This is a genomic window from Acinetobacter chinensis, assembly GCF_002165375.2.
In the GTDB taxonomy this organism is placed as follows: Bacteria; Pseudomonadota; Gammaproteobacteria; order Pseudomonadales; family Moraxellaceae; genus Acinetobacter; species Acinetobacter chinensis.
The window spans coordinates 2,362,180-2,475,770 of record NZ_CP032134.1 but is presented as its reverse complement, the minus strand read 5'-3'; the positions used below and the strand labels follow the sequence as shown (position 1 = coordinate 2,475,770).

At 41.6% G+C, this 113,591-nt stretch carries 125 protein-coding genes, 1 tRNA gene and 3 pseudogenes (1 of these 129 running past the window's edge); 80 read left to right on the top strand and 49 right to left on the bottom strand.

Features of this window, described 5'->3' with window-relative positions; genetic code table 11:
- Positions 1 to 40 precede the first annotated feature (40 nt).
- Positions 41 to 535 carry a copper resistance protein NlpE gene (locus CDG60_RS12780; RefSeq protein ID WP_087511846.1) on the bottom strand — a complete coding sequence of 165 codons (495 nt, stop codon included), beginning with the start codon at positions 533 to 535 and terminating at the stop codon, positions 41 to 43.
- Between the two features lie 473 nt (positions 536 to 1,008).
- Here CDG60_RS12780 and CDG60_RS12775 point away from each other — a divergent pair, with 473 nt between their 5' ends.
- Positions 1,009 to 1,605 carry a 1-acyl-sn-glycerol-3-phosphate acyltransferase gene (locus tag CDG60_RS12775; RefSeq protein WP_087511845.1) on the top strand — a complete coding sequence of 199 codons (597 nt, stop codon included), beginning with the start codon at positions 1,009 to 1,011 and terminating at the stop codon, positions 1,603 to 1,605.
- Between the two features lie 98 nt (positions 1,606 to 1,703).
- On the opposite strand, the gene CDG60_RS12770 is transcribed toward CDG60_RS12775, so the two are convergent.
- Both CDG60_RS12770 and CDG60_RS12765 read right to left on the bottom strand, forming a co-directional pair.
- Positions 1,704 to 2,033 (bottom strand): hypothetical protein, encoded by a 330-nt coding sequence (locus CDG60_RS12770; protein ID WP_087511844.1) that lies wholly within the window; start codon positions 2,031 to 2,033, stop codon positions 1,704 to 1,706.
- A gap of 128 nt (positions 2,034 to 2,161) precedes the next feature.
- Positions 2,162 to 2,923: a 3-oxoacyl-ACP reductase gene (locus CDG60_RS12765; RefSeq protein ID WP_087511843.1), complete on the bottom strand. Its 762-nt coding sequence runs from the start codon at positions 2,921 to 2,923 to the stop codon at positions 2,162 to 2,164.
- 235 nt (positions 2,924 to 3,158) lie between these two features.
- Between CDG60_RS12765 and CDG60_RS12760 the strand changes: the two genes are divergently transcribed.
- Entirely contained in the window at positions 3,159 to 3,575 is a 417-nt protein-coding gene (locus tag CDG60_RS12760) for a hypothetical protein (protein ID WP_160117047.1), read from the top strand.
- 9 nt (positions 3,576 to 3,584) lie between these two features.
- On the opposite strand, the gene CDG60_RS12755 is transcribed toward CDG60_RS12760, so the two are convergent.
- The 3 genes from CDG60_RS12755 to mrdA form a co-directional block, all read right to left on the bottom strand.
- Positions 3,585 to 4,319, bottom strand: coding sequence for a sulfite exporter TauE/SafE family protein (locus CDG60_RS12755; RefSeq protein WP_087511841.1), 735 nt, complete (start codon positions 4,317 to 4,319; stop codon positions 3,585 to 3,587).
- A 165-nt stretch (positions 4,320 to 4,484) separates the two neighbouring features.
- Entirely contained in the window at positions 4,485 to 5,030 is a 546-nt protein-coding gene (gene rsmD / locus CDG60_RS12750) for a 16S rRNA (guanine(966)-N(2))-methyltransferase RsmD (RefSeq protein WP_087511840.1), read from the bottom strand.
- 3 nt (positions 5,031 to 5,033) lie between these two features.
- Complete coding sequence (gene mrdA, locus CDG60_RS12745; protein WP_087511839.1) at positions 5,034 to 7,013, bottom strand: penicillin-binding protein 2; 1,980 nt, start codon at positions 7,011 to 7,013, stop codon at positions 5,034 to 5,036.
- Between the two features lie 247 nt (positions 7,014 to 7,260).
- Here mrdA and CDG60_RS12740 point away from each other — a divergent pair, with 247 nt between their 5' ends.
- The 4 genes from CDG60_RS12740 to CDG60_RS12725 all read left to right on the top strand — a co-directional run bounded on the left by CDG60_RS12740 (position 7,261) and on the right by CDG60_RS12725 (position 10,226).
- A complete protein-coding gene (locus CDG60_RS12740) occupies positions 7,261 to 7,779 on the top strand; it encodes a hypothetical protein (RefSeq protein WP_087511838.1) in 519 nt (172 codons plus the stop codon).
- 65 nt (positions 7,780 to 7,844) lie between these two features.
- Positions 7,845 to 9,161, top strand: a complete 1,317-nt coding sequence (locus CDG60_RS12735) for a DUF445 domain-containing protein (RefSeq protein ID WP_087511837.1) — start codon at positions 7,845 to 7,847, stop codon at positions 9,159 to 9,161.
- Between the two features lie 84 nt (positions 9,162 to 9,245).
- Positions 9,246 to 9,899, top strand: a complete 654-nt coding sequence (gene adk / locus CDG60_RS12730) for an adenylate kinase (RefSeq protein WP_087511836.1) — start codon at positions 9,246 to 9,248, stop codon at positions 9,897 to 9,899.
- A 96-nt stretch (positions 9,900 to 9,995) separates the two neighbouring features.
- Complete coding sequence (locus tag CDG60_RS12725) at positions 9,996 to 10,226, top strand: hypothetical protein (RefSeq protein WP_147387790.1); 231 nt, start codon at positions 9,996 to 9,998, stop codon at positions 10,224 to 10,226.
- 12 nt (positions 10,227 to 10,238) lie between these two features.
- Here the strand turns inward: CDG60_RS12725 and nth are convergent, their stop codons facing one another.
- The gene (gene nth / locus CDG60_RS12720; protein WP_087511834.1) at positions 10,239 to 10,925 is read right to left on the bottom strand and encodes an endonuclease III; all 687 of its coding nucleotides are present in this window, start codon (positions 10,923 to 10,925) and stop codon (positions 10,239 to 10,241) included.
- On the bottom strand, positions 10,922 to 11,722 hold the full coding sequence (locus CDG60_RS12715; protein ID WP_087511977.1) for an RnfABCDGE type electron transport complex subunit B: 801 nt from the start codon (positions 11,720 to 11,722) through the stop codon (positions 10,922 to 10,924). The genes nth and CDG60_RS12715 overlap by 4 nt, the downstream gene beginning before the upstream one ends.
- Before the next feature lie 70 nt (positions 11,723 to 11,792).
- Here CDG60_RS12715 and CDG60_RS18450 point away from each other — a divergent pair, with 70 nt between their 5' ends.
- The 3 genes from CDG60_RS18450 to CDG60_RS12700 all read left to right on the top strand — a co-directional run bounded on the left by CDG60_RS18450 (position 11,793) and on the right by CDG60_RS12700 (position 14,494).
- Positions 11,793 to 11,981, top strand: a complete 189-nt coding sequence (locus CDG60_RS18450) for a hypothetical protein (protein WP_087511833.1) — start codon at positions 11,793 to 11,795, stop codon at positions 11,979 to 11,981.
- A gap of 89 nt (positions 11,982 to 12,070) precedes the next feature.
- A complete protein-coding gene (gene gdhA / locus CDG60_RS12705) occupies positions 12,071 to 13,414 on the top strand; it encodes an NADP-specific glutamate dehydrogenase (protein WP_087511832.1) in 1,344 nt (447 codons plus the stop codon).
- Between the two features lie 177 nt (positions 13,415 to 13,591).
- Positions 13,592 to 14,494 (top strand): alpha/beta hydrolase, encoded by a 903-nt coding sequence (locus CDG60_RS12700; protein WP_087511831.1) that lies wholly within the window; start codon positions 13,592 to 13,594, stop codon positions 14,492 to 14,494.
- A gap of 18 nt (positions 14,495 to 14,512) precedes the next feature.
- On the opposite strand, the gene CDG60_RS12695 is transcribed toward CDG60_RS12700, so the two are convergent.
- From CDG60_RS12695 to rlmH, 4 genes are all read right to left on the bottom strand, one after another.
- Complete coding sequence (locus CDG60_RS12695) at positions 14,513 to 15,001, bottom strand: META domain-containing protein (protein WP_160117045.1); 489 nt, start codon at positions 14,999 to 15,001, stop codon at positions 14,513 to 14,515.
- A gap of 83 nt (positions 15,002 to 15,084) precedes the next feature.
- Complete coding sequence (locus CDG60_RS12690) at positions 15,085 to 15,861, bottom strand: META and DUF4377 domain-containing protein (protein WP_087511829.1); 777 nt, start codon at positions 15,859 to 15,861, stop codon at positions 15,085 to 15,087.
- Positions 15,862 to 16,019: 158 nt separating this feature from the next.
- On the bottom strand, positions 16,020 to 16,796 hold the full coding sequence (locus tag CDG60_RS12685; RefSeq protein ID WP_087511828.1) for a DODA-type extradiol aromatic ring-opening family dioxygenase: 777 nt from the start codon (positions 16,794 to 16,796) through the stop codon (positions 16,020 to 16,022).
- Between the two features lie 120 nt (positions 16,797 to 16,916).
- Entirely contained in the window at positions 16,917 to 17,399 is a 483-nt protein-coding gene (gene rlmH, locus CDG60_RS12680; protein WP_087511827.1) for a 23S rRNA (pseudouridine(1915)-N(3))-methyltransferase RlmH, read from the bottom strand.
- A gap of 156 nt (positions 17,400 to 17,555) precedes the next feature.
- Between rlmH and CDG60_RS12675 the strand changes: the two genes are divergently transcribed.
- Complete coding sequence (locus tag CDG60_RS12675; protein ID WP_087511976.1) at positions 17,556 to 18,506, top strand: M20/M25/M40 family metallo-hydrolase; 951 nt, start codon at positions 17,556 to 17,558, stop codon at positions 18,504 to 18,506.
- Positions 18,507 to 18,709: 203 nt separating this feature from the next.
- Here the strand turns inward: CDG60_RS12675 and CDG60_RS12670 are convergent, their stop codons facing one another.
- The 3 genes from CDG60_RS12670 to CDG60_RS12660 form a co-directional block, all read right to left on the bottom strand.
- Positions 18,710 to 19,087: a VOC family protein gene (locus CDG60_RS12670; RefSeq protein WP_087511826.1), complete on the bottom strand. Its 378-nt coding sequence runs from the start codon at positions 19,085 to 19,087 to the stop codon at positions 18,710 to 18,712.
- A 172-nt stretch (positions 19,088 to 19,259) separates the two neighbouring features.
- Positions 19,260 to 21,689, bottom strand: coding sequence for an endopeptidase La (gene lon / locus CDG60_RS12665; protein ID WP_087511825.1), 2,430 nt, complete (start codon positions 21,687 to 21,689; stop codon positions 19,260 to 19,262).
- A 148-nt stretch (positions 21,690 to 21,837) separates the two neighbouring features.
- Positions 21,838 to 22,437 carry a 5-formyltetrahydrofolate cyclo-ligase gene (locus CDG60_RS12660; protein ID WP_087511824.1) on the bottom strand — a complete coding sequence of 200 codons (600 nt, stop codon included), beginning with the start codon at positions 22,435 to 22,437 and terminating at the stop codon, positions 21,838 to 21,840.
- A gap of 437 nt (positions 22,438 to 22,874) precedes the next feature.
- On the opposite strand from CDG60_RS12660, the gene CDG60_RS12655 reads away from it, so the two are divergent.
- A complete protein-coding gene (locus CDG60_RS12655; protein WP_087511975.1) occupies positions 22,875 to 24,092 on the top strand; it encodes a putative solute-binding protein in 1,218 nt (405 codons plus the stop codon).
- Between the two features lie 103 nt (positions 24,093 to 24,195).
- Here CDG60_RS12655 and CDG60_RS12650 read toward each other — a convergent pair whose 3' ends face one another.
- The 6 genes from CDG60_RS12650 to tssH are packed head-to-tail and all read right to left on the bottom strand — an operon-like array spanning position 24,196 to position 31,723.
- Positions 24,196 to 25,155, bottom strand: coding sequence for a M15 family metallopeptidase (locus tag CDG60_RS12650; protein WP_087511823.1), 960 nt, complete (start codon positions 25,153 to 25,155; stop codon positions 24,196 to 24,198).
- Complete coding sequence (locus CDG60_RS12645) at positions 25,152 to 25,703, bottom strand: hypothetical protein (RefSeq protein WP_087511822.1); 552 nt, start codon at positions 25,701 to 25,703, stop codon at positions 25,152 to 25,154. The genes CDG60_RS12650 and CDG60_RS12645 overlap by 4 nt, the downstream gene beginning before the upstream one ends.
- 12 nt (positions 25,704 to 25,715) lie before the next feature.
- Positions 25,716 to 26,519, bottom strand: coding sequence for a type IVB secretion system protein IcmH/DotU (icmH, locus tag CDG60_RS12640; protein WP_087511974.1), 804 nt, complete (start codon positions 26,517 to 26,519; stop codon positions 25,716 to 25,718).
- A 19-nt stretch (positions 26,520 to 26,538) separates the two neighbouring features.
- Entirely contained in the window at positions 26,539 to 27,906 is a 1,368-nt protein-coding gene (gene tssK / locus CDG60_RS12635; RefSeq protein WP_087511821.1) for a type VI secretion system baseplate subunit TssK, read from the bottom strand.
- Positions 27,907 to 27,923: 17 nt separating this feature from the next.
- On the bottom strand, positions 27,924 to 29,027 hold the full coding sequence (tssA, locus tag CDG60_RS12630; protein ID WP_319922609.1) for a type VI secretion system protein TssA: 1,104 nt from the start codon (positions 29,025 to 29,027) through the stop codon (positions 27,924 to 27,926).
- 20 nt (positions 29,028 to 29,047) lie between these two features.
- Positions 29,048 to 31,723, bottom strand: coding sequence for a type VI secretion system ATPase TssH (gene tssH / locus CDG60_RS12625; protein ID WP_087511820.1), 2,676 nt, complete (start codon positions 31,721 to 31,723; stop codon positions 29,048 to 29,050).
- 379 nt (positions 31,724 to 32,102) lie between these two features.
- Between tssH and CDG60_RS12620 the strand changes: the two genes are divergently transcribed.
- The 13 genes from CDG60_RS12620 to epmA all read left to right on the top strand — a co-directional run bounded on the left by CDG60_RS12620 (position 32,103) and on the right by epmA (position 47,838).
- On the top strand, positions 32,103 to 32,789 hold the full coding sequence (locus tag CDG60_RS12620) for a hypothetical protein (RefSeq protein WP_087511819.1): 687 nt from the start codon (positions 32,103 to 32,105) through the stop codon (positions 32,787 to 32,789).
- Positions 32,790 to 32,805: 16 nt separating this feature from the next.
- The gene (tssB, locus tag CDG60_RS12615) at positions 32,806 to 33,315 is read left to right on the top strand and encodes a type VI secretion system contractile sheath small subunit (protein ID WP_087511818.1); all 510 of its coding nucleotides are present in this window, start codon (positions 32,806 to 32,808) and stop codon (positions 33,313 to 33,315) included.
- Complete coding sequence (gene tssC / locus CDG60_RS12610; RefSeq protein ID WP_087511817.1) at positions 33,308 to 34,789, top strand: type VI secretion system contractile sheath large subunit; 1,482 nt, start codon at positions 33,308 to 33,310, stop codon at positions 34,787 to 34,789. The genes tssB and tssC overlap by 8 nt, the downstream gene beginning before the upstream one ends.
- A gap of 58 nt (positions 34,790 to 34,847) precedes the next feature.
- On the top strand, positions 34,848 to 35,351 hold the full coding sequence (gene tssD / locus CDG60_RS12605) for an Hcp family type VI secretion system effector (RefSeq protein WP_087511816.1): 504 nt from the start codon (positions 34,848 to 34,850) through the stop codon (positions 35,349 to 35,351).
- Between the two features lie 75 nt (positions 35,352 to 35,426).
- Positions 35,427 to 35,900, top strand: coding sequence for a type VI secretion system baseplate subunit TssE (gene tssE, locus CDG60_RS12600; RefSeq protein ID WP_087511972.1), 474 nt, complete (start codon positions 35,427 to 35,429; stop codon positions 35,898 to 35,900).
- A 10-nt stretch (positions 35,901 to 35,910) separates the two neighbouring features.
- Positions 35,911 to 37,716 carry a type VI secretion system baseplate subunit TssF gene (gene tssF / locus CDG60_RS12595; RefSeq protein WP_087511815.1) on the top strand — a complete coding sequence of 602 codons (1,806 nt, stop codon included), beginning with the start codon at positions 35,911 to 35,913 and terminating at the stop codon, positions 37,714 to 37,716.
- Positions 37,680 to 38,678, top strand: coding sequence for a type VI secretion system baseplate subunit TssG (gene tssG / locus CDG60_RS12590; protein ID WP_087511814.1), 999 nt, complete (start codon positions 37,680 to 37,682; stop codon positions 38,676 to 38,678). Before tssF ends, tssG begins: the two co-directional genes overlap by 37 nt.
- The gene (locus CDG60_RS12585; protein ID WP_087511813.1) at positions 38,675 to 40,054 is read left to right on the top strand and encodes a hypothetical protein; all 1,380 of its coding nucleotides are present in this window, start codon (positions 38,675 to 38,677) and stop codon (positions 40,052 to 40,054) included. Before tssG ends, CDG60_RS12585 begins: the two co-directional genes overlap by 4 nt.
- 29 nt (positions 40,055 to 40,083) lie before the next feature.
- Entirely contained in the window at positions 40,084 to 43,896 is a 3,813-nt protein-coding gene (tssM, locus tag CDG60_RS12580; protein ID WP_087511812.1) for a type VI secretion system membrane subunit TssM, read from the top strand.
- A 32-nt stretch (positions 43,897 to 43,928) separates the two neighbouring features.
- Entirely contained in the window at positions 43,929 to 44,894 is a 966-nt protein-coding gene (tagF, locus tag CDG60_RS12575) for a type VI secretion system-associated protein TagF (protein ID WP_087511971.1), read from the top strand.
- Positions 44,891 to 45,658 (top strand): OmpA family protein, encoded by a 768-nt coding sequence (locus CDG60_RS12570; protein WP_087511811.1) that lies wholly within the window; start codon positions 44,891 to 44,893, stop codon positions 45,656 to 45,658. Before tagF ends, CDG60_RS12570 begins: the two co-directional genes overlap by 4 nt.
- 135 nt (positions 45,659 to 45,793) lie before the next feature.
- Positions 45,794 to 46,861, top strand: coding sequence for a 4-phosphoerythronate dehydrogenase (locus CDG60_RS12565; RefSeq protein WP_087511810.1), 1,068 nt, complete (start codon positions 45,794 to 45,796; stop codon positions 46,859 to 46,861).
- Entirely contained in the window at positions 46,858 to 47,838 is a 981-nt protein-coding gene (gene epmA, locus CDG60_RS12560) for an EF-P lysine aminoacylase EpmA (RefSeq protein ID WP_087511809.1), read from the top strand. Before CDG60_RS12565 ends, epmA begins: the two co-directional genes overlap by 4 nt.
- Positions 47,839 to 48,220: 382 nt before the next feature.
- On the opposite strand, the gene CDG60_RS12550 is transcribed toward epmA, so the two are convergent.
- Both CDG60_RS12550 and lipA read right to left on the bottom strand, forming a co-directional pair.
- A complete protein-coding gene (locus CDG60_RS12550) occupies positions 48,221 to 48,460 on the bottom strand; it encodes a hypothetical protein (RefSeq protein ID WP_227542880.1) in 240 nt (79 codons plus the stop codon).
- Positions 48,461 to 48,910: 450 nt separating this feature from the next.
- Entirely contained in the window at positions 48,911 to 49,924 is a 1,014-nt protein-coding gene (gene lipA, locus CDG60_RS12545; RefSeq protein WP_087511808.1) for a lipoyl synthase, read from the bottom strand.
- 197 nt (positions 49,925 to 50,121) lie between these two features.
- On the opposite strand from lipA, the gene sthA reads away from it, so the two are divergent.
- The 3 genes from sthA (at position 50,122) to CDG60_RS12530 (ending at position 53,767) form a co-directional block, all read left to right on the top strand.
- Positions 50,122 to 51,537, top strand: coding sequence for a Si-specific NAD(P)(+) transhydrogenase (gene sthA / locus CDG60_RS12540; protein ID WP_087511807.1), 1,416 nt, complete (start codon positions 50,122 to 50,124; stop codon positions 51,535 to 51,537).
- A gap of 102 nt (positions 51,538 to 51,639) precedes the next feature.
- Positions 51,640 to 52,602, top strand: coding sequence for a bifunctional helix-turn-helix transcriptional regulator/GNAT family N-acetyltransferase (locus tag CDG60_RS12535; protein WP_087511806.1), 963 nt, complete (start codon positions 51,640 to 51,642; stop codon positions 52,600 to 52,602).
- A gap of 67 nt (positions 52,603 to 52,669) precedes the next feature.
- Positions 52,670 to 53,767 (top strand): AAA family ATPase, encoded by a 1,098-nt coding sequence (locus tag CDG60_RS12530; protein ID WP_087511805.1) that lies wholly within the window; start codon positions 52,670 to 52,672, stop codon positions 53,765 to 53,767.
- 39 nt (positions 53,768 to 53,806) lie between these two features.
- Here CDG60_RS12530 and CDG60_RS12525 read toward each other — a convergent pair whose 3' ends face one another.
- Together CDG60_RS12525 and CDG60_RS12520 are read right to left on the bottom strand one after the other, a co-directional pair.
- Positions 53,807 to 54,226 carry a GNAT family N-acetyltransferase gene (locus tag CDG60_RS12525; RefSeq protein ID WP_087511804.1) on the bottom strand — a complete coding sequence of 140 codons (420 nt, stop codon included), beginning with the start codon at positions 54,224 to 54,226 and terminating at the stop codon, positions 53,807 to 53,809.
- 184 nt (positions 54,227 to 54,410) lie between these two features.
- Positions 54,411 to 55,274: a pirin family protein gene (locus tag CDG60_RS12520; protein WP_087511803.1), complete on the bottom strand. Its 864-nt coding sequence runs from the start codon at positions 55,272 to 55,274 to the stop codon at positions 54,411 to 54,413.
- Positions 55,275 to 55,380: 106 nt separating this feature from the next.
- Here CDG60_RS12520 and CDG60_RS12515 point away from each other — a divergent pair, with 106 nt between their 5' ends.
- The gene (locus tag CDG60_RS12515) at positions 55,381 to 56,322 is read left to right on the top strand and encodes a LysR substrate-binding domain-containing protein (protein ID WP_087511802.1); all 942 of its coding nucleotides are present in this window, start codon (positions 55,381 to 55,383) and stop codon (positions 56,320 to 56,322) included.
- Between the two features lie 303 nt (positions 56,323 to 56,625).
- Here CDG60_RS12515 and CDG60_RS12510 read toward each other — a convergent pair whose 3' ends face one another.
- The 5 genes from CDG60_RS12510 to map all read right to left on the bottom strand — a co-directional run bounded on the left by CDG60_RS12510 (position 56,626) and on the right by map (position 62,808).
- Entirely contained in the window at positions 56,626 to 57,852 is a 1,227-nt protein-coding gene (locus tag CDG60_RS12510) for an MFS transporter (protein WP_087511801.1), read from the bottom strand.
- Positions 57,853 to 58,031: 179 nt separating this feature from the next.
- Complete coding sequence (locus CDG60_RS12505; protein WP_087511800.1) at positions 58,032 to 59,144, bottom strand: OmpW/AlkL family protein; 1,113 nt, start codon at positions 59,142 to 59,144, stop codon at positions 58,032 to 58,034.
- Between the two features lie 194 nt (positions 59,145 to 59,338).
- Positions 59,339 to 60,475, bottom strand: a complete 1,137-nt coding sequence (locus CDG60_RS12500; protein ID WP_087511970.1) for an OmpW/AlkL family protein — start codon at positions 60,473 to 60,475, stop codon at positions 59,339 to 59,341.
- A gap of 229 nt (positions 60,476 to 60,704) precedes the next feature.
- Entirely contained in the window at positions 60,705 to 61,784 is a 1,080-nt protein-coding gene (locus CDG60_RS12495) for an OmpW/AlkL family protein (RefSeq protein WP_087511799.1), read from the bottom strand.
- Positions 61,785 to 61,980: 196 nt separating this feature from the next.
- Positions 61,981 to 62,808: a type I methionyl aminopeptidase gene (map, locus tag CDG60_RS12490; protein ID WP_087511798.1), complete on the bottom strand. Its 828-nt coding sequence runs from the start codon at positions 62,806 to 62,808 to the stop codon at positions 61,981 to 61,983.
- A 210-nt stretch (positions 62,809 to 63,018) separates the two neighbouring features.
- On the opposite strand from map, the gene rpsB reads away from it, so the two are divergent.
- The 6 genes from rpsB (at position 63,019) to CDG60_RS12460 (ending at position 67,685) form a co-directional block, all read left to right on the top strand.
- Entirely contained in the window at positions 63,019 to 63,771 is a 753-nt protein-coding gene (gene rpsB / locus CDG60_RS12485; RefSeq protein WP_087511797.1) for a 30S ribosomal protein S2, read from the top strand.
- Between the two features lie 142 nt (positions 63,772 to 63,913).
- Positions 63,914 to 64,792, top strand: coding sequence for a translation elongation factor Ts (gene tsf / locus CDG60_RS12480; protein ID WP_087511796.1), 879 nt, complete (start codon positions 63,914 to 63,916; stop codon positions 64,790 to 64,792).
- 133 nt (positions 64,793 to 64,925) lie between these two features.
- Positions 64,926 to 65,501, top strand: coding sequence for a DUF3465 domain-containing protein (locus tag CDG60_RS12475; RefSeq protein ID WP_087511795.1), 576 nt, complete (start codon positions 64,926 to 64,928; stop codon positions 65,499 to 65,501).
- Positions 65,502 to 65,621: 120 nt separating this feature from the next.
- A complete protein-coding gene (locus tag CDG60_RS12470; protein WP_087511794.1) occupies positions 65,622 to 66,467 on the top strand; it encodes an AraC family transcriptional regulator in 846 nt (281 codons plus the stop codon).
- Between the two features lie 118 nt (positions 66,468 to 66,585).
- Positions 66,586 to 67,374: an AzlC family ABC transporter permease gene (locus CDG60_RS12465; protein WP_087511793.1), complete on the top strand. Its 789-nt coding sequence runs from the start codon at positions 66,586 to 66,588 to the stop codon at positions 67,372 to 67,374.
- Positions 67,371 to 67,685 (top strand): branched-chain amino acid transport AzlD family protein, encoded by a 315-nt coding sequence (locus CDG60_RS12460; protein WP_087511792.1) that lies wholly within the window; start codon positions 67,371 to 67,373, stop codon positions 67,683 to 67,685. Before CDG60_RS12465 ends, CDG60_RS12460 begins: the two co-directional genes overlap by 4 nt.
- Positions 67,686 to 67,757: 72 nt before the next feature.
- Here CDG60_RS12460 and CDG60_RS12455 read toward each other — a convergent pair whose 3' ends face one another.
- The 9 genes from CDG60_RS12455 to CDG60_RS12415 all read right to left on the bottom strand — a co-directional run bounded on the left by CDG60_RS12455 (position 67,758) and on the right by CDG60_RS12415 (position 76,826).
- Positions 67,758 to 68,204, bottom strand: coding sequence for an Mpo1 family 2-hydroxy fatty acid dioxygenase (locus CDG60_RS12455; protein ID WP_087511791.1), 447 nt, complete (start codon positions 68,202 to 68,204; stop codon positions 67,758 to 67,760).
- A gap of 107 nt (positions 68,205 to 68,311) precedes the next feature.
- Positions 68,312 to 69,094 (bottom strand): DUF4850 domain-containing protein, encoded by a 783-nt coding sequence (locus tag CDG60_RS12450; protein WP_087511790.1) that lies wholly within the window; start codon positions 69,092 to 69,094, stop codon positions 68,312 to 68,314.
- Positions 69,095 to 69,130: 36 nt separating this feature from the next.
- Entirely contained in the window at positions 69,131 to 70,867 is a 1,737-nt protein-coding gene (bsh, locus tag CDG60_RS12445; protein ID WP_087511969.1) for a metal-dependent bile salt hydrolase, read from the bottom strand.
- A gap of 364 nt (positions 70,868 to 71,231) precedes the next feature.
- Positions 71,232 to 71,843 (bottom strand): septal ring lytic transglycosylase RlpA family protein, encoded by a 612-nt coding sequence (locus tag CDG60_RS12440; protein ID WP_087511789.1) that lies wholly within the window; start codon positions 71,841 to 71,843, stop codon positions 71,232 to 71,234.
- Positions 71,844 to 72,133: 290 nt separating this feature from the next.
- Positions 72,134 to 73,135: a lytic murein transglycosylase B gene (gene mltB / locus CDG60_RS12435; protein ID WP_087511788.1), complete on the bottom strand. Its 1,002-nt coding sequence runs from the start codon at positions 73,133 to 73,135 to the stop codon at positions 72,134 to 72,136.
- A gap of 483 nt (positions 73,136 to 73,618) precedes the next feature.
- Positions 73,619 to 74,272 carry a hypothetical protein gene (locus CDG60_RS12430; protein WP_087511787.1) on the bottom strand — a complete coding sequence of 218 codons (654 nt, stop codon included), beginning with the start codon at positions 74,270 to 74,272 and terminating at the stop codon, positions 73,619 to 73,621.
- A 27-nt stretch (positions 74,273 to 74,299) separates the two neighbouring features.
- Positions 74,300 to 75,121: an NADPH-dependent 7-cyano-7-deazaguanine reductase QueF gene (queF, locus tag CDG60_RS12425; protein ID WP_087511786.1), complete on the bottom strand. Its 822-nt coding sequence runs from the start codon at positions 75,119 to 75,121 to the stop codon at positions 74,300 to 74,302.
- Positions 75,121 to 75,894 (bottom strand): ABC transporter permease, encoded by a 774-nt coding sequence (locus CDG60_RS12420; protein ID WP_087511785.1) that lies wholly within the window; start codon positions 75,892 to 75,894, stop codon positions 75,121 to 75,123. Before CDG60_RS12420 ends, queF begins: the two co-directional genes overlap by 1 nt.
- Positions 75,891 to 76,826 (bottom strand): ABC transporter ATP-binding protein, encoded by a 936-nt coding sequence (locus CDG60_RS12415; protein WP_087511784.1) that lies wholly within the window; start codon positions 76,824 to 76,826, stop codon positions 75,891 to 75,893. The genes CDG60_RS12420 and CDG60_RS12415 overlap by 4 nt, the downstream gene beginning before the upstream one ends.
- A 178-nt stretch (positions 76,827 to 77,004) precedes the next feature.
- On the opposite strand from CDG60_RS12415, the gene CDG60_RS12410 reads away from it, so the two are divergent.
- Together CDG60_RS12410 and CDG60_RS12405 are read left to right on the top strand one after the other, a co-directional pair.
- Positions 77,005 to 77,080, top strand: a tRNA-Arg gene (locus tag CDG60_RS12410).
- A 165-nt stretch (positions 77,081 to 77,245) separates the two neighbouring features.
- Positions 77,246 to 78,484 (top strand): tyrosine-type recombinase/integrase, encoded by a 1,239-nt coding sequence (locus tag CDG60_RS12405; RefSeq protein WP_087511783.1) that lies wholly within the window; start codon positions 77,246 to 77,248, stop codon positions 78,482 to 78,484.
- On the opposite strand, the gene CDG60_RS12400 is transcribed toward CDG60_RS12405, so the two are convergent.
- The 10 genes and pseudogenes from CDG60_RS12400 to CDG60_RS12360 all read right to left on the bottom strand — a co-directional run bounded on the left by CDG60_RS12400 (position 78,474) and on the right by CDG60_RS12360 (position 82,134).
- The gene (locus tag CDG60_RS12400; RefSeq protein WP_087511782.1) at positions 78,474 to 78,650 is read right to left on the bottom strand and encodes a helix-turn-helix domain-containing protein; all 177 of its coding nucleotides are present in this window, start codon (positions 78,648 to 78,650) and stop codon (positions 78,474 to 78,476) included. The genes CDG60_RS12405 and CDG60_RS12400 overlap by 11 nt on opposite strands.
- A pseudogene (locus tag CDG60_RS18560) lies at positions 78,650 to 78,883 on the bottom strand (hypothetical protein); the annotation flags it as partial. The gene CDG60_RS12400 and the pseudogene CDG60_RS18560, both read right to left, overlap by 1 nt.
- Before the next feature lie 93 nt (positions 78,884 to 78,976).
- Positions 78,977 to 79,393 (bottom strand): annotated as a pseudogene (locus tag CDG60_RS18555) (3'-5' exoribonuclease domain-containing protein); the annotation flags it as partial.
- Between the two features lie 35 nt (positions 79,394 to 79,428).
- Positions 79,429 to 79,791: a hypothetical protein gene (locus tag CDG60_RS12390; RefSeq protein WP_087511780.1), complete on the bottom strand. Its 363-nt coding sequence runs from the start codon at positions 79,789 to 79,791 to the stop codon at positions 79,429 to 79,431.
- Positions 79,792 to 79,793: 2 nt separating this feature from the next.
- Entirely contained in the window at positions 79,794 to 80,228 is a 435-nt protein-coding gene (locus CDG60_RS12385) for a hypothetical protein (protein ID WP_087511779.1), read from the bottom strand.
- Positions 80,225 to 80,416 (bottom strand): hypothetical protein, encoded by a 192-nt coding sequence (locus CDG60_RS12380; RefSeq protein ID WP_087511778.1) that lies wholly within the window; start codon positions 80,414 to 80,416, stop codon positions 80,225 to 80,227. Before CDG60_RS12380 ends, CDG60_RS12385 begins: the two co-directional genes overlap by 4 nt.
- A complete protein-coding gene (locus tag CDG60_RS12375) occupies positions 80,416 to 80,706 on the bottom strand; it encodes a hypothetical protein (RefSeq protein WP_087511777.1) in 291 nt (96 codons plus the stop codon). The genes CDG60_RS12380 and CDG60_RS12375 overlap by 1 nt, the downstream gene beginning before the upstream one ends.
- Positions 80,703 to 80,906, bottom strand: coding sequence for a hypothetical protein (locus CDG60_RS12370; RefSeq protein ID WP_087511776.1), 204 nt, complete (start codon positions 80,904 to 80,906; stop codon positions 80,703 to 80,705). The genes CDG60_RS12375 and CDG60_RS12370 overlap by 4 nt, the downstream gene beginning before the upstream one ends.
- 136 nt (positions 80,907 to 81,042) lie before the next feature.
- The gene (locus tag CDG60_RS12365) at positions 81,043 to 81,369 is read right to left on the bottom strand and encodes a hypothetical protein (RefSeq protein WP_087511775.1); all 327 of its coding nucleotides are present in this window, start codon (positions 81,367 to 81,369) and stop codon (positions 81,043 to 81,045) included.
- A gap of 90 nt (positions 81,370 to 81,459) precedes the next feature.
- Positions 81,460 to 82,134: a LexA family protein gene (locus CDG60_RS12360; RefSeq protein ID WP_087511774.1), complete on the bottom strand. Its 675-nt coding sequence runs from the start codon at positions 82,132 to 82,134 to the stop codon at positions 81,460 to 81,462.
- A gap of 96 nt (positions 82,135 to 82,230) precedes the next feature.
- On the opposite strand from CDG60_RS12360, the gene CDG60_RS12355 reads away from it, so the two are divergent.
- From CDG60_RS12355 to CDG60_RS12150, 44 genes and pseudogenes are all read left to right on the top strand, one after another.
- On the top strand, positions 82,231 to 82,437 hold the full coding sequence (locus CDG60_RS12355) for a Cro/CI family transcriptional regulator (protein WP_087511773.1): 207 nt from the start codon (positions 82,231 to 82,233) through the stop codon (positions 82,435 to 82,437).
- 18 nt (positions 82,438 to 82,455) lie between these two features.
- A complete protein-coding gene (locus CDG60_RS12350; RefSeq protein WP_087511772.1) occupies positions 82,456 to 82,959 on the top strand; it encodes a phage regulatory CII family protein in 504 nt (167 codons plus the stop codon).
- Entirely contained in the window at positions 82,953 to 83,861 is a 909-nt protein-coding gene (locus CDG60_RS12345; protein WP_227542878.1) for a primase-helicase zinc-binding domain-containing protein, read from the top strand. Before CDG60_RS12350 ends, CDG60_RS12345 begins: the two co-directional genes overlap by 7 nt.
- Positions 83,861 to 85,696 (top strand): DUF5906 domain-containing protein, encoded by a 1,836-nt coding sequence (locus CDG60_RS12340; protein WP_227542877.1) that lies wholly within the window; start codon positions 83,861 to 83,863, stop codon positions 85,694 to 85,696. The genes CDG60_RS12345 and CDG60_RS12340 overlap by 1 nt, the downstream gene beginning before the upstream one ends.
- A gap of 370 nt (positions 85,697 to 86,066) precedes the next feature.
- Positions 86,067 to 86,540 (top strand): hypothetical protein, encoded by a 474-nt coding sequence (locus tag CDG60_RS12335; protein WP_087511769.1) that lies wholly within the window; start codon positions 86,067 to 86,069, stop codon positions 86,538 to 86,540.
- A gap of 185 nt (positions 86,541 to 86,725) precedes the next feature.
- A complete protein-coding gene (locus tag CDG60_RS12330) occupies positions 86,726 to 87,079 on the top strand; it encodes a hypothetical protein (RefSeq protein WP_087511768.1) in 354 nt (117 codons plus the stop codon).
- On the top strand, positions 87,079 to 87,393 hold the full coding sequence (locus CDG60_RS12325) for an HNH endonuclease (protein WP_087511767.1): 315 nt from the start codon (positions 87,079 to 87,081) through the stop codon (positions 87,391 to 87,393). Before CDG60_RS12330 ends, CDG60_RS12325 begins: the two co-directional genes overlap by 1 nt.
- On the top strand, positions 87,390 to 87,626 hold the full coding sequence (locus CDG60_RS12320) for a hypothetical protein (RefSeq protein WP_087511766.1): 237 nt from the start codon (positions 87,390 to 87,392) through the stop codon (positions 87,624 to 87,626). Before CDG60_RS12325 ends, CDG60_RS12320 begins: the two co-directional genes overlap by 4 nt.
- Before the next feature lie 488 nt (positions 87,627 to 88,114).
- Positions 88,115 to 88,573 (top strand): terminase small subunit, encoded by a 459-nt coding sequence (locus CDG60_RS12315; RefSeq protein ID WP_087511765.1) that lies wholly within the window; start codon positions 88,115 to 88,117, stop codon positions 88,571 to 88,573.
- Position 88,574: 1 nt separating this feature from the next.
- Positions 88,575 to 90,257: a terminase large subunit gene (locus CDG60_RS12310; protein ID WP_087511764.1), complete on the top strand. Its 1,683-nt coding sequence runs from the start codon at positions 88,575 to 88,577 to the stop codon at positions 90,255 to 90,257.
- Positions 90,254 to 90,436, top strand: a complete 183-nt coding sequence (locus CDG60_RS12305; protein WP_087511763.1) for a hypothetical protein — start codon at positions 90,254 to 90,256, stop codon at positions 90,434 to 90,436. The genes CDG60_RS12310 and CDG60_RS12305 overlap by 4 nt, the downstream gene beginning before the upstream one ends.
- 12 nt (positions 90,437 to 90,448) lie before the next feature.
- Positions 90,449 to 91,084 carry an HK97 family phage prohead protease gene (locus CDG60_RS12300; RefSeq protein ID WP_087511762.1) on the top strand — a complete coding sequence of 212 codons (636 nt, stop codon included), beginning with the start codon at positions 90,449 to 90,451 and terminating at the stop codon, positions 91,082 to 91,084.
- The gene (locus CDG60_RS12295) at positions 91,081 to 92,409 is read left to right on the top strand and encodes a phage major capsid protein (RefSeq protein ID WP_087511761.1); all 1,329 of its coding nucleotides are present in this window, start codon (positions 91,081 to 91,083) and stop codon (positions 92,407 to 92,409) included. Before CDG60_RS12300 ends, CDG60_RS12295 begins: the two co-directional genes overlap by 4 nt.
- 54 nt (positions 92,410 to 92,463) lie before the next feature.
- Positions 92,464 to 92,772 (top strand): hypothetical protein, encoded by a 309-nt coding sequence (locus CDG60_RS12290; RefSeq protein ID WP_087511760.1) that lies wholly within the window; start codon positions 92,464 to 92,466, stop codon positions 92,770 to 92,772.
- 8 nt (positions 92,773 to 92,780) lie between these two features.
- The gene (locus CDG60_RS12285) at positions 92,781 to 94,055 is read left to right on the top strand and encodes a phage portal protein (protein ID WP_087511759.1); all 1,275 of its coding nucleotides are present in this window, start codon (positions 92,781 to 92,783) and stop codon (positions 94,053 to 94,055) included.
- Positions 94,030 to 94,323: a head-tail connector protein gene (locus CDG60_RS12280; protein WP_227542876.1), complete on the top strand. Its 294-nt coding sequence runs from the start codon at positions 94,030 to 94,032 to the stop codon at positions 94,321 to 94,323. Before CDG60_RS12285 ends, CDG60_RS12280 begins: the two co-directional genes overlap by 26 nt.
- Positions 94,324 to 94,330: 7 nt before the next feature.
- Positions 94,331 to 94,585: a hypothetical protein gene (locus CDG60_RS12275; RefSeq protein WP_087511757.1), complete on the top strand. Its 255-nt coding sequence runs from the start codon at positions 94,331 to 94,333 to the stop codon at positions 94,583 to 94,585.
- A 4-nt stretch (positions 94,586 to 94,589) separates the two neighbouring features.
- Positions 94,590 to 94,733, top strand: a complete 144-nt coding sequence (locus CDG60_RS18310) for a hypothetical protein (RefSeq protein ID WP_171405455.1) — start codon at positions 94,590 to 94,592, stop codon at positions 94,731 to 94,733.
- 97 nt (positions 94,734 to 94,830) lie between these two features.
- Positions 94,831 to 94,980, top strand: a complete 150-nt coding sequence (locus tag CDG60_RS18215) for a hypothetical protein (protein WP_160117043.1) — start codon at positions 94,831 to 94,833, stop codon at positions 94,978 to 94,980.
- Positions 94,981 to 94,982: 2 nt separating this feature from the next.
- On the top strand, positions 94,983 to 95,315 hold the full coding sequence (locus tag CDG60_RS12270; RefSeq protein WP_087511756.1) for a phage head closure protein: 333 nt from the start codon (positions 94,983 to 94,985) through the stop codon (positions 95,313 to 95,315).
- Between the two features lie 11 nt (positions 95,316 to 95,326).
- Complete coding sequence (locus CDG60_RS12265; RefSeq protein ID WP_087511755.1) at positions 95,327 to 95,854, top strand: HK97-gp10 family putative phage morphogenesis protein; 528 nt, start codon at positions 95,327 to 95,329, stop codon at positions 95,852 to 95,854.
- Entirely contained in the window at positions 95,851 to 96,213 is a 363-nt protein-coding gene (gp17, locus tag CDG60_RS12260; RefSeq protein ID WP_087511754.1) for a DUF3168 domain-containing protein, read from the top strand. Before CDG60_RS12265 ends, gp17 begins: the two co-directional genes overlap by 4 nt.
- 318 nt (positions 96,214 to 96,531) lie before the next feature.
- Positions 96,532 to 96,723 carry a hypothetical protein gene (locus CDG60_RS12255; protein WP_087511753.1) on the top strand — a complete coding sequence of 64 codons (192 nt, stop codon included), beginning with the start codon at positions 96,532 to 96,534 and terminating at the stop codon, positions 96,721 to 96,723.
- A complete protein-coding gene (locus CDG60_RS12250; protein WP_087511752.1) occupies positions 96,713 to 97,090 on the top strand; it encodes a hypothetical protein in 378 nt (125 codons plus the stop codon). The genes CDG60_RS12255 and CDG60_RS12250 overlap by 11 nt, the downstream gene beginning before the upstream one ends.
- Before the next feature lie 380 nt (positions 97,091 to 97,470).
- Positions 97,471 to 97,833, top strand: a pseudogene (locus CDG60_RS18550) (ORF6N domain-containing protein); the annotation flags it as partial.
- Positions 97,834 to 98,213: 380 nt separating this feature from the next.
- Positions 98,214 to 98,693, top strand: a complete 480-nt coding sequence (locus tag CDG60_RS12240; protein ID WP_087511750.1) for a phage tail tube protein — start codon at positions 98,214 to 98,216, stop codon at positions 98,691 to 98,693.
- Between the two features lies 1 nt (position 98,694).
- Positions 98,695 to 99,132, top strand: a complete 438-nt coding sequence (locus CDG60_RS12235) for a hypothetical protein (RefSeq protein WP_087511749.1) — start codon at positions 98,695 to 98,697, stop codon at positions 99,130 to 99,132.
- Positions 99,129 to 99,359, top strand: a complete 231-nt coding sequence (locus CDG60_RS12230; RefSeq protein ID WP_087511748.1) for a hypothetical protein — start codon at positions 99,129 to 99,131, stop codon at positions 99,357 to 99,359. Before CDG60_RS12235 ends, CDG60_RS12230 begins: the two co-directional genes overlap by 4 nt.
- A 61-nt stretch (positions 99,360 to 99,420) precedes the next feature.
- Positions 99,421 to 100,080 carry a hypothetical protein gene (locus tag CDG60_RS12225; RefSeq protein ID WP_227542875.1) on the top strand — a complete coding sequence of 220 codons (660 nt, stop codon included), beginning with the start codon at positions 99,421 to 99,423 and terminating at the stop codon, positions 100,078 to 100,080.
- Between the two features lie 63 nt (positions 100,081 to 100,143).
- Positions 100,144 to 102,696 (top strand): phage tail tape measure protein, encoded by a 2,553-nt coding sequence (locus tag CDG60_RS12220; RefSeq protein ID WP_087511747.1) that lies wholly within the window; start codon positions 100,144 to 100,146, stop codon positions 102,694 to 102,696.
- Positions 102,693 to 103,451, top strand: a complete 759-nt coding sequence (locus CDG60_RS12215) for a hypothetical protein (protein ID WP_087511746.1) — start codon at positions 102,693 to 102,695, stop codon at positions 103,449 to 103,451. The genes CDG60_RS12220 and CDG60_RS12215 overlap by 4 nt, the downstream gene beginning before the upstream one ends.
- Positions 103,451 to 104,389: a hypothetical protein gene (locus CDG60_RS12210; RefSeq protein ID WP_087511745.1), complete on the top strand. Its 939-nt coding sequence runs from the start codon at positions 103,451 to 103,453 to the stop codon at positions 104,387 to 104,389. Before CDG60_RS12215 ends, CDG60_RS12210 begins: the two co-directional genes overlap by 1 nt.
- 2 nt (positions 104,390 to 104,391) lie before the next feature.
- A complete protein-coding gene (locus CDG60_RS12205) occupies positions 104,392 to 105,402 on the top strand; it encodes a hypothetical protein (RefSeq protein ID WP_087511744.1) in 1,011 nt (336 codons plus the stop codon).
- Positions 105,395 to 105,889, top strand: a complete 495-nt coding sequence (locus tag CDG60_RS12200; protein ID WP_087511743.1) for a hypothetical protein — start codon at positions 105,395 to 105,397, stop codon at positions 105,887 to 105,889. The genes CDG60_RS12205 and CDG60_RS12200 overlap by 8 nt, the downstream gene beginning before the upstream one ends.
- Positions 105,889 to 106,254: a hypothetical protein gene (locus CDG60_RS12195; RefSeq protein WP_087511742.1), complete on the top strand. Its 366-nt coding sequence runs from the start codon at positions 105,889 to 105,891 to the stop codon at positions 106,252 to 106,254. The genes CDG60_RS12200 and CDG60_RS12195 overlap by 1 nt, the downstream gene beginning before the upstream one ends.
- Positions 106,232 to 109,018 (top strand): host specificity factor TipJ family phage tail protein, encoded by a 2,787-nt coding sequence (locus tag CDG60_RS12190; protein ID WP_087511741.1) that lies wholly within the window; start codon positions 106,232 to 106,234, stop codon positions 109,016 to 109,018. Before CDG60_RS12195 ends, CDG60_RS12190 begins: the two co-directional genes overlap by 23 nt.
- 46 nt (positions 109,019 to 109,064) lie before the next feature.
- On the top strand, positions 109,065 to 109,295 hold the full coding sequence (locus tag CDG60_RS12185) for a phage holin family protein (protein ID WP_087511740.1): 231 nt from the start codon (positions 109,065 to 109,067) through the stop codon (positions 109,293 to 109,295).
- Complete coding sequence (locus tag CDG60_RS12180; protein ID WP_087511739.1) at positions 109,285 to 109,836, top strand: glycoside hydrolase family protein; 552 nt, start codon at positions 109,285 to 109,287, stop codon at positions 109,834 to 109,836. Before CDG60_RS12185 ends, CDG60_RS12180 begins: the two co-directional genes overlap by 11 nt.
- The gene (locus CDG60_RS12175) at positions 109,837 to 110,214 is read left to right on the top strand and encodes a hypothetical protein (RefSeq protein WP_087511738.1); all 378 of its coding nucleotides are present in this window, start codon (positions 109,837 to 109,839) and stop codon (positions 110,212 to 110,214) included.
- A gap of 295 nt (positions 110,215 to 110,509) precedes the next feature.
- On the top strand, positions 110,510 to 110,791 hold the full coding sequence (locus tag CDG60_RS12165; protein WP_227542874.1) for a hypothetical protein: 282 nt from the start codon (positions 110,510 to 110,512) through the stop codon (positions 110,789 to 110,791).
- Positions 110,792 to 110,816: 25 nt separating this feature from the next.
- Positions 110,817 to 111,293 carry a PIN domain-containing protein gene (locus CDG60_RS12160; protein WP_087511735.1) on the top strand — a complete coding sequence of 159 codons (477 nt, stop codon included), beginning with the start codon at positions 110,817 to 110,819 and terminating at the stop codon, positions 111,291 to 111,293.
- A 165-nt stretch (positions 111,294 to 111,458) separates the two neighbouring features.
- Positions 111,459 to 111,881 carry an AcrIF11 family anti-CRISPR ADP-ribosyltransferase gene (locus CDG60_RS12155; protein WP_087511734.1) on the top strand — a complete coding sequence of 141 codons (423 nt, stop codon included), beginning with the start codon at positions 111,459 to 111,461 and terminating at the stop codon, positions 111,879 to 111,881.
- A gap of 3 nt (positions 111,882 to 111,884) precedes the next feature.
- Positions 111,885 to 112,046 carry a hypothetical protein gene (locus tag CDG60_RS18210; RefSeq protein ID WP_160117041.1) on the top strand — a complete coding sequence of 54 codons (162 nt, stop codon included), beginning with the start codon at positions 111,885 to 111,887 and terminating at the stop codon, positions 112,044 to 112,046.
- A 1,045-nt stretch (positions 112,047 to 113,091) separates the two neighbouring features.
- Positions 113,092 to 113,591, top strand: a protein-coding gene (locus CDG60_RS12150) for an IS3-like element ISAba14 family transposase (RefSeq protein ID WP_223155595.1) whose coding sequence is annotated in 2 segments (ribosomal slippage) — positions 113,092 to 113,344 and positions 113,344 to 113,591 — 1,134 coding nt in all (it continues 633 nt past the right edge of the window). Because the reading frame shifts where the segments join, the coding sequence is not laid out codon by codon here.

Sequence of the window (113,591 nt, the reverse complement as noted above, 5' to 3'; positions counted from 1 at the left end):
ATACAGTATTTTGTTCGCTTAAAGCTGAAAAAACTGAATGTCAGTGCAACTCTTTCTGCAGCTTGTAGTTCAGTTTTGTTTCCAGTGCTTCTCCTGTCTCTTTATCACGGGCTTCAACAAAGTTTTCACCGACAAAGAACTTTCTGTTTTCTGCTGCTTTATCCAGGGTAATGATGGATGGATTGTCCTGATCAAAACTGAAAGTACCTTTGACCTTAAATTCATTGCCTGTACCTTTACCCTGGTATTCTTCAGTCAGTTCATAGGTTTTATCTGATTTAAGTTCAAGTTCAGTTTCAATGCCTGAGCAGTCAGCACATGGGAAAACGCCTTTGTATTCACCTGCCCAGTCCAGTGATGTTTCAGCGCTGTCAGCAACAGGAAGCTGGCTTGACGATGCTGGATTTTCAGTGGCAGGAGTGGAAGACTCTACAGTCGAGGGAGCTGCTGATTCTTCAGTTTTAGGTTTATTACAGCCTGTAAGACTGAATGTTGTAACCAGACCAAGTGCGAGAGCAATGCATGTTTTTTTCATTGGATTATCCTGGAAAAGCGTTGTTTTATTCATCAGAAATTAAAACATAACATAGTGCCTGGTGCTTGTCAGAGTATTGTTAAAACTTGTGGGACAGAGCGGCGTGTAATTTAGAGCATGGCTCTGATTGAAGTCTGTATTACTGGCAAAATAGACCATAAAAGACATCAGTAAATTTTAGGAAATTGAATATCTGGAAAGGAAATAAGATCAGATGGTCTGGAAATTTCTGACGGCGAGCATTTAAGGCTGATCTGATAATTTTTATTGAAAATAAGAAGTGTGTGAAATTTTTAGCATGTAAATAATTACAATATGAAAATTAAGTGTTTTTCAGTCTGTATGATGTTTAAAAAGCTGAAATAATTTCTTATACATTTATATATTAATTGTATATTTTATCTGCACTTATGACTGTTTAATCTGTGCGTCATTGGTACAATTCGCACAAATTTTATATTGCGAAATATACCATGTTCGAAAAAATGGCAGAACAAAGTCTGGGGCTGATGGGCTGGAAAATAGATAATCATTGGGATCTGACTCTGGATCAGTGTGTCATGATTGCAGCACCACATACCAGTAACTGGGATGCACTGTATGCCAGGCTTGCTCTGAAGGCATTAGGTGTCAATGTGCGGATCACGATTAAAGACAGTTATATGAAGCTGCCATTTGGTCCATTTGTACGAGCTATGGGTGGTATTGGCATTGACCGGCGTCCTAAAAAAGAAGGTGAGCCTCGTCCAAGTATGGTGGATCTGATGAGTGATCTGTTTAAGACACATCAGAAACTGGTCATGCTGGTAACCCCTGAAGGTACACGTTCAAAACAGGAACAATGGAAAACCGGTTTTTATCATGTCGCAATAAATGCTGGGGTGCCGATTGCTCTTGCATACATGGACTATGCGAAAAAGACGACAGGTATTGGAAAAATTGTCTATCCTACAGGGAATTACGAGCAGGATATGGCTGAAATTATGGACTTTTATGCAGGAATCAATCCTAAATATCCAGAGTTGTTCAGTGTGGACCGTCGTTATCATTCTGATGAAAAGGATGCATAAGACTGACGGATAATGATTTTTGCGTCACAATGAAATACTGAAGCAGAATATATCGATATTCTGCTTTTTTATTTCCAGATCTACAGGCTGTATCTGTTTTATTGATCGGCTGTGACTGTAATTCCGCCAAGACTCTGACAGGCAGAGCGGTAAACAGCGTACTGCTGCTGTACGATTTCACTCAAAGGCATATCAAACAGCTTTTCGCCATTTTTATAACTTTCCACATAAACTTCAACTTTCTGACGGGTCACTGCAAGTAAGTGCTCATGGTAGCTGGTGATCGAAGTATGAGACATATCTGAACTTTCGATATTGTTACACTGGAACTGCGTCAGCAGTTTTTCAGCATGTTTCAGGTCTTTGGATGCACTGAGGGAGCAGGCAGTCAGAAATAGATATAGACAGATGACGGTGAGAGATTTCATGTGGAGGGGCAGGGCAGAAATAGGCAGATGTACCCAGTATTGTATAAAAAACTGGGTACCTATAACTGAAGATACAGGATCTGACCGCTTAAAAAATATCTGGTTGAGAAACCGTTGATCGGGTCTGATCAGCCCTTGACCAGCCCGCCATCAACAATCAGATTCTGACCTGTTACAGCACGTGAAAAAGGTGATAAAAACATCAGGACTGCATCCGCAAATTCTTCAGGCGTTGTCACCCTGCGTAAAGGTGTGGATGCTGCAATTAAATCAAAGACAGCATCAGGCGTTGCTTTGCTGGCATCGGTTGTCTGCAGCAGTCCACCTGAGAGCATATTGACATTGATGCCATACTGTCCAAGTTCATGCGCCGATGTTCGGGTAAATGCCAGCAGTGCTGCTTTTGCGGCAGTATAGTCATGATAAGGAACAACAGGGTTCTGAACCAGATTAGTACCGATATTGATGATTCTGCCAAACTGTTGTTTTTTCATACCTTCCAGTGCTGCCTGAGTGGTATTCAGGGCAGCCTGTACAGCACCGTTAAACTGACTTTGTAAATGTTCAGCTGTAAGCGATATAAGATCGGGGCGGGCATCACCATTAAATTCAAAGTGTACCAGGGCATTGTTTACAACAGCATTGATCGGACTGCCGAAATGCTGTTTAGCTGCTAGGAACAGGGCTTTGATCTGATCAGCATTGGTCACATCTGCCTGAACACAGAAAACCTGTTCAGGATATTCCTGCTCAAGCTGTTTTGCTGACTGTTCGCTGCTTAAGTAATTGACAACGATGCGAGCTTTTTCACGTAATAAAGCCTTGCTTATAGCCAGTCCAAGCCCTCTTGCACCGCCCGTAATTAAAACAATCTGATCTTTAATCTGCATGAAAAAACACTCTTAAATTTTATCTGAGACATTAACAGGTCTGGTCGTATAAGTGAAAGTTTAAGCGCAAGGATAAACATGTTTGATCAGATATTTTATTGATAGAACAATAAAATAAATGCTGTTCACATTTTACTTCTCTGTCCTGACTGGGTGTGTTAAAAGTAGCAGATATAAAGCGGTTCAGAACATACAGAGATATGAGTGGTCATGATTTATTTATATGGTCAGTTTAATGCGTAATATTCTTTTATTTTTACTGTTTCAGTCCAGTTGTGCTTTTGCTGAAAATGCAGACATTAAAGATGTCGAAATGGACTCTGAGATGATTGATATTCATGAAGAAGAACAAAAGCAGCTTGCTCAGCAAACTGAAGAAGAAAATCAGGACTATGCTTTACTGAATAATCAGTTTTTTGAAAATGATCTGGTTCGGATTTATAACTATACGGCTTATCAGACAGATGCAGTAAAGGGGAAACTGCTGGATGGCGGTATGGATCAGATCGGTTTACAGGATTTCTATGTCTCTTTTGGTTATGGTATGGAATTTAAATTAAATCGCTCCAACAGGGTGGGTTATGAATACATTTCAGCTTTTCCATACGATCGGGGGCAGGTGATCCGACTGTTCTGGACATTCAGTTTCTAGTCCATATTTTCAGTGCAACAATACAGTGAGCAGTAAAAAGCATCCCGAGGTAAACAGCAGCGACAGCACAGTATGCTTGAACTGTTTTTCTGAAATTTTATAGAAAAGTCGTGCACCCAGTATGGCTGGAATGCTGACACTGAGTAAAATAGCCCCCATATAAGGCAGATGTTCAGTGTGAATAGTCCCCTGGAAAAGATAGGCTGCCAGAGTGAACAATTGAATACCAAAATTAAAATGTCTGAGAATATAGCGCTGTTCGTCTTTACTCAGATTTTTCAGCATGACCCATGCAGAGGGTAGTGAACCACAAAAGCCCCCGAGTCCTCCCAGAATACCTCCAGTAAAGCCAATCAGGCTGTCAGCGGCTTTTCCAGACTTCTGAATCACGGAAAACTGTGGGTTGAAGAACATCACTGGACACCATAGAACAAGAAACAATCCGAGGATTAATTTGAAAGTTTCAGGATTGATCAGTACCAGTAAATACGTCCCTATCGGAACGCCGATTATTCCCGCAATAAAATAGGGTAAAACCAGTGAAATATTACTTTTTTGCTTCTGTTCGCTGCACATCGAAATGAGATGACTCCATACCGAGGCAAAAACCACCAGGGGGGCAGCGAGCTGTGGTGAAAGCACCCATACCCAGAACGACATGGCGATTAATGCAAAAGCAAAGCCTGTCAGTCCCTGCACAAAGCCGGCGACTACAGCACCAGAAATAAAAAGTAACCAGGTCATTCAGAAAAACAGATAGATAAAAACTGAAGCGTTATTGTAAGAAAAAATATACATGGTGTGTTGTGGTATTCGCCATTTTAAACAATAAGAAAAATATCATGGGGAGAATGTAGAAAAGGATACAGATAAAAAGGTGCATTCAGCACCTTTTAAAATATCGGGAAATCAGCTTTTCTGAAACAGTCCTGCCTGCACTGTCCCTGCTCTGGTCTGTTTGATCAATTGCCAGGAGGCAGGCAGTTTCAGCTGTTCCAGTGAACGATCAGCTTCCACATAAATGAATCCCTGGGGTTTAATCAGTGGATCAGCCAGCATGGATAGTTCTTCCCATAGATCCAGGCTGTAAGGTGGGTCCAGAAAAACCACATCAAACATGCTGTTCAGTGCAGGTAAAATCTTCTGGGCGGTTGATGTTTTCAGCTCCGCATTTTTTGCATTCAGCAGTTTAATATTATTTTTCAGAAATTCAGCCTGGGTACGCTCAGGTTCAATCATCAGCACATGAGATGCACCACGGGACAGGGCTTCGAAACTCAAAGCTCCAGAGCCTGTACACAGGTCAAGAACAGCAGCATTCTGAATGTCCCACATTAACCAGTTGAACAGTGTTTCCCGGACACGGTCAGGGGTCGGACGTAAGCCCTCAACTGAAGCAAATGGGAGCTGGCGTCGCTTCCATTCTCCACCAATAATTCTGAGCTGATTCTTCATAAATTACTCTGTATCTTCACTGTGTGACGCGGGTGCCTGTGTTGTCGCAGTTGCTGATGATGCAGCGTCAGCACCACTTGGAAGCTCTCCTGGTTTGATACCGGCTGTCATTAAGCCACCGCTGATCTGATGATCTGCAGGACGGACTGGTGTTTTTTTACGTTTAAGCAGCCAGTAGTCAAACAAGGGTTTTGCCAGCTGGGCTGCTGAGCCACCGTGACGACCATTTTCCCATACAACAGCAACAACAATTTCTGGATTTTCAGCTGGAGCAAAACCAATAAACAGACCGTGATCGAGCTGGCGTTCGGTCAGCAGGGATTCATTATAACGTTTACCCTGTGCAATACTTTTGACCTGGGCTGTCCCTGTTTTACCTGCAATATGATACATCGGGGTTCGGATTCCACGTCCGGTTCCAGACTGTACAACGTCGACCATGGCATCGCGCATTTTTATCCAGTCTTCAGGCTTGCCATTAAACTGGATTTTTCCATCAGGGGCGTTGTGTACAACATATGGCTTCGAACCTTTACTCTCACGCAGGACATGAGGGGTCACGTGTGCTCCCTGATTGGCAGTGATCGCAGTTGCCATTGCCAGCTGTAATGGTGTTGCTGTAAATGCACCCTGACCAATACTGACGGAAATCGTTTCACCCTTCAGCCATTTGCTTTTACGGGTTCGCATTTTCCATTCCTGACTTGGATAGAGTCCTTCACTTTCACTTGGTAAATCCACGCCTGTTTTCTGTCCAAAGCCAAACTGGCGCATCCAGTCATTCATTTTATCAATACCCATCCGATAAGACAGGACATAGAAATAGGTATCGCAGGAAACAATCTGTGCTTTATGCATGTTTACAGAGCCGTGTCCTGTTTTTTTATGGTCACGGAAGCGGTGGCTGTCACCAGGTAAAGTAAAGTAACCTGGGTCTGAAATTGCAGTATTCCAGTCTACATAACCATAGTGCAGCCCCCCCATACCAAACATAGGTTTAATGGTGGAACCAGGCGGGTATGCTCCCTGAACAGCGCGGTTGTAGAGCGGCTGATCCAGGTTATCCCTTAACGCGCTGTAGTCTGTATGACTGATACCTGTCACAAACAGGTTCGGGTTAAAGCTTGGGCTGGAGACCAGTGCCAGAATTTCACCACTGCGGGGATCCATGGCAACAATGGCACCACGACGACCTGCAAGCTGTTCCGTTGCTGTGACCTGTAAACCATAATCAATGGACAGATACAGATCATTGCCCCGAACCGGCTCTTTACGTCCCAGGTTACGCAGTACATTACCATGAGCATCTGCTTCTACAGACTCATTGCCAGGTACACCATGCAGAAGATCTTCATACGATTTTTCCACCCCGATTTTCCCAATCAGGTTGGTGCCGGCATACAGGTTTTTATCTATACTTTTCAGTTCTTTGTCGTTGATTCGACCGACATAGCCAATGACGTGTGCAAACAGTTCGCCGTGTGGATAGTAGCGGGTCATCTGAGTGTCAATGCTGACCCCAGGGAATTTGTATTTGACTTCACTGAATTTAGCAATATCGGCTTCAGTTAAATTCAGTTTCAAAGAAACCCGTTCAGTTTTCTTGGATGTTTTAATCCGGCTTTTGAAACGGTCAATATCTTCCTGAGTCAGGCTTAAAACTGGAATCAGGCGTTCAACAGTATCATCAATATCTTCGACATCTGCACGGCTCATCGTTGCAGAGAAAACTGGGTAGTTATCTGCCAGTAATATGCCGTTACGGTCATAAATATATCCACGGGCAGGTGCCAGTGGCTGCAGCCGGATACGGTTCTGATCTGAAGCTGTAGAAAATTCATCGAAATGCATTAACTGAAGGTAAGCATAACGCGCCACCAGCAACAGCATAAAAAACAGGACAATACCCAGGGAAATGAAAATCCGATTGCGAAAAATGCGCTTCTCTTGTTGGACATTTTTTAAAGGAAAGTGCTGTTTCATATGCAATCGACTTGAACAACTGAAGTGAAAGAAGGGAAATTTAAGGCAGTCATTCTACAGCATGTGCAGGGTGTTGTGATAATTGAAAATTGTATTGGATTAACATATGGATTTATTTTGACGTTTTTGACATTATCGACAGGAAAAAGGTAAAGTCCTGTCTATAAGAACGAGGACAATTCTGCTAAAGTCGAAAATTCAGAAACAAGGCAGTATTAAAATAAAATTAAGGACATTGGTGACAATAATGACAAGAGTTTATTCCTTGCTGGCATGCCTTACGCTGGCAAATGTTGCGTACGCACAGGATAATCCTTATCTGCCAGAAGCGAAATTAAAGCCAGAAAATGCGGCAACATGGAATGTCGGGGCAGGGGTGACGCATAAGTTACTGCATATGAATGTCGAATGGGTCAATCCATACGGTATCGCCTATGCAAAAGCAGGTGTATTCTGGAATGGTGATAAAGAACCGGGTGGACAGGTTGGTTTCCGCTATCCTTATCATCTGACTGGAACAGATCAGAACGGTTACTACATTGGCGCCTATGCTGGACATATCGAAAGCAAGGAAGTTGATGGTGAAGATAAAGCCCGACTCGGAGCAGGTGTGGATCTGTCATATGTGATGCTCAGTAAAGAGCGGATCAGCACATTCAGTGTGGGAATCGGAGCAGGTGAAAAACTTGAAGACCGTTATGGAAATACAGTGGCGGACATAAATCCAAAGCTACAAATCTCCTATACATTAAGTATTGGCTTGTAAATAACAATGATCAATCCTGAAGTATAAACGGAATCATGTAATTAAAATTAATATGGAAAATATGCATGCTCGAATGGGTTAATGAAGTATGGCAGGCCTTTCTGAATCGTCCTGATTTCTGGGCTGTGCTCAGTATTATACCTGTAACTGCTTTTGTTACCTGGGCACATGTGTGGATGGCACTGAAAATGGTGTTCTATCCATTAAATTTCTGGGGCTTTCACCTTGGACCATTGCCTGTTGGCTGGCAAGGTATTGTACCGCGTAAAGCAGGACGCATTTCAGGGATCATCACAGATAACACCCTGTCAAAATTAGGATCGCTGAAAGAGTTTCTTGAGGCAATGGATCCGGAGGACATGGCACGTATTATCGGTGAACAGGTTGGATTTGAACTTGAACACCTGATTGATGAAGTCATGATTGACCGTAATGCAGTGCTCTGGGAAAATCTGCCCTATTCAATCAAACGCAGAATTTATGGTCAGGCACATAAACAGTTGCCAGGTATCTTAAGGGAACTCGTGACTGAGCTGACCATGAACGTCGAGTCACTTGTGGATATGCGTGAAATGGTGGTCAGCCAGATGGAAGGTGATCGCCGTTTAATGGTGAGAATGTTCCTGAAAGTTGGACAGAAAGAGATCAACTTTATCTGGCATATCAGTGCGCTGATCGGTATGTTTTTCGGTATATTCCAGATGATCGTCTGGTTTGTCGTGCCATGGCACTGGACCGTACCGTTCTGGGCTTCAATATGGGGTTTCCTGACCAACTGGATCGCAATCTGGATGGTATTCAACCCGATTGAACCACACTATATCCGCTACCCTCAGTTCTTTGAACGTACTGAAAACAGAAAGTTTCCGTGGATTAAACCTGTGATTCCCCGTTTAGGAACCTATAATGTCCAGGGTGCATTCATGAAACGTCAGGATGAAGTGTCGGATGTGTTTGCAAGTGTAGTCACAGAAGACCTGATTACGTTAAAATCAATCATGACAGAAATGATGTATGGTGGGAAAAAAGACAAAACCCGTCGTATTGTTAAACGCCACATCAATGAAATCATGGAAACTCCGCTTGTGCGTACTTCTTTACAGTTGTCTCTTGGACCAAAAGAATACGCAAGACTCAAGACAGACTTGATTGATCGGTCAATTGAAATTACGATGGTGCCTGTATGCGACCCTGCGTTTAATGCGAGCCGTGCACAGAAAATCTATCAGATGTTCAGAGATCGTATTCGTGAACTGACTCCGAAAGAATTTCAGAACCTGTTACGTCCTGCATTTCAGGAAGACGAATGGATTCTGATTGTCCTTGGGGGGGTAACCGGGTTTTTAGCTGGTTTAATACATTTGTTTGTGGCTTTCTTATAATTAGATGCTGAGCTGCATATTGAATCCATCATTCAATATGGAACACAAGTGTCATATATATTGTTTAAATGAGGATGTTTTTTTATGCGCATTATATTACTCGGACCACCTGGAGCAGGTAAAGGTACACAGGCTCAGTTGATCTGTAAGCGCTACAATGTCCCACAAATTTCAACCGGTGATATGCTCCGTGCTGCGATTCGTGAAGGTACTGAATTAGGTCTTAAAGCTAAAAGTGTGATGGAATCAGGTGGCCTGGTCTCTGATGAACTGATCATTGGTTTAGTGAAAGAACGCATTGCACAGCCTGACTGTGTCAATGGATGTATCTTTGATGGTTTCCCACGCACCATTCCTCAGGCTGAAGCTTTAGAGAATGAAGGCATTTCAATTGATCACGTGATCGAAATTGATGTACCTGATGAAGAAATCGTAAAACGTCTTTCCGGTCGCCGTCAGCATCCTGCATCTGGCCGTATTTATCATACAATCTACAATCCACCTAAAGTGGAAGGTAAAGATGATGAAACTGGTGAAGACCTGGTTCAGCGTCCGGATGATCTGGAAGCGACAATCCGTAAGCGTTTAGGTTCTTATCATACCGAAACTGAACAGCTTGTAGGTTTCTACCAGGGTCGTGCGGCTTCTGGTGAAAATGCACCGACTTATGACAAACTCAATGGTCTGCGTGCAATTGAAGATGTGCAGAAAGATCTGTTTGCTATCCTGGATAAATAAGATAGAAACAGCTGAAAGTACGCAACTTCAATTGAAGTTTTGACTTTAAAAGAGTCCTGATACATATTAGGGCTCTTTTTTATGGCGGAGTCCCTGATGAAAATTCTATTATTGCTGTTAATGGGGATCTGCTTCATTGGATTGCTGGGATTAAGTGTTTTCAGTATCAGACTGTTGCGTAAGATACAGAAAGAAGCTGCACAGCAAGGCAATGGTTCTGCCGAAAGCAGACAGTATAAAATTCATCCTGGCGTTGAACAGGAACATCAGCGACTTGATGCATTGAAAAAACATCTTGAAAAAAAAGCGAAGTCGGATAAGAAATAACAGAGGGCTGTGTTATGAGGTGATCTGCTGGACTTTAATTGTTCGTGGAGCACCAAATTCGTAGCGGTCTGGCCAGTTACATACATCTGACACAATACATTCAGCACATTTCGGTTTGCGGGCGATACAGCAGTATCGTCCATGCAGAATCAGCCAGTGATGTGAATCAATGATAAATTCTTTAGGTATGACTTTAATCAGCCTGTGCTCTACTTCCAGCACATCTTTACCAACCGCTAAACCGGTACGGTTACCTAAGCGGAAAATGTGAGTGTCCACCGCCATGGTGGGCTGACCAAAGGCAGTATTCAGTACGACATTCGCTGTTTTACGCCCAACACCTGGCAGTGCCTCCAGATCCTTACGATTGTCAGGAACCTGGCTGTTATGCAGTTCAATCAGCATTTTACAGGCTTTGATGACGTTCTCAGCTTTAGAGTTATATAGACCAATGGTTTTAATATATTCTTTCAAGCCATCGACACCGAGGGCATAGATCTGTTCTGGTGTATTGGCAACAGGAAACAGTTTATCAGTGGCTTTATTGACACTGACATCCGTTGCCTGAGCAGACAGGGTAACAGCGACCAGCAACTCAAAGGGATTTGAATAATTCAGCTCAGTTTCTGGATGAGGACGCTGTTCACGTAAGCGTTCAAAAAAAGTCTGAATCTGCTTTTTAGTCATATTTTTTGTCATACAGAGCCACCTTGTACAATATCCAGTTGTCTTTGTAATTCATCCAGTTGCAGCTGTTTTTTTTGGTCAGCCCGCACCGAAAGCTGTTTTTCCAGTTTTTTGATCTGTGTGCGGATTTTAGCTAATTCAATGGTGGTTTTTGCATCCATTGTCACCGTTGCATGGTCAGGTTTATCCGCAAGCTGAATCACAGGAACAGCACTCGACTGTGATGAAAACAGACTGAACAGATCCGTATCAATATCTGCACGGACCACAGGTCCTTTACGGTTAATCCGTCGTTTTTCTTCCCGCTGGATATGCGCATAATAGCGTTTACGCAGGTCATTCTGTTCCTGTATGCGCAAAGACTCATCAGGGACAGATAATGTATCTTCGATCAGATCAATACAGTCAACCGGACAGGGAGGAATACACAGTTCACAACCGGTACACTGATCAGTCAGAATGCTGTGCATCAGTTTACCTGAACCAATAATTGCATCTACCGGGCAGGCACTGATGCATTTGGTACAGCCAATGCATTCATCCTCGCGTATAACGGCTTTCATGCGCTGAGGTCGACCATCGGACTGAACAGGCCATACACTGGCTTCTGCTGTCATACTGGTGCGGTTCAGCAATGCTGCCAGTGCATCTGCAACAGGCTGTCCACCAGGAATACACTTATTTGCATCCTCACCTTCTGAAATTGACTTCGCATAAGGCAGGCAGCCATCACGGTGTCCGCATAAACCACACTGAGTCTGTGGTAATAAAGCGTCAATTTTTTCAATCAGGGAAATCTGCGAATTCATGTACAAACCAGTCTGCTGTATAAAACAAGCATAATAGGGTGGGATTAAAATCAAAGCGCTGAATTTTACCATGAAATGTCATAATTATCCCATGTGCCATACTGGTTCATCAAATGCGTTATTTTTGGGCAAAAAATGCCATATTTACAATGCGGTTACATTAAAAGCGAAAGATGATTCTGATGCGCTTTTTAAACTTAAAACGATGATATTTAAAAATTATATTAAGTTTTTTTTAAAAAAGTATTGTGCAATATGAACAAAAGATATTTAATGTTTTGCGCCAAAATACATCAACGATTGAAATTTTGACCAATTTTGATCCACTTTTATGCTGAGGATTAAGCGTTGAAATATAACAGCCTTAACGACTTCCTGAATTACGTAAAAACACGTGATGCTCATCAACCAGAATTTCTACAAGCTGTAGAAGAAGTGATGACAAGCCTGTGGCCTTTTATCGAGAAAAACCCTGAATATGCTGAACATGGTTTACTCGAGCGCCTGGTAGAGCCTGAGCGTGCAATTCAGTTTCGTGTTTCATGGATGGATGACAAAGGTCAGACTCATGTGAACCGTGCATTCCGTGTGCAATATAACTCTGCAATTGGTCCATTCAAAGGTGGTATGCGTTTCCACCCTTCAGTCAATCTTTCGATTCTGAAGTTCCTTGGGTTTGAACAGACTTTTAAAAATGCTTTGACTACTTTGCCTATGGGCGGTGGTAAAGGTGGTTCTGATTTTGATCCTAAAGGTAAGTCTGAAGGCGAAATCATGCGTTTCTGCCAGGCACTGATGATTGAATTATACCGTCATCTTGGTTCCAACACAGATATCCCTGCGGGTGACATCGGTGTAGGCGGCCGTGAAGTAGGCTACATGGCTGGTATGATGAAGAAACTCAGCAATGACACTTCATGCGTATTTACAGGTAAAGGACTGTCTTTCGGTGGTTCTCTTGCACGCCCTGAAGCGACTGGTTTCGGTACTGTTTACTTCGCTGAAGAAATGCTGAAAACCCGTAGCGACAGCTTTAAAGATAAAGTTGTGACTATTTCGGGTTCTGGTAACGTTGCACAATATGCTGCTGAAAAAGCAATGTATCTGGGTGCGAAAGTGGTTTCACTTTCTGACTCTAACGGTACTGTTTACGTAAAAGACGGTTTCACAACTGAACTTCTTTGTGAAGTGATGGAACTTAAAAACGTAAAACGTGGCCGTATCTCTGAGTTTGCGTCTAAACACGGTTTTGAATACCTTGAAGGCAAACGTCCTTGGGGTATCAAGTGTGACATCGCGCTTCCTTGTGCAACTCAAAATGAGTTAACTGAAGAAGATGCAGTTGCACTTCTTGCAAATGGTGTGATCTGTGTAGCTGAAGGTGCAAACATGCCTTCTACACTTGAAGCAGTAGAGAAATTCGTTGAAGCGAAAATTCTTTATGCTCCGGGTAAAGCATCAAACGCAGGTGGTGTTGCGACTTCTGGTCTTGAAATGTCACAAAACTCAATCCGTCTGGGTTGGACATTTGAAGAAGTGGATGAGCGCTTACATGCAATCATGAAAGAAATTCACCGTAACTGCGTGAAATACGGTACTGAAGAAGACGGTACTGTGAACTATGTAAACGGTGCAAACATTGCAGGCTTTGTAAAAGTTGCTGATGCGATGTTAGCGCAAGGTGTATTCTAAGTTTTAATTTAGAATCATTGAAAACCGATGCTTTTGCATCGGTTTTTTTATGCCGAAAATTTAGTTTTGCTTATTTGCTAAGGTATTCACCCATTTCCATGATTTTAAAAAATATCAGCCAATTCAGTTTAAGCACAATGTGATTATGGTAGGGACAGCACAAAAAGGAAAAATAAAGTGTCCAGTTATCAGTCACACATTGCGATGCTGTTATTTAAACAGCAAAAAAGAATATTTCTCCTGCATAAAAACAATACTCAGGCATTACGCAGCTTTTTTGAAAAGGGGACATTACTCGCCCCATTACCAGCCTTTTTTAAGGCAAAAAAAGTACTGCTGAATAATGTTCCCACCATGCAGATCGAAAACCAGCGTCCGAATAAAAATGCTAAACGAATCTTAGTCTACATTCATGGCGGTGGTTTTGTGGTGGGTAGTCCTAAAAGTTATAAGGGTTATGTAGCAAGTCTGTGTCAGCTGGCACAGGCAAGTTTTGCTTATATTCCAGACTATCGTTTAGCACCTGAGGCACGGTTTCCTGCTGCAATTGATGATGTCTTTGCAGTATGGCAAGGCATTGTGGAAAAATATCAGGGCTATGAAATTGTTTTAGGTGGTGATTCAGCAGGTGGAAACCTGGCACTGGCTTTGTGTATCCGTGCACGAGATGCAGGCGTGGCATTGCCTGAACGTGTCTATCTGCTTTCGCCGTGGCTGGATTTAACTTTGACTTCAGCCAGTCATAAGAAACAAGATCGCGGTGATCCATTTCTGGGTACATATTTTCTTGAAAGAGATTTTGCCCGACATTATGTCGCAGAGCAGGATCGTAAAAATCCGCTGATTTCGCCTTTATTTGCCGATTTTAAAGGTTTACCGCCTTTTTATGTGCAGGTGGGTTCTAAAGAGGTTCTGCTGGATGACAGTCGGGAATTTGCCCGTAAAGCCAGATCACAGGGTGTGGATGTTGAACTTGATATCTGGACAGGCATGTGGCATGCATGGACGATTGTTCCTTTTGTTCCAGAAAGTCGGCAGGCGCGTAAAAAAGCAGGTTTCTGGCTGAGTGCCAGTCACTGAGTAGCCAGACCGGTTGTTTTATTTCTGTTCCTGTTCAGAGCTGAAAGTATAGCTCTCTCCATTATTCAGGGTCAGTTTTAAAGTCCGCTCAGGTCGGTCAGAAATCTTAAACAGCATTGGATTTGAGAGAAACAGCTGTATTAACCGTTCATTTTCCAGGGCACTGCATCCAATCAGCGTACTGATCATGCTCCCTTTGGGAATGATGGTCGTCTGGTTTTCAATGATGTAAGTTCGACCCATGCGGTTACAACCGCCATAGGCATGAATATGATTGTGGCTGAAGCGGATCTGAATGGGATGTTTACTGTGTACAGGTTGATAAGACCATGTATAGTGTTGCAGATTTTCCCAATCAGAAACCTGTAATTCGGAAGACTGTTCCGAGCGGCTGTGATTTTTCTGGGATGGCTGATGATGCTCTTTCAATGTCTGGCAGCCAGAAAATGTAATTGAGAGCAGCGTAATAAAAAGAATATGGGTAAACTTTTTTTGATTTTTTATCATCAGTTGATCCATTTAGCCAGGCGGAAATAAAAAAACCGATGCCTGAACATCGGTTAATTTACTTCTCTACTTATGAATGTGAATTACAGTGAACCTTTAATCGCTTCACGTTCAATAATCATGTCCTGAACATAGGCATATTTAGACTGATCTGCCGCAGGATTCTTAATTTCATAGCGCTTGATACGTACAACCTGACGTTCATTCGGGTTGTGAGTAAAACCATCAATGTTGCTGTAGAACAAAGTCCAGTCTTTATCGACCTGAGTTTTCACTCCGCTCTCAGCATATTTAATTTCACGAACCTGTAAGCAGGTCTGTGGTGCAACGCCCGTGCATGATTTGGTCTGAGGTGAAATTTCCAGGAAAATAGTTTCACCTTCTGACTGATACTTCGCTTCAGGTGTCAATTTACCTGTAAACACAACTTTACCAGCTGCTGGGCTGATCAGTGTCAGTGTAGGAGCTTCGCTGTTTGCAGTATCAAGAACAAAGGCAGTTTTACCGCTCTGGAATAATGATGCAGCAAATGCTTCCTGTTTCATCAGCTCAGGTGAACACATCATATTTGTTGACGCTAAGTTACCGGTTACCAGTACACCATTTTCAACTTTTGCACCGCCAAACATGTTATTACAACCAGAGGAAATGCCGACTTTCTGATCTTTGAAATTCAGCACGATTGGCTGTTTTGTACCTGTTGGCTGGAAAGACCATTGATAAGCATTTAAGGTCTGTTCAGCAGTCCCTTGTTGTTGTAAAACTTTCACAGCAGTATCTCCCAGTTTTTGAATATCACCTGACTGACAGGCTGCCAGAGTAAGAGGGAACAGGGCAAGCGCAAGGTAATGTAATTTCATAGATGATCTGCATGTACTTGATTTAAATGATAACAGGAAGCATAACTGATTTGAGCTGTAAAACAATGGATACATTCTGGGATTTTGGGTTTCAAAATGTATCCATTAATTTATATTTGTTAATTTATAAAAAAATATTATCAATCTGCATGATTCTGTCAGTCAAACCGATAAATATCCATGCCTAAAGAGCCCATGCTGAAACTGTTATGCACAACACTGAAACGTGTACCTGTTCCCATTGAAAAAAATAAGGGTGCAAAATGTTCTATCGTTGGATGATTACGCTGGACAAATGGAATGCTTGACCAGTCCAGTACGGCATCATAATCACTGTGAGCCAGTTTACTGACGACATAATTGCGGAAAGCTGATGCCCATTCAGGTACTGTTGACTGATTGCCATCCCAGGACAGTTCACGCAGATTATGCGTAATACTGCCTGAACCAACGAGCAGAACCTGTTGATCACGCAAGGGAGCAAGAACCTGTCCGACTTTATAAATTTCTTCAGCACTCATGTTCATCGGCAGAGAAATTTCCACAACAGGAATACTAGCATCAGGATACATATGTAACAGTGGCATCCATACACCATGGTCACGCGGACGGGTGCTGTTGGCATGGGCAGGAATATGTGCTTCTGCAAACAGATGAAGAATGGTTTCTGCAAGTTCGGGATGTCCAGGCGCAGGATAGCGCATTTCATACAGTTCCTGAGGAAAGCCACGGAAGTCATGCCAGGTTTCTGGACGGACGCCGGTACTGACTTCCAGACTCTGACTTTCCCAGTGTGCAGACATGACTATAATTGCCTGAGGTACGGGTAGATTCAGGCTCAGGCGGTTCAGTGCAGGACCAACCTGTTCAGGATTCAGAGCAAGCATAGGTGAACCATGAGAAATAAATAAACCTGGGAGAGTCTGTAAGTTCATAATGCTGTGCCTGAGAGTGAATGACCTGTAAGGCATATCATGCCTGAAACAGAAAAAATGAATAAGTGGCTTTATTTCAACGTGTTGTTTCATAAATGAAACGCAAAGTATTTCCAGCAATTATCCTGCACGGTGATAAGGATGATTATGGTTGATACTCATTGCACGATATAATTGTTCAATCAGCATGACACGAACCAGTGGATGGGGCAGGGTCAGCTTGGACAGTGACCAGTGCCATGCCGCGGCTTTACGGACAGCTTCGGAATGACCATCTGGACCACCAATAGCAAGTGCAACATCATATCCTTCCAGCATCCAGCCTTTCATGGTTTCAGCCAGTTTTTCAGTACTGAATTCACGGCCACCGACTTCAAGTGCAATCAGGACTTCATTCTGTTTCAGCTGGGACAGAATGCTTTCACCTTCAATATTTCTGTATTTTAAAATATCCGCTTCGGAGTCATTTTTACCCCGTTTAGCCATAGGCAGTTCAATGACCTGGGTCTGAACAAAAGGCTGAATACGTTTGAAGTAATCTTCAAAACCGGTCAGAACCCATCCAGGCATTTTTTGACCAATGGTGAGAATTCGAATTTTCATACAGACAGTCTATGGCAGGAGTGGAAGTTGCCTATTATAACGCTGAATTACAATATTGAAGATTTAAGGAGACAATTTGCAGTTGAATTTTAAACAGGGCTGTTGCTTTAATATTCATAAATATGGATTCATCTCTCCATAATGGAAAATAAAAATATGAAGACTTCCATTTATACGCTCAGTCTGATGAAAACAGTTCTGTTTATTGTTTTATTGAAGTCAGTCAGCCTCAGAGCTGAATCTGTATCGTTTGAACAGGCAGAACCACAGAATCTGAAAGTATATGTCGAGCAGATCATTGGGACGGGGACAACTTATAGAAATTATAAAAATACAGAGGAACTGAACCGTGTTTCCAGCTGGATTAAAGAGCAGATGCAACGGTTTGGTATTCCATGTCAGTTTCAGACCTATGCCGTGGAAGGGAAGGATTATCGAAATATCATCTGTTCATTAAATACAGGAGCTGCTGAAAAATATCTGATCGGTGCACATTATGATGTACATGGTCAGCAGCAGGGAGCTGATGATAATGCATCAGGTGTTGCAGGGATCGTTGAGACAGCGCGTATCCTGGCTCAGGAAAAAAACAGACTGAAAAAGAATATTGAGTTTGTGTTTTATACACTTGAGGAACCGCCTTTTTTCAAAACTGAGCAGATGGGAAGTTATCGGCATGCCCAATCCATAAAAGCTCAGAAAAAGCAGATTAAGGGCGTATATATACTGGAAATGATCGGTTTTTATGATTCAGCGCTGACTCAGACTTATCCTTTGGGACTGAAGTGGGTCTATCCTGCACATGCCAACTTTATAGCGGTTGTCAGTAATCTTCAGTCAAGAACAATGGGTGAGGACTACTGTGCAGCAATGTCTGAACTGGATCAGCTTCAGTGTGAGCGATTGGTCGCACCTACATTTATCAAAGGTGTGGATTTTTCAGATCATCTGAACTACTGGTCCGTTGAAATTCCAGCCGTTATGCTGACAGATACTGCCTTTTTCAGAAATAAAAACTATCATACAGCGCAGGATACGATGAAGACCTTAAACTTTGAAAAAATGAGTCATGTTGTGGATGGTCTGGTTTATACCCTGCTGAAATAGACTCAGTTGCAGTGCGTACTCAATCACGGAGAAAAACATAAAAAAAAGCAGTACTACAATAAAAGTAATACTGCATAAACCAGGTTTATTCTGGAGTTTAAACCTGGTACAGCGGCATGATTAAGACTCATTATCATGCACCTGTTCTATATAACATAGGGGCGATTATATAAAGTTCAAGTCCTGGTTATGATCTGTCGGGGTTATTGCATTGAATGCAGTCCAAACAGATTACCTTCAGTATCAATCGCTAAAACAATATGACCATGTTCTCCAATGGACATTTTGGGCTGGTGAATCTTTCCACCCGCCGCCTCAATTTTCTGTTCTTCAACAGCACAATCTTTGCTTTCAAAATAAATAATGGTGCTGTTGCCACCGGCTTCGATACCGTGCATTTTCACCAGTGAGCCTGATGCGCCATATCTGTTCATATCTGATGGAAATGCCCACATTTCCATCTGGTTGTCGGTGGGGTCACTGAGTAAACTGAATTCTGTACTTAAAACAGTCTGATAAAACTGTTTTGCTCGCTGCATATCATTGACATAAATTTCGAACCAGCAGACTGGATTTGACATAAGTAATTCCCGTTATTGAGTTATTGAAAGGTTAATTATTGTGTCTATATTTTATACAGTTCAGCTTAGGTGAAACTTAAATCAGGAACAGCAGATTTTTGTAAATTCATTGTGAAAAACGTTTTATCGGACAATAAAAAAGAGCACCGAAGTGCTCTTTTTGTATGATGAATTAATGACGTGCCGCTTTTTTACCATCATCTACAGCTTTGACAATCGGTGTTTTTGGCAGAGGTGTTGGTTGCTCAACCAAAGCCAGTGGAAGAATTTCATCAATACTTTTCACTGCTTTAATTTCCAGACCGTCTTTGACATTCTGAGGAATTTCAGTCAGGTCACGCACGTTTTCCTGTGGAATAAACACCAGTTTCACGCCACCACGATGTGCTGCTAAAAGTTTCTCTTTCAAGCCACCAATACGCATTGCTCGACCACCCAGGCTGGTTTCACCTGTCATGGCAATATCAGGACGAATTGCAATTTTAGTGAAAGCAGAAACAAGGGCTAAAGTCAGTGCTAAACCAGCAGATGGACCATCTTTTGGTGTTGCACCTTCAGGTAAGTGAACGTGTACATCTGTTTCTTCAAAGCGTGAAGCTTCGATGCCCAGTTCATCAGCACGAGTACGAACAACCGTCATAGCCGCGGTAATCGACTCTTTCATCACGTCACCAAGTGAACCGGTCGTAATGAATTTACCTTTACCTGGAACAGCAGCAACCTCAATGGTCAATAACTCACCACCAACAGACGTCCAGGCTAAGCCATTTACACGACCCACCTGAGCTTCTTCTTCTGCCATACCATAATCAAACTTATGAACACCTAAATAATCAGGTAAGTTCTCAGCAGTCACATCAACATGCAGATTTTTCGCTTTCTTACTGACAGACTCTTTCACGACTTTACGTGCAATTTTAGACACTTCACGCTCAAGGCTACGTACACCTGCTTCACGGGTATAACGACGGACGATGTCACGAATGGCTTCTTCATGAACGGTCAGTTCTTTAGCACGTAAACCATTGTTCTTGATTGCTTTCGGAACAAGGTAACGGTCTGCAATATTGACTTTTTCATCTTCGGTATAACCAGGCAGACGAATCACTTCCATACGGTCAAGCAATGCTTCAGGAATGTTCATGCTGTTTGCAGTACAGATAAACATCACTTCAGACAGGTCAAGATCAAGATCTAAATAATGATCATTGAATTTGTTGTTCTGTGATGGATCAAGTACTTCAAGCAGAGCAGAAGCTGGATCACCACGGTAGTCCTGTGCCATTTTGTCAATTTCATCGAGTAAGAACAGTGGGTTCTTCACACCGACTTTTGTCAGAGACTGCACGATTTTACCTGGCATCGCACCGATATAGGTACGACGGTGACCACGGATTTCCGCTTCATCACGGACACCACCGAGTGCCATACGGACAAATTCACGACCTGTTGCTTTGGCAATGGATTCACCGAGTGAAGTTTTACCTACACCAGGAGGACCAACCAGACACAGAATCGGACCACGAAGTTTTTTCACGCGTGACTGAACAGCAAGGTATTCAACAATACGTTCTTTCACTTCGTCCAAACCATAATGATCTGCATCCAGAATATCCTGAGCTTTCGGCAGATTAATGCTGACTTTGCTCGCTTTATTCCACGGCGTATCTAAAATCGCTTCGATATAGTTGCGCACCACAGCAGCTTCACTGGAAGCAGGTTGCATTGCTTTAAGTTTACGGAATTCGTTTTCTGCTTTTTTGCGGACATGCTCAGGCAGGTCAGCTTCAGCCAGACGTTTTTCAATTTCCGCAACATCATCTTCCGCACCGCCATTCATGTCGGAAAGTTCACGCTGAATCACTTTCATCTTTTCATTGAGGAAGTATTCACGCTGATTCTTTTCCATTTGACGTTTGACAGAATCATGCAAAGTCTGCTCAATCTGCTGTTCTTCAGACTGTTGTAACAGATAGGTCATGAGTTCCTGTAAATGAGCTTCAAACTCATCGTGTTCCAGAAACTTCTGTTTAACATCAATATTCAACGGCGCACGGGTCGCAACAAAGAACATCAGCTGAAGCAGATCATCAATTTTACCTGCAGCAGTGATCAGTTCACGTGCATTGCGCAGTTTTGCTTCGGCATACTGTGAAAACAGTGTGCGCAGTTCTTCCACACGTGCAGACTGAGTGTTGTCGTCTACCGATACAGTCATCGGGCTTAACGCATGTTCAGCTGATAAATATTCATCGTTATCAATGATTTTTACCAGTTTGGAACGGTGTAAGCCTTCAATTAATACTTTTATACAGTTTTCATCATTTTCGTGATTCACAACCTGCACAATCTTCGCGACAGTACCGTATTGATATAAGTTGTCGTGATCAATTTCTTCTGTAAGCGAATCTTTCTGTGCAACTACAAATACTAAATTGTCACTGTTACGAGCCACGTCAACTGCATTGATCGATTTTTCACGACCGACAAATAACGCAATCTGCATATGTGGATAAACCACAACATCACGTAGCGCTAAAAGTGGTAATACACTTGGAACCACTGGCTCTAAGCTTTCTTCATTCATAATAATTTCAGACATGGGCACTCCAAATGAGTAACAACAGTGTTGCCATGTTTTTATAGTGATGTGTATTTTAAAAAATACAAGGGCAGTAATGAATAAAAGTGTGGAATTTGATTGAAAATATGAATTTTATCAGCGGGATTGCTCTGAACGCTTTTATTTGTCAGGGTTTGAAGCGTTGAAAGTGGGATGGTGTCAGTAAAGCATTCAGAGGTTGATCCCAGGGCTGACGGGGAATAATCTGCTTAATCTGCTGAAAATCATGTGCAAGTCCTAAGCGGAAAGGACGTTGTGGGGCTGAAGCCAGGGTTCTGTCATAAAAACCACCGCCCATACCGACCCGAGCTCCCTGCATGTCACAGACCAGTAAAGGCATAATCAGACAATCCAGGGTGCTGACATGCTTTCCACGAGTGGCTGCGGGTTCAAGCATGCCCAAAGGGTGTGAGTTAAATCTTTTATTTCGGTACTGTCCCGACGATATTCTGACCCAGACCAGCTGCTGGTTCATATTGCAGATCATGGGCAGATAAACCTGTTTATTCTGCTGAAAACAGGACTGAATAATCAGCTGGGTATATATTTCACCAAAAGCATCCAGATAAATACCCACTTTGTGAGCTGATCTGAATTCGGGAATGCTGTGTAATCTGGTCAGTACCTGCTGCTGTGCCTGGCGTTGCTGAAACACGGTAAGCGCTTTTCGCTGTTTACGCATCTGGCTGCGTAAAGATTTAAAATCAAAATCTGCATGATTCTGCATAGCGGTGCTTCTCGGTTTTAGTGGTGGGACAGCCTAAAAGGGAGTCATTAAAGACGGTTTATTCAAACCAATTTTACATGGATTCAGCCATAAACACAGAATCAGATCATGCATCATCTGGCAGATTGAGCATATTCTTTTCATCTGTCTGTTACAGAGCATTTGTCATTGGTCGGAATGAAGAATAAACAGACAGATGGTTAAATGAAAAAATAAAGTTTTTACTATAAAAAACATAAATAAAACAATGGTTAATGATGGTGTGACTGATGCGGAGAAGCTGACTGATCTTTTTTCTATAAGAGGCTGACATTTAGGACAATACAAGCAAAAGCCGTCCTGATTATGTTTAATCCTATAACAGGGAGCAAAAGCCAATGAAAATCGGGAATACAAAAACACAGGATGCACCGCAATCTTCAGCTCAAAGGGGTAAAATGGCTCAGATTGTTTGTGCCACAGCTCTGACACTGTCAGCAGCTTTATTCAGTGTAAATACGGTTGCTGCACCTCAGGCAGGAAAACTTGATCTGACACTGTCTGATTTTTCTAAAAATAAAATAAAAAAACTGCTCGATGATCCGAAAACCTGGCAGCAGATTCCGCAAAAAATCACCTTATGTGTGTATTCACCCAATGGTGAACATGGCGAAGCCTTTGAACAGGCAACAAGTTATATCAGTGAAATTCCACGGATTACCAAAATGGCAAAGGATTTTGGGGTCACAATGAATATGACCCGACCTACAAATTTAAGTATGGTCGTGAGCATTGAATATCCAAAACTGAAAAAGAAAGCCACGACCAATGTGGCACTGAAAGTGTATACCGACGAGCGTGTTCTGACTGAAGATTTCAGAAGTAAACGCTGTGATGGTGCAGGTATCAGTAACCTCAGAGCCAAACAGTTCAACCCTTTTGTGGGCAGTATTGATGCCATAGGCGCCGTACAGACTGAAAAACAGTTGCGGGCAGTTATGCAGTTGCTGGCAAAGCCTGAATTTGATTCGAAAATGGTCAACCGTGATTATGAAGTGGTCGGAATTGTGCCTGTAGGTGCGGCTTATATTATTGTAAATGATAAAAATATTAATACACTGGCTAAGGCGGCAGGGCGCAAGGTAGCTGTATTCCAGTTCGATGAAACCCAGAAAAAAATGGTTCAGAATATTGGAGCACAGCCTGTTTCAGTCGATCTGGCGACCGTGGGCGGTAAGTTCAACAACCGCGAAGTCGAAATTATGGCAGGACCTGCCTTACTGTTTAAACCTTTGGAGCTTTATAAAGGGATGACGGATAAAAATGGCAAAGTGGTCGGTGGAATTATCCGTTTTCCTGTCATACAGGTCACGGGTACACTGATCATGCACCGTAACCGTTTTCCTGCGGGGATGGGAACCATTGCACGGGAAGTTATCTCCAAACAGCTTGATCCAGCATTTAAATTTGTTGCAAAAATGGAAAATGAAATTCCTGAAAAATATTGGATGGATATACATGAAAGTGACAAACCAGGGTATCTGAAAATCATGCGTGAAGCACGGATACAGATGACCAAACAGGGTTATTACGATAAAGACATGATGAGAATCCTGAAAAAAGTACGCTGTTCTCAGCAACCAAGTAACTTTGAATGTGCTTTGAATGATGAATAAGAGTTTGAAACAAAGGTTGTTATAAAGCAGAGAGCTTTAAGCCATTCTTGGGATGGCTTTTTGTTGCCTAAAATGTCAATGCGGTGGATATTTGCTGTTGTCGTTAAGTCAGATCATTCATCAGTCCGGTTTCTGCTTCTGCAATCAGTTTCTCTGCCATTTCCTGAGTTTTTCTCAAACCAGGCATCCGGTATTCGGTATGACCATAGTCCTGAATGGAGGTCCATCGACCGCCCCAGGTCAGACCTACAGATTCTGCAACCTCACCATATAGACGGTATCCCTGCATTGCCCATGGATCCCGTTCGGAAATGATGACCTTACCTGAGCGTTTAAATGCTACGTCAGCAGCCAGACCAAACTGATGATAACTCTGGAATGCACGGGCACGGGTCGTATGGATATTTCCTGAAAGTTTGTTCTGTCGTTCAGGACTGCGGTAGCCTTCGAGCAGTACAAGATCATAACCATGACGTTCTTTCATGGTTTTAAACACCATTAACAGCCGCTGTTTATAGCGCGGATGCATCCGTTGCCATTTCCGGTCTATAGCTGTGCTGTCAAAATGATGATGCAGTTCACTGTTGTTCGGAACGATTAAAGAGGAATGCATGACAGGACTCTGCTGTCTGTATGACTGTTCAATCTGCATGGCTGCAATAATTTCAGCATCCATCAACCGTTCATCTTCTTCAGGCGGAGGTGTCAGGATTTCTCCGTTCAGTAGACTGTAAATCTGAGGGTCTGTTTTTTTCAGATAGTCAGCTTCTATCTTCAGCTGGCTTACAGGTTTGAACAGCGCAATCATAATGATACTGAACAGAAGACTGAAGCCTGTTATCAGAACCCACCATTGCTGCAGATGCCAGTGTGTCTGGGTTTTCTGCCTGGATGCTGCCTGATCCATCTGAATGGCAAATCCCAGTAAATGTTGAAGTAAATATCTGGTTTTAATATGGATCTGATGGGCAAAAAACTGGACTCTGCTGCGGATTTCAAATGACATCAACAGACTTAAGCTGACTGATAAAAGCAGAAAACTGGTGACAATCAGTATGATCATGAATCGGAGACCTGATTATCCGGCAGGATCAGTTGATGAAATGGTTCTTTTTCTATGTCTGATGGAAATTTCTTAGCAGGCGTCTCAGGTTCTTTTTTTTGTTCTGATGGGGACGGAGAAGTTTTTAGATTTCGAGATTTCTTATTTTCTGAATGTTCTCGGAGGACTGTTTCCTGTTCTGCCGTCTTTTTCTGTGGATGTACAACCTGCCTGGTTTTATCTACAGGAGGCATGCGTTCATGTTTAAAGAGTCCGTTTAACTGACTTTCACTCAATTGAGTAAAATTATCATCCTCGGATGGTATCGTTTCCGGATGTGAGACTGAAGGGATTTTCAGATTTTCCTGCTTATTTTCAGAAATGACTGCTTCCTGATAAGGTTTATCCTGAAGTGCTGCTTTTGTATGGGCTGAATTTAATCCGAAAATATAAAAAATCAGGCTGAGTAAAATGCCTGCACAGAATCCTTCCATGCGGTAACGAAAAGGAAGGATTTTCTTTTTTTTAGACGGCAGTACTTTAAATGATTGTTGTAAATCCTGAGTCATAATGCACCGTAATCAGGGTAAATAAATCGTAATATTTGCCTGCTCGGTAGGCATGCTGATGATCTGACTGTACTGGGACAGTGATGTTGCAGCCTGATTCTGAAGCATGAAATGTAAGCCGGTATATACCGCAATAATGAACAACAGTAAAAAAGCCAGAATCCAGTAAAAAGGCAGATCACGATGGATGACATTTTTGATTTGATCAGGCAAGGCTGAAAAAGGGGAAAAGGCTGCTTTTTTTCCTTTTAAAAAATCAATTTCATCACCGGTACGCGAAGCAAGATGATTTAAATTTTCAATGGATTCAATACGGTATTTACCATGAAACCCCAGCAGCAGACAGTAATGATAAATTTCCAATGCAGCCAGTCGCTGTTTACCTTGGACTCTGAGCGTTTCAAGAATCTCAAAAAAACGATAACCTGCAAGTTGTGAACCAAAAAGGCTGAGCTGAAGTGGCTCAATCAGCCAGGCATTCTGCAGGTGAAAAAAATCAGGATTCTGTTGAGTCACGATGGTTTCATCAAGCAGGGCACAATATGCGTATTTTGCATCCTGAATATCTTCAGCGGCGAACTGCAGTTTCTGTGCCTGTTGCTCAAAATGGGCAAGCATGTCTTCAACTTTTCTACGAAACGCTTCAATATCTGTTGGGATATACTGATTGCGGATTAAAAAAACGATATAAAAACCCTGATACAGCAGATCGATCAGGCTTGCCGAGGGAACGGGACTGAGGGTTGCAGGTGAAGCTGTCAGTCCTGAACCGATATGACCATCGTCAAATAAAGAGGGTGCAGTATGCCGGGAAATTGTCATGATGGTGTCTCGTTCAGTGCCCATTTGTTACAGCGATCAGTTCAATACTGATATCCTGAAATCCAGAGGGGATATAAATACAGATGGATTCAGATTCCAGCATACGCTGGTACAGTTCATGATGTGCTTCGAGTTCAAAGTAACTGACACCTGAGCGCACAGGAATAGCGGTGGGAACCTGAACCATATGATGCAGAGGAACAGCAGGCAACGCTGCGATAACCCGTTGCTCAACATCCGCTGAGTTACCGGCTTTAAAACGTAAAGGAACAATTCTGATTAATTCATGAGACTGCATGCTGCTGCTTGAGACGGCAAGATACAGACGGCTTTGTGCAGTAATACGGTCTGATTCCAGACTGCCTGACCAGTAGGAGGGTCGTGATTCGTGCAGGCTGATACTCAGATAGCGACTTGAAATAATCGTGTCGAGCAGACTTCTTAAAATATGATCCAGTTGCCCGAAACTCTCCTGAAGCCGAAGATGATTATATTCAGGTAACTGATCCACACTGTAAGCTGTAGAGAAGGTCAGTAATGAGCCTGTCAGCCTGAGCATCTCAAGATAGAGGCGTTCAGGGTGAATCTGAGCATGCCGATACAGATGATTTAAAATTGAAAAAGATGTATTTAAAGTATTGATCAGCCAGAAAGAAACAATATCACCAGAGCGGAATTCAATAATTTTTTGTTCATTTTCACGGTTATTGTTCTGAATATTTTTAATTTTAGCCTGAATGATATTGAGTGTTCGCTTCAGATTGCTGATCAGATAATGGCTGGCTTCAATATGTAAAACTGGAGGAATGAACTGAGGATCAAATTCAAAGGTTCCTGAATTGTGTCGAAGCAGTTTTCCGATGGGCATAAACAGCATTCCATTCATGTCCTCATCCTGAACGGCATGAATATCTTTAATCCTGAACTCAGCTCTACGTTGCAGCAGACTGATGTCAGCAGGTGAGGCATCGGTATAAAGATCATGTGTTTCTGACAGGTAGCTATGGTATCGGCCTGGCTGGATATTCTCATTGCAGTGCAGATTTTTTTTATTGGGTTGAACCATTGGCAGCGTCAGATAGATGAGCATTTCACCACGCAGGTTCAGGTTATCCAGCAGTAAAGGTTCGGGTAATAAATCTCTGGATGGTGCAGAATAAACTTCATTGTCCTGCCATAAAATTTCAATTTTATCGAGAGCCAGTACATTGGTATTTAACAGGGTTTCATCGAACTGGATGGACTTGACCCCATATGCGTAGGGAATCGTTGCGTTGATGGTATAACTCAGATGCTGTTCATGGTAGGCATCCTGGAGTTGAAAATGCTGAGGTCTGAGAAACAACCCTTCAGCCCATAAGATTTTTTCTGCTTTAAACATTGTGATTACCGGTTTTATTATTTGTCAGTATTCTGCTGAATACCTAAAAGTTCATGTATGGACTCAAGGGGCTGATCATTTTTAATGACCTGATTCAGCCATTCATGGAGGGGCATCTGACTCCATTTAATTGTGCGATTTAACATATAACTGACAGGACTATGTGGTTCATGATGCTGAAAATAATCAGAAATACGCTGTAAAATCCGAATGGCTTCTGTTCGGTTATGCAGATGATCTGCTGCATGATCTGGCTGAAACGATGCCGTCATACTGCTGGATCTGGAATTTGCCTCAGGATCAGTTGGTGGAGAAAAATCTGAGGATTGAACTGGACTGTTTGCTTCTTTGGGAAAAGGAATGTGCAGTAATTCATCCTGTTTATAGACTTTTCTTAAAGTTTTTTGCAGTTCACTCAACTGTGAGTCGATGCTAGAGAAGCTGGGTGCATCCACCCCCATAAAAAGATCGAGGACTGTTCTTAAATTTTTCCAGGTAACTGTGATCTGATCGAGCAGATGTAAATTCTGAATTCTGTATTCAGTTGGCGTCGCTGCCATGATTTTTTCAAACTGCACAAGCCGTTCAGTTTCATCAGAGGGGACAGAATCAATATTTTTGCGTGATGTGTTCTGAGCATAAAGGATATTTTCATATTCGAGCAAAGTATATATGGAAGGTGTCTGACTTAGTGGGATCAACTTAAGCAGAGGGATAATCTGTTGAATCATGCCCTGAATCAATCCCAGTCGCTGGTCGATATCCTCGTCTTCTATAATCGGATGTATTTCCTGCCAGTAGAGTTCAAGAGTTCTGCAACTGAGCATAAGCCCTTGAGCAAGTCCCTCAAATCCATATAGATGACTCAATGCTTCAGTCAGCCAGTTTAACAGCCTGATATCTTTAGTCCGTTCTTTGAATAACAGGATGGATTGATCGGCAACTAAAGACCAGTTTGCCTGTTTAGGTTCCTGAATCCATTCGCCCTGTTCCAGCAGTGGGTCATCCTGAGTTCGGGCTTTTTTGATTTCATGGAATTCATTTGAGAATGAAAGTTCATCCCCACATGGACTCGTTTCTGCAACAGGAAGTAACAGATTCTCAATATTTAATATCATCATAATTATACTTTTTCTGTTTTTCAGGCGGCTTTAGTCTGGTTCTTCCTGAGTGTTTTTTTCCTGTTGGGCATTTCAGGATCAATGCTGTAATGAATCTGATCATTTTTAACTTCAATGCGGATCAGCGATGGCAACTTCTGTTGACTGAGTGCGACAAGTAAATGTGTTGCGAGATCAGGGAGTACTGAAGCATTCAGAATGTGTTCTATGTTTCTTGCACCACTGTCAACTTCAGTACAACGGTAGAGCAGAAGTGCTGTTAAATCATTGTTGTATTTGACAGTTGTTCCATATTGTTCTGAAACTCGGGTTATTATTTTATTTAATTTTTGATGAATGATCTGAATCAGTAAATCATCATGTAAAGGATAGTATGGAACAACCCGCATACGACCTAAAAATGCCGGTTTGAACTGTTTGTATAAAGCAGGTTTAATTAATTCAATCAGAGATTCTGCATCCGGTCGTTCATTTACTGGCAGATTCAGACACACCTGACTGATCACTGAAGACCCTGTATTGGAGGTCAGTAAAATCAGTGTGTTTTTAAAATCAATCAATCGACCTTCTCCATCCTCCAGACAGCCCTTATCAAATACCTGGTAAAAAAGTTCATGTATATCGGAGTGTGCTTTTTCTATTTCATCCAGCAGAATTACACTGTAAGGATTACGTCGTACAGCTTCAGTCAGAATACCTCCCTGACCGTATCCAATATAGCCTGGAGGAGCTCCTTTTAATGATGCAACACTGTGAGCTTCCTGGTATTCAGACATATTGATGGTGATCAGGTGTGATTTTCCTCCATAGAGTTCATCTGCCAGTGCCAGCGCTGTTTCCGTTTTCCCTACACCACTTGGACCTGTCAGCAGAAACACACCTAAAGGTTTGGTTGGATCTTCGAGTCTCGCACGTGAAGTTTTGATGCCCTGAACGAGTTGATGCAGTGCAAAATCCTGTCCAAAAATACGGGTATTTAAGGTTTCTTCCAGGTGAATAATCTGCTGGATTTCATCCTGAAGCATGGAGCCTGTGGGTATACCGGTCCAGTCTGAAATAATTTCATGGACAACACGGACATCAACCTTTTCATAAACCAAAGGTTGTTCACCCTGTAAGGTGGTTAATTCCTGTCTGAGCACAGCCATTTTATTTTCTGTGACTAAGCTTGATTCATCAGGAACAGTACTCTGCTGAAGAAGTTGAATCTTTTGAATTAACTGAAGTTCAGCCTGCCATTTTTGCTCTGTTTCTGTAATTTCCTCAGACAAAGACTGTATTTGCTGGACAAGCGTATTTATTCGTTCCTGATGGAAGGAGGAGTGAGGCTGTTCATTTTTTAAAAGATGAAGCTCCAGTTCATTATTATGAATCTGGGCCTGCAACTGCTCCAGCTGTACTGGAGTGGCATGCTGAGACAGAGACACCCGGGCAGCAGCAGTATCAAGGACACTGATGGCTTTGTCTGGCAGCTGACGTCCTGTGATGTAACGGTGTGAAGCGTGAACAGCAGCGGTAATGGCAGCATCATCAATGCTGATTTTGAAATGCTGGCTCATGACAGGAATCATGGCTCTCAACATATCTATAGCTACAGTTTCAGAGGGTTCAGCAACGGGAATGACCTGAAAGCGTCTGCTTAAAGCAGCATCTTTTTCGAAATACTGTTTATATTCTGCCCATGTTGTTGCTGCAATTGTACGAAGTTCGCCTCGTGCCAGTGCCGGTTTGAGTAAATTGGCTGCATCATTCTGACCTGCCTGCCCACCGGCGCCAATTATGGTGTGTGCTTCATCAATAAAGAGAATAACAGGGTGAGTTAAACTCTGAATTTCCTTGATCAGCTGTTTCAGTCGACTTTCAAATTCACCTTTTACACTGGCACCTGCCTGCAGTAATCCAATATCCAGTACATGTAACTGTACATGAAGCAGTTCATCAGGAACTTTTTTGCTTGCAATTTTTAAAGCAAGACCTTCGACAACAGCGGTTTTACCAACACCTGGCTCTCCCGTGAGAATGGGGTTGTTCTGTCTGCGGCGCATCAGAATATCCAGCATGATCCGTATTTCATTTTCACGACCAATGACAGGATCAATCTGCCCATTCTTTGCTTTTTCTGTCAGATTGACTGTGTACTGGTTCAATGCCGGTGTTTTCAGCTCCTGTGGCGGTTTATTTTCAGGTGTTAAATCTGAAGAAGCAGATTGATTTATGGACTGAAATTCATCACTGCTTTTGCAGATATCATTAAATTTATGTTTAAGAGAATCTATTGGAAATAAATCAAAAATATGGGCGGCACGTATAGCCATCTGATAAAGATCAGTTGCTGTCAGTAGAGCCACAAGTAAATGACTGCTACGGATCACGGAGTCAGATTCTGCCGAAGCAAGTAACCATGCCTGTTTGAGTAAATGAATAATGCTGCTGGAAAAAATAGGTGTGCGCACATTGCCTTTAGGCAGCTCATTGACTGAATTCATCAGATCCTGCTGAAGTTGTGAGGCAGAAATTTTATATTTATTTAGAATAACTTTAAAATCTGTATTCTGGGGCTGAGTGATTAACTCTAATAGTAAATGTTCAATCTCTATTTCATAGTTTTGTAGGTTGATACATAAATTTGCTGCTTTTTCTAAAGCAAAACGTGAATCAATCGATAATTTTGAAATCAGTGTGGCTGTATTTATCATAATTATTACTCGTGTTAAAACAGTACAGAATTAACTGGAAAACTGTTTCTGTATTTTCAGTATTAATAAGGTTGTTTTATATATTTATTATAAATCAATATATTATTTTGTAATTTTGAAAAATCGACGCTATTATACATAAATAAAATTTATTTTAAATAGTCAGTATCAGAATTTTATTGAATAATAATTAGCTTAAAAAGTCAGAAAAAATGATTTTTAATGCAATTGAAAAATATCTTGACTTTAATATCTGTTTTTTAGTTAAATCTTGCAAAATTTAAAGAATACAAAAAAAATATGACTCTTTTTTTGTGAACTGAATATTAAATGTAAATAAAAAAGTAAAAAATAATTAATTTTTATACAGGGGGTTCATTTGAAAAATCACGTTTTATTAGTATTTCTAATTAGTTGTTTTTTTTGTTTTACAAATACACATGCCGATGATGAGGCTGTCATTCCGGTCAGACTTAAATCAGGCTGTATCAAAGATAATCCTCTGGTAAAAGGGGAGACGGATCAGGAATTACTTAAACTTTATCAACAGGTCTGCGATAAAAAAAATAAAGAGAATAAGGATGCATATTTTGTCAAAGTTGCTGAGCGTTTTCAGCAACTGGGGCAGGCTTATAAAGCCTTGAATGTGATTGGAGAACTCCAGGCTAAAAATATCCAGAGTCATACTTTGACGGATGTAAAGTTTCTGGCGGCAACTTCACTTGCTACCGAAGCACTGAAGCAGATACAGGATGGTGAATCACGCTATCTGACAACTGAATATACCTATCCTGCTGCACTGGGACTGGCTGATGCCATCCGATCAGCTAAAACCATTCATGATACTGCTGTTGTAAAAATACAGCCTTTGGTTGCTGTAAAGAAAAATACAGTTCCAAAATCAACAAAGCCGCAAGTGGCAGCTAAGGTTCCATCAGTACGCAGTACAAAAATATCCAGACCTAAACCAAATAACTCAGAAACTTTGGTCCGTAGTGAAAATAAGACAGTGTCGCCTGTGATTGTGAAATCGGGCAGCAACCCTTTCAGTGGTCTCAATAATTAAAAACTCAGGAAATAAAATGGCTAAGCGAGAAAGTGTGCAGAAAAAACTGCAACGCATAAGACCTCCACGTGTGCAGTTAACTTACGATGTTGAAGTCGGAGATGGTAAAGAGATTAAAGAATTACCATTTGTTGTTGGTGTTTTAGGGGATTTTTCAGCTGCATCTGAAGTGGAAAAAGCAAAACTGAAAGATAAGAAGTTTATTAATGTGGATCTGGAAAATATTGATGAAGTCATGGAGTCTTTGGCTCCAAGAGCATCCTTTCAGGTCGAAAATACACTGACTGCAACCACAGGAAGCATGACGGTTGATTTAACTTTTACTGCGATGGATGACTTTCGCCCTGAAAGTATTGTTCAGCAGGTTGAACCTTTACGGAAACTTGTAGAGGCGCGTGAACGTTTAACAGATCTGAGAAATAAAATATCCAATAATGAACGTCTTGAAGACTTACTGGGTGAGGTTCTGCTGAATACTCAACAGGTCCATCAGCTGAATCAGGAAGCTGAGGTGGAAAATGAATAATTTGCAGACCATGGATACAGATACAACGGTAGTTGAACCGCTTGGTTTACTTGATAGTATTGTGCAACAGAGTCGGATTGCAAGAAATGAAGATGAGCATGATCGTGCAAAAAGTCTGATTGAGGAACTGGTCAAAGAAGTCATGGCAGGAACAATTACGGTTTCTGACAATATGACATTATCCATGGATCGAAGGATTGCTGAAATAGATGAACTGATTTCCACTCAGCTCAGTAAAATCATGCACCATCAGGAATTTCAGAAAGTTGAATCCACTTGGAGAGGTTTATATTACTTTTGTCAGGAATCTCCATCAAATCCATTGATTAAAATACGGATTCTGAACGCAACAAAAAAAGAACTGATTAAAGATTTTCAGAGTGCAACCGACTTTGATCAGAGTACGCTGTTCAAGAAAATTTATGAAGAAGAATACGGTTCATTTGGTGGTGCACCTTATGCCACATTGATTGGTGATTTTGAATTTGATCGCACGCCATCCGATATTTATCTGCTGGAGCAGATTTCCCATGTTGCAGCTGCTGCGCATGCACCGTTTATTTCTGCTGCAAGTGCCAGTATGTTCGGGCTGGAATCTTTTACGGATATTGATCGGCCAAGAGATGTTTCTAAAATTTTTGAAACAGCTGAATTTGTGCAGTGGCGTTCATTCAGGGAAAGTGATGATTCACGTTATGTTGCTCTGACGATGCCGCGTGTACTGGGGCGTTTACCTTATCATCCCCGTGAAGGGACGCCGACTGAAGGTTTTAATTTCACAGAGGAAGTCTCGGGCCAGAACCATGAAGAATATCTGTGGATGAATGCTACTTATGCATTTGGAACAAGGCTGACAAATTCTTTTGATATGCATGGATGGTGTGCGGCGATCCGGGGAGTTGAAGGTGGTGGACTGGTCGAGGGTTTGCCTGTGCATACCTTTAAAACCAGTGATGGAGAAGTGGTATTTAAATGCCCTACGGAAATAGCAATTACGGACCGCCGTGAGAAAGAGTTGAGTGATCTGGGTTTTATCCCGTTGGTTCACTGTAAAAATACGGACTATGCAGCATTTTTTGGAGCACAGTCTGCTCAGAAACCTAAAAAATATGATAACGATACGGCAAATGCGAACTCAGCATTGTCCAGCCAGATTCAGTACATTATGGCGGTATCCCGAATTGCACATTATTTGAAAGCGATGATGCGGGATAAAGTTGGAAGCTTTGCCTCAGCGGGTAATGTCGAAGCTTTTTTAAATGAATGGTTATCTCAGTATGTATTGCTTGATGATGGTGCTTCTCAGGAAGCCAAAGCCCAGTATCCATTACGTGAAGCCTCTGTAAAGGTGGTCGAAAATCCTGCACAGCCTGGACATTACAAATCTGTGGTCTTTTTACGGCCACATTTTCAGCTCGATGAACTGTCTGTTTCACTTAGACTGGTGACTGAGCTTCCACAATCCTCAAATTAACACACCGTTAATCTGATGGTTTTTTTAATAATAACTTTAAATAATCAGGATAATTCAAATGAAAGATATATATGTTCAGTTCAGGGGTAAATATAAGGTTGATGGTGAGTCAAGAGACTCTGAACATAAAGACTGGCTTGAAGTAAATTCATGGGCGCATAACATCCGTCAGCCTAAGTCAGCAACTTCATCAAGTGTGGGAGGTCATACTGCTGAACGTGTTGAGCATGCGGATATGCTGTTTGTTAAAGACCTGGATGCCACCAGTCCAAAACTATGGGAAGCCTGTTCTGCAGGTTATACCTTTGATGAAGTACAGATTGATTTTTATCGTGCCAATGGAGATAAACGGATTAAATATCTACAGATCAAACTGAAGCATGTACTGGTTTCAAGTGTTACACCTGCAGTCAGTGATGAGGGGATTCCAGCTGAATCCTTTGGTTTGAAATATGCAGCAGTTGAATGGACGTATAACCAGCAGGATATTAATGGTACATCCAAGGGTGCAGTAACCAAAAAATGGTCACTTTCCAATAATACGGCTTCTTACGCAGCTTAAAACAGGCATGACTCTGGATAAAGGATGAGGTCAGATTATCCTTTATCCATTTTAAACATCATTGAAAATAAAAATATGAATCCAGATTTATTACATCCCCATGGTTTTAGAGTCACTTTGCTTGACCGTCTGATGCCTAATGATGACCAGCAGACCAGTTTGTCAGTTCAGGAGCTAAGAGAATCGGTTGCGACAGACCTTGAGGACTTACTCAACAGTCGGATGGCAAAACTGAAAGCTGAAATGTCAGATTTTCCTTTAACTAGACAATCTGTTTTACAGTTCGGCATTATTGATTTTGTTGGTTTATCTACGGCTAATCCACTTGACCGTGACCGGATCTGTCAGTCTATAGCTGCCTCTGTTGCAGCACATGAACCTCGTCTGAATCAGGTCAGGGTTGAGATGTTGCAGGATGAACAGAATATGGGGGCATTGAATCTCAGTATTCAGGCTATTCTGAATATTTATCCTGTATTTGAGCCGGTTGTTTTTGATGCCATGCTTAAGCCATCAACCCAGCAGTATGTAATACGGGTGAGTTCATGATGGAACTGTTCTGATGGATGATTTACTCCCTTATTATGAAAAACAGTTGCAGGAATTCAGTCAGCAGGCAAGAGTATTTGCTAAAAAATACCCTGCACTGGCACAGCGCCTGGCTCTGAATCAGGAGCAGGTGGATGACCCGCATATTGAGCGTCTGATTCAGGCATTTTCCTTGATAGCCGCGCGTATTGATAAAAAACTGGCTGACAGTTACGACATTTTTACTCATGCTTTATTTGAAGTCATGTTTCCACAGTATCTCCGACACTTTCCTGCCTGTACAGTGGTCAGTTTTGAGAATTCGGATCGTCTGAAACAATTGACGGATGCTCATTGTATTCCCCGCTCAACGGTATTGAAGTCCAAACATATAAAAGGGGTTTCCTGTGAATTCTCCACAACATCAGATATAAAACTGTTGCCATTGCAGTTAAAGGAAGTCCGTTTCAGCTCTTCATCATCACAGATTCATCTTAAAAATAATGCAGTGTTATCACTGGAGTTCAGATTATTTCAACCGCTTTCATTTTTCAGGCAGTGTACAGATTTACCGATTTATCTGGATGCGATGTCGGATGTACCTTTACAGTTGCTTGACAGTATTTTTAAAGAGAAAACTTCGTTCTGTTTAAGAGCGGACAATTTTTTTCAGGAAATTACAAACCCTTTTCGGCTCAAAGGATTTGATGAAGATGACAGCCTGTTGCCATTGGATGAGCATACGCATCATGCATACCGTTTGCTGACGGAATATTTTTGTTTTCCTGAAAAATTCAATTTTTTAAACTTGAACCTAGCTGTTTTGAACAGACTTGGGGCTGAATGCACGGCATTCAGCCTGGAAATTCATCTGAATCTTAATCTCAGTGATCAGACTCTTGTGCAGCATTATGCAGGCTTAAGCTGTGCGAATTTTAAATTATTCTGTACGCCAGCAATTAACCTGTTTGAGAAGCAGGCTGAACCACAGAAACTGAACCATCAGCAACTGGAATATCCATTAATTACGGATGCTCGTCATCCTGAAAATTATCAGGTTTATTCAGTTGTGGAAATGAATGTTCAGCGTGAAAAAAACAGCAGAGAACTTGTTCACTATCGGGTTTATCCATTTTTTGCGATGAGTCATTATTATGGGACAGATGATCAGTTTTTTTATGCACTGAATATGGTTACGGCTCAGGGACAGGATACCGATCCCCGTTATTCTCTTATCAGCCGAAAACTTGAACCAGGCAGTATTCGTGCAGATATCGTCAGCACACGGTTGTTGTGTTCCAATCGAAACTTACCGGCTGAACATATCAAACAATCCAATACCACACTTTCATTAAATGATCAGACTGTGATCAGAAAAGCATCTGTGCTCCTGCAGCCCAACAAAGTGTATGGCTTTAAACAGAGCAAACATGAGCAGTGGCGCATTATTTCACACCTTTCACTGAATTCTCTTGCATTGATGAAAGGGGATGCTCTGAATCAGATGAAAGAACTGCTGACTTTATATGATTTAGCAGGAGGTAATGAAAATCAGGTACTGGTGCAGGCAATCAAGGACATCAGTTTTGAACAGACACATCGTATGATGAAGTCTGCACCCTATCCTTTATATGTCCGTGGGATTCTGGCAACCCTTAAGGTGGATTCCACTGCTTTTAAGGGGCGCAGTCTTTATATATTTAGTCATTTGATCGGTCGGATTTTCAGTCTGAAAGTTCAGGTGAACAGTTTTGTAAATTTGAAAGTGATGGATATCAATACAGAACAGGAGCTATACCAATGCATTCAAAGCAATGGTTACAAAGAAGTTCTGTAATGGAAGCTGCAAGGACCAGACCAGAAGCGTTTGGGTTTATCCAGTTGATCAGGTTGTTCAGGCACAGTGTGCCTGAGCTGAAAGTTCGACACTGGTCTGATCATTTTCATTTTATTTCTTCTTTAAACCTGAATTTTCCAGGTACAGAAATTGAGTCCCTGGTAACAGAGAATGACAAATGGATGATGACCAGTCTGATGATTGGTCTGACAGGGATTCAGGGGGTATTGCCTTATACCTATACCAGCAAAATCCGTCAGGTATCCAGGAAGCAGCGTCAGGAGGTACAGGCATTTCTGGGTCTGTTCAATCATACGCTGACGGCACAGTATGTCGATGCGACGCTGATTCATAATCTGCCTGTCCGTTATGAACTGGATGATGAAAATCATTTCCTGAATATTCTGCATGCTTTGAACGGATACACTGGACAGTATCATCATCAAGAGCATCTTGATGATTATTTCGCAGAATTTTCAGGGCTGATGCAAGGTCAGCAAAACTCAGTACATGCGCTGAGCACCATACTGAACAGTATTTTTAAATTGCCTGTACAGATTAAAGAATGGATTGAAGAAAAAATAAAGCTCAAACAGGAACATCGAACCGTGCTGGGAAGTGCGGGACATTTTCAGCTGGGACAGAACACATTCTGTGGGGAACATATTCATCAGATGGGTGGGAAAATTGAGATCCAGATTGGTCCGCTGGATCGAGCGCAATATCTGGAATTTTTACCTGGAAAAAAACATAGCGACAGGCTTAAAAAAATAATAAACAGCTGGTGTGAACCAACCCTTGTGGTGGATTTACGTTTGATTCTAGACAGAAATGCAGTCTGTACATTGAACTTAAGCAGTGAAAATAAAGCAGGACTGACTCAGGGCATTTTTCTGATGCCGCTACAAAAAATGGAAAACAGTGAAACCTGTTACTGCCTGGCAGGAGGAGATATCCGATGAAAATGATCGCTGGAATACTGTCAGTCGTGCTGATTATCGTTGGTAGCACGACTGTATTTTACTGGCGTGATACAGGGTTTGAACCGGCTGTAATGGATCTGGTTAAATTTTTAATATTAGTCCCTGTTGGTATTACCTGTATTTTACTGACACCTTATATGGTCAGAAGTTTCTTACAATTCCAAAATGAGAAAAAAAAGAAGACGGAAGAAACCGCTACAGTTGATAAAGAACAGAATATTCCAGAAACGGTATCAAAGCCTGATCAATATGATTTTAATATTTACAGTACTTCTGCCTGGCATGCATTTGGTGAAAATACAGAGATTCATGAAGGGCTGAAAAGGATGGTATCTCCTGAGTTGCACAGTCAGCTGATAAATGAGAAAGGATTGCCCATCCTGTCGTATGCAATAAAAAGCCCTGAACTGGATCACGATTCAGATGATGCAGAAATGGAACTGCAGCATCGCTTGGTTGCATTTATTGAGCATCAGTTGAGCCATAACGATGATGTTTTATCGACAGTTGTGGAACAGTTAAAAAAATCGGCCCGGCATTATCATATTCAGCCCAGTTATCAGTATAAATTGCATGCAGGTTGGTATAGCGAAGATGTAACGGCAGAAGATCCTGACGATTTTCAGGATGAAATTCCAGATGATGGTATTCCAAGGCTTGATCGTTTAAGTATCCATATAATATTGAATGAGACAGTCACCACATGGTGCAGTGAAGATATTTTCCGCGAAAAAATTGAGCAGTTTTTTGAACATTATGAACTGGAATCATCACGTTTAGAGCTGGAATTTCATTATCTGAATGCGCTTGATTCACAGCAGAAATGGTTCGACTTACTCAAGGATATACACCGTCAGCAATACACTGTCAGTTTTCTGTTGTGCCTGGATTCTGACATGGATCAACGGATCCTGGATGAAAAAACCTGGAATGATACAGACTATATTCCATCAGAATTTATTACGGCAAGTTTACTGGCTCCTTCGACACAGGAGGTTGAAGCACTCAAAATATCAGCAAAGCTTAGAGTCAAAGAGTTTGCAGAGAGCCTGAAAAATACGGTTGCAGATGACGAGCTTCTGTCAATGGATGACACGGAGTTGCAGGATGTACAGTTTTTTATACTGTATGACATGACTTCAGCAGCAAAAGCCCGACAGTTTAATCGCTTTATTGCTGATTCAGCTCTGGAACCTGAACAGTTTATCTATACACGACAGGGGCTGGGATCGACACAGGAGCTGTCCATAATTTTCGGATTTATGGTGGGAATGTTGCCGGGAAACCAGACTTCAGTTCTCTACAGTACAGAATTTGAAAAAAATGCTGTCATTATAAAATCTATAACCAACTGAATTTAATAATTAAAGATAATGAGAAAATAATGTATATCATTCTGGGGTACCTGTGGCAGTACACAACTAATCCAAAAGCCATTATTGCACTGTCGATTTTTGTTGCACTTATCTCTTCATATACGGCAATGCCGCGTAAAGTTTTTATACTTCTGCTTGTTGTTTATTTTACAGGCTTGATTTCTTATGGTGTTTTCTGGTTTGTACAGCGAAAAATGCATGAAAAGAAAGGAGACGTTTTAGCTGAAGCAATAGAAAGAAACTCGGGTGCTGAACAGGATAACAAAGAAGAATTACAGCAGATTCATCAACAGATGAAAGACTCCATCAGGCTGATACGAAAATCCAGACTGGGGGATAAAAAGGGTAATGCCGCATTGTATGAACTTCCCTGGTATATGGTGATCGGTAATCCTGCTGCGGGTAAAAGTTCAGCGGTTTTTAATTCAGGATTGAATTTTCCTTTTGAAAACAGCCATAAAAAAATGAAAACAGGAAGTCTGAGTGGAACCCGTAGTTGTGACTGGTTTTTTTCAACCGAAGGGGTTTTACTGGATACGGCAGGGCGGTATTCCGTGTATACAGAAGATCACTCAGAATGGCTGGGATTTCTGAATTTATTGAAAAAAAACAGACCAGGTACTCCTGTCAACGGATTAATTCTGGTTGTCAGCATAGCCGAGCTGATCAGTCAAAGCCCTGAAAAGACATTAAAACTGGCCAAAAGTCTCCGTGCAAGGATTCAGGATCTGACTGAACAACTGGAGGTTTTTGCACCGGTTTATCTTGTATTTACAAAAATGGATCTGGTCGCAGGTTTTGCAGAATTTTTTGAATGCTATGAGCCGGAGGAATTTGATCAGGTCTGGGGTGCAACTTTGAGTTATTTACCAGATTCATCACAGAAAGCTGTGGAACAGTTCGAGCAGCAATACAATTTTCTTTATGACGGTTTAAAAAGTGTCAGTACCACACATCTTAGCCGTAGACATGCTCAGAACATTTCACCAGGAGTCATGACCTTTCCTTTAGAGTTTAAAACGCTTAAACCCGTACTGAAATCTTTTATCGGGACACTGTTCGAAGAAAATCCTTATCAGTTCAAACCTGTGTTCCGTGGTTTTTATTTTACCAGTGCTTTGCAGGAAGGACGGATTGAGAGTCCAACCACTCAGCAGATTGTGCAGGAATTTCAGCTGAGTCAGAGTGCAGAATCAGGTTTCATACCTGTAATAAATAATACTGCACCAAATCATGGTTATTTTTTGAAAGGTCTGTTTTCAGAAATTATTCTGAAAGATAAACATCTGGTGAAACAGCATATAAATCCCGTGTTTAAGCGGAGACGTTATATCACCTTTATCACTGCACTGTTGACAGTCTCGATACTGCTTGGTGCATGGATCTGGTCTGCCCGTAATAATCAGATGCTGATCGCAGATGTTCAGTCTGATCTGGAAAAAGCTGTTCAGTTACAGAACAGTGGTCAGCAGTCTTTAAACAGCCAGTTTGGAGCTTTGCTGATTTTGCAGGAGCGTTTGCAGCAGCTTGATGCTTTTGAAAAAGATCGCTCAGTACAGTTCAGTCTGGGGCTTTATCAGGGGCAGAACCTGAGGCAAAAACTTCAGAAAGAATATTTAAATGGTATCCGTCAGCTGATACTGCAACCCTCTCAGCAGAATATGGCAACGTATTTGCAGCAATTAAAAAATAATGAAGCAACGTTAAAACAGCATCATGTCAATGTTCAGATTCAGCAGACCGAATCAGGAAAAGTACAGTATATGATGCCTTCAGAAAGTAATCCGCAGGATGGTTACAATGCGCTGAAAGCTTATCTGATGTTAAGTAATCCTCAGTATATGGATGCAGCACATCTGGGAGATCAGGTCACACGCTTCTGGAGAATCTGGCTTGAAGCCCAGGGACAGGCACAGAGTGCAGAGCAGTTGGCTAAAGCTGAACAGATTTTATCTTATGCCATGACATTGACGACTGTTGAAGGTTTTCCTGTCCTGGAGTCAGATGCCCGACTGGTGGATCAGTCCAGACAGCTACTGTTATCTGTGATACAGGGTACACCTGCCCGTGATCGGGTTTATAACGAAATTAAAATGCGTGCGGCTGTCCGTTTTCCTGTGTTGACTATTGGGCAGATTGTAGGAAATGATCATAAATCACTGGTGATGGGAGGTTATGCTTTACCGGGTATCTTTACGCACCAGGCCTGGAGCGACTACGTTGAAAAAGCGATTGAGGACGCAGCAAATAAGCCGATAGATTCGAAAGACTGGGTTTTAAACAGTCATCAGTCAGATGATCTGACCTTTGGTGGCAGTCCCGAACAGATTAAAAAACAACTGACCCAACTGTATAAGCAGGAATATATTCTGCAATGGAGGAAATTCCTGAACGCGGTACATTATGCCAAAGGGACGGATTTTATACAGCAGGCAACATACCTGAATGCAATGGGAGAGCCACAGTCTTCTCCATTACGGAGCCTGATGGATAGAGTAGCAAAAGAAACCAGCTGGGATAACCCTGTTGTTCAGGCTGAACTGGCAGTCCCTCAGGCGGGTTTTATTGCATGGTTTAAACGTAAAATTTTAGGACAGAACAGTGGTGATCTTGCTGTTCAAAGAGCAATGACTCAGTCACAGGGCGTTATTTCTCAGGAATTTCAGATGTTTTATCAGCTTGTCCGTAAACGGGATGATCAACAGAATAAATCATTACTGGATGAGTATTTACTGAATTTTTCTCAGGTGCGAAGCAAAGTCAATGATCTGAAAAGTATGGGAGATATTGGACCTGGTGCTGTTGCACTGGTGAAACAGACCATCAATGATCAGACATCCGTCTTTAATCTGACTGAAAAAACAGTATCAGAGAAACTGTCCACCGGAATGAATCCGGTAGATCAGCAACTGTTACAGAAACTGCTGGTCAAACCTCTAACTCAGACATTTGAAAGTCTGCTGGCACCAGCTCAGGATGAAATTAATAAACTGTGGCAAATGCAGGCTTATCAGCCATTTACACAAACCATCAGCCAGAAATATCCCTTTTTTGCCACGGCAACAGTACAGGCGACCAGTCAGGAAATTGGGCAGGTTTTTGGCGAAAGTGGCAGTATTTCAAGATTTGTCAAAGAAATACTGGACCCTTTGATCATTCGCAGAGGTTACACCATCAGTTCCAGAACATGGAAAGATATGGGAATTGTGCTTAACCCGCAGTTTGTCGCAGCTTTTCAGAATTATGTCGCACCTGCAAATGGCGTGGCAACGGGGGAGTTGAGTCAACTGAATGCGCCTAAGTCTGTGAGTCAGTCGAGTTTTCAGTTCTTTCCCTTACAGAATCCTCAGCTTGTGTCTTATACCGTGGATATTGATGGTCAAAGAATGATTTATGAAAATGGAATTCAGCAATGGGTCAACTTTATCTGGCCAAATCCAGGAGCAATTCCAGGCGTCAGGATTACAGCAGTCAGTGTGGATGGTCAGACGCATACCGTTGTGGATGAACCCGGTGAATATGGCATTAACCGTTTAATAGATTCAGCACAGCGTAAAGCAGTGAATGGCGGTTTTGAAATGACATGGACGGATAAACAGAATCCGGAATATGCGGTGAAAATGAATTTCAGATTAATCAGTGGAAATACAGGAAGTTCAGTTGGTTCGGGACGGGGTTATGCAGGGTTGCAGCTGGTTGATAAAGTGACCTTAAATAAAGGAGTGATGACAGTTACGGCATCGCCGACGCCAGTTGCGGCATCTGTACCGAAACAGGAAACCACAGTTGAACCTGCTCAAATGACGGTGAAACCATCATGATTACAGGAGAAACACTGACAGGGCATTCGGCAATGCAGCAGTTAAAATCATTACCTCTGTATTTTGGAAAAAGTCCGGCATGGGGGGATTTCCTGAAATCAAAAGGTCAGTCAGCACTGGTTCAGGTACTGGATCTGTGGTTAACAGAGTCTTTGGAAACAGCCATGACGATGCCCTTATTTACGCAGGCTTATAAGCATTTGCCATCAGTGGATTTTTTTATCGCCAATCCTGAGGATGAAATGTTTTTGATCGCCAATCTGATCGCGAGTGAGGACAGTTCAGGGCGTCAGTTTCCCATGGTTATTGGACATTTACTGAATGTGCAGAATCCCTGGGAGAATCTGCAATGGTCACTGTTCCAGTATAAGCCGGTACTGATGGAGCTCTATCAGAAAAACCGTATTCTGAGAAGTATTAAAGACCCGGATATGCTGTTGAATAAACTGAGTAAAATAAGTAAGGAAATTACGGCTTATACAGATTTCAAGGTCAGAAATTTTTATGAACAGCATACTCTGTATTCATTTGCAGATTTACTGAAAATGCAGGTCACTACACTGGTTCAGCATATGCTTGCACTTGGACTGCTGCTGCAGCCTGTTCAGAAATATGGTACAGGACGCCTGAAAAAAGTACTTTACTGCCCTGGATTGAATGCAATGTACGTGCATGAAGCCGCAGCATTCTGGTGCAGTCTGATTACCATGTTTCTGGCAGGTCAGGATGCTGAGTTACTGTCGGGAATTATTCATGCTGATGAGCCGATCATGTTATTTGGCTTTCAGGGGGCAGATATTACTGTTCTCAGCGATATTCTGATCCAGGATTTGCAGAATGAGCGATGGATTTCAATCGCTGAATCAGCATGGATTGACGCTTATATTGAGCAGAATGCAGGTCTGGCAGCATTGGAACAGTCACTGAATGAGCGACAGTTGAGTCTGACTCAGGCTTTAAAATTATTCCGTCAGTATTTTATAGAAGAACAAATATGAGTCTGATCAATTTAATTAACAGTATGATTTTAATCCTGGTCTCTTTTTTAGGGATCACAGGCACTTCAATGGCTGCTCAACCTGTCATTATTTCAGGTGTGGTTGCAGATGAAATGACAAAGCAATCTATTTTACAGAAAGCCAGAGCTGTTTATGGTGAACAGGTCGTTGACCGCATTCAGGTTAAATCCAGGGTCAGTACACCTGTGGGCTGGACTGAGTCTGTAAGTCGTGTCATTCAACCTGAACTGAAAAAAGTCAGTCAGGGCAAACTGACAGTGCAGGGAACTCAGCTTGAGCTTTCAGGCAAAGTACAGACGCAGCATGATATTCTTCCTGTGACTTCTGCTGTGCAGTCTCAGTTGCAAAGTCCCTATCTGTTAAAAACAGCTCTTTCGGTTCAGGAAGGGGAGCAAAAAATTGTGGATGATGCACTTGCAGACAGAATTGTGGAATTTGAGTCTGGAAGTGCCATATTAACTGAATCAGGCATGCAGATCCTGAATGAAATGGCAATGGCTTTAAATCGTGTACAGAATAAAAATATTCGAATTACTGGGCACACAGACAGTTCGGGAAATCTACAGAAAAACAATCAGCTGAGTCTTGAACGTGCCAATACAGTGAAAATATATCTGATATCCAAAGATATAGCAGCTGTGCGTTTAAGTACGGTTGGGGTCGGAGCTGCTCAGCCGGTTGCTGATAACACGACACCGGATGGGCGTAAAAAGAATCGCAGAATTCAGTTCGAAGTTCTTTAATTTACTCTTGCTATAAGTATGAGATTCGAAAAATGATGCGTAATCAGGCATTAAACTGGTCTACCTATAGTCGAGTCATAGAGTTTATTTCCGCTTAGCGGTATGATAAACCCGAATATAGACTGGAAGACAGATATGAAAATTGTGGCTGATGAAAATCTGGCTTTTACCGAGTATTTTTTTGCGGAATTTGGCAATATTCATCAGGCAGCAGGGCGGACACTGACTCAAAAAGATGTCCATGATGCAGAAGCATTATTGGTACGTTCAGTCACAAAAGTAAATAATCAACTGATTGAAAAGACACAATTAAAATTTGTTGGCAGTGCCACTATAGGCACAGATCATCTGGATATATCTGCATTGGAAAAACAGCAGATTGCCTGGTCAAATGCAGCAGGATGTAATGCTCAGGCGGTTGCAGAATATGTGATTACTGTATTATTACATATCGACCCTGAATTTTTAGATCAAGGAAAACAATTCACTTTAGGAATTATTGGTCTTGGAAATGTCGGTTCACGTTTAGCTTATATGGCTCAGCTTTTGGGCTGGAACGTCATTGGCTATGATCCATTTGTACAGCGCGAGAATATTCACCAGGTCGAACTGGAAGAATTATTAAAAAACTCAGATGCAATTACAACACATGTTCCATTAACACATGAGGGTGAATACCCAACTTATCATTTGATCAATGCTGAAACTCTGACAATGATGAAGCCTGAGACGATTTTGATAAATTCAGCACGTGGTGCTGTGGTTGAGGAAGCTGCTTTAATTCAGGATATTCTTCAGACAAAACGTAAAGTCGTACTCGATGTTTTTGAACATGAACCTGAGATTTCACAGCGCTTACTTGATTTAATTACCATTGTCACACCACATATTGCAGGCTACAGCCTGGAAGGTAAGGCACGTGGGACACAAATGATCTATGAAGCCTTTTGCAAAACTTTTGATTATCCTGCGCATAAAAAGTTTGAGTCACAACTTCCTGCATGTGCCCAATATTTTTATGGAAACAGCATTAAACAAACCTTGAAGCATCATTTGTCTGAAATTTATGATATTTCCAATGATGATTTTAATCTGCGCGAGTGTTTAAAGGATGGCAAAGTAGATCAGAAAGCATTTGATCATTTAAGAAAAACCTATCCTTTACGCCGTGAATGGGCAGCGCACGGAGGTCCTAAAGCATGAGTGAATCTGTAAATTATCAGCCGACCTGTGATTTAAAAGCTTTAAAAGCTCGTGCAAAAATGTATGCACAGCTTCGTCAGTTTTTTGCGGAACGTAATGTTTTAGAGGTGGAAACGCCTGTACTTTCGCAAGCAGGCGTGACCGATGTGCATCTGGCTTCTGTGCAGGCACAGAGACATGTAAAAGGCAAAAAACAAACCCATTATTTGCAGACCTCTCCTGAATTTGCCATGAAGCGTTTGCTTGCGAGTGGCAGTGGGGCGATTTACCAGATCTGTAAAGTATTCCGTGATGATGAGCATGGGCGTAAGCACAACAGTGAATTCACTATGCTGGAATGGTATCGACCTGCATTTTCATTGAAAGATTTGATGCTGGAAGTGACAGATTTACTCAATGTAGTTCTAGTCGATCGTTTTGGTGAAGTTCGTCCAACAGTTTTGAGTTATAAACATGCCTTTATGGATCGTCTGGATTTAAATCCATTGCAAGCGACTTTAAAAGAGTTAAAAGATGCCTGTCACCGTGTCGGTTTAAATCTGGATCTGGGCGATGATCGTTTGGGTTATATCGACCTTTTATTCTCTCACATGGTTGAGCCAAGTTTAGGTTTTGATACCCCCGTATTTTTAACCGATTTTCCACCTGAAATGGCGTCACTGGCTAAAACCCGTATAGATGAAGATAGTGAACTGGTTGCGGCACGTTTTGAGTTGTATATCGAAGGATTGGAGCTTGCTAATGCTTATGATGAATTGATTGACGCTGATGTTTTACGTGGGCGTTTTGAAGCGGATAATGCAGAGCGTGAAAAATTAGGCTTGCATGTGATGCCGATAGATGAGTATCTACTCGTAGCCTTGCCAAATATGCCTGAATGTTCTGGGATAGCCTTGGGGATTGATCGTTTGTTGATGGTTGTGACTAATCAAATGAAGCTGGAAAAGGTGGTGAGTTTTACAGCGGATGTGTCGTAAGGGATGAAACCCCAAAGCCATTTTTTGTTTCAAAATACTCAAAAAAGCGACATGTTTCCAAGTCGCTTTTTGGGGCTTAATAAATGTTTTTAAATTATTGATAATTAAATATAATTTTAAATGTGAACTAGGCTTTAGGTAAACATAAGTTAAATGGATGATTTTTTATAATGCCAGTTACCAGACCATAGGTCATATACATCAAAACGTTCAAGTGCGGTTCAAATATTATTCTCACGAACCAAATCAAGAATATTCGTTGGAATTGATAAGCCAAATAAATTTTTATCTATAAAAAAACCTTCATAAGAATCAACAATATCTTTCAAGGATTTAATTATTTCATTTTCATTCTCGCAGCAGACGATGACTTGTAACCCTATTATTCTTTAAACTCCACAGATGCGACTAAGCTTAATTGATTAACTATTTTTTCCTGTACATAGTTGTCTATCAGTTGTCCTCTAATATCATAAATAATTCGACATTTAGAAAGATGAGATGGTAATTGTGATCGAGTAAATTTAACTCTTGAAAGGTTGTATTGGATGCTCATAGAAACTTGTGCATCTTCTTCTAAAGCATGATTGCAAACAAAAATAAATTCTCCATTTTTTTTCATTTATAAATTAAGGAGTGGAAGACCAATAATTATGCATATGTTAGATACCCAATTTATTTATTATTCCTAAAATTAACATAATACACCTTATACGCAAGGTATTGTGTTATTTAAGTAATTTCAATAATTTGAAATTTATAAAGTGCCTGACTTAGACAAGTTAGGCTTTTTTATATGAAATTTCATTGTTTCACTTAAAGTCGAATCAGGCAATGTCTAAAAGGAGTGACAGATAGCAGGGGGATCAGCTTGAGAGCAATATGAGGTGTGGAAAAACTCTTACGCAATAAAAGTATAAATCTGATATTTTTCTTCTTATGAGAAATGGAAACAGTGAATGGTACAACTTTGATTTGGTTGGTATGGAAGTAAAATGCTGTCGCATTTTACTTCCTGGCTTAACTTAGCTTTAGTGGCACTTTATCTTAGAGTCTAAGATATTCAGCCTGCTTAGGCTTCAATGGTCTGAACAGCAATTTTCTTTGCAGGATCAGTTTTACGGCGTACCGCAGGAACGGGTTCTCCATAGTACTGACGGTCAGCAAAATAACTTGAACGCACCATAGGCGCAGCCCAGATATTGCGGAAACCCAGTTTCTGACCATGTTCGGTATAACGCTCAAACTCTTCTGGCGTTACAAAACGGTCAATTGGCGCATGCTCTTTAGAGGGTTGCAGATACTGACCAATCGTCACGTAGTCCACACCATGAGCATGCAGATCATCCAGCAGAGCGATCACTTCTTCTTCAGTTTCACCAATACCCACCATCAGACCACATTTGGTTGGCACATCAGGGCAGTATTCTTTAAACATTTTCAGAAGATTTAAAGAGTGCTGATAATCTGAACCTGGGCGCATGGCTTTATACAGGCGAGGTACAGTTTCAATATTGTGGTTAAATACATCCGGTGGACATTCCGTCATGATGCGCAGTGCAATATCCATACGACCACGGAAGTCAGGAACTAAAATTTCCAGCAACGTTTTAGGGCTGAGTGAACGGGCTTCTTTAATACAGTCCACAAAGTGCTGTGCGCCACCATCCATGAGGTCATCACGGTCAACAGACGTAATCACAGCATATTTTAAACCAAGGTTGGCAATGGTTTCTGCCATGTGACGCGGTTCATCAGGATCAAGCGCATTTGGACGACCATGTGCAACATCGCAGAAAGGGCAGCGACGGGTACAGATATCACCCATGATCATAAAGGTTGCAGTACCGCCACCAAAACATTCAGGCAGGTTTGGGCAGGCTGCTTCTTCACAGACGGTATGTAATTTTTGTGCACGTAAGGTGGTTTTAATGCGTTGAACTTCATCAGGCGCAGCCATTTTGACACGAATCCAGTCTGGCTTTCGAGGCGTTTCAACCGTTGGAATAACTTTTACAGGAATACGTGCAACTTTTTCGGCACCACGCAATTTAACACCCTGTTCAGGTTTACGGTTCTCTGACATATTCAACTTTTCCACTGTTTTTGACGGGGGATATTTCCACTTATTATAGCCGAAATGGGAAATGATGGGGTAAAAACACTATTCATTTCCTAAATGTGGCTATCACATAATATATGCTGACTAAATACAGCAAAATGGCATAACTTAGGTCATAATACCGCAGATATATAGATAGAATTTTGTATAAGGAGCTTTGAATGCCACGTAAGAAAGAAGTCGTCAGCGGAAATTATGTGAAATACGATGCAGTCGTACTTGGCTCTGGTCCTGCTGGTGAAGGCGCGGCAATGAAGCTGGCAAAATCGGGCAAACGTGTTGCGATTGTAGATATCCGTGAGCAGCTCGGTGGTAACTGTACGCATGTAGGTACCATTCCAAGTAAGGCACTGCGTCAGACGGTATCAAGCATTATCCGTTATCAGCGTGATCCGATGTTCAAAAAAGTGGGCGACTGGAAGCAGTTCACCATGAAACAGGTGCTGCGTAATGCACACAAGGTGATTCAGCAACAGGTCGATACGCATTCACGTTTTTATGACCGTAACAATATTGATGTATATCATGGTCGTGCCTATATCCAGGACAAAAATACCGTTCATATTTTCGGTGAAGATGGCATTAAGGAAACTTTAGGTTTCGGTCAGATGGTTGTGGCTACAGGTAGCCGTCCTTACCATCCTCAGGGACTGGACTTTAATCATCCGCGTGTTTTTGATTCAGACAAAATTCTGGATCTGGATTTCACAATTCATAAAATCATTATTTATGGCGCGGGCGTGATTGGTTGTGAATATGCATCCATTTTCATTGGTCTGGATCATAAAGTTGATCTCATCAACACCCAACATCAGCTTCTGAGCTATCTGGATGATGAAATTGCCGATGCACTGTCTTATCACTTACGTGAACAGGGCGTACTGATTCGCCATAATGAACAGATTGATCATCTGGAAACTTTTGATGATCACGTCGTGATGCACCTGCAAAGCGGTAAAAAAATTAAAGCAGATGCAATTCTGTGGTGTAACGGGCGTTCAGGAAATACTGACGGCTTAGGTCTGGAAAATGTCGGCATTACCCCAAACAGCCGTGGTCAGCTTTCAGTTAATGATCAGTATCAGACTGAAGTGGATAATATCTACGCAGCAGGTGATGTGATTGGCTGGCCATCTCTGGCTTCGGCGGCTTATGACCAGGGACGCTGTGCGGGTTCAAACATGTCTGGCGAACTGGATGTGAAACCGGTTAAAGATATTCCGACAGGTATTTATACCATTCCAGAAATTTCATTCTTCGGTAAAACTGAAAGTCAGCTGACTGAAGAAAAAATTCCGTATGAAGTGGGTCAGGCATCTTTCCGTCATCTGGCACGTGCACAGATTACCGGTGATACAGTGGGTGAGCTTAAAATCCTGTTCCATCGTGATACTCTGGAATTACTGGGTGTCCATTGTTTTGGTAACAATGCAGCGGAAATTATCCATATTGGTCAAGCCGTGATGCAGAGTGGAAACAATACGATCAAGTATTTTGTGGAAACGACATTTAACTATCCGACTATGGCAGAAGCGTATCGTGTAGCGACATTGAACGGTATGAACCGTTTGTTCTGATACCGTTTTATTTAACCCGTAAGTTCAGGCTTGCGGGTTTTTTTATTGCCAATAGTTGCATAGCACAACTTCTTGTGAGAATATGGTTGTATTGCACAACTAATGGTATTCACATTGGAATCTAAGGACAAAATTATTGCCGATATACGCCAGGCCTCTCGTGAAATGGTGCGTGAGCTGGGTTTTATGCAAAGTACCCTGGCTGCAACGGATTATTCCGCATCCGCTGTGCATGCATTGATTGAAATTGATGAAAAACAACAGGTCACATCGGCACAATTGGCACAGTTTTTAGGTCTGGAAAAATCAAGCATCAGTCGAATGATCGCGAAATTATTGCAGGCAGGTGAATTACAGGAAAGCATTGCAGAAGAAGATGCACGGGTAAAATATTTAAAGTTGACTGAAAAAGGACGGGAGACGGTTGCACAGATTCATGATTTTGGAAAAATGCAAGTGAGTGCCGCATTGCAATACCTGAATCCTGGCTTGCAACAGTCCGTAGCACAAGGCTTACAAGCCTATGCGGTCGCATTAAAGCAATACCGGACTCAGGCACATTCACAGCAACATCATTCCATTGAAATTTGTACAGGTTATCAGGCAGGTATGATTGGACGTATTACTGAAATGCATGCGCAGTACTATTCGCAAACCTCAAATTTTGGTCAGTATTTTGAAAGTCTGGTGGCGCATGGTATCGCTGAATTTTCAGGACGTCTGGAACATGCTGTAAATCAGATATGGACTGCAAAACTGAATCAGCGCATCGTGGGTTCAGTTGCGATTGATGGGCAGGATCTGGGCGGAAATATTGCACATTTAAGATGGTTTATTCTGGATGATGGTTGTCGTGGTCATGGAGTAGGGCATCAGTTACTGCAACAGGCAATAGAACATTGTGATGAACAGCAGTTCAGGGAAATACATCTCTGGACATTTAAAGGTTTAAATGCTGCACGAAAACTCTATGAACGTTTTGGTTTTCAATTGGTTGAAGAAGTGGAAGGACAACAATGGGGTAATCAAGTTGTTGAGCAAAAATTTGTACGTTTCGCATCTTGAGTTTTATATCGTGAACCGTTAAAACCTAGGTGAAATTCCTGTTATATGCCACATTTGGACAATTTACATGACCATCCAGTCTGTCACGATTCAGGGCTTCCGTTCTGTCCGTAATCTGAACTTAGCTTTAAAACAGCTGAATATCATCAGTGGTGCAAACGGTTGTGGAAAGTCCAATCTCTACAAAGCAGTGCGCTTGTTGCATGAGGCTGCCAATGGACGGCTGTCACAGGCGATTGCAGAAGAAGGGGGTATTCAGAAAGTCATGTGGGCAGGTGGTCATCGGGCTGGGGACAGGGCGAAAGATCCGAAGCGGATGATTTTATCAGTTGAAATGCAGCATTATGACTACCAGATGGAAATAGGTTTTCCTGAGCCATTGATCAGTCTGTTTGCTTTAGATCCCTTGGTGAAAAAAGAAAATATCTGGCTCAGTGGTTATCAGCGTCGTCGTATGAGTCAGCTGATGGAACGTATCAATCAAGCTGCATTTTTGAAAAATGTTGAAAATGAACGGATCAGCTATCCGATGACACTGACACAGGAAGATTCCATTTTTGGGCAGCTGTCCGATCCACATCTGTATCCCGAAGTGTCGCAGGTACGGGAAACCATGAAAAACTGGCGTTTTTATCACGAGTTTTCGGTCAGCGCACATTCTCCCATGCGTGTGCCACAAGTCGGGATACGTTCACCTGTTCTGGCGCATGATGGTGCGAATCTGGCAGCGGCTTTTGAAACGCTGCGTGAACGCGGGCAGACTGAATCATTATATGCTGTCCTGGAAAAAGCCTTTCCCACTGCACAGTTTTATGTCGAAGAACTGGGTGGGCGTTTTCAGATGATGATGAAGCGTGAGGGAATATTAAGACCACTTGAAAGTGCAGAATTTTCAGATGGGACATTACGTTTTCTGTGTCTGGCAGTGGCGTTGCTCAGTCCACGGCCACCAGTCTTTATGGCACTGAATGAACCTGAAAACAGTTTACATCCTGATCTGTTACCTGCACTTGCCATGCTGATTGCGGAAGCAAGTCAGTATACTCAGCTCTGGGTGACGAGCCATTCGCCTGATCTGGCTGAAATGATTGGTCGTTATTGTGAGTTGCAGCATATTCAGCTGGATCAGAAAAATGGGGAAACAGTTGTGGTGGCAATGGATTAAAAATAATTGAGAATCTTAAGAAAACGATTGTTGTCTTGATCAATCTATTTTTTTACTAAAACCTGTTGAGCTGATGCTAAAACCATTTTGTAGATAAAAAGCATGAGCAGCTTGTCTTTCAGGTCGATTGCCACTGTTTAAAATGATCTGATGGATTGCATGTTCGTGTGCAAAGTTTTCCATAAAACTTAGAAACTGATGTCCTAAACCTTGATTACGGTATTCCTGTTTAATAATCAATGCTTCTATTCTGAGTAAAAAGCCATCATATTGCCATGCATATTGTTTGATACATCCCATGAAACCAATCACTTTTTGTGCGTCACAGGCAACGAAAGTAAAATAATGAGGTTCATGAGCAATAATCTTTAATCTTTTTTGCAGCTTTTCGACAGAAACAGGGTAGCCAAGCTCATCAAGAAGCGCTGTCAGCTGGGCAATATCATGGTCTGAATCCATGACGCTTATGGTGAAATTCAAAATTATATCATCGCATATGAACACTTCATTGGATGAATATAGCCGTGTTCTGTATTTGCACAAATCTCAATGAACGATATGTTTATCATTATAAAACTCATCGAAAAACAATCTACCAAAGCAATAAAAAAGGAGCTGAATCAGCTTTAGCTCCCTGGTTGGATTAAGCAAACAGACCATTTTGAAAATCTACAAATGCTTGTTGAATCTCAGCTTCGGTGTTCATTACAAATGGACCATGGGCTGCGATGGGCTCATTTAATGGTTCACCACTCACAATCAACAGTCTGGCATCTTCAGTACACTCAATACTGACTGCATCAACTTCATGGGTTAAATAAACTGTTTGCAGGTGATGAAAGTTCTGACCATCAATTTTAACCTGACCACTCAACATAAAAATAATGCTGTTCCATGCAGGATTGAAATGAAACATTTCAGACTTTTCTGCATTTAACTTCACGTCCAGCAGATTGATGGGGCTGAACGTTCTGGCAGGACCTTTAACAGTACGGTTCGCATGGATGTAATTTCCTGAAATAACCCGCACTGAACCATGCCCATCGGTGAGTTCAATCTCAGGAATACTGGCTTCGGTCAGTTCCTGATAACGGGGTTCAGTCATTTTGGCATGGGCTGGCAGATTGACCCAAAGCTGGATCATATCCAGGCTTCCACCACGCTGAGCAAAGTCTTTCGAATGGTGTTCTGCATGTAAAATACCTCGACCTGCAGTCATCCACTGCACTTCATTTTTACCAATCTTACCGCTGTTGCCTCTGGAATCCTGATGTTCCAGTTCACCTTCAAAGACAATGGTCACAGTTTCAAAACCGCGGTGAGGATGCATCCCTACACCACGCTGATGAGTGGCTGGGCTGAACGGATAGCTTTCGGTATAACCCATGACCAGCAATGGACTGGTGGCATTACCCATTTCTTCCATGGGTAGCATGGAGTTGGTCGGGAAGCCGTCACCGACCCAGGTACTGCGGTTGCTGGTATATACTTTTTCAATTGTTTTCATTGTATCTTCCTCAAAATTTATATTTCACCTTACTCAGTTAATTGAGGTATAAACGACAGAATAAAGCGTTACGCGTACAACAGTATTTTCTAAAAATGGAACAATCATGCAGAATTTAAATGACTATTATTATTTTGTTCAGGTTGTTAAATATCAGGGTTTTACCAAAGCCAGTGAAACACTGGGCATTACTAAATCCAAACTGTCCCGTCGTATAACAGAACTGGAAGGGCGTTTAGGTGTCCGTTTAATTCAGCGCAATACCCGAAAATTTGCTGTCACTGAGATTGGTCAGCAGTTTTATCAGCACTGTTTGAAAATATTGAATGATGTGGATCAAGCTGAAAATTTCATTCAGAGTTCATTGACTGATGAACCTTCGGGCTTAGTGCGTATTTCATGTCCAGTGGCACTGGTCAATATGCCAGTGGGCGATATGATCGCTGAATATATGCAGAAATATACCGGAGTGGAAGTTCAGTTGCTGGCGACCAACCGGCGGGTGGATCTGATTGAAGAAGGAGTGGATCTGGCTTTGCGGGTGTGCAATACGCCCCCTGAAGACAGTGAACTGATTATCCGTGAACTGGATGCCTGGGAACATGTACTGGTGGCTGTACCTGAGTTGTTGAACCGCTATAAACAACCCGAAAGTTTTGCTGATCTGTCGGCATTGCCCAGTATTGGGTTTCATGGAGCAAAACAGGTCTGGCTGTTTCAGAGCCCTGAGCAGAAAAATGTTTACCATGACATTGAGTTTCATCCCCGTTTAAAAACGGACAATTTTTCTGCGATGAAAGCAGCGGTGATGAAAGGTGTGGGAATCGCATCCTTACCCAAAGTCTATGTGAAAGATGAACTGATCAGTGGACAGGTACAGGAAATATTGCCCGAATGGTCTTTGCCAAAGGGAGTGATCTATATTGTTTATACGTCCCGACAGGGCATGATGCCTTCAGTGCGTTTTTTACTTGAGCATCTGATTGAGCAGTTTAAGGTACTGGATTTAAAGCAGATGGAAAATCAGTGTCCAGCTAAAAAAAGTTGAATGATTATGATTGAATAAACTTCTGATGAAAATGGTTCATCAATTGGATGGGTTCTTGTAATGAACGTCCCTTCATCCTAACCTTCCCCCAAAGGGAGAAGGTACTTTACACTGTTAAATATGAATACCATCAATGATTTTTTTTGACTTTTGCTGGAGCATTAATTTTAATGCGCACAAAACGCCATATTAAAATATTCAAACAGATCAGGCGTATTCAGCCAAAGTAGCGCAGACAGAGCTATGCAGATCATCAATCCTGTCCATAACCCCAGTTTCAGCCATGGCAGTGTGTTTTCAGAATCAGTCATCGACGACAGCCTTTTCATTGACAAAGAAATGAACCAGTACACCAAAAGCACTCAGGACAATGGAGCATGCCCAGATCATGTTGTAATTTCCTGTTATATCATGATTCAGACCGCCCAGCCATCCGCCAAAAAATGAACCGACCTGATGGGTGAAAAACACGATTCCACTGAGCATGGTCAGATATTTAACACCAAACATATTGGCGACTATACCATTGGTCAGAGGGACAGTAGACAGCCATAACAGCCCCATGACTGTTCCAAAAATATAAACCGACCAGGTGGTTAATGGCAATGCGAGAAAGGCAATGATCGCAATACCACGAAGCCCATACAGCCACATGAGCAGGTGAGGTTTGGAAAATTTATCCCCTAAAAAGCCCGCACTGTATGTTCCCACAATATTAAACAGACCGACCAAAGCCAGGAAAACTGTACCTGTGGATGCATCAAAGCCGTGATCGATCAGGTATCCTGGTAAATGAATACCCAGAAAAACCACCTGAAAACCGCAAACTAAAAAACCCAGTGCCAGCCATATAAAAGGCTTATGTGAAAAAGCAATTTTTAGAATCTGTTTAAAGCTTAAAGCAGGCTTATGACTGACCTGTTTTGAGTTGGAATCTGTATACATGGGTGCTTTCAGCATCCATGCCAGTGGTATGATCAGAGCAGCTAAAATTGCACTGATGACCAGTGCAGAAGACCAACCGAAGTTTTTAATCAACAGCAGGGTGGTTGGCAGCATGATGAACTGACCGAATGAGCCTGCTGCACTGGCAATACCCATTGCCATACCACGCCGTGATGGATGTGCCGCACGACCAACGGCAGAAAGCAGCACTGAAAAAGATGTTGCAGACAGCGCCATCCCAATGATCAGTCCGGCACTTAAGTCGAGTAACCATGCGGAGGAGCTTACTGACATCAGTAACAGTCCAATGGTGTACAGCGCACCTCCGACAGCGACAACTATTTTACTGCCGTATTTATCTGCCAGTGCACCAGTAAATGGCTGAACCGCCCCCCACAGCAGATTCTGCATGGCAATCGCCAGGCTGAATACCTGATGGTTCCAGGAAAACTCATGGCTCATCGGAACCAGATACAGCCCAAAACCATGTCGGATACCCAAAGACAATGCCAGAATAAAAGCACTGCCAATCAGCATATAAATAAGAGGTTTAGAAAAACGAGTATCGTCCTGTGAAGCCGTCATGATCAATCCATTGCATCTTTTATGTGAATTGTAGAAGAATAAATTTACAGATGCGACAGAATAAAACTTTGATCAACAATAAATTAAAGTTATCAGAAAAAAAGAGGACGGTATAAACCGTCCTGGAGAAGGAAGAGGGGGAAGCTATATTTATAATTATTTGATCTGCTCTCAGGTGATCAGTGACGGAAGCCAATACCGACATAGGTCAGCAGAGGATCGACATCAATGGAGGTTTCTGCATGGTTCAGGGTTTGACCTGTCGTTTTATTAATAACATCAATGGTTACATCATTACTTAATTTGGCATAAGACACAGAAGCAACTGCAAACCAGTTTTCCTTAAAGTCATAAGTAAAACCCGCTGTGACAATTGGTGCAAATGCATCATCAGCTTTCAGTTTGACTTTCAGATCTGCCGATGATGTTTTATGATCGAGTGCAGCTCCAGCTTTTCCATCCAGCAGGTTCTGTACCATGTGTGCGGAAGCAAGCAGATCATTTTTTACACCTTTATCCATTTTTACTTCACTGAAATAAGCATACATAAAGCCTGCACCGACATAGGGGCGGAATTTATTGACACCGGTTTTACCAAACTGATAGTGCATTTCAAATGCAGGTGTCCAGGCACGGGCAGTGGAAACAACATCATATGAATCCAGGTCTGTGATCAGAATGTCATTTTTTAAAGGCATTTTACCCAGACCCAAAAATGCTGAAGTTCCACTTGGAAGAGCTGTTCCTGTCATTGGGGCAATAATTTTACCTTTACCCTTAATATCGACTTTAGGAGGAAAGCCCCCTTTCATTTCAATTGCGACATTATCTGTAAAATGATATTTGGACATGATTCCAAGCGTATCAATATCATCCGGTTCCAGTCCTGACCCCTGAGCTGTCCAACCTGACAGTCCATTAATAATGGATTCCCCACTCAGGTTCGCTGGTAGAACTCCATCTTTAATCAGAGTTAAAAACTCACCAGTTTTTACAATGCTCTCAAATTTCTGGTACTGTTTTTCTCCCTCAGGGGTAGAGCGATCTATGGACTTTCTGACAGATTCCAGACTGGCTTCACCCACCGCAACTTTTGAACCTTCAGCAATAGGAGTGGTAATCTGATACGGATTGGCTTTGCCCTGAGACATGACATGCAGCCAACCGACGGAAGTTGAAAAGCGTTTAAAACCATTTCCCTCTTTCAGGCTGAACCATGGTGAATCAGCATGACTGAGTACAGGTGTTAAACATGACCCTGTTGCGGCAACGCATAATAGTAACTTTTTCATCAATGGAACTCCGTGTCCTGATATTTTTTTTATTAATGAGTAATCTCATGCAGTTCATTAAAACAAAGTGAATCAGTTGGAATAAGGGGACGAAAAAGATGAAAAAGGGGGGTGAACAGGACTTTTTACATTTTATATACATGATTTGAAATAAAAAAAGCGGCGCAAGGCCGCTTCACGGAATACGTCGGATATCAGAAGCGATAGCCAACACCTACATATGTAATCACAGGATCAATATCAATTTTGGTAGTCGCGTTAATCAGTTCTTTACCTGTATTCTGATCGCTGACAGTAATTTTTGCATCACTGTTCATTTTTGCATATGAAACGGAGCCAACGGCAAACCAGTTTTCATTAATATCATAAGTTGCTCCAATAGTTGCAATTGGAGCAAAGACATCTTCAGCTTTTACTTTAACGCGTGGGTCAGCAGAAGATATTTTCTTTTCCAGTGCTGCACCTGCTTTGCCATCCAGAACATTCTGAATCATATGGCCAGCAGTAATCAAATCTGATTTAATACCCGAATTAAGTTTTACATTATCAAAATAAGCATACATGACGCCTACACCGACATAAGGGCGAAATTTATTTACACCTGACTTACCAAACTGATAGTGAATTTCAGCGGCAGGTAACCAGGCGGTTGCAGTAGCTGCGTTACCTCCCTGAGAAATATCTGTAATTGGAAGTTGTGCATCAAGTGGAATATCCCCAACACCATTAATTAAGGGGTTGGCAATTGGTCCCAGAATACCACCAACATTTCCTTCAGGGGTGGCTATACCAACAATGGGAGCACTGATCTGCCCCTTACCTTTAATGTTGACTTTTGGTGGTATTCCAGCTTTGATTTCAAGTGATAAATTATCAGTGAAGTTATAATTCATCATAATGCCAAGAGTATCTACATCTTCTGCTTCCATGCCCGTACCTGGATTATCCCAGCTTTCCAGACTGTGAATCTGTGCTTTTCCGGTCATGTCTGCAGTCAGGATGTTGTCTTTAACTAATCCGACGATTTTTCCTATAGAGGCAACACTATTCAGTTTCTCTTTTGCTTTCTCTCCTTCAGGCGTTTTAGCAATAGCATTTGAAACGGTATCCAGGTTGACATCACCCACAGCATAAGAACCACCTGCAACGGCTGTGTTGGCTTTTACAGGATTGGCTTTACCTTGTGGCATCGCATGTAACCAGCCTGCGGAAACAGAAAAGCGTTTAAAACCATCCCCATCTTTTAAGCTGAAATATGGTGAATCTGCATGACTCAGTGCAGGCAGGCTCATCAGTGATGAGGTGGCTATACACATCAGTGTTTTATTCATTTCTGGGACTCCATGTCCATTCATTGATATTCTTCTTTGAATATTGATTATTAAAATGAATAAGATAATGATTTGTGTATAAAAAGTTATAAAAAGGTCAGGGGAGGTTATTTATAAAGCGAATTGTTAAGACTGTATGACGTACAACAAGGTTTTTTGTAAAGATATGAAATTTTGTGAAAAAAAGCGGGAGATATTCCCGCTTTTGATTTATCGAATCTGATGATGATTAAAAACGGAAGCCAATACCAGCATAGGTCATGATTGGATTCACTTCAATTTCGGCTTTGGAATTGATCAGTTCAACACCTGTATTGGTATTGATGACGCTGATGGTGCTTTCATTTTTAAGATGGGCATATGACACTGATGCAACTGCATACCACTTGTCATTAAAGTCGTAGGTAAATCCAGCGGTGAGCACAGGTGCAAATGCATCAGTGGCTTCAAGTTCAACTTTCATAACACCATTGGAGTCTTTTTTCTCAATGGATGCACCTGCCTGATTGTTGATGATATTCTGAATCATATGACCAGCAACAATAAGGTCCTGTTCAACACCTTTATTCAGCTCAAGTTCATTAAAGTAGGCATACATGAGCCCAGCACCAACATAGGGACGGAATTTATTGACGCCCGTTTTTCCGAAGTGATACTGAAACTCAAAAGCGGGTGTCCACGCTCGTGCTGTTGCTGCTGTGTCTGACTGTTCAAGATTGGTGATCGGTAAGCTGTTTGAAAGAGTCAGATTGCCAAGCAGTCCGCCCATAGGCGAAGCAACAGCGGCAAATGGTGCATTGATCTGACCTTTTCCTTTAATATCCACTTTAGGTGGAATCCCGGCTTTCATCTCAAAGGAAATATTGTCTGTAAAATAATAGCTGTTCATCAGACCCAGTGTTAAAACATCATCTGCTTCAAGACCTGTGCCAGGATTATCCCATCCAGACAGACCATAAACATAAGAGTCTCCACTTAAGCCACTTGAAACATTGCCACCAAATATGCCAATGACTTTGACCAGTCCTTCCACAAGGTAATTTGGCTTTCTGTTCGGATCAAGGTTTGCAATAACGGTACTTGCTTTAATATCACCAACTTTTGACTTATAACCCTCAGAAATGGAAGTTCCAGCATGGATAGGCGAGGCTTTACCTGTTGGTGTCACGAGTAAGGCACCAGCGGACACAGAAAAACGTTTAAAGCCTTTGGCTTCCATGCTGAAGTATTTTGATAAATCTGCGGCTTGTGTAACTCCAGACAGTGTAGTTAAGCCTGTAGCAACACATAACAATGCGGTTTTGTTCATCCTGAATTCCCCTGGATATTCTATTTATTTACTGCATTTCTTTTTTGTGATTCATTTTACATTTATCTAAAGAAATGAATTTATTTGAGTTATTGAAAATTAATTATATACAGTTGTCATTTTTTGTACAAATAGTTGCAGCATAAAAAATGGCTGCCGAAGCAGCCATTGATTTATGTATGAAAATATGAATATGTTATTTGTTGAAACGGCTCAGGTCTTCTTCAGGACGCGCAGTCAGGACTTCCACACCTGTCTTTGTTACAAGCAGCGTATGTTCATACTGAGCAGAAAGGCTGTGATCTTTGGTGACCACTGTCCATTTGTCTCCCAGAAGTTTGGTTTTCCAGTCACCACCGTTGACCATCGGTTCAATAGTAAATGTCATGCCTTCTTCCAGCACCATACCACTGTTGCCCTGACCATAATGTAAAACCTGTGGTTCGTCATGGAAAACTGTACCAATCCCGTGACCACAATACTCACGGACTACACCAAAACGTTCAGATTCCACATATTTCTGAATCGCAGCACCAATATCACCAATGGTTGAACCAGGTTTCACCGTTTCCATGCCACGATACATGGCTTCCTGAGCCACTTTGCACAGACGGTCTGCAAGAATGGACGTTTCACCACCCACGATGTACATCATGTTGGTATCGCCGTGGTAACCATCTTTAATGACAGTCACATCAATATTCAGAATATCGCCTTTTTTCAGAATTTTACTTTCTGAAGGAATTCCGTGACAGACCACGTGGTTGACAGATGTGCAGATTACATGCTGAAAAGCAGGACGACCTGGTGCCGCGCCGTAGCCTAAACAGGCAGGAATGGCTTCCTGTTTATTGACAATCCAGTCATGACAGATCGTATCCAGTTCAAGTGTTGAAACACCTGGTTTGATATGCGGTTTGATCATATCCAGCACTTCTGCCGCCAGTCGTCCCGCCACACGCATTTTTTCAATTTCATCTGGGGTTTTAATTAATCGACGTGGAGCTTCGTAAGTAGTGTTCATGATCTCTAAAAACTTTTGGAAATTTGTATGTGACTATGGTATAAATAGCCGCCCATTTTATCAAATGCTTTTTCGTGAATATATTTCATGAACTTTGATAGAACAGGGTATTAAAAAATCCGCACATATATCGTCACATTTCTCTGGGTGCCTGAAAGGGTGGAGAATGCGGATATATGGAGGCCTAACCCAAACTTTAAGGTAAAGAAAATGGCAGATTACAACGTAAGCATGCGCGACCTTCTTCAAGCAGGCGCTCACTTCGGTCACCAGACTCGTTTCTGGAACCCAAAAATGCGTCAGTATATTTTTGGTGCGCGTAACAAAATTCACATCATTAACCTTGAGCACACTGTTCCTGCGTTAAACGATGCTCTGAACTTTGTTAATAACCTTGCAAGCAAAAAGAACAAAGTATTGTTCGTTGGTACTAAACGTGCTGCTTCTGCAATTATCCGTGAACAAGCTCAACGCGCTGGTCAGCCATATGTAGATCACCGCTGGTTGGGTGGTATGTTGACTAACTGGAAAACTCTTCGTCAGTCAATCAACCGTTTAAAAGACCTTCAGACTCAATCTACTGACGGTACTTTTGCTAAGCTTACTAAACGTGAAGCTTTAGAACGTACTCGTGAAATGGAAAAACTTGAACGTGGTCTTGGCGGTGTTAAGAACATGGGTGGTTTACCTGACGCATTGTTCATCATCGACGTTGATCACGAAGCGATTGCAATTAAAGAAGCTAAGAACCTTGGTATTCCTGTAATCGGTATCGTTGATACAAACTCTAACCCAGATAACGTAGATTTCGTTATTCCTGGTAACGATGATGCGATCCGTGCTGTAACACTTTATGCTTCTGCTATGGCTGATGCGATTATTGCTGGTAAAGAATATGCGCAAACTCAGTCTAATGCTCAGGCTAAAGGCGAAGAAGCTGCGAAAGAAGCTCCAGAAGCTTAATGCGTTTTTGACGCAGACTTGTCATTTTTGCGACATGTAACAGTGGCAAATTAAGCGTCAATCAAGCAAAACGGCTCAGATTTCAGGTTTGAGCCGTTTTTGTTCAACAGATTCATTATTCTACCGTATTTAGGAGAACAACATGACTGCAGTTACTGCGAGCATGGTAAAAGAATTACGTGACCGTACTGGTCTTGCTATGATGGAATGCAAAAAAGCATTGACAGAAGCAGGCGGTGACGTTGAATTGGCGATTGATAATCTTCGTAAATCAGGTCAGGCTAAAGCTGCTAAAAAAGCAGGTAACATTGCTGCTGACGGCGCGATCACAATTGCTCAGGAAGGCAATAAAGCTATTCTTCTTGAAGTAAACTGTCAGACTGACTTCGTTGCTAAAGACGAAAACTTTGCTGGTTTCTCTGCACAGGTTGCTGCTGCTGCACTTGCTGCAAACGAAATTGATGCTGCTAAAATTGCAGAACTTAAACTTGCTGATGGCCACACTGTTGAAGAAGCGCGTATTGCACTTGTTCAAAAAATCGGTGAAAACATCCAGGTTCGTCGTGCTGCAATCGTTGAAGGTGAAAACCTTGCTGTTTACAAACACGGTTTAAAAATTGGTGTTGTTGTTTCTTACACAGGTTCTGCTGAAACTGGTAAAGGTATTGCAATGCACGTTGCTGCGTTCAATCCTGTTGCTGTTACAGCTGAAGGCGTTTCTGCTGAACTTGTTGCTAAAGAGAAAGAAATTGCTGAAGCTAAAGCAATTGAATCTGGCAAGCCAGCAAACATCGTTGAAAAAATGGTATCTGGTTCGGTTGAAAAATACCTGAACGAAGTTGTTCTTGAACGTCAAATGTACGTAATCGACAACGACAAGAAAGTTGCTGACGTTCTTAAAGCAACTGCAACAAATGTTGCTCAGTTCGTTCGCTTCGAAGTAGGTGAAGGTATTGAGAAAAAAGCAGAAATGAGCTTCGCTGATGAAGTTGCTGCTGCTCAGGCTGCTGCTGCACAATAATTTTACTGTTTCAGTGAAATTGAAAAACCCCTCTTTTAGAGGGGTTTTTTGTATGAAAATTAAAAAACCATACGGACAAATATGACTGAGCTTCTATAATGCTCAATATAAAATTGATATTGTATCTGTAGTTATGGCAAATAAAACACATCTGGGTATTGGTGCAACGATTGCACTGCTGGTGGCTGCTTATTTCGGTATTGATCTGAATCAGCCGACAGATCAGTCAGAACAGCATTCATCGCAGGACAGTCGTACTGAGACGAAGCAGCTGGAACAGGTGCAGACTGAACAACGAACAGAGCAGCAGAATAAAAAAGATCAGGATCAGCAAACACAGCATCAGTATCAACAGAACAGCAGTCAGAACCGTCATGGCTCACAGGTCATTCAACAGTCTTTTCAGCGAAAACTCAGCAATGTACAGGTGCAGTCGGCAGGAACGGTCAAAGCTGTTTTACGCGATGATAATGAAGGTTCAAGGCATCAGAAGTTTATTTTAAAACTGGATAATGGCTTAACTGTGCTGGTTGCACATAATATTGATCTGGCCCCGCGTATTGAAAACTTAAAGAAAGGCGATACAGTCGAATTTTTTGGTGAATATGAATACAGTCATCAGGGTGGGGTGATTCACTGGACGCATCATGATCCTCAGAAGCGTCATGAAGATGGCTGGCTGAAGCATAATGGCCTGACCTATCAGTAAACATTGGGTGGGTGATTCAGATCACCTGATTTTTCAGAACGCAATTTTGTTCTATACAGATTCTGTTTTTCCCGTCATGATTTATTTCAGTGTGCTGAACCATTTGAAGCAAAGGCAGATATGAGCGTTCCGTTTGAACAGGTGGATTTCCTGCATTTACAGGAACTGGGTGGTCTGGAGCTGCTTAAAGCACAGTACCGTCAGAAACAGTTTTCAAGGCATGTACATGAAGGCTACTGCATCGGCATTATTGAAGATGGCGCCCAAAGTTTCTTTCGTTCAGGTGCTTTGCACACTGCACCCAAAGGCGACATTATTTTGGTCAATGCTGATGAAATTCATACAGGTTCTTCGGCAGTGGAAACCGGTTGGAAATATCGTGCAATTTATCCTACACCTGAAATGTTGCTGGATATCAGCCAGGATTTTTTCACTCATAAAAATACAGTGCCGTGGTTTCCAGATGCGGTCATCCATGATGTTGGGCTTTCACAACAGTTGAGTTTGCTGTTTGATTTATTTGAACAAAAAGATAATGCTCTGCTGAAGGAAAGTATGTATCTGTCCACACTTGCAGTCTTAATTCACCGTCATGCAAGAGCAAAACCCAGTCCCAGGATTTTAGCTGAGGCTCAGCGAAAAATAGAAGTGGTCAAAGAGCTGATACGGAATTTCCCTGAGCGGAATTTCAGTCTGACCGAGCTTGCTGAATATGTTTCACTAAGTCCCTGGCACTTTTTAAGAGAATTTAAAAAGCATACAGGTTTACCACCCCATGCATGGCTGATCCAGGTGCGCTTGCACAAAGCCCAGAAACTGCTGAAACAGGGGCAGGGAATTGCTTTGACTGCACAGCATCTGGGATTTTCAGATCAGAGCCATTTCAACCGTCATTTTAAAAAAGCAGTGGGCGTAACGCCATCGCAATATCTGACACATCTGAATCCTGATGCCTTGAAAGCTTGATAAAAGGCGGTATTTTTAAGCGGCTATATCAAAACAGCAATTTTGTACAAGCGGAAAAACAATGGATGATGCAGACTGAAGCTCATTCAGTGTAACAATCGAGTGCATCATTGTTGATATGACCGATCATACTTCTTATTCATCAAATTTCTCCTCTCCTGAGCACCAGCCATTTAAAGCATTCAGACAGGGGGCACTTGATATTTTACCCTTATCCATAGCTGTTTTGCCGTGGGGAATCCTGGCAGGTTCCATGGCGGTCAATGCTGGACTGAGTTTTGCTCAATCGTTTGCCATGTCCTCGGTTATTTTTGCAGGGGCGGCTCAGTTGGTCAGTTTAGGTCTGGTCATGTCTGATGCTTCTGCAATCACAATCATCATCACGATTTTCTTTTTAACCACTCAGCACCTGATTTATGCACTGAGTTTTCGTTCAGATGTGCAGCACTTTTCCTTAGGAAAGCGACTGGGCATAGGTTTTCTGCTTACGGATGAACTCTTTGCTGTCGGGATGGCTAAAAGTCAGCCACGGACTTTTGCCTATCTGTTTGGGGCAGGACTGTGCTTTTATCTGAGCTGGTGTCTGTTCAGTCTGATGGGGATTGTACTGGCAAATGCTATTCCTGATCTGGAAAGTCTGCACCTGGATTTTTCTATTGTTGCCGTGTTCATTCTGATTATTGTGCCATTAATTAAAAATGTTGCCACGGTTGTCGGGGTTGTAGTGACACTGATCAGTTGTCTGGTTTTTAAATATTTACAGATGGACTCGGGCACAGTACTGGCAGGTTTGACTGGTATGGCAAGTGCTGCACTGACTGCTAAGCTGTTCAATAAAAATAACTCAGCTCAGATACAACCTGAAGTTATAAAGGAAAAACAGCCGAAAGAGGGGCAGGATCAATGAGCTGGTTTTTATTGCTGACACTTGCACTGATTGTCTTTGCGAACCGTTATTTTTTTCTGGAACCCAAGGTTGCCATCCGTTTACCGCATGTTTTTGAACAGATGTTGAAATATTCTGCCCCCTGTTTACTGACAGCGATCTGCGCTCCGATTGTATTTTTTAATGAAGGACAGTTCAGACAGATTCCACTGGATCCTTATTTTATTGCTGCTGTCTGTACTATTATTTTTGCTTTGTTCATCCGCAAAATTTTATGGAGTCTGGCACTTAGTCTGTTGTGTTTTTACACGCTGAATTTTGCATTATCCTGAGCAGAATTGAATTGAAATAAACTCACAGAAGGGCAGAATGTCATGAAAATCTGCCCTTGCTGTTTATTTGCGTTAAAACGCTTCTTTCTGGCGTGTTTTCCAGTTCGGTAGTACTTTGGCTAAATATGCATCCATGCACCATACAGGGCCAATCAGGAGGAACTGGAGGTCTTTAAAGAATGATGGCTTTTTACCTTCAACTTTGTGACCATAAAACTGCCCGATCCATGCCACGACAAAAAGTCCCAGATAAAACCCTTTTCCAACCGGCAGAATGATGATCAGCCAGGCCATAACAAAAAGCAGAGCCGCCATTGCAACGGCAAGTACAATATCCATACGGGCATAAAATACCAGGGTCAGAACAATGATCAGAGCGGTGAGCATGGCATTGAACTGGGCAATAATTCCAATAATTGAAAACAGAATTGCTGGGACGCAGACCCAATGAATCGCTTTGTTGGTCGGATTCTGGTGACTTTCGCTGTACTCATCAAACCATTCGGTGACAGTTTTCATTGTGGCTCTCCATGCAGATGACTGTTATTTCTTTGTTTGATGAAATATAAAGCAGAAATCAGTCCTGGTCAAAATTTAAGTCTCATACAGCAACGCACTTCAGTTCATTATTTTAAAAAATTAAACTGATTTTTAAAGGGAAAGAAATTGAGTACAGTCCTTGCCTGAGCCTGATGTTCCGGCAGTAAATGCACAGTGATATTCTGATAATTGGTGATTTCATTATCTGAATACAGTGCGATGCCATGTGATTTTGCAGGATAAGCCGGATTTTTAAAGCTGAATAAAACTTTGTGTGGATTTGCCCGGACAATATTCAGATATTTATGCTGATCTACATAGCCACCAAATTCATTTTCCACACTTTCTTTTAAAACTTCAGGAAAGTACAGGCTTGCATAAGGCATGCCACAGCCCATACAGGCAGATGAATTATAGATCTCAATTGCTTCTTTGCGGTCAGGGCTCATGAGTAATGCTGAAGCAACGCCTGAGGGTCCCATATCGGCTTCGATCACTTGCCATGAAACGGGTGCGAGTATGGCTCCAATATTGGGGAAAATAACAATTTTAAAATGACCGATAGATTGAGCCGGCAAAGTAAAATCATAGCGACAGGGCTGCTGGTCTGTGCAGGGCTTATATGTACGGTAATATTTTGGAATGTCATTCAAAGGGTTAAGTATGGCAATGCCTTCGACAGGAATCTGTACATTGTTTTTAAAATGAGCCGTTCCTATCCGCTCGGTTTTAAAACTTCGTTGCTGATAGCTTTGTGCATTGAAAGCAGGGAAAGAAGGTTCAAATACTTTCACCTCTGCCTGAACAGCTGTTATGAAAAACAGCAGGCTCAGCCAAAGGACAGCAGTCTGTCTGTAAGATTTCAGCATGATCGATTCTCAATGCCAAAGTACAGATCTACACGCTTATTCATCTTTACTGCTGTAAATCTGTCTGCCTTCTTTGAAAGTGGACAGAATTTTAATATTTTTAATTTGTGTCGGTGGGACTTTCAGTGGATTCTGATTCAGAATCACCAGGTCGGCAAGTTTGCCTTTTTCCAGTGTTCCTTTGTCTTTTTCTTCAAAATACTGATAAGCCGCCCAGTCGGTGACCGATTTTAAAGCAATATAAGGACTGACTTTCTGATCTGCTCCCAGTACATCCCCTGAGCGGGTTACACGGTTGACTGTGGCATCAATCACCATCATGTTTTTAGGTGGGATCACAGGTGCATCGTGATGCTGAGTAAAGATCATATTGCGTTTTAAAGCTGACCCTGTTGGTGAAATACGGTTGGAACGTTCGGAGCCGAGAGTTTCATGCTTATGCCAGTCCCCCCAGTAATAGGTGTGCAGTGAAAAAAATGATGGGATCAGTTTCAGGGTTTTAGCTTTATCCAACTGATCTTCACGCATGGTCTGTGCATGGATAATGACATTACGACGGTCAGAATTGCCATATTTGCTCGATGCCTGTTCAATGGTCTTTAAATACTGATCAATCGCAGCATCTCCATTGGCATGAGCAAGGATCTGCCAGTTGTTCTTAAATGCAGTGTCGATGGCACTCTGAACAATCTTCTGATCAGGATAAGCCGGGTAGCCACGGTAGTTTTTATTCTGACCGGCAGGTGGAACGACATAAGGCTTAGTCAGCCAGGCTGTTTTGCCCTGAGGTGAGCCATCCAGGCTGATTTTGACCCCACCGATTCTGAAATGTTTCTGATACTGCTTTGATGAACCATTTTTCAGCATGTAGTCCATTTCATTCATCAGGTCGGGGTAGACGACAACATCAATATCAAGCTGTCCAATCTGAGCGAAGCTACGCCACAGTTCAGAGGTGCCTGCATCGGCACGACCTTCCTGAACAGTGGTATATCCATTGGCAATATAGGTTTTCAGTGCGGTTTTTGCCATATTCTGCATGGTTTCAGGTGGCACAGCTTTAAACGCGGTTGCCATCGCAGAAAATACAGCTGCTTCTTCCAGTACTCCATCGGGTTCTCTGGAATCCTTTTTACGACGGATTACACCGCCAACAGGGTCAGGAGTGCTGCTGCTGATTTTGAGCAGTTCAAGGGCTTTGTGATTGACTGAAGCCAGGTGTCCAGACTGATGCAGCACAATAATCGGATGTGTGGTTGAGACTTTATCCAGGTCATCAGCAGTTGGCTGTCTTTTTTCCAGCAGTTGGGCATCATCATGACCATTACCAATAATCCAGCCACCTGTCTGCGCTATAAATTTCTGATTTGACTGTTGCCAGGTGGACAGAGCCTGAAGCAATGAAGGAATATCGGTCACTGTACCATCAGGTGTGGAATACAGGTTCGCAACGGTCTGCTGTAAACCGACACTGTTCAGATGACTGTGTGCATCAATAAACCCAGGTAATAATGTGTGACCCTGTAAATTGAGCTGTCGGGTCTGTGTACTGGCAAGTTTTTGAGCGGAGCTATAATCGCCTACAAACTGAATCCGTCCATTTTCGATGAAAACAGCTTCAGCATTTTCAGGAGTCATACCTTTCATGGTCAGAATATCACCGCCATAAATCAGCAATGAGTTTTCAGCTGAATGTGGTGACTGAGCATCAGTTTTTTGAGTATGGGGCTTTGAAGGTGAACTGACGCAGGCGCTGAGGGAGAGTGCGGTCATGGATGCAAGCAGTATGAAACGCTTTTTATATCTGAAACTTGAGTTTTCTGATTCTGTTTGCATACTGTTCCCCTGGATTCGTTCATTCTGAATGTTCAGTATTGTCTTTTGAACTTAGCAGACTCAGAGGACGATGTATAGTTTTTGAAATATTGTACTGAAATGATTGAGCACTTGAACGGATCACCTTTGCTTCTCTGTTCTGTGAATCTATAGATCTGATGATTCACGGAATAATTTGCAATGCAGTCTGTGATCTGCAGGTGATGCTTTTATAGATTATAGATAACGTCAAAGAGACAGAATGGCAGATATAAAAAAAGCCACTGGAATGTGGCTTTAGTGTCAAATGCAGTGCTATGAATTAAGAGTTTGGTCCATCAACTCGTTCAATGCTGACTTTCGCAGTCCCTGCATTGGTAATTCCAAGCTGTTTAGCAGCACCATAGGAGAGGTCAAGTACGCGGTTACCATGGAATGGACCACGGTCGTTGACTTTTACAACAACGCTTTTACCGTTGTTTTTGTTAGTCACACGAATATAACAGTTCAATGGCAGGCTACGGTGAGCAGCAGTTAATGCATTCATATCGAATGTATCACCACTTGCCGTTTTGCGACCATGGAACTGACGACCATACCATGAAGCCATACCTGTCTGGCTGAACTTACGAACAGTATTGGACGCCACAGTATTTAACTTTTCAATCACTGAAGGCTCGTCTTCAGGGATTTCAATTTTCGCTGCGATTGTTTCGCGGCGGATCTTATCACCCGAACGTTCAGTGATTGAAAGGCTGCTTAGGTTAGAGAAGTGGTTGTTGAAGCTCTGAGCTTCTTTGTTCAAAACACGCGCTGCAAGGCGCGAATTGTCGCCATCATTATTCAATGATGAAGACTGAATCATTTCGGCTTGCGACTGACTTAAAGCAAAAGTCGTGGCAATAGCCATTAAATACTTAATTGAAGACTGCATCGTAATAAACTCCAGTTAGCCTGTTCGCAAATATTCCACTTAAGTGGCTGAAATACATGGAAACACGCTTGTTATTTCACTTTTGCAACTACATTTGACGAAATGGATAATATTCATGCTGTACAAAGTCTGTCTACTCTTTAATTAAAATTAAGTGAAAAAAAACAGAAAGAGAACAAAATGTGGTTAAAAAATAATCAATATTGTAACAAAATATTTAAATAGTGCAATTTGTGAACTATTTGACAGTTTTTTTTGTTGACTTTATACATATTCAGGAAAAACTGGTCTTATCGACCAGCTATTTCAGTGCCTAACTGCCACACTGCTGTGGCATACATTCTACTCTTGTTATACGTCGTAATCACTTGAAAATTAGGGTAAGTGATGTAATAAGCAGCACCATAATTTTCCTGTAGCTGAATGACATTCACCATATCCAGATCATCAATTTGAACAACAGGATTAACTGGGGAAATGCCCTGGTTTTTGAGCACACCATAAGGTGTTGGCAGTTCAAGATCTTTTGCAATCACTGTTGATGGGTCAGAACCTGTGTAACGGGCTGCAAAACCAATAGGTTGATTGCGTTGCCAGCCATATCCTGCAAGATAGTTGGCAATAGATCCAATGGCATCTACAGCAGAGTTCCTCAGATCAATATGACCATTGTTATCATAATCCACACCGAACTTTGTGATATTGCTGGGCATGAACTGAGGGTAGCCAATCGCACCTGCATAAGAACCACTGACAGAATTTACAGGAACACCATCTTTATATGTCCATGCAATCAGGGCAGCAAGTTCGTCCTGGAAATACTGCGCACGGCGCTCGTAACCGAATCCCAGTGTTGCGAGGGCATCACGGGTCACGAAATTACCCTTATTTGCTCCGAAACCTGTTTCCACGCCCAGAATCCCCAGAATGATGGATTGTGGTACACCAAATTGCTGTTCAGCACGGTTCAGCACATCGGCATACTGGTTTTTGAATCTGACACCGCGCTGTATGGTGCTTTCAGCCATAAAGTTGGTTTTATACTCATACCAGGGCTTACTTTCACCAGGGCGGTTCATAATGCTGATGATATTTGGGATGTTTTTAGAACCATTCATTGCCCAGTCCACCTGTTCAGCACTCAGCCCATAAGTCTGCATGGTTTTCTGTTTAAAACCGGCATAACCCGGGTGATTCTGGAAATCGTTTGCCTGGCAGAAACTGGTCACAGTAAATGCGCTAATCAATAATGAAATACGTTTCAGTTTTTTATATAAATCGGTGTTCAGCATAAGTCCTAAATTTCCAGGTTCATTATCTGTGAGTATGAGTGGGGCATGGCGACATTAAGAACAGCCATAAGAGAAAGTTGCTGCACCACAAAAGCTCTAATAAAGGAAGGTCATTCCAGTTGAGGCTTAAGATACCATCCACGATGCTTAAATGAATAAATCCATATACAAAAAATGACAATCCCACTGCAAATCAGGACATATATGGAAATACATCGTGTTCTCCCTTTATTTTGAATAAAAATCAGTTCAGCATTGATATTATCAGCAGGTATTCACTCTCAGTTATTGTGTGAAAGGCAGACCTGATACACGGATAAAAACAGATATAAAAAAGCAATTTTCTGTAAAAAAATCATAAAGCTTCTGATGCTGAATGATCTGGCATTAAAATTTTAACATAACTTTAAGAAAATAATAAAAATCAATAAATTAAAAAATAAAAAAGCCTGACATGAGTCAGGCTTTGGATAGGGTGTGGATTTAACCGTGATGGAAAAGAGTATCGTGATACTCAGCCAGAACCGCCAGCTCGTCTTTGGTCAGATTTGGAATGATTTTATCTGCAGCAATATGTACTGCTTTTATAACAGCAGCAGCACCGATATCTGCGGCTTTGCGTTTAATCATGCCTAAATCCAGCGTTTTGTTAAAATCAGTCATGAAATGACGGACAGTTGCTTCTGCGAACTGTTTATAAAGCTCAGTCAGTGCAGCTTTATTGATGTCATTTCCTGCTTTGATTTCAGCAAATGTGGTTTTCAGGTTGGTCACCAGTCCTGCATCCAGTGTTTCGCCTACACGAAAGTTTCCTTCTGCATCTTTAAAGAGACTTCTTTCAGAAAATTCGATGGATTGTATAACCACATCGTTGGGTGCTTTGCTGAGTAACTGTTTCAGTAAAACAGCAACAGTTGATTTGATGTATCCCGCCAGTTTTTCTGCAGTGTCACGTTTGTCACTGGCAGGGAAACGGCGTACAAGGGATGTCAGTATGGCATCCAGAATTTCATCATTAATGAGCAGTGCAGTCTGATCACGTAAAGGGTAAAGGGGTTCACTGGAATTTTTTTTCTGTTGACCTTGCTGAATATTGTCCAGCAGTGCTTCAGATGGAATAAATCCAAAAAATGGCATTGTCTATAACCTCAGTATTTTTTCATTTTATTGTCGCGCTAATCGGATTGGGCGAGGCATCCATGTTAAATCAGATACACGGCAAGGGTTGATATCCAGTCCACCACGGCGTGTATAAGTCGCATAAACCATCAGCTTTTCAGGTTGCAGTGTTTGCCAGATATCGGCAAAGATCTGCTCCACACATTGTTCATGGAAACCATTATGCTGACGATATGAAATAATATAGGCTAAAAGACTGCGATAACAAGGTTTTTTACCCTGGTAACGAATAAAAACAGTTCCCCAGTCAGGCTGACCGGTCACAGGACAGTTGCTTCTGAGTAAGTGGGAATATAGTTGTATTTCAGTATCTTGTGCTGCATTTTCTGTTTCGTCCAACTGTAAAAGTGACGCATCAGGATGATTGACCAGGCGGTCAGGTTCTTCGCAGTCTATACAGAATCCTTCAGGTTGAGCAGTTTCAACATCATCAACACCAAATAAATAAAGTGTGACAGGTGCTTCAGCTGCCGCTGAAAGGTCTTTTTCCACCGTATCTATAAAAGCCTGTCTGGAATCGAACTGCGTAAAGTTCATGCTGTTAAAGTACAGCTTGAGCGACTTGGATTCGATCAGTTTTGGAGAGGATGCCGGCAGTTCGATACGTCCGATCGCCACCTGAGGAATACCTTTTGAGTTCAGCCATGAAATCTCAAAAACATGCCACCAGTCTTTTCCCTGATAGATGCCCTCAACTTGGGCATATTTCTCACGGGCTTCTGCACGTGAGATCGGAAAAAGAACTTCAGGGCTGTAAGTAGTTGGGTATTCGGTTTCTTTACCTAATAAAGAGAGTTCGACAGACATTATTCACGCATTCCTGAACCGCGGGAGAGTAGATAGTAAGCAATACCATAAAGTACGCCACAGCATAAAGTTACGATAGTCAGAGACAGCGCAACATTGAAATCGCTATGACCGAGGATTCCAAAACGGAAAGCATTGACCATATATACAATCGGGTTGATTAAAGAGAGATTTTGCCAAAATGGGCTTAAAGCACTGATCGAGTAAAACACACCGCCTAAATAAGTCAGTGGAGTCAGTACAAATGTAGGGATAATGGAAATATCATCAAATGATTTTGCATAGACTGCATTGATGAAACCACCCAGGGAAAACAGTAAAGAGGTAATAATTACTGTATATATAGTTACGAATATATTATGAATCGCAAGATCTGTAAAAAACAGGCTCATCACAGTAACAATCAGACCCACCAGAACACCACGGCAGACACCGCCAATCACATAGCCCCATAGGATCATATGCAAAGGAACAGGGCTCATGATCAGTTCTTCAATACTTTTCTGAAACTTGGCACTGAAGAAGCTGGAAGATACGTTGGCATAACTGTTGGTAATGACTGCCATCATGATCAGACCAGGCACAATGAACTGCATGTAGCTGAAACCACCCATCTGACCGATACGTGATCCAACCAGATTGCCAAAAATCACAAAATACAGGCTCATGGTGATGGCAGGTGGAAGCAGAGTCTGCGGCCAGATGCGCATAAAACGGCGAATTTCTTTAATTACGAGCGTATACAGCGCAACTCTCATCTGGGTGAAATTCATTGCGCTTTCTCCTCAAGATTTTTTTCGACCATTTTTACAAACAGTTCTTCAAGACGGTTGGATTTGTTACGCATGCTGCGGACACGGATCCCCTGAGCTTCTAAAAGCTGGAATAAATCGTTTAAAGCATGCGCTTTATCCATAGTCACTTCTAAAGTCACAGGATCAATCAGATTGAATTTTAAGCCGATGATTTCGATATTGAGCGGTTCAACAGGATTTTCCAGATCAAAAATAAAAGATTCTTCACTGAGCTGATTCAGAAAGGCTTTCATGGAGGTATCTTCTTTAATTACACCCCGATCGATAATTGCAATCTGACGACACAGCATTTCAGCTTCTTCCAGATAATGCGTGGTCAGAATAATGGATGTCCCATTTTCATTCATTTCAGTCAGGAAGTCCCACATTGAACGACGCAGCTCAATATCCACTCCGGCAGTAGGTTCATCCAGAATAAGTAATTTAGGTTCATGCATCATTGCTCGGGCAATCATCAGACGGCGTTTCATACCACCAGACAGCATGCGTCCCTGAGTATTACGTTTCTCCCAGAGTCCCAGTTTTTCTAAGTAGTGCTCTGCACGTTGCTCAGCGATCTTTTTAGGAATGCCGTAATAACCTGCCTGAGTCACCAAGATATCAAAGGTTTTTTCAAACTGACCAAAGTTGAATTCCTGAGGAACGACACCCAGACACTGTTTTGCATCTGATGGATGCGTGTCCAGATTGTGCCCAAAAATTTCAACAGAACCGGAAGTTTTTTTAGTCAATGAACTGATGATACTGATTGTGGTGGATTTACCTGCGCCATTTGGACCGAGCAGGGCATAAAATTCGCCTTCAGGAACATTTAAATTAATGCCTTTAAGTGCCTGAAAACCATTTCTATAGGTTTTGGATAAATCCTTTAACGTCAATGCATCAGTCATGAATTTCTCTCATGGTGAATAGTGCAGATATTGTGAGCGATACTGAGAAATAAACCAAGTAAAGAAAGGGGAATTCTGTGTTGCTGGAATGAAACGTTGCTTAAACTGTGACCAATAAAATAAATGACTATATATAGTTGCTTTATCTTGCTGTTTTTTTTGGTATGATGTGCCTCGCGCGCTCATAGCTCAACTGGATAGAGTACAGGTCTCCGAAGCCTGTGGCGTGGGTTCGAGTCCCGCTGAGCGCACCATTTTCATATTTCAATACATACCAAATAACCGCAAATCCCTATAAATACTGTATTATCTGTCCTTTCATTGTTCCACTTTGTTCCATGCAGTACCGCTATAATCCGAATTTTTAGCAGTACATTTAGCAGTACAGCATGGCAGCACTAAATAATGTACTACTAAACATGGCCAGAACTGTCGTAAGTCTCACTGATACCAGGATTAAATCCGAAATTACAAAGCACAAAAAAGCATTGGATAAGATTCAAAAATTATCTGATGGTGGTGGATTATTTCTGCTTTTAGATAAAAAAGGCGGGACGTATTGGCGTTTTGATTATTATAAGCCGATTACAAAAAAAAGAACCACAATTGGCATTGGCATCTATCCAGCAATGTCTTTGGCTGAAGCAAGAAAGCATCGTGAAGAATATCGTGAATTGCTTTCACAGGGCATAGATCCATTTACTCATAAGCAGCTAATAGAAGAGCAAGCCCGCTTTGCGATGAATAATACATTTGAGGCAGTAGCTCGGGAGTTCATGCAAACAGAAAAAGTTGCTGATTCTACTCGACATCGAAATGAGTTCGTATATCAGTATTTATTTGACGCAATTGGTAAAAAACCAATTCATGAAATAACAGCTCGTCATTTATTGGATGTTTGCCAAATTTATGAAAAGCAGGGTAAGACTGAAACCGCAAGACGTATGCGTTCAAAAGCAGGACAGGTTTTTAGATATGGTTTAGTGCTTGGCCTGTGTGACAGAAATGTAGCATTAGATATACAAGGTTTATTGCAACCTCATCGTGCAACTCATCATGCTGCGGTGACTGACCCTAAATTATTGGGTGAACTGCTGGTTGCAATAGATCAGTACACAAACCGTGGTTCTATTGTCATGTCTTATGCTTTAAGAATCCTGCCACATGTTTTTGTACGCCCTGGGGAGTTGCGGGCAGCGAAATGGGTGGACGTGGATCTCGAAAATATGACATGGGCATATACGCCCGCAAAAACTGAAAATGCTTTGGGCACACAATTAATTGTGCCGCTGTCAGTTCAGGTGAAAAAGCTTTTTGAAGAACTCAAAATGATTACCGGGAACAATGAATATTGTTTTGCAAATTATTGGGGTAAAACACGTCTATTATCCGATAGCTCAATCAATAAAGCGCTTAAAAATTTGGGCTGGGAAAATGGGGAAACAACAGGGCATGGCTTTCGTGCAACTGCCCGGACTTTGCTGGATGAAGTTTTAAAGTACCCGATTGAGCGAATTGAGCAGCAGCTTGGCCACCAGGTCCGTGATATGCATGGGCGAGCATATAATAGAACAAAGTATTTAGATGAACGTCGTGCAATGATGCAATCCTGGTCTGATTACCTGGAAAGCTTAAAAGAAAAAGCCCTTAATTCATAAGGGCTTTGATTTGTTCTGCATATGCTCGTGAAAGCTTTTCGGGTAATTTGACGCGTACAGAACGCCCAAATTCGATTCGTTCCAATTCACCGCGATCAAACATTCTGTAAACAGTTGTGCGTCCAATGTCGAGGAGTTTGCATGTTTGTTGTATTGTTAAAACCATTATTTTTCCTCCTGTGCTCCTAATTCTGTCCCCAAAAAAATTGAACCCTCTTCAGGTAAATCAAAATACCAGCAGTAATACCCCGGACCGGAATGGCCATCTTTCAAGTATTCGATAGACATCTCAGTTTCCAATTGAAATTCAAGCTCGGATTCTTGCCCCTGAGATTTTGAAAACAAGTCTGGTGCGCCAAATTCAAGAGCTTCTTTCAGTTGATTACAAGTTAGAACAACACCATGTAATTTTTCTTGAATAGATTTGATATAAATAAACTGTTTAGCTTGGTGAATTGCATCATCAAGCGCATTGTGAGGAATTCCTGAAAAAGGAATTTCAAATCGTGGCACCGATTTCAACAACGTTCTAAAGCAAAATTCTTTGTAAAACTTCCAAGGTCGTTCGATGCCAAAATAATCCAAGGCATTGTTAATCCAACGTATGTCAGCCAGTGAACCTTTTGACCAGATTTCAGTGCATTTATTTTCTTCAAAAAAATAAACTAAGGCTTGTAATGCAGCTTTAATTTTTTCTCCTCCGCTAAATGCATCTGCACGTGCAGCTGGATCTTGTTGATCCCACCAATCGAGTGTTGATTGGCTTACTGTAAATCCGTATCGTTTTGAATCCTCAATATCAATACCGATATGAAAATATTCATGAATTTGTGATTCAGTAAAAACCACAGCACCAATACTGAGTAAAACAGGCCTCTCACCAGTGCCTAGAGTCTCGCAATCAACCATTAATTTATTTTTCATGCTGATAATCCTTAATAATCTTAGTCATCAAGATATTCACATTCGTCTTCATAGCTCTTATAAAACTTTGAGACGCAATCAGAGCAAGCTTCATAAACTGGCCCACACATGCCTTCATCGGGATCACGATATGAACTCAAATAAGGAACATGATTTCCGCAGTTCCTGCAGCATTCCCATTGCTCAGGGTCTTCTTTTTTTGCTTTAATTGCTGTTTGACGTTCATCCCAACATTGATCGCACATGTTGTAATATTCAGCACCAAAGCTATCGGCTTCAGAACAAATACGATGAGTAGCTTTAATATCGTGGTGTGTGTAGCAAAATGTTCCCCATTCATCATCTTGAATAGAAACAGATTGCCCTGGTAAAGGTGCTGACATTTTTAAGCCTCCTTTCTTAATTGCTTGGTGCGTTCATGGCATTGCAAACAGTGATATTTCCCGCTGTTGTAAACTTTGTAATCAGTAATGCCGTGCAAATCACAGTTACCTTTAAATTCGTTTTCACCAGCAGCCAATGCTTTATTTTTTGCATTGAAATTATACTTTTGACGTTCTTGTTCCTTTGTTAATGGACGGACTTTAGAACTTAGAACTGGACCATTTTTACTAATCGAGTTGGACGTTGATTCACGCATAGATTGCTGGCCAGTTTTGTACTCATTGTCTTTAGACTTCAAGCTCAATCGAGATTGGCCAAACGGAATTTGCACCGGTTCTGATTTGCCCTGAGCCTCCAGCCAGTCGTCGACTTGGTTGGCAAGGGCAATAGCTTTGCCCTGATTAATAAAAACGTCATGTGCGAGATTGGATTTCATTCCATTTCCCCTAATTCTTTATGCAAACGCTCTGCAGTAACGCGGTCAACTGAAACAGGAACCACGTGATGACCCTGCATGTGAAACGAAACGACACTGCAGTCATCTTTTTCACGAAACACGACGTTGTTTAAAAGTGCAAAATTAATGCAATGTTTTTCATGATTTAAATCTGTGAACTGAAGCATTAGATAGCCTCCTTTCGATGGCCTTTGGCCATATTCTCAATATGCGTAAAGGCTTCAAACATATTCATTGCAGCCAGCTTTGGATCACTCAGATCGATGCGTATTTTCTCAATACGCTTTTTAGGATTACGCCAGGCATATGCATAACCGCCTTTGAAAACATAAATAATCAATTCGTTTTTAGTTGGGTACAGAGACATGTTGATTTCAAAATCAGTGTCTGATTGCGTCATGCATAAACGCGAAATATTGGCGATGCCGGTCAAAAGATTTGCTGCTAAAGTAGTCATGGCGCATAACTCACTGCTTCAAGATATTTCGCATAAAACTTGGCCTCATCTGCATTTAAAATGATGATGTCCTGGTCTTTTAAAACAACACCATTACAAACGGGGTGGTCATGAGAACCTTTTTTACGGTAAAGCTTGGGCCATGAATCAATCACAGATTGTTCGGGGACAATGCTTTCTGGGGTTTGTGTTAATTTCATACTATTCACCGTTGCTTAATCCAGCCGCATCCACGACATTCCCATTGACCTGAGCTTGATCCTGTATGGCTTACTCCACATGAATCAATGTGATAGCCACAATTGGGGCAGATAATTCCATTAATAAATTGAATTTTCATACCGAATCTCCCAGTGTCTGCACACGGACAGCTGCAGCAATTTCATCCAGCCATTTTGATTTATCGGCTAGATCAATAAATTCATAATCCTGGGCAGCATCGATGAAAGCATTTGCCTGAGCAATTGCTGTTGAAAAATCGTGTTGGCTGGTTGCACTGCGTATGCGTTTGATTGCAGATTCAATCTGATTGAAAGCTTTGTTACGGTAGTGCTCATAATCCAGAGCAGGCTGTCCAAAGTCTTCTGAGACTAGACGTTTGACGATAATTGCATCAAATTCGGCATGATCAAGCTTAGATTTGTGTTCAGTAAAATTTGTCATAAAAAAACCTAAGTAAAATTAGTTCATTTACTAAACTAATTAAACTTAGGCTTTGTGTCAACAACTTTACTAATTAAACTTAGTTATTTTTTAGAGGAACTTTTGGCTCGGTGTAAATTTGCCTTTGTATTTTCCTTTATATTCGGCACCTTCAGTCAGCGGGATGATATTTGGCTGAAAATCAGGATTTAATGCTTTAAGGTATAATTGATTGAACTCACGAACTAAAGCTTTAAAAGTTGCAGCCCCATCACAGCTCACAACAATCATTTCACCTGTCTGTACTGACTCAAGTGGAACATCTGGATCTATGCAGATATAGTCACCATCACTAAAGTGAGGAGCATTACTGATCCCTTGAATGATCATATAAAAACTATTTTTTCCAGCATTGGGTGGTGCAGGAAGCCATTCATCAATTTCATGGGGGGAAATACTTCGCACATCTGTAAATGTACCTGCTTGTACGTATGTCAAAACTGGAAGCATCCTTGCTACAGGTCTGTAGTCTACGACTGAGTCTGAAGTATCTGTTTTACCATACATTATAAAATCAATGGTAGTCATTAATGCGGGAGCCATGATATTTAAATACTCCAGTTTGGGTGTATTAATATCTTTTTCCCAATATAAAACAGCAGCATCAGAAACACCCAACATCTGAGCAAGTTCTTTTTGCGTCAACTTTGCTTTCTTCCTGAGATCTTTTATTCGGCTACCGATTGTTTCCGGTTCTTGAATCTCTGTAATGTCTTTGGTGTTCATAATAACTACCTAATAAAAACTAATTTATCTTAGCTATTGACTAACTAATTTAACTCAGATTAAATAAAACTAAGTTTAATTAGTTTTGGTGAAAAAATGACTCGAAATGAGGCGATTGAATTATTGAATTGCTCTTTAGCGGAATTGGCAACTTTACTGGGTATTTCTACAGCTGCTATTGCTCAGTGGAACCCTGAGAGCATTCCTAAACTACGTGAATATGAAATTCGTGATATCCACAAACTTTTAACTGAAGCTCATGATCAGAATGTAAGTCATGAGCAAGCTGAAAGTAATGTCTAATCTGGGGGTAAATCGGATATGAAAGCATTTTTATCAAATTATGCCGCTGAACATGCAGTACTTCCGCTTGAAGTTGCGTTGTACCGGGCATGTAAGGATCGGCACGGATCTAAAGCCGCAATTGCTGAAATACATGGTTTTAACGCTATGACTTTCAGTAAAGCTGTTGATGTAAATAACGATCAGTTCAATTTAAAACCTGAGCATATTGAGGCGATAGTCGGTTACACAAAAGATATTCGGATCTTGGAAAGTCTGGCAGCTGCGCATGGTTCAGCAGTGGTGTATGAAATTCATGGCGAAATCGACATTCATGATTCAGGCTTTCTTGCAAACATCGGTGAGGTGTCAAATCGTGTCGGTGAGCTGTTTTCAACAGTCAGTGATGCGCTGAAAGACAATCGCATTATTGATGTTGAAATGGCCACAATTGAGAAACATGCGATGGAGCTGATTGGTGCAGTTGTTGAGCTTAAAAAGCTGGCACGTTTGAAGGCTGAACATGATGCAGGAGAATGCTGATGGCTTTATCGTTTGATCAGGTTCGGGATGCAGCTTATGGGCATTGGAGAGATCTAATTTTTCCAGCATTTGGCATCACTGTTCCGGCTAAAAAAAATCAGCATGGTCCTTGCCCGATCTGTGGTGGTAAAGACCGTTTCAGATGTGATGATAAGCAAGGTAAAGGCACATGGATCTGTAGTCAGTGTAATGCTGGGGATGGTTTTGCATTAGTAGAAAAATCCAGGGGGTTAAATTACTCCGATGTTCTGAAAGAGGTTGGTGCTGTTCTTGGCTTGTCTGCAGACTCAAAAATCACAGAGGCTGATCGCCAGAAATGGAGAGAAACAGCTGAAAGACTTGAGAAAGAACAGTTATTAAAAGAATTAAAAGAAGAGCAGGCGGCTGCAAAAAGAGCAGAACGTACCTGGAAAGCTAAATCAGTTGATCGGGATTGTCCCTATGCAGCACGTAAGCAGATAAATACTCATAATTGCAAAATTAACGGCAAAGGTAACTTGATTGTTCCGTTGATAGATATAGATGGGGTGATTTGGAATATTCAGGAGATACATGCTGATGGATTCAAACCATATTTAACTGGAGGTCGGGTAAATGGGTGTTTTCATATTTTTGGTGAAATATTAGAACCTGATCAGATTGTATGTATTGCAGAAGGGGTTGCAACATCAGCAAGTATATTTGAGGCAACAGGATATACAACTGTCGTTGCATTTCAATCAGGGAATATTGACAAAGTCGGTGTAGCAATTCGGTCAAAATATCCATTATTAAGACTTGTTTACTGTGCTGATGATGATAGTGCAACACTTGATGCCGGTCTGAAAGCTGCGAACAAAGCTGTGGCTGCTACAGGCGGTATTGTGATTTTACCCGTGTTTAAAACAGTGGAGCCATTTTGATGGATGATGAAATTTTAAAGCAGCCAGAGGCATCATCAAAGCCACTATCAGACTTTAATGACCTGCATGTGTCTGAGGGCTTAGAAGTCGTGCGGGAGCAGATCGAACAGGGGATTTCATATCAACTTTCGGCTTTTGCTGTTTCCCCAGACCCCCTTGTTTTAGCCGACCACCTTTCGGGGCAAAAGTCAAATGATGAAATTAAAAATAATGATATAAAACATAAAGATAGCGTTTTTATGTCGCATGAATCTGATTTTGTTCTGGATTTTACACCACCGATGAACGGTCAGCCTGAAAGTGGCGAGCAGGAAATGCAGGGGGTCGGGGTTGTTCAGAGTGATGCTGAAAAATTGCAGAACGCTTTGGATAGATATGCTGTGATCGCATGCAGTAATGACGCATTTGACTACAAGACAAAGCATAAATTTAAAATTTCATCGTTGAAACATACGCTCAGTCTGACTTTTAAGCATTGGTATAGTCACCATTTGCGTAAAACAATTGAAAAGGAAGATGTTGAACAGTTGTTGATAGATGCAGCAGGCTTTGTTGCGCCAAATATGAGCAAAAACTGCGTATTGCTTAAAGGTGAAACTTTTCTATATGACAAATCATTAAACAGGGTGGTTGGCTGGTCAGCTGCACAGCTGATGTATCCGCATGAGTATAAAAAGTGGATTGAAAGTCCGACCCGTTGCGAAATTGATTATGAAAAATTGATCTTTGACCCGACCCGTAAGATTGATATTGATCCAAATTACATCAACACATTTGAGGGGTATTCAGTCAAAGAGCTGACGGATCAGGATCAGAACAGACTTGAATATGCAGTTACCCGTTCAAGGTGCGCAGGTATTTTGAAAATGATCTGGTCGCTGTGCAATGGTGATCTTGATATTCAGCGCTGGTTACTCCAGTGGTTGGCATACCCACTGCAAAATGAAGGACAAAAAGCCCACAGTGCCGTGCTTATGGCAAGTCATATCCAGGGTTCAGGTAAAACCACATTATTTGAAAAAGTGATGGGTGGAATTTATGGAAAATACCATCGTGTGATTACATCACAGGAACTGGAAAGCCCTCAGTTCAACGGTTGGTTAAATAATGCTGCTTTTATTTTTGGTGAAGAAATTGCAACAAATGCGACAAAATATAACGTTACGCCTTATCTGAATGCATTGATCACAGCCAAAAGTGTCACGATCAATGAAAAACAACGTCCACAAAAACAGGTCCCGGCGTACTTCAATATGGCATTTGCATCAAATGAGAATATTCCATTTCCACTGCACGGTGAAGCACGTCGATGGTTTGTGATCGCTCCTGCGAGCAAACTGGATGAGCAGCTCAGTCAGCAAGTCTATTCTGAAATTGCAAATGATGGACTGGATGCATTTTATACATATTTGTTAAGTATACCGTTGGAGGGATTTAAGCATGATAAGCCGCCAGTGACTGATGCTAAGCGATTGTTAATTAATGCAAGTAAGCGTTCTATTGAGGTGTTTATTGATGAATGGCTCTGTGGAGAAACCAAGTATAAGTGCGTCAGTTGTAGAGCAAAACAGCTATACGAGTCTTACAAAGAATGGGCTTCATCATCACTTGAACATAAATACTCATATCGAAAATTTACGGAGGATTTAAAGAAAATTGAAGGAATAACATTGCTTGAAAAGCAACGATGGCGATGGGGAAGAGAAGAGGGCCAGTCATTGATTATCTCTGTAGGTGAGAAGCCTGAAGGTAAAACAGACATGGACTGGTACGGTGAGTGTGCTGATGAATTTGAAAAGGGGGTTCCAGATGTTCTTGACAAACGCATCGCTTAAATCTAATATTTTTCACGTTAAAACAATGGTTTGTGAGCCATTGAATGTGAACGATGGGAATGAAATAAAACATCGTTCACACGCTCGTTCACACGATAACTGCTTGAATATTCACAATATATTCGAGCAATGTGAACAAGTGAACGGCTTCTCATGCGCATACGTGAGAAGTAATTTTTATTTTCTTCTTTCTGTTTATTCTTCTACTGTTCAACCTGTATTTATTTTTTTTCTTTCCGCGTATGCGCGTATTTTATTATTCACTTGTTCACATTTAAATAAAATAAATATAAAAACAATGGCTTACCATGTGAACGACAGTGAAAACTCGTTCCCAGTTCGTTCACATCATTCACATGAGGGCTGACCAATGGAAAAGTATTTAAAATTATTAAGCCCAAAATCAATCAATTACGAAGCAGACCGTATTGATGGTGGTATCCCTTCACTGCAGGCACAGGATGTATTGCTTGCAATGAGCTATGCAAAACTGACACCGCTCCAGGACAATCTGCTGCGCTTAAAATATTTTGGAGCGAATACAAAAGCGAATATTGAATTATTCAGTTCAGTGCTGGTCAGTAGATTCGAATCTAATTTTAATGGTTATGGTGTGCCTCAGGTTTATCATCGTTCAATTTTAAAAATTGCTTTGATGGAGTTTTGTCTTGTGCCTGGTGGTTATAAACCTTCAAAACGTAATCGTGCAGTGCTTTGTGGTTTTAGTGATACTACGGTTTTTATACACATGATGAAGCGTGTAGACGAGGTTCTTGAGTTGTTTAATCTTGAGATGAAAATAGCGGAAGTTAAAATATTTACTCAAATAAGTAAATTAAGTTAAATTAGTATTTGACTTAAAAACCAATATAAGTTAATTTTTCTCATAGTGGAAAACTGTAATTAACGCTGTAGTTTCCCTCAGGTCGAAAGACCTTTAACCACCTGATCGGTGGTTTTTTTTCGTCTGTATGTCGGCTGGGATACCCGGCATACAGACATTTTTTTAACAATTGTCGGGTGGTGGTTATGACTGGAGATCGGGATCTGCACTGGCAGCAACATGAGCAACAGATTCAGCAGGCTGAACGGGCAAAGAATAAAGTGCGGTCTGGGAAGTCAAAACTGTGGGAGTTGGCATCAGCTGAGTTTCTATCAGTCAATCAGTACTGTGCAGATTGTAATAAACGCAATTATGTCAACGTTGCAGAACATGTGTTTCATATCGAATGCCCTGCAGGTGACCGCATGAAGTTCTGGGATGTGCGGAACTGGCAGTCACTTTGCAAAGATTGTTTTGTGCGTATCAGTGGTGGAGATCCGGTCAGTGTTCCTGCTCCGGTGGATGATGAAACGCTGGAATATATATATACGGTGAAGTGATGCCAAAACTTGGAAAACTGGGCAGCAGTCGCCTGCCGACACTGCAGTCCAATCATCGGACATTGCCAAAACCTGAACCGGCTTATGGTCAGGGTCGTGGTGGTAGACCGTGGCGCAGGCTGAAACAGCAGGTCCATGAACGTGATGAATGGGAATGTCAGCAGTGTGGCCGGATCACAATGGAACTTCAGTGTGATCACATCGTAAACAAGGCGCAGGGTGGCACGGATGATCTGAATAACCTGCAGTCGTTATGCACTGAGTGTCATGACAGGAAGACTCAGCAGGAAAGTAAACAGGGGATGCGCGGATGACTAAACATACGTTTGATGTTGAACAGATCCAGCCTGATGCAGTGCTGATCATTATTCGTGGTGAGTTCACTCGATTTGCATCTTTGACAGATGCACAGCAGTTTCGTGGCCATCTTGAAGAAGTTTCTGCACGAGTAGGTAAGCCGATATTCTTTTTTGATCATTCGCTGGGTATTGAACAGCTGAATGATCAAAAGTTGGCGGCTTTAGGACTTCAGCGTATTAAAGATTAAAAGAACATATAGAACTGGCACACGTTAGCCTGGTTCAATGTGGACAGCTCGGAAAGACGGCACGTTCATGTGTAAGCAAAACCATGGATGATTCTATGTCTCAGTAAGGAAGCTGAGAGTACAAAGTGGGTATAGAAAGGATTCAAGCCTTGGTGACGGCAAGCCATTAACACATCAGTTGGCCAAATTGAGTCAGTTAAATCCCTGTCGATAACGGCAGGGATTTTTAATTCGTGGAACATTTAAAGCGATTCATTTTATTAAAGTTTTCGTGGAACATTTTAATAAAATGAATAACTTGCATCATTATGGTGCAACATTTACCCAGTGGGGGGTATCAAAAAATTCAGAAATGGGTCTCAGCGGACACCGCCCCCTTATCTCACGTGTAAAAAAATTCCTGTTTTGAGCGAAAGTAAATAAACATTTTCTGAAAAATCATAAATTTAGATAAATCTGATCGGAAGTCAGGTTGGGTGGGTAAAAAGATGGCTTTGACTGACAACATGAAGGCATTCGCTCAGGCCAAAGTGCAGGGCAAGTCAAATAAAGATGCGGCTCTGGCTGCAGGCTATTCTGAGAAGTCGGCAGGGGCAAAAGGCAGTCAGCTTGCGAAAAATCCTGAGGTTATTGCCTATCTGGCTGCGCTGTTAAATCAAGGGGGAGAGGGGGCGGCCGCTTTTGAGTCTATGCCTTTGGGTGAAGCTGCAATACAAGCAGACATTAAAGAGATGGAGAGTGTAACAAACTCTTTAGAATATTTGCGATCAATTTACAAGAACTCAAGACTAGACAGAAAGGTTCGAATTGAGGCTGCTAAAGCTGCCTTACCCTACGAATTTGGTAGGGTTCAAGAGACTGGTAAGAAGGAAGGTAAAAAAGAGAAAGCGGAAGTTGCTTCAAAGCACGGCAGATTTGCAACACTTGAAAATCAGATGAGAAGTTAATATGGATTCTGCAATCTTAAACTGGACAACGGCTTGTCCAGATTGGGAGGAGCGTATTGTCAAAGGACGCTCGTTAATCCCATGCAAGCCACTCTATCAAGATGTTGCTGATGTGGCGTTAAAAGCATTTAATGCACTGAAGGTTGTAGATGTGATGGATTCCCCAGAAATGGGAGGGATAGTGCGCGATTGGGTTACTGAATTTGTTGCTGTAATTTTTGGAGCTTATAACACATCAACAAGGCGACGATTGATTAATGAGTATTTTTTGCTAATCCCCAAAAAGAATACTAAATCAACTATTGCGGCATTTATTATGCTGACAGCGTTTATCTTAAATAGTCGCCGATCTGCGGAGCTTATTATTTTAGCACCGACGAAAGAAGTAGCTGAAAACTCATTCAATCCAATTCGTGATGCAATTGAAGCCGATCCAGAGCTGAACGAGATGATGAACATCTCTGCACACACTAAAACCATTACTCATATCGGAACGAATGCAATACTTAAGGTGGTTGCAGCTGATGATAAATCTACAGGTGGTAAAAAAGCATCCTGGGTTTTAGTGGATGAGCTGCATTTATTTCAAACAATGTCGGATGCTGCTTCCATGTTTCGTGAAGCAACTGGAGGGTTGGCATCACGTACAGAAGGATGTTTGTTATGGTTGTCAACTCAATCAAAAGAGCCGCCTTGCGGGGTTTTTAAAAGCAAGCTTGATTATGCTCGAGATGTTCGTGATGGAAAAATCATTGACAAAAAGTTTTTACCTTTAATCTATGAATTCCCTCAATCAATGATTGATTCAGAGGAGTATAAAGACCCCGAAAATTTCCACATACCAAACCCCAATTATGGTGCTTCTGTTGATATTGAGCAGCTTAATGATGACTACAATAAGTCAAAGTATGCGGGTGAGGATGATGTAAAAGATTTTTTTGCAAAGCGACTCAATGTGCAAATAGGTATGAATTTGCGTGCCAATCGCTGGGCTGGGGCTGACTTTTGGGAGGAAAAAGAAAGAGCATTTGATCTTGAGTATCTCATTGGGAATTCAGAGTGCATAACTATTGGTTTTGATGGTGGTGGTCTTGATGACTTATTTAGTATGTATGTTATCGGACGCGACAAACACTACAGATCATTGTGGCGTGGTTGGTCGAGGTCGTGGCTACACCCCATCGCAATGGATCGCCGCAAAAGTAGTAAGCAACTGATGGAAGATTTTGCTAGGAAAGGTGATTTGGTAATTGTCGAGACCATCGGAGAAGATGTTAGTCAAGCTGGGGAAATTGCAAAACGTATTTTTGATACTGGGAAAATGCCAGAGCAAGGATTTGGCTTGGATCAACTTGGTATGCCATCGCTTTTAGATGGTCTGCTAGCTGCTGGAATACCACAAGAGTCTATGGTTGCTGTCCCACAAGGGTATAAATTATCAGGTTATGCAACCACTGCTGAGAGGAAATTGGCGGACGGTACGTTTATTCCCGCTGAACAAGGCTTGGTTAAGTGGGCTGTAAGCAATGCTAAGGGGAAGATGTCAGGTAATGCCTTGATGATTACTAAGCAGGAATCAGGAAAAGGGAAAATTGACCCTGTAATTGCTATGTTTAATGCAATTGCACTGATGTCTGTTAATCCAGAGGCAGCTGCGCAAAGTCTTGGGGTGTATTTTGTATGAACAGAATTAAAAGAATTCAGAGTGAAATTGATCAGTGTAAAAATGATCGGCATCACCTGGGAGCCTGCACGACATCAGGCAAATCGGATGAAGAAATCGCTCACATTGATGAGCGATTTTTTTTGGCTTGTGAAAAGTTTGAAGCGCTGAAAGCGGGGCTTGAACGTAGTAGAAAATAGGAGTTTTCAGATATGAATCAGGCTTACAGCTTGCTCACAATCAAATCTATTGATGAAGAAAAGGGGATGATTTATGGCATTGCTACAACACCTGCAACTGATCGGGTAGATGACATTGTTGAGCCACACGGTGCGAAGTTTACATTGCCAGTACCTTTTTTGTGGCAACACAATGACCAGAAACCGGTGGGGAATGTGGTACAGGCAGAAGTCAAGGCAGATGGAATCCATGTTGGAATTCAGATGGTGCTTGCAGATCAGGTTCAGTCGGCAGAACTGAAAGAACGACTTTTGCTGGCATGGGACAGTATCAAAACAGGCCTTGTTCGTGGGCTTTCTATTCGCCTACGGGGTCTTAAAGTTGCAGATATTCAGAACAGCTGGGGGCTTCATTTCTTCGAATGGGAGTGGTTGGAGCTATCTGCTGTGACTATTCCTGCGAATCAGGAGGCAACGATCACAGGTGTGAAGTCTCTTTATGCAGCGCAGGTCAGCAAATCAAACAATGACCCTGAAAACAAATCTGTGCAACAGCCTGAATCTGGGCTGCAACACACAATTCCAAAATCTGTTCAGCCGCCAAAAGTTGGTGGTGTTGAATTGATCAAAGCACCAAAATTTAAAACTACTGGAGTGAAATTCGTATGACTTTACAAGAGCATATTGACGCGGTTAAGGCGACGATCAAAGATCGTAAAAAGAAAATGTCAGATATTATGACAAAGTCTGCGGGAGCGGGTGGTACGCCTGAGGGTGAAGATGAAGCCACTATTCAGGGACTTGAAACTGAAATTAAAAACCTGGAAAGTAATCTCGGACGACTGAATATGTTGCAGTCAAGTCAGGCAGAATGGGATGAAAGTGCTGTACCTGTTGCGGGTGATACTGCTCAGAAGGGTCTGGATACAAATCAGGGTAAACCGCCTGTAGTGACGACTGAAAGCAATATTCCGAAGGGTATTGGTTTTGCAATGCTGGTGAAATCACTTGCCTTTGCTGCACACTCAAAAGGGGCAGTCACAGCAGACACTGTGCTGAAAAGCTGGAACGCGCCAGAATCTGTACAGAAAGCACTAACGCAAAAAGCCCTTATTGGAACGACGACTGATCCAGCTTTTGCGGCATCTTTGGTTGAACTGAATACTATGACGGGTGAATTTATTGAACTGCTGCGCGGTAAAACAGCGGTGGATAAAATTGCCCCGCGTATGCGCCAGGTGCCGTTCAATATCAAAGTGCCTTCGCAGACTGGTGCGTCTACCGTGGGTTGGGTCGGTGAAAAGAAAACTAAACCGGTGACAAATCCGACCTTCGGAAATATGACGCTGACTAAATCTAAAGTGGCAGGCATTGTGCTGTTGTCAGATGAATTGATTCGATTTTCTAATCCAAAAGCAGACCAGCTTGTGCTTGATGACCTGTTGAAATCTACAGCGACGTTTATTGACGGTCAGTTCTTTGACCCAAGTAAAGCTGAAGCGGAAGACAGCCCTGCATCAGTTTTACACGGTGTGACAGCGGTTACATCCACCGGCACAGATGGTGCAGCTATTGAAGCTGACCTTGCGAAAGTAATTCAGGGTGTGCTTGATGCAGGCCTGACACTTGATGGTGCTACTTGGGTAACGTCTGAAACACGTGCTGCACAGCTCAGCATTTTGCGTGATGCACTGGGTAAAAAGTACTTTGAAGGCATGAACCTGAATGGTGCTAAAGAGCTGTTGACCTTGCCTGTTGAAATTTCAGCGGCATGTACAGACAAAATCGTGCTGGTGTTGCCAGGTCAGATCCTGTTGGCAGATGATGACAGCATGGACTTTGCAATCAGCTCTGAAGCGACTATCAATATGGGAACAGACCTTGCACCTGAATGGGTGAATCTGTATCAGAATAACCTGATGGCTATCCGTGCTGAACGATTCATTCGCTGGAAAGCACGCGGAAAAGCTGCAGGTTATGTGAAGTTTGCATAACTGCCCGACAAATAAAAAGCCCCGATTATGGGGCTTTTTTTATAGGTAATGAACATGCCAAAAGTGAAATATTTAAAGGATTTGTGCTCAGGGCGTGCAGGCACTGTACGTGAACTTCGTCAGTATGAAGTCAATGTACTGTTAAAGTTGAAAGCTGTTGAACTGATTGATCTGGATGGTGGGACAGCAGCAACTGAAGCACAGGCAGCAGCAACTGAAGCACATCTTCTGGATTTGCCTGAGTCGGTTTTGCGAAATTTAAATGGTACGCCTGTGGTTGGCGATTTTGGTGATATCGCATTAAAAACCGAACAAAAGGACATTATTCCTGCACCTGCAGGGCGTAAAAACAGCAAAAAATAGGTGAAATTATGGGTCTTTTCAGCAATATATTTCGCCAGAAGTCCCTTACACCTGTTCAGGGTGGGGGCGGTTGGACACGTATATTTGAGCCGTTTATGGGGGCATGGCAGCAAAATATTGAGCTGAATAAAGAGGATCTGCTTTCATTTCATGCTGTGTTTGCCTGTATTTCAATAGTTTCAAAAGATATCGGAAAGCTGCCGCTTGAGTTGAGAAAAAAAGAAAATGGAGTCTGGGTTAAAGTAACTGATGAACAGTTCCCTTTTTTTGAAAAACCTAACCACTTTCAGACTATGCAGCAATTCCTGGAGTTTTGGGCAATATCAAAGCATACACGTGGTAACACGTATGTTTTAAAACTCAGAAATGCATTCGGCAAGATTGAACAGCTGATTGTACTGAACGCTGACAACGTTACACCGCTGATCAGTGAAGCAGGCGGAATATTTTATAAAATTGGGATAGATCGGCTGGCAGGACAGTCTGAAAGTGTGATTCTGCCAGCATCTGAAATTATTCATGACCGCTGGAACTGTTTATATCATCCACTTGTGGGAATCAGCCCTATTGTTGCCTGTGGTCTGTCGGCAAGTCAGGGTGTGGCCATTCAGAAATTCAGTGCAAAATTCTTTCAGAACAGTGGTAGACCGGGTGGAATTTTAACTGCTCCAGGGAAAATTGATGAAGCTGATGCAGCAAAAATTAAATCTGGGTGGGAAGAAAATTATTCTGGTGCGAATGTTGGGAAAACAGCAGTCATTGGAGGAGATGTTCGATATATCGCACTGAGTATGCCTGCGGCTGATGCTCAGATGATTGAGCAGCATAAGTGGTCTGCTGAAATCTGTTGTTCAGTTTTCAATGTACCCTCCTGGAAAGTGGGGATTGGCAATATTCCACAAGGTCAAAAAGTTGAAGACATGGAGCGGATCTACTTAAACAGCTGTCTTCAAAGTCCAATTGAAGCGATTGAAAACTGTCTGGATGATGCGTTTGGGCTTAAAAAACTGGGCTATGAAGTGTTTATGGACCTTTCAACTTTACTTCGCATGGATGCTATGTCGCAAATGAATTATTACGTTGCAGGGGTTAAGGGTAGCTTGCTGACTCCAAATGAGGGTCGTTTAGCATTGAATTTTAAACCGCTTGCAGGTGGTGATTCTATTTATATTCAGCAGCAGAATTATTCGCTTGAAGCGATTTCAAAGCGTGATGCAAAAGATGACCCTTTTGCAGGAAGTTCCGCAAAAAAAGGAGATGATGATGGCGCTGACGGCAAGTGATGTGGCACGTCATCTGCGTTATGACGATGAAGACATTGTGGATCAGGATCTGCAGTCTATTCTGGACAGTGCTGAGCAGGCTGTTAAAGACCATGTTCTGACAAAATATGATGCTGAAAATAAGATTCAGCAGCGGGCGATTTTGATGATGTGCGGGTACTTTGATGAGCACCGTGGTGTAAGTAAAGATACTCCTTCAAATGATGGGTTTTTGCCGCAGCCGGTGAAAGATATTCTGATGCGTTATTACACGCCATTGGTGATGTGAGGTATTTATGATTACTGCGACAGAAGCATTGGTGCGATCAACGCCAATTCCAACGCTGGCAGAGATGATGGAACTGGCAGATGAAAGAGTTAATCGTGCTGTATCTGAAAAGATAGAGAGTTGTGTAGTTCTTTTTTCAAAAAACAGATATGAGCGGGTTGATATCCGAAATTTTATAAATGCTGTTTCAGATGGAGGTTATTGCGTTACCTGTGATTTTTATAACCCTTCAGATAATTGGATAGTAGAACTTAAGTGGTGATCCAATGGATGAATTTATAACCTGGGTCAGGCTTCAGCCACAGTATAAAAATCTCATTTTTATACATGGTGAGCGTCTGTTTATAAGGCGTGACGGTATGTTTGAAGTACCTGCAATTGAGCTTGCATGGCAAGCGTGGCAGTCCTGAATGATTAACTGTAATGGATGTGAGAAAAGACGTGAATGGATCAGACAACAGCATGAGCGATCAAAGCTCAGAATGCAAAAACTGTTGCGGAAACTTAATGCATCAGCTTTTGAAAACAATGGAAAGTCAGAATCAGCTGATGGTTCAGATCATCAATCAGAACACAGAAATCATGGCTGAGTTTACAGAACGTGCTGAAGATGAAAATGATGCTCTTATACGTTCCTGTCGATCACTGGATGATTAAATATGGGCTACATAGCAAATGAACTGCGGCACAGAGTTCAGATTCAGCACTTTGTTGAACAGCGGGATGGGTTCAATAATGTAACTTCAAAAGAATGGGAAACTTATAAAACCCTCTGGGGAAAAATAAGCAGTTTTTCAGGTAAAGATCTAATAGCAGCTCAGGCTGCTGGGTCGCAGATGACAGCTCGTTTGAAATTGCGTAAACGTTCTGACATTACGACGGAAATGCGGGTTCTGCATGGTGAAGTGATCTATCAGATTGTTTCCCCGCCACAGCCTGATGACATAAACGGTAATATTTACATGACAGTGATGTTATCGGTGACTGAATAGCAGGGGTGGCAATGAGTGCAGTCAGTTTTGAGTTACAGGGTGTCGATGAGCTTACACGGAAACTGAACTCATTGTCTGATGTCAGAAAAGTTCGCAATGCAGCAAAACGGTCTTTGAGAAAAGGAACCAACATTGTAAAAGATGCTGCAAAGCAGAATGCGCTTCAGATTGATGATGAAAATACACGTGAAGCAATCTGGAAAAACATAGATTCAAGAGAGGGTCGGACAAGGTCTCTGAACTATATTGTGATGAAGATCGGTGTTCGTGGTGGTGCAGCAACCAATAAGCACAGTAAAGAAATTATTTTTAAGGAACGTCGTAAAAAAGGTGCAGCAAAACAGGTTGTCAATTCAGATAAGATTGCACTGGCGGGTGGCGATACCCGTTACTGGCGTCTGGTAGAGTTCGGATCTGTACATAATGTACCGATTCCATTTATGCGAAATGCACTTTCTAAGAACATTCAACAGGTATCAACGACATTTGTTTCTGCATTCAATGTGGAAGTGGATAAATTAATTGCAGGTGCTGTATGAATATATTGCCAGTTTTTCAGACGCTATTTGTAGATCCTGTTGTGGCTGGATTTTTGGGTCGTAAGATTTATGAAGATATTGCCCCCAAGGGCACAGAGTTTCCCTATGCGGTTTGGTCAACGACTACGGCACTGCCTGAACACAGCCTGGACTGCTCGCCTCAGATTGATCAGATCGGTTTTCAGCTGGTTGTTTATGATGTGGATGCAACACGGGCATCTGACATACGCAAAGCAATCTGCAAGGTACTTGATCCGTTGTGTACAGTGACCAGTGCACACCCGAATCATTATGAGCGTATCGGGGATACAGATATTTTTGGCCGTGGTTTTGATGCGAACTGGTGGATGGATCGGTAAAACCCAGTGAAACGAAACCATTATGCAGATATTGGAAATAAGCAAAAGTTCATATAAATATTAAGTTAACTTAGATATTTGTCTTATGTTGATTTTTTGGTCTAAGTTTGTTGACAATTTTTTATGCTGTGGTATTTTTTCCATATCTGAACAAAGATTAATTTTTGTTCATTTTATTCTTTAATACACCGTAAAGACCAATCAAATGGTCTTTTTTTGCAGATTTTGTTTATGTATGTAGTTTTATGTACATATCCATTATTCAGCAATAATTTCTAGTTATTGTTTAAGTATCTAGAACCTCAAATGGGGAAACAAATGGAAAATATTATTCGTCACTTATCAAACATGTTTGATGGAGCGGGTGTAATATTAGAAGCTCCACATAAGCAGCGTAAATATAAACGTGTTACCAATGGCTTCCGTCAAGACCAAGTAAATTTGCGTAATGACGTCCATGCTGTCGGTAATGACATTCAAAGTAAAGCACGGGAGGCCTATGGCCGCTAATAAACGGACGGCTGTTGGCGCACGTAATGGTAAAGGTGAGGAACTTCAAGTTCATCACCAAGAGTCTGATACCCCAATTGTCTATACCAATGAACTTGAAAAATTGCATTCTTTTCGACCAGATTTAGTCGATTGGGTTGTAATGATGACAACAGAAGAGGCTGTCGAAAGACGTAAGCAAACAAGCCGAACAAATAAGTTCATTTTTGCTGAGAGAATTTTAGGACAGCTTTTCGCAGGTGCAATTGGTATTTGCGGTATTATTGGTGGTGGTTATGTCGCATTAAATGGTGCACCAGGTGCAGGCGGTACAATTGCCACTGTTACCATTGGAACCTTAGCAGTTGCTTTTATTTTTAAAAAATAAATATTTTGCCTGACTAAAAACCCTGCTCCTGCAGGGTTTTTTATATTGAAAATATTAACTAAACTTTGTTTTTACCATAAAAATTAAGTAAACTTAGATTTAGCATAGAAAATTGACTTTGGAACTGAACAGAGCTAATGTAATCATGCATCAGCAAAATCTGATGCTTGGGTTGGACTCCAATTAATTTCACAAGGTCAATATTGACCGCATTCGCGGTTTTTTATTGCCTATAGCTTTCTGCACTCTGCAGATAGCGCCTGCTATGGCGGGTTGGGTAGGAGCACTTCGGTGCGCCAGAACCTTGTGACTGGTAAGTCCAATTCTACTCAATCCGCCACCCAAATTGCTTGGACTCAGTTTTGGTGGTGAACATTCCGATATCACAAGGAGTATTCATCATGAATACACGTATTTCTGCATCTCAAAATCAAGTAATCCGTTTTAAAAAAATTCCTGTTGTGACGACAGCACAGCTTGCAGAGTTCTATGGCACTGAACAGATTAATATTAAGCAAAACTTTTCTCGTAACCTTGATCGTTTCGTAGAGGGTAAACATTATTTTAAGCTGGAAGGTTTGGAGTTAAAGGAATTCAAGAACATGGTGACTAATTGTCACCATGTTCCGAAAAGGACAGCACGGTTAATTCTCTGGACAGAACGTGGTGCAGCTCGACATGCTAAAATGCTGGATACAGATCATGCATGGGATGTGTTTGAGCGTTTAGAAGACAGTTATTTTAAACAGGCTGTATCAGTTCCTCCACAACCTGCAGCTCTGCCACTGGGTCAGAACAATGTCTATCTGCCCAACAAAGTCGGCAGATTTTTTGTTGAAAATAAACAGGATGGGACTGTAATCATACGTGATGCAAATAAAGTGACTGTTGTGCGTCGCAGAGATATGGATGTGGTTAAAAAAGACTGCCAGACCATACGGCAGGAACTGGAACTGTTTTTGAGACAGATTGAAAAAATGGAAAATTCCCTCGCGGTGGATGATGAACTGTTGCCCATGATGGGCAAGCTGAACTGGCGCGGTGTCTGACAAAATATTTTACTTAAACTGAACCCTGCATTGTTGCAGGGTTTTTTTATGCCTGAAAAAAGGAGTAGTAACTCATGGCGAAAAAAGGCGTTCTCGGAAATGGTACTCAAGTATGGATTTTACATGGGACAGTACCAACTCTGACAAAAATGGCGTGTATTTCAGAGCTGGTTTTTGGCGATGACAGTGCTGCTGAAGTGGACAATACCTGTCTCGAAGAGACAGAAGTCCGAACCAATGATTATGGGCTGAGTACGCCAGGCGAAGGCAGTCTGAAAATCAACACTGACCCTAACAATGCTACACATATCACCCTGCTGGATCTCGCAGAGCGTAAAGAGCTGGTCGGAATCTATGCCGGCTGGGGTGATGGTGTCGGTGTACCGACCCTGACGGGTAGTACGGTGGATCTGCCTGAGGACCGAACCTGGTCCTGGTGTACTGCCATTTTGCGTAAAAACTCAGTCGTTGTGGGGCTGGATGCACTGAACAATCATACGATTCCGTTCAAGCGGCAGTCAAAAGTTACAGATGAATTTAAGGTAGATCCATGATATGGCAAAACTTACATTTGGAGCTGCAAAGTCAGCAGTTGGGGTTGGTTGTTTTATTGAAAAGACCATCAAGTTCCGCGACGCAGATGGTGGGGAATTTGAGGGAGAAATTCTTGTAAAACGATTATCCCATGATGAAATAGTTACAGCAGCTGATGTCTGGGGGCTAAAGGATAAACAGTCGGTAACGATAGATCAGATTACAAAGGCTGTTATTTTTAAAGCTATTTTTTCTTCTGAAAATGAACACTTTTTTCCTACAGTGCAAAGTACAGGAGAGGTATCTTCAGAAATTGTGGATGCATTGTATCGTTTAGCTGATGAGGTTAATGATTTATCGGGAAAGGGTTGGATCTCGAAGCAGAAGATGAATTCTGGTGCGAACTCGTCATCAACGGAATCGGTGGAAGAACCATTGCAGAAGCCAGAAGAAACATGAGTCAGCCTGAGTTGAACAAATGGAGAGCCTACCGCAAAAGCAGAGGTTCTTTATTTGTTGGGCGCAGAGTGGAGCAGGGTTTTGGTAACTGGATGGCGCACTACACACGTTTTAAGGTCAAAGACCCTGAAAGCGTGGAAGCACTGTCCTTTATGCCACATGAAGACCAGCCTGAAACCAGTTTCGAGCAGGAACGTTTAAAAGCAATTAGAAAGAAATCGGCTTAGGTGGGTTTCTTTTTTAGTCAATAAGTTGCTATCTTGTTCAAAAATTCAAGTGGGAACAGGTATGGCGATTAATCCATGTAAAGAATGTGGTGGTCCAGTAAGCGATAAGGCTGAAAGTTGTCCGATGTGTGGTGCTAAACAAAAAGAAAAAACATCTTTACTGGCGTGGATTGGTTTGGTTTTATTAGTTTTATTAGGCATTGGAATGTGTGCTGATAATTCACTAAATGAAAAATCTTCACCTGCATCATCGGTTAAAACACAAACATCAGACCAGGCTGATGGTGTGTCTCTTCAGAATTGGAAGTATGAAACAATAAAAGATGAAATGCGTGGTATTGAATCTAAGTTTGCAACTGTTGTTAGCACAAATAAAGTAGATTTTGATTTTCCATATAGTGGGGGATCAAATTTAATGATTACTTTAAGAAAAAAAGGTAATGAAACTGATGTTATGGTTGCAATTTCTAAAGGGAATTTTTTATGTGGATTTAGTGGTTGTGAGGCTGCTTTTAAATTTGACAATGGTGATGTTCAGAGCATAACAATGTCAGACCCTGATAGTCATGCTCCTGACCTTATATTTGTTGCTTACGATAAAACAAAAAATAAGATTATTAAACAATTAAAAACCAGTAATAAATTGGTTGTTGAAGTTCCATTTTTTAAAGAGGGTAAAAAACAGTTTATCTTTGATGTTAGTGATTTGAAGTGGGATTAATTATTTTTCTTTAACTGTTATAAAAAACGCCCAAAGGGCGTTTTTTTATGCCTGGAGATTTTTATGAGCACTAAGCTCGGAACATTAACACTGGATTTGGTCACAAGAATTGGCAACTTTGTGGGACCAATTAAAGAAAGTGAAAAACAGGTCAAAACCAGTTTTGACAGTATGAAAAAAGATGTGATGGCTTATGGTGCTATTGCTGTATCGGGTGCAACAGCAGCAGGTGCAGCAGTATTTGTTATGGCAAAAAACTATGCAGAAGCAGCACAAGAGCTTAAAACATTTGCAGCCATTTCGAATGCGACAACACAAGAATTTCAGGCAATGTCAGCAGGTGCTGAAACTGTGGGGATCAGCCAGGAAAAACTGGGTGATCAGCTCAAAGACTTTAATGAAAAACTGGGAGAGTTTATTACCATTGGTTCAGGTGGTGCGGTTGATTTCTTTGAACAGATTGCAATAAAAACTGAAGGCAGTGCTGAGGGGGCACGTAAACTTGCGTTAGAGATGCAGAACTTATCTGGCCCAAAGGCACTTCAGTTATATGTTGATAAACTTGAGGAAGCAGGTGCTACTCAGCAGCAAATGTCTTTTTATCTGGAAAGCATGGCTTCTGATACGACCAACCTTATTCCATTACTTAAAAATGGAGGGGAGGGGTTCAAGTTCTGGTCAGATGCAGCTGAACGCTATGGCTTAATTATGGAAGATTCTGCAATTCAGAAAGCAGCTGAGTTTAAAGTTCAGCTAAAGCTATTGGATATGCAGGTTCAAGGGGCTAAAAATCAGTTCATTCAGGGGCTGATGCCTGCGCTTGTTTCTGTTGGTGATGTTATGACAGATGCAACCAAAGAAACAAATTTGATGGTGGAAGCTGGTGAAGATTTGGGAGCTGTTTTTAAGGGGGTAGCTGCAACGGGTATGGGGGTTTATGCTGTAATCAGGATGCTTTCAAATGCTATTGCAGGACTTTCATTCGATGCAATAAATGCCAAAAAAAATGTTGATTTGGCAGCTGAGGGTGGGAGTTGGGCAGACAAACTGCCCGGTGTAAAGTTTGCGCGAACTATTTTTACAGGTGCTGTAATGGCACGAGCACCAAATAGTGGTGTATCAATGGCGGCGGCTGATAATGCAAAGGTTATTGGTGATATGGGTACTTCAATCTCAACTTTATTCACTAATACCGTAAATGAAGCCACGGCAGCAATGGCGAAAATGCAAAGTGGTCAAACTGGAGTAATTAAAGGGTCGGATGAGTGGATTAAAAAACAGAATCAAGTCGCTAACTCAATAAAAGCTACAACAGATGCTTTGAAAGAACAGCAAGAGCGGGCACGGGATTCTATTTCATATGATTTCCTGGATGACTTCGCAAAGTTTGCTGAAGATTATAAACGTCAGGTCACTGAAATTGGTAAAGCGAATTTTGGGGTAGATGAGTCTGCTTACATGGCTAAAGCAAAAAGTCGCTATGAGTTCGCTGAAGAGATGTACCTTCGTCAGATCACGGAAGAAATAAACAGCTTTAAGTGGTCAGAAGAGGAGAAGTTGAAATATGCGTATGAAACACAACGAATAATGATCAATGAGTCTGGTAAATATAATACTGAGCTGAAAGAGTTGAAGCTCAAAGCGCTGGATGAGCAACATGCGATTGAACTGAGAAAAACTCAATGGCATATGCTTGAAATGCGTCAGACTTTGGAGGATTCAATAAAAGGTCTTTCTGGTGGTGCTGATGATATTTTTGCTAAAGCGACCATGACACCTAAAGAATACAGTCAGTGGTCTTTGAAAAATAATAAGGCAAATGCTCAGCTGGATCTGCAGAAAAACAGGAAATCGGTTGAGCAGAACATCATGACCAGTGATGTCTATTCGACTGATGATGAGCGTTATGAAGCATTACTGCAGGCACATGAAGAATATCTGACACAGAAAAATGCGCTGGATGTTCAGTATGATCAGCAGGTCAAAGAGCTGAATCAGAATCAGTTTGTTGCGCAGCTTGGCATGTGGGAAAACTTGCTCAGTCAGTCTCAGAACACTTTTGCTCAGTTGACGCAGTCAATTAAAGGTGCTGAGGGTGAAAGTTCGAGTGCATATAGAACCATGTTTGCTATGCAGCAGGGTTTTTCTATTGCATCTTCAACTGTCGCTGCATGGACGGCATACGCTCAGGCATTTGCTGATCCAAGTGCTATGACATTACCGCAAAAAATTGCAGGTGCAGTCAGTGTGATGTCAGCATTGGCTCCTGCATTAGCAACTGTTACCACTATTTCACTGGAGGGCATGGCACACAACGGTATAGATAATATTCCGAAGGAAGGCACCTGGTTACTGGATGGTGGGGAACGTGTACTGAATCCACAACAGAATAAGGATCTGACCAGCTATCTTGCGAATAAAAAACAGGATGGCATCAATATCACTATCAATAACAGTACAAATGCTAACGTCAGCGCTCGACAAAATGACGATGGTTCAGTCACGATTGATGTTGTGGAAAAGGCTGTTCGGCAGTCCTGGGGGCAATTGGCCAATCCTAATTCTTTTGAAAGCAAACAGTTGAAAGCCAACTTTGGAGTGAGAAGTGTTAAATGAACAGACTCGATTTATGCCCGCTGCAGGAGTCATACAGCGTGCAGTTCGGGTGTTCTGTCAGACGTGATGAACTTCCTGGAGGGTTTTCACGGTACTCGACTGTAACACCGTCGAAGCGACACAGCGTAGGTATTTCATTTGTACTGACTGAGCCTGATTTCAAGTATTTCAGAGCATTTTATTTGAACTGGCAGCGTAACCCGCTGCCTTTTTTAATGAAGTTGATTATTGAAAGCAGTGAGTACAAAGACTATGTCTGTCAGTTTGTAGCAGACAGCTTCAGTTTTAACGAGCTGAATGGAAAGCTGTTTAAAGTTTCTGCTCAGCTTGTTGTCGTGATCAGTCATGTTTCTGTGCTGACTTCAAAGATGTATCAATACTATGAGGTTGAGTCAATTCAGTCAGCTTTTACTGTTGATAACAGCATGCTGAATGAAGCAGTTAATACTGAAATTGATGCAATTAAAACAAATTTCACAGTCACAGATGCAAAGTATGTGTCTGAAATTGAATACAGAACTGAAAATTTTGGCAGTGAATCTATTGAATCAGCTTTCAAAGTTACAGATGCAAAATATATGTCTGAAATTGAATACAGAACTGAAAGTTTTGGCATTGAATCTGTTGAATCAGCTTTCAAAGTCACAGATGCAAAATACGTTCTTGAAGTTTCATACATTGAAGCTGAAAAACTTGTTGAAGCTGTTCAATCTAATTTCACTGTCACAGATGCAAAATATATTGAGGAAATATAATGAATTTTAAAGCAAAAGTTGAGGTTGGGGTTCGCTATAAATTTTTGATCAGCAATAAAAATGGCGAATTAAATTCTGAATCAGAGTGGTCAGATAACCTTTTTCTGGATGCAGGACTGGATATGATCGGCGGTCTGAATAACGCTGGAATGTCGCATTTGTGGGTTGGAACGGGTAATTCAGAACCGAAGCCAGGTGATACGACACTCCAAGCTCCACTTGCAACTACTGACAGTTTTTCAAATGAAATTACGGGTGTAAACACATCAACAGCACCATTTTATTACTATGCGCGACGTACTTATACATACGCCCTGGGAGCTGTTGTTGGGGATCTCTCAGAAACTGGGCTGGGTGATAATTTAGGAAGACTGTGCAGTCGTGCACTGATTAAAGACAGTGCGGGTGAGGCAACAACAATCACGATTTTAGACGATGAAATTCTGAGTTGCATTGTTGAATCCCGTGTCTATCCGAAAACAGGGTATGCGGGCAGTTTTAATTTACTGAATAAATTTGATGAAGTTATAAGCACACATACTGTCACTGGAAATGCAGTAATTGTGGCAAATGGTGTCGCATGGTATTTAGCGTCGGCAGGGTTTGATTATTCGCTATTGAGTGCAAAAGTAATGCAAAACACATGCAATCCATCAACGGTTTCATATCCAAATACCAGTGGTTCTGTGACTCAGAGAATGGGGCAGTCACGACCTGATTTAAGAACAGTGAAGGGTTTTTTTACACTTGCGTTGAGTGCAGGCAATGATTGGCCGCATAAAAGTTTCATGATCCCGGTTGGCGGATTATTGAGCATCACCAGTTCAGGTGCTGTAATCGGATTCAAGTATGATGTTGATCCGCCTGTTACAAAAAACAACCAGAAGTCACTGCGGTACGGTTTTGAGTTGAGCTGGGGGCGTTACACCGGAGCATAGATATGTTACCAGATTATAAATTATCCTCAGCCGCAATTTTCAGCGGCTTTTTAGTGCCCGACCGGGTCAATGATCTGATCGACTATGAATGGGGTGGACAGGACATTGCAGACACATCAAAGGGTCTGAAAGTCAAAGTTTGGAGTAGTGCGTATCAGGGCGGGGTTATCAGCATCACAGATGGTCAGATCAGTCATGATCTGCTGACTGTAGCAGATGTCACTCAGATCAGTTTTGCATTTAATCGAAACATGCGACCATTTGTCACGTATGTAGCTGCAGGCGTGGGGTGGTTGTGGTGGTATGACACAACTGTTTTATCGTATATCACTACAGAACTGGGTAATGCAGTTTCACCGCAGCTTGCGCTTGATGATCTGCGTGAGCATCAGTCTTCAAACTCAGACATCATTCTCGCGTATATACGTGACGATGTGCTGTACATGCGTCAGCAGCGGGACCGTTTTCAGATTGAATATGAGTTGGGACATGCAAAAGAACTGGTCCAGATTGGTATGACTAAAAACTACCGTTTTGCATTTGCGCTGAAAGTCATCAACGGCTTTAACACCTTTTTCGATGAAGCGATCATTTCACCGCATAATATTTCTGATGCTCGCTTCGATCATTTCAAGCTGTGTCCGCTTCAGAGTTCTTATGCAGTTGGGTTCGGCAACAGTGTGATTGCAACATCTGCAGTCTGCAATGATCTACATCGTGCAACTTTTGAGAATCTTGAAAATACAGTGACTGCAAATTTCAAACTGGATGCAGCTGACTATGATTATTTCACAGCATTTTATCGAGTCTGGCAGCATAAGCGAAAACCATTCACTGTTGATCTTGTAATAGATGAACGACCGCTCCAGCGTTACAAAGCCCATTTTGTTCCTGGTGGCATTTCAATGCAAAAGAGTGGCCGGATCTTCAGCGTCAGTACACAGCTGCACGTGCTCAATAATGATCTGAATACTGATGAAATCAGACAGCTTGCGGAGTCACGTAATGAATGAAGATATTGAAGCATTGCTCTACAGCACTCAGCCCGCTTTTCCTGTTGAGTGCATCGAAATATCACATAGTCTCTGGTCTGCACCGCTGCGTTATGTGACAAACATGGCAGATGGTGTCAGTGTGTTTCATGACAACACATACTTTAACTATGAGTACATGCAGTTACAGATCCAGCGATCTGGTGCGAGTAATGATCTTGATCAGTCGCTGACAATCACAGTCAGCGACCTGGGTACATCTGTTCCTGCTCTGATTGATCAGATTTTTGATGCTGATTCTCTTGAATATCCGAGTGTTTCATATCGAATTTACTCAAGTATTGATTTTACAAAACCGGTTCTGACGATTGAAAACCTGGGTATTACAGATCAGACATCAGATGAGCAGGGCACAACATTCAAAGCTGAAGCACAGAAACTGAATGTCAATGGCACTGGCAGACTGTTCACTATTGAGAATTTTCCGGGTTTAAAGGGGTTTTACTGATGATCCTGGATCTCTTTGAAAAACAGTACAACGTGCAGAATTATCACTGTGTTCATTTTGTGATTGAAGCAGCTCAGAAATTACTGGATCAGGATTATTCACAAAGCTTTATCGGATTGACTGCATCTCTGTCTGAAGCTGTACAGACATCACGACATACAGTGATCAGAAACAGACGTCTGAAAGAGCCGATCCATGGCTGTATTGTACTGATGACAAGCCTCACGGGTAGCAATCACGTGGGGCTTTTTTTTAACAATAAAATACTGCATCTCAACGATACCGGGGTGCAGTACATCACAATCAGAGCAATGCGCTCGCAGGTTTTGAGATTCAGATACTATGAGCCGATTACGAATTTATGAAGATCCGCTGGATGCTTCAAAGATTAATGTCATTCAGTCTGACAATGTGCTGAAAAGCTTTCTGTACTGCCGTGCAAAACATCCGCAGTCACGGATCTATAAAGGCAAGCCTTGCCCGGAAAATGACGTAACCCCGATTTGCAAGATGTCAGCACTTAAACTGCTGGATACAGATGAAAATGATGTATTTGAAGTCGTTTGTCATGCGGGAGAAGTGGCAACAATCATTGCTGTGGTTTCAGCAGTCGTATCCATTGGTACTGCAATCTGGACATATCTTGCAATGCCGGGTGCGCCAGAGCAGATTAACCGCTCTTCAAATAATGAACTGACAAACCGGGTCAATAAGCAACGACTGAATGGCCGTGTCGCTGACATTTATGGGCGTGTAAAGTCCATTCCTGATCTGATAGCACCACCGATTCTGTATTACAGAGAAGATGGCATTGAAGTTGAAGACTGTCTGATGTGTATCGGGCAGGGGCATTATGAAATTCAGGACATCAAAGATGGTGACACACTCGGGTCCACAATTGCCGGCTTTTCATCATCTGTGTATGCGCCTGGGCAGAGCCTGACAGGCGTGCCACAAATAAGAATCGGTGATGAATTTACTCAGCCGCCCTGTGTCGGAAAGAAATCATCAGCGATTACGGGTCAGTCGTTGGGACAGGCTTCTGAGTCAGTTATTGATACGGATCTTGAGGGTACGCTGATCCCGAAATACCCGAACCGGATATATTCCGCAAATGGAGGTCTGGATACGATTTTCACTGTTGGCGAGGCTGTCATTATTGATGCCGAAACCATTGGTGTAGCTGATGCATTGCTGTCAGGAAATGCAAATATTGAACTGGATGGAACGGTCACTATTGCAACTGCTCAGGATATTCATGAACCGCAGAAGTTCAGAAAAGTTCAGTTCAATACAATGCTGATTGAAGACACAATCAATGGATTTATTGATCTGGCGGGTGTTTACAGCATCAGCAGTATTGTGAAAACGGGCGCATTTGATTATGAAATTAAACTGTCAGATCAGTCAACAGTCAATCCGAACTGGTTACGCATGACTGAAGAGAACAGTGCAGCTGTTTCTGCTGTACTGACAGATAATGAAATGGCCATCGATCTTGCCGGTGAATATCCTTCAATACTGGCTGTAACACCAACGTATATTGAACTTGAAGTACCGTCGGCATTACAGCCGCAATGGGACAAGCTGCAGGGGCAGAGCATCACATCTGCAGACATTGATATTTCAAAACATAAGAGTGACTGGCAGGGCTGGTTTTATCTGAATCACAGCAATATTAAGCAGCTGATTTTCAATTTTTACTTTCCTCAAGGTATGTATTCTGTCGGCACCAATGGCAAGGTGTATGCATATAATGCAGTCTATTCGATCCAGTACCAGGAGGTTGTGAACGGATTACCGGCGGGGGCGGTTGAGTCATTCACTTATGCGGACTGGCGTGAATCTACTTCGTCATTTGGGCTTTCCAGGAAATTTGATCTGCCAAAAGCTTATGCTGAGGGTGTACGTTTCAGACTGAAAAAGGAAGTGGACGTCTATGTCAGAAAGAAAACTCAACGTGTTAATGATCTGAAAATCAAGTCAGTATATGCTTGCAGTCTGCTGCATGATTATCGTGATGCTGAAGCTACACTTATCAGATCTCAGACAGTGGCCACAGATGGTGCTTTGTCTGTCAAAGAGCGACTGTGGAACTGTATTGCGACACGCAAACTTTATACTTACAGAAGTGGTCAGCGTTCTGCTGAGCGTATTGCAACATCGAATTTTGCTGATATTGTCTGTGCGCTGACGACAGATCCGCAGGTCGGGAACCGCAGTATTGAAACACTTGATCTTGAAAATCTGTACAGCACTGCAGATGAAATTGATCAGTATTTTGGTGTGCCAATCGGATTCAATTACACATTTGATGATGCCAAAATTTCTTATGAAGAATCACTGGCCATTGTTGCCGGTGCTGTTTTCTGCGACGTGCGACGTGAATCGAACAGAGTGTATTTTGTTTTTGAGCGTCCGCAGGATTTTCCTGTTCTGTTGTTCAATCATCGGAACAAGCAGCCAGGATCTGAAAAGCGAACAGGTAAGTTTGGTGTCAGTCGTGACAATGACGGTATCAAGCTGAAATGGGTAAATCCCGCTGAAAGCTGGGCTGAATCAGAAATCAGTTTGCCGGATGACAAGATCACAAATGCAAAAAACATTGAAGTACGTGGCGTAACAAGTCGTGAGCATGCTCATCTGCTTGCACATAGAGCATGGAACAAGCTGCTGCATCAACGTCGATCATGTCAGTTTTCTGCATATCATGAAGCGGATCTGGTTACACGGAATGATCTGATCCTGGTTGCTAATGATACCCGGCCAATGGTGCTGAGTAGTGGTTCAGTCATTGAACAGGATGGACTGTATATCACACTTTCACAGCCATGCAGGCTAGGGGCCGGTGTTCATTATGTGCATTTGAATCTGCCCGGGCGGAAAGTTGATTCAATTCAGGTGACGCAGGGCAGTCATGATCGTGAACTGCTTCTCGCACGTGCGCCTGTTGCGCCGCTTGTGCTTGAATATGATGGCAATCTGAGCTGTTCACAGTACATCGTGACAACTGATTCAGATTTAAAGCGGGATCTTTTTTTAATTACTGATAAATCATCATCAAATGAGCTGACATGCATCAATTACAGTGATGCTTATTATGAAAATGATCATGATTTTGTTGTTTAGCCATTGCCCCGAAAGGGGCTTTTTTATTATCTGGAGAAAAGAGGTCATGACGGAACCGACTGCATCAAGTACAGCAACTTATGGATTGGTAACAAATTTAGCAGGGGGTGGAATGGTTTTGTATGGGGGGCTGTCTACGACAGAGTGGATGGCCGTGCTGGGTGCGTTATGTGCCATAGTTGGTCTGGTTATTCAAGCTGTTGCTGCTTATCGCAAAGATCAGCGCGATGAAGAACTGCACGATAAACGAATGCATGAGAAAGAATATGACGAATAAGGCAAGACTATTTGTAGCTGGTTCAACTATAGCCGCCGCCGTAACTGGCGGTTTTTTTATATATGGACCAAGCAATCAACAGGTGCTTTCAACAGCACAGAAAGAAGGCTTTACTGCAAAGCCGGTTATTCCGACCAAAAATGACGTGCCGACCATCGGCTTTGGTACAACGATTTATCCCGATGGTACAAAAGTAAAAATGACTGATTCTGCTGTAACGCGGGAGCAGGGCATGTATTTCTTGCGTCATTATTTGAACACTGATGCTAAAAAATTCAATAAGACAATTCAGAATATTCCGATTTATCAACATGAATATGATGCATTCATTGATTTTTCGTATCAGTTCGGGATCGGCAACTGGTCTAAATCTTCAATGCTTACAAATCTGAAAGTGGGAAAATATAAAGCAGCTTGTGATTCTCTTTTGAAATACAGGTTTTCAGGTGGTTATGACTGTTCGACACCGGGCAATAAGCGTTGTGCTGGTGTCTGGAGCCGGCAGCTTGAACGTCATCAGAAGTGCATGGGGGCGCAGTAGATGCCAATATTTTTAATTATGTGGAAATACAAAAAATGGATCGCTATTGCGGTCTTTATTTTTTTGTATCTGGGTCAGATCGCGTATACAAATCACATCGCAGGCAAGCTGAATGCAGCTGAACAAAAGTGTGCTCAGAAAATACGTGGCATCGAACAAAAGCAGCTTAAAGCCTTGGCTGATAAGCAAAATGAAGTAAATAAAGTGAGTGCAGATTATGAAACACTTAAATCAGAACAGCGTGTGCGTGTTGAAACAGTCACACGCGAAGTTCAGAAAGTTATTGAGCGCCCTGTTTATCAGCAGCATTGTTTTGATGATGACGGGGTGCAACTCATCAACTCACTTATCACCGAACCTGCCAGCAAACCTCCTTGAGCCGTGCCCGGATCTTCAAAAATTGGAGTCAGGGCAGGGTAAAGTGGCTTTGGTTTGGTCGATTGATGTGATATCTAAATACAATGACTGTAAAGCGCGACACGGTGCAATTGTAAAAGCCCTCAATTGAGGGCTTCTTATTTAAGTTATTGAATAAGAATAATTATTTTATAATGGAACTAAATAGAGTTTTGTTAAATCTGATTCAACTGTATTCATCTCTAAAACAACAATGTTCCTACTCCCTTGATTTTTTTGATAGACTTTGCTTTAGATAATTATGCATGGAAAAAGTATGGACTTTGAACAAGCAGCAGATGTTGCAATAAATAATGCAAAAAAACTATTACCGAGAGCTAAGGATTTTAGTTTGGAGGGAATAATGTTAGTTGGTTCAAATTATGAAGTGAGCTTAAGTTATCTGATTGAGGGTGAAGATCCTTTAGATAGGAGTACTCAAGATAGTGCACCTGGTTTAGGGGCATTATTAAAAATTATGGGCCGACGCAGAGAAGAAAAAGTATTTATTGTGAGCAATACTGGAGAATTTAAAGGTTTTAGAAATATTAGAAAATAATATTATTTCAATGGTTTAGGTGTAAATGAAGAAACTTATAATAGATACCAATTTGTTGATTTTATATGTTGTGGGTTCGATTGATAATGCTAAACAAATTGAAAATTCTCGACATTTAAGTGGCTTTACCGTAAAACATTACGATTTTCTTTTAGAACTTATGGAGGATTACGATGAATTTTATTTTACTCCGTACATTGCTACAGAAACCTCAAATCTCTTGCATAGAGATTTTCATGGTTGGGTTAAGACACAAGTATTTGTTTTCTTGAGAACATTGTTTACAGAAGTTTTCAAAATTATTGAAGCTATTCCTCAGCGAGATACACAGGGCTTTACTTTTGAAAGGTACGGATTAACTGACAATTCATTAATTCATCTTATTAATGACTATGTGATTCTTACAAATGATCAAGATATACCCAATGCACTTTATGGAATTAAGCCAGAAAATGTTTTGTACTATAAACTTTTGTGGGAAGTCGAGCAGAGTAAAAAATAATGGCTATGCGGAATAAGTAGTGGAATTTAGTTTTTAAGTAAAATCTCTATTTCGGAATATCATGTGTAATCTATCGTGCATCGACAAATGGAAAATAAAGCAATATTATGCTTGCTTGTTTGTCGGGTGTACGACATAATGAGTTCATAGACAGGAGATGCTGAAATGAAATTATTCCACACAAGCCCAAAAGAAATTACAAAAATTGACCGCTTTGGTACTTTTGATGATTGTTTGTTTTTTTCAGTAGAGCCTTATTCAATGTCGGTTGGCGAAGTAATCACTTATTCAATTAATGCTGAAAATATGAACTTTGTAGAAGCTTGTGATTTACATGATGATGAAATAATTGCTGAAATCGCTGAACGTTTCGAAACCGATGAAGATACAGCAGAATCATTACTTGATGGCTCTGACAGCGTTTGGAATCATGACTTTGCAGATGCAGATAATGATTGGTACATTCAAGCTAAACGTGGCGAATGTGCTAAAAAAATGGGTTTTGATGGTTGTTTAGATCAAGATGAACAAGGTGGTGTTTACATTATTCCTATGCTTGAACGTGAATCTATCTTAGTTAAGGAGTGATCAGTGGAAGTTAAAATTGATCGTAAGAAAAAATATGAAGATAAGCGTGTAAAAATGACAGTTTCATTCAATCCAGATATTGATGCTGATTTAATTACGCTTGCCAAGTCTAAGAATTTTAGCGAATGGGTTAAGCAAAAATTAAAAGAAGAATCACTTAAATAGAGGAATTCCAATAATAGACTCCACTAAATTTGAATTATTTTCGACTTAAACAGAATCATAATTTCCACACGATATTCCGTATAGCCGAAATAATGAATTATTATTTCAACCTGCGACAGAGTCGCATCAGTTTATAAGTAAGTATATGAATTTAATTTTGATATGCTTCCTTTGACATAGTAGAGCTAAAGCTTTCCGAAAACTAATGCGTGTTGGTTGTGCACTAAGTATTGTGGACTCGAACCCAGAGCATTTTTTATTTTAGTAGTATGTTTAGCGGTACTAAATATTATTAACAATAATAAAATATTATAAAACAAAAACTTGTTTTTATATTCTTGTGCACGCTGAGCGCACCATTTATCCCTTCGTTTCTTTTTTCAGTATCTATATAAAACAGACTGATTTTTCTTTTATTGCTTTTATTATCTGTCTTTTTTCGCAATCAATTTTTTCATCTGTCAGATCATAACTTTTTTACCTGTGTCATTTGTTTGCTCAGACGGTAGATATTTATTGGTAAAATATATTGTGCAAGGCAGTTTCTGCCGATTCAGTTAGCTCAGATCAACAGATGACTGCGGATTATTGTTAAAACTGTAAACTCTGATTCTCTGTCTCTGAAATCATTCAGATTGATGATATTAAATAAAAAAAATAAGGATGCAACTGAGTCTGAAAATAATGATTTGAAAGTCTGTTTTTATCAACACACAGGGATTTATTGTACTGGTTTATATGTGAAGCAGAACTGGATTATTAATTGATACTGTATGTGATTTTATCGTGCAGTAATATAACTGATTGCAGTTGTTATTTCAGTAACATAATTAAAGTTGAAATGTATAAATAAGTAACAGTGTCTTGGCAGATTAAAACTGGTGAATTATAGTGAATTTATCAGCAGACTTTGATGAAGTACTGCTATATAAGTTGGACGGATCAATGACAGCTGTTAGAGATGGATCCGTAAATTTGAACAACTCCTATAAGTGATATTCTGCTCCTCAAATGATGTTATAAACATCAATATATGGAGTATTTTATGGCACGTAGACCAAGAAGAAATCATTCAAATGATTTTAAAGCTAAGGTAGCACTTGCTGCGATTAAAGCAGAAAAAACACTTGCTGAATTGAGTGCTGAGTTTGATGTTCATCAAAACCAAATTATTGACTGGAAAAATCAATTGATCTCAGCTTCCTCGCAAGCTTTCGATCAATCAAAAGCTCCAACAGAACCACCCATCGATCTAAAAAAACTACATGCAAAAATCGGTGAGCAGGCATTAGAAATTGATTTTTTAGAAGGTGTGTTGAAGAAACTGGGCCGCTTCAACCACAAAAGTTAATCGACGACTCACTTCAGATTTCAGTATCTAAGCAAGCTAAGCTGCTGAAAGTCTCCCGTGGTTGTTATTACTATCGCCCAAAACCTGTGAGTGCATCAGATCTGAAGCTGATGCGATGTATTGATGAATTACATATGCAATATCCTTTTGCAGGCAGTCGTATGATGCGTGATTTGTTGAATCGTCAAGGACAT

Bases quoted from the DNA above. Each gene is read 5' to 3' on its own strand.
- CDG60_RS12780 (WP_087511846.1), bottom strand. From the start codon at position 535: ATGAAAAAAACATGCATTGCTCTCGCACTTGGTCTGGTTACAACATTC.
- CDG60_RS12775 (WP_087511845.1), top strand. From the start codon at position 1,009: ATGTTCGAAAAAATGGCAGAACAAAGTCTGGGGCTGATGGGCTGGAAA.
- CDG60_RS12770 (WP_087511844.1), bottom strand. From the start codon at position 2,033: ATGAAATCTCTCACCGTCATCTGTCTATATCTATTTCTGACTGCCTGC.
- CDG60_RS12765 (WP_087511843.1), bottom strand. From the start codon at position 2,923: ATGCAGATTAAAGATCAGATTGTTTTAATTACGGGCGGTGCAAGAGGG.
- CDG60_RS12760 (WP_160117047.1), top strand. From the start codon at position 3,159: ATGCGTAATATTCTTTTATTTTTACTGTTTCAGTCCAGTTGTGCTTTT.
- CDG60_RS12755 (WP_087511841.1), bottom strand. From the start codon at position 4,319: ATGACCTGGTTACTTTTTATTTCTGGTGCTGTAGTCGCCGGCTTTGTG.
- rsmD (WP_087511840.1), bottom strand. From the start codon at position 5,030: ATGAAGAATCAGCTCAGAATTATTGGTGGAGAATGGAAGCGACGCCAG.
- mrdA (WP_087511839.1), bottom strand. From the start codon at position 7,013: ATGAAACAGCACTTTCCTTTAAAAAATGTCCAACAAGAGAAGCGCATT.
- CDG60_RS12740 (WP_087511838.1), top strand. From the start codon at position 7,261: ATGACAAGAGTTTATTCCTTGCTGGCATGCCTTACGCTGGCAAATGTT.
- CDG60_RS12735 (WP_087511837.1), top strand. From the start codon at position 7,845: ATGCTCGAATGGGTTAATGAAGTATGGCAGGCCTTTCTGAATCGTCCT.
- adk (WP_087511836.1), top strand. From the start codon at position 9,246: ATGCGCATTATATTACTCGGACCACCTGGAGCAGGTAAAGGTACACAG.
- CDG60_RS12725 (WP_147387790.1), top strand. From the start codon at position 9,996: ATGAAAATTCTATTATTGCTGTTAATGGGGATCTGCTTCATTGGATTG.
- nth (WP_087511834.1), bottom strand. From the start codon at position 10,925: ATGACAAAAAATATGACTAAAAAGCAGATTCAGACTTTTTTTGAACGC.
- CDG60_RS12715 (WP_087511977.1), bottom strand. From the start codon at position 11,722: ATGAATTCGCAGATTTCCCTGATTGAAAAAATTGACGCTTTATTACCA.
- CDG60_RS18450 (WP_087511833.1), top strand. From the start codon at position 11,793: ATGAAATGTCATAATTATCCCATGTGCCATACTGGTTCATCAAATGCG.
- CDG60_RS12695 (WP_160117045.1), bottom strand. From the start codon at position 15,001: ATGATAAAAAATCAAAAAAAGTTTACCCATATTCTTTTTATTACGCTG.
- CDG60_RS12690 (WP_087511829.1), bottom strand. From the start codon at position 15,861: ATGAAATTACATTACCTTGCGCTTGCCCTGTTCCCTCTTACTCTGGCA.
- CDG60_RS12685 (WP_087511828.1), bottom strand. From the start codon at position 16,796: ATGAACTTACAGACTCTCCCAGGTTTATTTATTTCTCATGGTTCACCT.
- rlmH (WP_087511827.1), bottom strand. From the start codon at position 17,399: ATGAAAATTCGAATTCTCACCATTGGTCAAAAAATGCCTGGATGGGTT.
- CDG60_RS12675 (WP_087511976.1), top strand. From the start codon at position 17,556: ATGAAGACTTCCATTTATACGCTCAGTCTGATGAAAACAGTTCTGTTT.
- CDG60_RS12670 (WP_087511826.1), bottom strand. From the start codon at position 19,087: ATGTCAAATCCAGTCTGCTGGTTCGAAATTTATGTCAATGATATGCAG.
- lon (WP_087511825.1), bottom strand. From the start codon at position 21,689: ATGTCTGAAATTATTATGAATGAAGAAAGCTTAGAGCCAGTGGTTCCA.
- CDG60_RS12660 (WP_087511824.1), bottom strand. From the start codon at position 22,437: ATGCAGAATCATGCAGATTTTGATTTTAAATCTTTACGCAGCCAGATG.
- CDG60_RS12655 (WP_087511975.1), top strand. From the start codon at position 22,875: ATGGCTCAGATTGTTTGTGCCACAGCTCTGACACTGTCAGCAGCTTTA.
- CDG60_RS12650 (WP_087511823.1), bottom strand. From the start codon at position 25,155: ATGATCATACTGATTGTCACCAGTTTTCTGCTTTTATCAGTCAGCTTA.
- CDG60_RS12645 (WP_087511822.1), bottom strand. From the start codon at position 25,703: ATGACTCAGGATTTACAACAATCATTTAAAGTACTGCCGTCTAAAAAA.
- tssK (WP_087511821.1), bottom strand. From the start codon at position 27,906: ATGTTTAAAGCAGAAAAAATCTTATGGGCTGAAGGGTTGTTTCTCAGA.
- tssA (WP_319922609.1), bottom strand. From the start codon at position 29,027: ATGATGATATTAAATATTGAGAATCTGTTACTTCCTGTTGCAGAAACG.
- tssH (WP_087511820.1), bottom strand. From the start codon at position 31,723: ATGATAAATACAGCCACACTGATTTCAAAATTATCGATTGATTCACGT.
- tssB (WP_087511818.1), top strand. From the start codon at position 32,806: ATGGCTAAGCGAGAAAGTGTGCAGAAAAAACTGCAACGCATAAGACCT.
- tssC (WP_087511817.1), top strand. From the start codon at position 33,308: ATGAATAATTTGCAGACCATGGATACAGATACAACGGTAGTTGAACCG.
- tssD (WP_087511816.1), top strand. From the start codon at position 34,848: ATGAAAGATATATATGTTCAGTTCAGGGGTAAATATAAGGTTGATGGT.
- tssE (WP_087511972.1), top strand. From the start codon at position 35,427: ATGAATCCAGATTTATTACATCCCCATGGTTTTAGAGTCACTTTGCTT.
- tssG (WP_087511814.1), top strand. From the start codon at position 37,680: ATGCATTCAAAGCAATGGTTACAAAGAAGTTCTGTAATGGAAGCTGCA.
- CDG60_RS12585 (WP_087511813.1), top strand. From the start codon at position 38,675: ATGAAAATGATCGCTGGAATACTGTCAGTCGTGCTGATTATCGTTGGT.
- tssM (WP_087511812.1), top strand. From the start codon at position 40,084: ATGTATATCATTCTGGGGTACCTGTGGCAGTACACAACTAATCCAAAA.
- tagF (WP_087511971.1), top strand. From the start codon at position 43,929: ATGCAGCAGTTAAAATCATTACCTCTGTATTTTGGAAAAAGTCCGGCA.
- CDG60_RS12570 (WP_087511811.1), top strand. From the start codon at position 44,891: ATGAGTCTGATCAATTTAATTAACAGTATGATTTTAATCCTGGTCTCT.
- CDG60_RS12565 (WP_087511810.1), top strand. From the start codon at position 45,794: ATGAAAATTGTGGCTGATGAAAATCTGGCTTTTACCGAGTATTTTTTT.
- epmA (WP_087511809.1), top strand. From the start codon at position 46,858: ATGAGTGAATCTGTAAATTATCAGCCGACCTGTGATTTAAAAGCTTTA.
- CDG60_RS12550 (WP_227542880.1), bottom strand. From the start codon at position 48,460: ATGAAAAAAAATGGAGAATTTATTTTTGTTTGCAATCATGCTTTAGAA.
- lipA (WP_087511808.1), bottom strand. From the start codon at position 49,924: ATGTCAGAGAACCGTAAACCTGAACAGGGTGTTAAATTGCGTGGTGCC.
- sthA (WP_087511807.1), top strand. From the start codon at position 50,122: ATGCCACGTAAGAAAGAAGTCGTCAGCGGAAATTATGTGAAATACGAT.
- CDG60_RS12535 (WP_087511806.1), top strand. From the start codon at position 51,640: ATGGTATTCACATTGGAATCTAAGGACAAAATTATTGCCGATATACGC.
- CDG60_RS12530 (WP_087511805.1), top strand. From the start codon at position 52,670: ATGACCATCCAGTCTGTCACGATTCAGGGCTTCCGTTCTGTCCGTAAT.
- CDG60_RS12525 (WP_087511804.1), bottom strand. From the start codon at position 54,226: ATGGATTCAGACCATGATATTGCCCAGCTGACAGCGCTTCTTGATGAG.
- CDG60_RS12520 (WP_087511803.1), bottom strand. From the start codon at position 55,274: ATGAAAACAATTGAAAAAGTATATACCAGCAACCGCAGTACCTGGGTC.
- CDG60_RS12515 (WP_087511802.1), top strand. From the start codon at position 55,381: ATGCAGAATTTAAATGACTATTATTATTTTGTTCAGGTTGTTAAATAT.
- CDG60_RS12510 (WP_087511801.1), bottom strand. From the start codon at position 57,852: ATGACGGCTTCACAGGACGATACTCGTTTTTCTAAACCTCTTATTTAT.
- CDG60_RS12505 (WP_087511800.1), bottom strand. From the start codon at position 59,144: ATGAAAAAGTTACTATTATGCGTTGCCGCAACAGGGTCATGTTTAACA.
- CDG60_RS12500 (WP_087511970.1), bottom strand. From the start codon at position 60,475: ATGAATAAAACACTGATGTGTATAGCCACCTCATCACTGATGAGCCTG.
- CDG60_RS12495 (WP_087511799.1), bottom strand. From the start codon at position 61,784: ATGAACAAAACCGCATTGTTATGTGTTGCTACAGGCTTAACTACACTG.
- map (WP_087511798.1), bottom strand. From the start codon at position 62,808: ATGAACACTACTTACGAAGCTCCACGTCGATTAATTAAAACCCCAGAT.
- rpsB (WP_087511797.1), top strand. From the start codon at position 63,019: ATGGCAGATTACAACGTAAGCATGCGCGACCTTCTTCAAGCAGGCGCT.
- tsf (WP_087511796.1), top strand. From the start codon at position 63,914: ATGACTGCAGTTACTGCGAGCATGGTAAAAGAATTACGTGACCGTACT.
- CDG60_RS12475 (WP_087511795.1), top strand. From the start codon at position 64,926: ATGGCAAATAAAACACATCTGGGTATTGGTGCAACGATTGCACTGCTG.
- CDG60_RS12470 (WP_087511794.1), top strand. From the start codon at position 65,622: ATGAGCGTTCCGTTTGAACAGGTGGATTTCCTGCATTTACAGGAACTG.
- CDG60_RS12465 (WP_087511793.1), top strand. From the start codon at position 66,586: ATGACCGATCATACTTCTTATTCATCAAATTTCTCCTCTCCTGAGCAC.
- CDG60_RS12460 (WP_087511792.1), top strand. From the start codon at position 67,371: ATGAGCTGGTTTTTATTGCTGACACTTGCACTGATTGTCTTTGCGAAC.
- CDG60_RS12455 (WP_087511791.1), bottom strand. From the start codon at position 68,204: ATGAAAACTGTCACCGAATGGTTTGATGAGTACAGCGAAAGTCACCAG.
- CDG60_RS12450 (WP_087511790.1), bottom strand. From the start codon at position 69,094: ATGCTGAAATCTTACAGACAGACTGCTGTCCTTTGGCTGAGCCTGCTG.
- bsh (WP_087511969.1), bottom strand. From the start codon at position 70,867: ATGACCGCACTCTCCCTCAGCGCCTGCGTCAGTTCACCTTCAAAGCCC.
- CDG60_RS12440 (WP_087511789.1), bottom strand. From the start codon at position 71,843: ATGCAGTCTTCAATTAAGTATTTAATGGCTATTGCCACGACTTTTGCT.
- mltB (WP_087511788.1), bottom strand. From the start codon at position 73,135: ATGCTGAACACCGATTTATATAAAAAACTGAAACGTATTTCATTATTG.
- CDG60_RS12430 (WP_087511787.1), bottom strand. From the start codon at position 74,272: ATGCCATTTTTTGGATTTATTCCATCTGAAGCACTGCTGGACAATATT.
- queF (WP_087511786.1), bottom strand. From the start codon at position 75,121: ATGTCTGTCGAACTCTCTTTATTAGGTAAAGAAACCGAATACCCAACT.
- CDG60_RS12420 (WP_087511785.1), bottom strand. From the start codon at position 75,894: ATGAATTTCACCCAGATGAGAGTTGCGCTGTATACGCTCGTAATTAAA.
- CDG60_RS12415 (WP_087511784.1), bottom strand. From the start codon at position 76,826: ATGACTGATGCATTGACGTTAAAGGATTTATCCAAAACCTATAGAAAT.
- CDG60_RS12405 (WP_087511783.1), top strand. From the start codon at position 77,246: ATGGCCAGAACTGTCGTAAGTCTCACTGATACCAGGATTAAATCCGAA.
- CDG60_RS12400 (WP_087511782.1), bottom strand. From the start codon at position 78,650: ATGGTTTTAACAATACAACAAACATGCAAACTCCTCGACATTGGACGC.
- CDG60_RS12390 (WP_087511780.1), bottom strand. From the start codon at position 79,791: ATGTCAGCACCTTTACCAGGGCAATCTGTTTCTATTCAAGATGATGAA.
- CDG60_RS12385 (WP_087511779.1), bottom strand. From the start codon at position 80,228: ATGAAATCCAATCTCGCACATGACGTTTTTATTAATCAGGGCAAAGCT.
- CDG60_RS12380 (WP_087511778.1), bottom strand. From the start codon at position 80,416: ATGCTTCAGTTCACAGATTTAAATCATGAAAAACATTGCATTAATTTT.
- CDG60_RS12375 (WP_087511777.1), bottom strand. From the start codon at position 80,706: ATGACTACTTTAGCAGCAAATCTTTTGACCGGCATCGCCAATATTTCG.
- CDG60_RS12370 (WP_087511776.1), bottom strand. From the start codon at position 80,906: ATGAAATTAACACAAACCCCAGAAAGCATTGTCCCCGAACAATCTGTG.
- CDG60_RS12365 (WP_087511775.1), bottom strand. From the start codon at position 81,369: ATGACAAATTTTACTGAACACAAATCTAAGCTTGATCATGCCGAATTT.
- CDG60_RS12360 (WP_087511774.1), bottom strand. From the start codon at position 82,134: ATGAACACCAAAGACATTACAGAGATTCAAGAACCGGAAACAATCGGT.
- CDG60_RS12355 (WP_087511773.1), top strand. From the start codon at position 82,231: ATGACTCGAAATGAGGCGATTGAATTATTGAATTGCTCTTTAGCGGAA.
- CDG60_RS12350 (WP_087511772.1), top strand. From the start codon at position 82,456: ATGAAAGCATTTTTATCAAATTATGCCGCTGAACATGCAGTACTTCCG.
- CDG60_RS12345 (WP_227542878.1), top strand. From the start codon at position 82,953: ATGCTGATGGCTTTATCGTTTGATCAGGTTCGGGATGCAGCTTATGGG.
- CDG60_RS12340 (WP_227542877.1), top strand. From the start codon at position 83,861: ATGGATGATGAAATTTTAAAGCAGCCAGAGGCATCATCAAAGCCACTA.
- CDG60_RS12335 (WP_087511769.1), top strand. From the start codon at position 86,067: ATGGAAAAGTATTTAAAATTATTAAGCCCAAAATCAATCAATTACGAA.
- CDG60_RS12330 (WP_087511768.1), top strand. From the start codon at position 86,726: ATGACTGGAGATCGGGATCTGCACTGGCAGCAACATGAGCAACAGATT.
- CDG60_RS12325 (WP_087511767.1), top strand. From the start codon at position 87,079: ATGCCAAAACTTGGAAAACTGGGCAGCAGTCGCCTGCCGACACTGCAG.
- CDG60_RS12320 (WP_087511766.1), top strand. From the start codon at position 87,390: ATGACTAAACATACGTTTGATGTTGAACAGATCCAGCCTGATGCAGTG.
- CDG60_RS12315 (WP_087511765.1), top strand. From the start codon at position 88,115: ATGGCTTTGACTGACAACATGAAGGCATTCGCTCAGGCCAAAGTGCAG.
- CDG60_RS12310 (WP_087511764.1), top strand. From the start codon at position 88,575: ATGGATTCTGCAATCTTAAACTGGACAACGGCTTGTCCAGATTGGGAG.
- CDG60_RS12305 (WP_087511763.1), top strand. From the start codon at position 90,254: ATGAACAGAATTAAAAGAATTCAGAGTGAAATTGATCAGTGTAAAAAT.
- CDG60_RS12300 (WP_087511762.1), top strand. From the start codon at position 90,449: ATGAATCAGGCTTACAGCTTGCTCACAATCAAATCTATTGATGAAGAA.
- CDG60_RS12295 (WP_087511761.1), top strand. From the start codon at position 91,081: ATGACTTTACAAGAGCATATTGACGCGGTTAAGGCGACGATCAAAGAT.
- CDG60_RS12290 (WP_087511760.1), top strand. From the start codon at position 92,464: ATGCCAAAAGTGAAATATTTAAAGGATTTGTGCTCAGGGCGTGCAGGC.
- CDG60_RS12285 (WP_087511759.1), top strand. From the start codon at position 92,781: ATGGGTCTTTTCAGCAATATATTTCGCCAGAAGTCCCTTACACCTGTT.
- CDG60_RS12280 (WP_227542876.1), top strand. From the start codon at position 94,030: ATGATGATGGCGCTGACGGCAAGTGATGTGGCACGTCATCTGCGTTAT.
- CDG60_RS12275 (WP_087511757.1), top strand. From the start codon at position 94,331: ATGATTACTGCGACAGAAGCATTGGTGCGATCAACGCCAATTCCAACG.
- CDG60_RS18310 (WP_171405455.1), top strand. From the start codon at position 94,590: ATGGATGAATTTATAACCTGGGTCAGGCTTCAGCCACAGTATAAAAAT.
- CDG60_RS18215 (WP_160117043.1), top strand. From the start codon at position 94,831: ATGCATCAGCTTTTGAAAACAATGGAAAGTCAGAATCAGCTGATGGTT.
- CDG60_RS12270 (WP_087511756.1), top strand. From the start codon at position 94,983: ATGGGCTACATAGCAAATGAACTGCGGCACAGAGTTCAGATTCAGCAC.
- CDG60_RS12265 (WP_087511755.1), top strand. From the start codon at position 95,327: ATGAGTGCAGTCAGTTTTGAGTTACAGGGTGTCGATGAGCTTACACGG.
- gp17 (WP_087511754.1), top strand. From the start codon at position 95,851: ATGAATATATTGCCAGTTTTTCAGACGCTATTTGTAGATCCTGTTGTG.
- CDG60_RS12255 (WP_087511753.1), top strand. From the start codon at position 96,532: ATGGAAAATATTATTCGTCACTTATCAAACATGTTTGATGGAGCGGGT.
- CDG60_RS12250 (WP_087511752.1), top strand. From the start codon at position 96,713: ATGGCCGCTAATAAACGGACGGCTGTTGGCGCACGTAATGGTAAAGGT.
- CDG60_RS12240 (WP_087511750.1), top strand. From the start codon at position 98,214: ATGGCGAAAAAAGGCGTTCTCGGAAATGGTACTCAAGTATGGATTTTA.
- CDG60_RS12235 (WP_087511749.1), top strand. From the start codon at position 98,695: ATGGCAAAACTTACATTTGGAGCTGCAAAGTCAGCAGTTGGGGTTGGT.
- CDG60_RS12230 (WP_087511748.1), top strand. From the start codon at position 99,129: ATGAGTCAGCCTGAGTTGAACAAATGGAGAGCCTACCGCAAAAGCAGA.
- CDG60_RS12225 (WP_227542875.1), top strand. From the start codon at position 99,421: ATGGCGATTAATCCATGTAAAGAATGTGGTGGTCCAGTAAGCGATAAG.
- CDG60_RS12220 (WP_087511747.1), top strand. From the start codon at position 100,144: ATGAGCACTAAGCTCGGAACATTAACACTGGATTTGGTCACAAGAATT.
- CDG60_RS12215 (WP_087511746.1), top strand. From the start codon at position 102,693: ATGAACAGACTCGATTTATGCCCGCTGCAGGAGTCATACAGCGTGCAG.
- CDG60_RS12210 (WP_087511745.1), top strand. From the start codon at position 103,451: ATGAATTTTAAAGCAAAAGTTGAGGTTGGGGTTCGCTATAAATTTTTG.
- CDG60_RS12205 (WP_087511744.1), top strand. From the start codon at position 104,392: ATGTTACCAGATTATAAATTATCCTCAGCCGCAATTTTCAGCGGCTTT.
- CDG60_RS12200 (WP_087511743.1), top strand. From the start codon at position 105,395: ATGAATGAAGATATTGAAGCATTGCTCTACAGCACTCAGCCCGCTTTT.
- CDG60_RS12195 (WP_087511742.1), top strand. From the start codon at position 105,889: ATGATCCTGGATCTCTTTGAAAAACAGTACAACGTGCAGAATTATCAC.
- CDG60_RS12190 (WP_087511741.1), top strand. From the start codon at position 106,232: ATGAGCCGATTACGAATTTATGAAGATCCGCTGGATGCTTCAAAGATT.
- CDG60_RS12185 (WP_087511740.1), top strand. From the start codon at position 109,065: ATGACGGAACCGACTGCATCAAGTACAGCAACTTATGGATTGGTAACA.
- CDG60_RS12180 (WP_087511739.1), top strand. From the start codon at position 109,285: ATGACGAATAAGGCAAGACTATTTGTAGCTGGTTCAACTATAGCCGCC.
- CDG60_RS12175 (WP_087511738.1), top strand. From the start codon at position 109,837: ATGCCAATATTTTTAATTATGTGGAAATACAAAAAATGGATCGCTATT.
- CDG60_RS12165 (WP_227542874.1), top strand. From the start codon at position 110,510: ATGGACTTTGAACAAGCAGCAGATGTTGCAATAAATAATGCAAAAAAA.
- CDG60_RS12160 (WP_087511735.1), top strand. From the start codon at position 110,817: ATGAAGAAACTTATAATAGATACCAATTTGTTGATTTTATATGTTGTG.
- CDG60_RS12155 (WP_087511734.1), top strand. From the start codon at position 111,459: ATGAAATTATTCCACACAAGCCCAAAAGAAATTACAAAAATTGACCGC.